This window comes from Martelella radicis (genome assembly GCF_014196625.1).
In the GTDB taxonomy this organism is placed as follows: Bacteria; Pseudomonadota; Alphaproteobacteria; order Rhizobiales; family Rhizobiaceae; genus Martelella; species Martelella radicis.
On sequence record NZ_JACIDZ010000006.1, the window covers coordinates 166,267 to 267,868 of the forward strand.

84 protein-coding genes, 1 other RNA gene and 2 pseudogenes (1 of these 87 cut by a window edge) are annotated in these 101,602 nt (G+C 62.2%); 56 read left to right on the forward strand and 31 right to left on the reverse strand.

The genetic code is table 11. The features are described 5' to 3' along the window. Window positions 1-503 carry the 5' portion of a DsbA family protein gene (locus GGR30_RS10865; RefSeq protein ID WP_183486117.1) on the reverse strand. Its footprint begins 301 nt before the window's first position, so the window shows 503 of its 804 coding nt (coding positions 1-503); it begins with the start codon at window positions 501-503; its stop codon lies beyond the left edge, outside the window. Window positions 504-709: 206 nt separating this feature from the next. Here GGR30_RS10865 and GGR30_RS10870 point away from each other — a divergent pair, with 206 nt between their 5' ends. After that, window positions 710-1,870, forward strand: coding sequence for a pyridoxal phosphate-dependent aminotransferase (locus tag GGR30_RS10870; protein ID WP_183486119.1), 1,161 nt, complete (start codon window positions 710-712; stop codon window positions 1,868-1,870). Between the two features lie 14 nt (window positions 1,871-1,884). Continuing rightward, entirely contained in the window at window positions 1,885-2,301 is a 417-nt protein-coding gene (locus tag GGR30_RS10875; protein ID WP_183486120.1) for a GFA family protein, read from the forward strand. Window positions 2,302-2,376: 75 nt separating this feature from the next. Here GGR30_RS10875 and GGR30_RS10880 read toward each other — a convergent pair whose 3' ends face one another. Further along, window positions 2,377-5,415, reverse strand: a complete 3,039-nt coding sequence (locus GGR30_RS10880) for an Rne/Rng family ribonuclease (protein WP_183486121.1) — start codon at window positions 5,413-5,415, stop codon at window positions 2,377-2,379. 719 nt (window positions 5,416-6,134) lie between these two features. Here GGR30_RS10880 and GGR30_RS10885 point away from each other — a divergent pair. The 3 genes from GGR30_RS10885 (at window position 6,135) to prfB (ending at window position 11,282) form a co-directional block, all read left to right on the forward strand. After that, a complete protein-coding gene (locus GGR30_RS10885) occupies window positions 6,135-7,394 on the forward strand; it encodes an N-acetylmuramoyl-L-alanine amidase (RefSeq protein WP_183486122.1) in 1,260 nt (419 codons plus the stop codon). A gap of 216 nt (window positions 7,395-7,610) precedes the next feature. Then, the gene (locus GGR30_RS10890) at window positions 7,611-10,061 is read left to right on the forward strand and encodes a PBP1A family penicillin-binding protein (protein ID WP_183486285.1); all 2,451 of its coding nucleotides are present in this window, start codon (window positions 7,611-7,613) and stop codon (window positions 10,059-10,061) included. A gap of 89 nt (window positions 10,062-10,150) precedes the next feature. After that, a protein-coding gene (gene prfB / locus GGR30_RS10895; RefSeq protein WP_183486124.1) for a peptide chain release factor 2 occupies window positions 10,151-11,282 on the forward strand; the annotation gives its coding sequence in 2 pieces (ribosomal slippage) (window positions 10,151-10,219 and window positions 10,221-11,282; 1,131 coding nt in all). A gap of 84 nt (window positions 11,283-11,366) precedes the next feature. Here prfB and GGR30_RS10900 read toward each other — a convergent pair. The 6 genes from GGR30_RS10900 to ftsH all read right to left on the reverse strand — a co-directional run bounded on the left by GGR30_RS10900 (window position 11,367) and on the right by ftsH (window position 18,578). Continuing rightward, window positions 11,367-12,560 (reverse strand): lytic murein transglycosylase, encoded by a 1,194-nt coding sequence (locus GGR30_RS10900; RefSeq protein ID WP_183486126.1) that lies wholly within the window; start codon window positions 12,558-12,560, stop codon window positions 11,367-11,369. Between the two features lie 120 nt (window positions 12,561-12,680). After that, a complete protein-coding gene (locus tag GGR30_RS10905; protein ID WP_183486128.1) occupies window positions 12,681-13,337 on the reverse strand; it encodes a class I SAM-dependent methyltransferase in 657 nt (218 codons plus the stop codon). Between the two features lies 1 nt (window position 13,338). After that, window positions 13,339-14,583 carry a BtaA family protein gene (locus GGR30_RS10910; RefSeq protein WP_183486130.1) on the reverse strand — a complete coding sequence of 415 codons (1,245 nt, stop codon included), beginning with the start codon at window positions 14,581-14,583 and terminating at the stop codon, window positions 13,339-13,341. 111 nt (window positions 14,584-14,694) lie between these two features. Then, complete coding sequence (locus tag GGR30_RS10915; RefSeq protein WP_183486132.1) at window positions 14,695-15,330, reverse strand: hypothetical protein; 636 nt, start codon at window positions 15,328-15,330, stop codon at window positions 14,695-14,697. Between the two features lie 50 nt (window positions 15,331-15,380). Beyond that, window positions 15,381-16,595: a pyrophosphate--fructose-6-phosphate 1-phosphotransferase gene (locus GGR30_RS10920; RefSeq protein ID WP_183486134.1), complete on the reverse strand. Its 1,215-nt coding sequence runs from the start codon at window positions 16,593-16,595 to the stop codon at window positions 15,381-15,383. Window positions 16,596-16,748: 153 nt separating this feature from the next. Next, entirely contained in the window at window positions 16,749-18,578 is a 1,830-nt protein-coding gene (gene ftsH / locus GGR30_RS10925; protein ID WP_183486136.1) for an ATP-dependent zinc metalloprotease FtsH, read from the reverse strand. Between the two features lie 241 nt (window positions 18,579-18,819). Between ftsH and GGR30_RS10930 the strand changes: the two genes are divergently transcribed. The 30 genes from GGR30_RS10930 to GGR30_RS11075 all read left to right on the forward strand — a co-directional run bounded on the left by GGR30_RS10930 (window position 18,820) and on the right by GGR30_RS11075 (window position 52,727). Further along, window positions 18,820-19,530: a J domain-containing protein gene (locus GGR30_RS10930; protein WP_183486138.1), complete on the forward strand. Its 711-nt coding sequence runs from the start codon at window positions 18,820-18,822 to the stop codon at window positions 19,528-19,530. Between the two features lies 1 nt (window position 19,531). Continuing rightward, the gene (locus tag GGR30_RS10935) at window positions 19,532-20,179 is read left to right on the forward strand and encodes a DUF1176 domain-containing protein (RefSeq protein ID WP_183486140.1); all 648 of its coding nucleotides are present in this window, start codon (window positions 19,532-19,534) and stop codon (window positions 20,177-20,179) included. Window positions 20,180-20,368: 189 nt separating this feature from the next. Beyond that, window positions 20,369-21,556 (forward strand): FAD-dependent oxidoreductase, encoded by a 1,188-nt coding sequence (locus tag GGR30_RS10940; RefSeq protein ID WP_183486142.1) that lies wholly within the window; start codon window positions 20,369-20,371, stop codon window positions 21,554-21,556. Window positions 21,557-21,617: 61 nt separating this feature from the next. Then, window positions 21,618-22,016: RNase P RNA component class A (gene rnpB, locus GGR30_RS10945), an RNA gene on the forward strand. Window positions 22,017-22,384: 368 nt separating this feature from the next. Continuing rightward, window positions 22,385-22,822, forward strand: coding sequence for a division/cell wall cluster transcriptional repressor MraZ (mraZ, locus tag GGR30_RS10950; protein WP_183486144.1), 438 nt, complete (start codon window positions 22,385-22,387; stop codon window positions 22,820-22,822). A 17-nt stretch (window positions 22,823-22,839) separates the two neighbouring features. Further along, complete coding sequence (gene rsmH, locus GGR30_RS10955; protein ID WP_183486146.1) at window positions 22,840-23,868, forward strand: 16S rRNA (cytosine(1402)-N(4))-methyltransferase RsmH; 1,029 nt, start codon at window positions 22,840-22,842, stop codon at window positions 23,866-23,868. Beyond that, window positions 23,868-24,245, forward strand: a complete 378-nt coding sequence (gene ftsL / locus GGR30_RS10960) for a cell division protein FtsL (protein ID WP_024708072.1) — start codon at window positions 23,868-23,870, stop codon at window positions 24,243-24,245. The genes rsmH and ftsL overlap by 1 nt, the downstream gene beginning before the upstream one ends. Further along, window positions 24,242-25,978 carry a peptidoglycan D,D-transpeptidase FtsI family protein gene (locus GGR30_RS10965; RefSeq protein ID WP_246413747.1) on the forward strand — a complete coding sequence of 579 codons (1,737 nt, stop codon included), beginning with the start codon at window positions 24,242-24,244 and terminating at the stop codon, window positions 25,976-25,978. The genes ftsL and GGR30_RS10965 overlap by 4 nt, the downstream gene beginning before the upstream one ends. Window positions 25,979-26,042: 64 nt before the next feature. Continuing rightward, on the forward strand, window positions 26,043-27,500 hold the full coding sequence (locus GGR30_RS10970; RefSeq protein WP_183486148.1) for a UDP-N-acetylmuramoyl-L-alanyl-D-glutamate--2,6-diaminopimelate ligase: 1,458 nt from the start codon (window positions 26,043-26,045) through the stop codon (window positions 27,498-27,500). A gap of 2 nt (window positions 27,501-27,502) precedes the next feature. Next, a complete protein-coding gene (locus tag GGR30_RS10975) occupies window positions 27,503-28,909 on the forward strand; it encodes a UDP-N-acetylmuramoyl-tripeptide--D-alanyl-D-alanine ligase (RefSeq protein WP_183486150.1) in 1,407 nt (468 codons plus the stop codon). Between the two features lie 132 nt (window positions 28,910-29,041). Beyond that, window positions 29,042-30,142: a phospho-N-acetylmuramoyl-pentapeptide-transferase gene (gene mraY / locus GGR30_RS10980; protein ID WP_138748415.1), complete on the forward strand. Its 1,101-nt coding sequence runs from the start codon at window positions 29,042-29,044 to the stop codon at window positions 30,140-30,142. Between the two features lie 11 nt (window positions 30,143-30,153). Beyond that, window positions 30,154-31,560 (forward strand): UDP-N-acetylmuramoyl-L-alanine--D-glutamate ligase, encoded by a 1,407-nt coding sequence (gene murD / locus GGR30_RS10985; protein ID WP_183486152.1) that lies wholly within the window; start codon window positions 30,154-30,156, stop codon window positions 31,558-31,560. Between the two features lie 3 nt (window positions 31,561-31,563). Continuing rightward, on the forward strand, window positions 31,564-32,724 hold the full coding sequence (gene ftsW / locus GGR30_RS10990) for a putative lipid II flippase FtsW (protein WP_183486154.1): 1,161 nt from the start codon (window positions 31,564-31,566) through the stop codon (window positions 32,722-32,724). A 7-nt stretch (window positions 32,725-32,731) separates the two neighbouring features. After that, the gene (murG, locus tag GGR30_RS10995; protein ID WP_183486156.1) at window positions 32,732-33,841 is read left to right on the forward strand and encodes an undecaprenyldiphospho-muramoylpentapeptide beta-N-acetylglucosaminyltransferase; all 1,110 of its coding nucleotides are present in this window, start codon (window positions 32,732-32,734) and stop codon (window positions 33,839-33,841) included. Window positions 33,842-33,844: 3 nt separating this feature from the next. Further along, window positions 33,845-35,245 carry a UDP-N-acetylmuramate--L-alanine ligase gene (gene murC, locus GGR30_RS11000; protein ID WP_183486158.1) on the forward strand — a complete coding sequence of 467 codons (1,401 nt, stop codon included), beginning with the start codon at window positions 33,845-33,847 and terminating at the stop codon, window positions 35,243-35,245. 12 nt (window positions 35,246-35,257) lie between these two features. Then, window positions 35,258-36,226, forward strand: coding sequence for a UDP-N-acetylmuramate dehydrogenase (murB, locus tag GGR30_RS11005; protein ID WP_183486160.1), 969 nt, complete (start codon window positions 35,258-35,260; stop codon window positions 36,224-36,226). Window positions 36,227-36,436: 210 nt separating this feature from the next. Next, window positions 36,437-37,360 carry a D-alanine--D-alanine ligase gene (locus GGR30_RS11010; RefSeq protein ID WP_183486162.1) on the forward strand — a complete coding sequence of 308 codons (924 nt, stop codon included), beginning with the start codon at window positions 36,437-36,439 and terminating at the stop codon, window positions 37,358-37,360. Continuing rightward, entirely contained in the window at window positions 37,357-38,274 is a 918-nt protein-coding gene (locus GGR30_RS11015) for a cell division protein FtsQ/DivIB (protein WP_183486289.1), read from the forward strand. Before GGR30_RS11010 ends, GGR30_RS11015 begins: the two co-directional genes overlap by 4 nt. Next, window positions 38,271-39,590, forward strand: a complete 1,320-nt coding sequence (gene ftsA / locus GGR30_RS11020) for a cell division protein FtsA (RefSeq protein WP_183486164.1) — start codon at window positions 38,271-38,273, stop codon at window positions 39,588-39,590. The genes GGR30_RS11015 and ftsA overlap by 4 nt, the downstream gene beginning before the upstream one ends. A 60-nt stretch (window positions 39,591-39,650) precedes the next feature. Continuing rightward, on the forward strand, window positions 39,651-41,303 hold the full coding sequence (gene ftsZ / locus GGR30_RS11025; RefSeq protein ID WP_183486166.1) for a cell division protein FtsZ: 1,653 nt from the start codon (window positions 39,651-39,653) through the stop codon (window positions 41,301-41,303). A 274-nt stretch (window positions 41,304-41,577) separates the two neighbouring features. After that, the gene (gene lpxC / locus GGR30_RS11030) at window positions 41,578-42,516 is read left to right on the forward strand and encodes a UDP-3-O-acyl-N-acetylglucosamine deacetylase (protein ID WP_183486168.1); all 939 of its coding nucleotides are present in this window, start codon (window positions 41,578-41,580) and stop codon (window positions 42,514-42,516) included. Window positions 42,517-42,766: 250 nt separating this feature from the next. Next, on the forward strand, window positions 42,767-43,627 hold the full coding sequence (locus tag GGR30_RS11035; RefSeq protein ID WP_183486170.1) for an outer membrane protein assembly factor BamD: 861 nt from the start codon (window positions 42,767-42,769) through the stop codon (window positions 43,625-43,627). A 30-nt stretch (window positions 43,628-43,657) separates the two neighbouring features. Beyond that, window positions 43,658-45,334: a DNA repair protein RecN gene (gene recN / locus GGR30_RS11040; protein ID WP_183486172.1), complete on the forward strand. Its 1,677-nt coding sequence runs from the start codon at window positions 43,658-43,660 to the stop codon at window positions 45,332-45,334. An 85-nt stretch (window positions 45,335-45,419) separates the two neighbouring features. Further along, window positions 45,420-46,865 (forward strand): phospholipase D-like domain-containing protein, encoded by a 1,446-nt coding sequence (locus GGR30_RS11045; RefSeq protein ID WP_183486174.1) that lies wholly within the window; start codon window positions 45,420-45,422, stop codon window positions 46,863-46,865. Between the two features lie 49 nt (window positions 46,866-46,914). Beyond that, window positions 46,915-47,763 carry an endonuclease/exonuclease/phosphatase family protein gene (locus GGR30_RS11050; RefSeq protein ID WP_183486176.1) on the forward strand — a complete coding sequence of 283 codons (849 nt, stop codon included), beginning with the start codon at window positions 46,915-46,917 and terminating at the stop codon, window positions 47,761-47,763. 164 nt (window positions 47,764-47,927) lie between these two features. Further along, on the forward strand, window positions 47,928-50,081 hold the full coding sequence (ligA, locus tag GGR30_RS11055) for an NAD-dependent DNA ligase LigA (protein WP_183486178.1): 2,154 nt from the start codon (window positions 47,928-47,930) through the stop codon (window positions 50,079-50,081). A 76-nt stretch (window positions 50,082-50,157) separates the two neighbouring features. After that, entirely contained in the window at window positions 50,158-50,643 is a 486-nt protein-coding gene (locus GGR30_RS11060) for a CreA family protein (protein ID WP_183486180.1), read from the forward strand. A 77-nt stretch (window positions 50,644-50,720) separates the two neighbouring features. Then, window positions 50,721-51,149, forward strand: a complete 429-nt coding sequence (locus GGR30_RS11065) for a GFA family protein (RefSeq protein ID WP_425488351.1) — start codon at window positions 50,721-50,723, stop codon at window positions 51,147-51,149. A gap of 27 nt (window positions 51,150-51,176) precedes the next feature. Further along, window positions 51,177-51,773: an SCO family protein gene (locus GGR30_RS11070; protein WP_183486182.1), complete on the forward strand. Its 597-nt coding sequence runs from the start codon at window positions 51,177-51,179 to the stop codon at window positions 51,771-51,773. Window positions 51,774-51,845: 72 nt separating this feature from the next. Beyond that, the gene (locus GGR30_RS11075) at window positions 51,846-52,727 is read left to right on the forward strand and encodes a 50S ribosomal protein L11 methyltransferase (protein ID WP_183486184.1); all 882 of its coding nucleotides are present in this window, start codon (window positions 51,846-51,848) and stop codon (window positions 52,725-52,727) included. Here the strand turns inward: GGR30_RS11075 and GGR30_RS11080 are convergent, their stop codons facing one another. Together GGR30_RS11080 and GGR30_RS11085 are read right to left on the reverse strand one after the other, a co-directional pair. After that, window positions 52,728-53,738, reverse strand: coding sequence for a GlxA family transcriptional regulator (locus GGR30_RS11080; protein ID WP_183486186.1), 1,011 nt, complete (start codon window positions 53,736-53,738; stop codon window positions 52,728-52,730). It abuts the gene before it with no gap. A 265-nt stretch (window positions 53,739-54,003) separates the two neighbouring features. Further along, window positions 54,004-54,171 carry a hypothetical protein gene (locus GGR30_RS11085; protein WP_183486188.1) on the reverse strand — a complete coding sequence of 56 codons (168 nt, stop codon included), beginning with the start codon at window positions 54,169-54,171 and terminating at the stop codon, window positions 54,004-54,006. Window positions 54,172-54,291: 120 nt separating this feature from the next. Here GGR30_RS11085 and GGR30_RS11090 point away from each other — a divergent pair, with 120 nt between their 5' ends. Beyond that, window positions 54,292-55,194, forward strand: a complete 903-nt coding sequence (locus GGR30_RS11090) for a LysR family transcriptional regulator (protein WP_425488352.1) — start codon at window positions 54,292-54,294, stop codon at window positions 55,192-55,194. Between the two features lie 7 nt (window positions 55,195-55,201). On the opposite strand, the gene GGR30_RS11095 is transcribed toward GGR30_RS11090, so the two are convergent. Continuing rightward, window positions 55,202-55,831, reverse strand: a complete 630-nt coding sequence (locus GGR30_RS11095; RefSeq protein ID WP_246413749.1) for an exopolysaccharide biosynthesis protein — start codon at window positions 55,829-55,831, stop codon at window positions 55,202-55,204. A 314-nt stretch (window positions 55,832-56,145) separates the two neighbouring features. On the opposite strand from GGR30_RS11095, the gene GGR30_RS11100 reads away from it, so the two are divergent. Next, window positions 56,146-56,265 (forward strand): entericidin domain-containing protein, encoded by a 120-nt coding sequence (locus tag GGR30_RS11100; RefSeq protein WP_246413769.1) that lies wholly within the window; start codon window positions 56,146-56,148, stop codon window positions 56,263-56,265. A gap of 60 nt (window positions 56,266-56,325) precedes the next feature. On the opposite strand, the gene GGR30_RS11105 is transcribed toward GGR30_RS11100, so the two are convergent. Then, entirely contained in the window at window positions 56,326-57,402 is a 1,077-nt protein-coding gene (locus GGR30_RS11105; RefSeq protein ID WP_183486194.1) for a Gfo/Idh/MocA family protein, read from the reverse strand. A gap of 243 nt (window positions 57,403-57,645) precedes the next feature. Further along, window positions 57,646-58,452: a fructosamine kinase family protein gene (locus GGR30_RS11110; RefSeq protein WP_183486196.1), complete on the reverse strand. Its 807-nt coding sequence runs from the start codon at window positions 58,450-58,452 to the stop codon at window positions 57,646-57,648. A gap of 127 nt (window positions 58,453-58,579) precedes the next feature. Here GGR30_RS11110 and GGR30_RS11115 point away from each other — a divergent pair, with 127 nt between their 5' ends. The 3 genes from GGR30_RS11115 (at window position 58,580) to GGR30_RS11125 (ending at window position 64,350) form a co-directional block, all read left to right on the forward strand. After that, the gene (locus GGR30_RS11115; protein ID WP_183486198.1) at window positions 58,580-59,983 is read left to right on the forward strand and encodes an FAD-binding oxidoreductase; all 1,404 of its coding nucleotides are present in this window, start codon (window positions 58,580-58,582) and stop codon (window positions 59,981-59,983) included. A 192-nt stretch (window positions 59,984-60,175) separates the two neighbouring features. Then, window positions 60,176-63,871, forward strand: a complete 3,696-nt coding sequence (locus GGR30_RS11120) for an AsmA family protein (protein ID WP_183486200.1) — start codon at window positions 60,176-60,178, stop codon at window positions 63,869-63,871. Window positions 63,872-63,969: 98 nt separating this feature from the next. Next, window positions 63,970-64,350: a YbaN family protein gene (locus GGR30_RS11125; RefSeq protein ID WP_246413751.1), complete on the forward strand. Its 381-nt coding sequence runs from the start codon at window positions 63,970-63,972 to the stop codon at window positions 64,348-64,350. A 53-nt stretch (window positions 64,351-64,403) separates the two neighbouring features. On the opposite strand, the gene GGR30_RS11130 is transcribed toward GGR30_RS11125, so the two are convergent. Beyond that, complete coding sequence (locus GGR30_RS11130; protein ID WP_183486204.1) at window positions 64,404-65,459, reverse strand: LacI family transcriptional regulator; 1,056 nt, start codon at window positions 65,457-65,459, stop codon at window positions 64,404-64,406. A gap of 594 nt (window positions 65,460-66,053) precedes the next feature. Here GGR30_RS11130 and GGR30_RS11135 point away from each other — a divergent pair. The 6 genes and pseudogenes from GGR30_RS11135 (at window position 66,054) to GGR30_RS11160 (ending at window position 72,325) form a co-directional block, all read left to right on the forward strand. Next, a pseudogene (locus GGR30_RS11135) lies at window positions 66,054-67,286 on the forward strand (ABC transporter substrate-binding protein). Between the two features lie 91 nt (window positions 67,287-67,377). Beyond that, window positions 67,378-68,274: a carbohydrate ABC transporter permease gene (locus GGR30_RS11140; protein WP_183486206.1), complete on the forward strand. Its 897-nt coding sequence runs from the start codon at window positions 67,378-67,380 to the stop codon at window positions 68,272-68,274. A 10-nt stretch (window positions 68,275-68,284) separates the two neighbouring features. Beyond that, window positions 68,285-69,181 carry a carbohydrate ABC transporter permease gene (locus GGR30_RS11145; protein ID WP_183486208.1) on the forward strand — a complete coding sequence of 299 codons (897 nt, stop codon included), beginning with the start codon at window positions 68,285-68,287 and terminating at the stop codon, window positions 69,179-69,181. Window positions 69,182-69,184: 3 nt separating this feature from the next. After that, window positions 69,185-70,276, forward strand: coding sequence for an ABC transporter ATP-binding protein (locus GGR30_RS11150; RefSeq protein ID WP_183486295.1), 1,092 nt, complete (start codon window positions 69,185-69,187; stop codon window positions 70,274-70,276). Window positions 70,277-70,409: 133 nt separating this feature from the next. Beyond that, window positions 70,410-71,171, forward strand: coding sequence for a sugar phosphate isomerase/epimerase family protein (locus GGR30_RS11155; protein ID WP_183486211.1), 762 nt, complete (start codon window positions 70,410-70,412; stop codon window positions 71,169-71,171). A gap of 11 nt (window positions 71,172-71,182) precedes the next feature. After that, complete coding sequence (locus tag GGR30_RS11160; protein ID WP_183486212.1) at window positions 71,183-72,325, forward strand: Gfo/Idh/MocA family protein; 1,143 nt, start codon at window positions 71,183-71,185, stop codon at window positions 72,323-72,325. 20 nt (window positions 72,326-72,345) lie between these two features. Here GGR30_RS11160 and GGR30_RS11165 read toward each other — a convergent pair whose 3' ends face one another. Together GGR30_RS11165 and GGR30_RS11170 are read right to left on the reverse strand one after the other, a co-directional pair. Further along, on the reverse strand, window positions 72,346-73,362 hold the full coding sequence (locus GGR30_RS11165; RefSeq protein WP_183486214.1) for an AraC family transcriptional regulator: 1,017 nt from the start codon (window positions 73,360-73,362) through the stop codon (window positions 72,346-72,348). 81 nt (window positions 73,363-73,443) lie between these two features. Continuing rightward, the gene (locus GGR30_RS11170; protein WP_246413753.1) at window positions 73,444-74,268 is read right to left on the reverse strand and encodes an SDR family oxidoreductase; all 825 of its coding nucleotides are present in this window, start codon (window positions 74,266-74,268) and stop codon (window positions 73,444-73,446) included. A 280-nt stretch (window positions 74,269-74,548) separates the two neighbouring features. Between GGR30_RS11170 and mgrA the strand changes: the two genes are divergently transcribed. Further along, window positions 74,549-75,598 carry an L-glyceraldehyde 3-phosphate reductase gene (mgrA, locus tag GGR30_RS11175; protein ID WP_183486216.1) on the forward strand — a complete coding sequence of 350 codons (1,050 nt, stop codon included), beginning with the start codon at window positions 74,549-74,551 and terminating at the stop codon, window positions 75,596-75,598. An 85-nt stretch (window positions 75,599-75,683) separates the two neighbouring features. Here mgrA and GGR30_RS11180 read toward each other — a convergent pair whose 3' ends face one another. Further along, window positions 75,684-76,715 (reverse strand): zinc ABC transporter substrate-binding protein, encoded by a 1,032-nt coding sequence (locus GGR30_RS11180; protein WP_210288007.1) that lies wholly within the window; start codon window positions 76,713-76,715, stop codon window positions 75,684-75,686. A gap of 96 nt (window positions 76,716-76,811) precedes the next feature. Here GGR30_RS11180 and GGR30_RS11185 point away from each other — a divergent pair, with 96 nt between their 5' ends. The 3 genes from GGR30_RS11185 to GGR30_RS11195 are packed head-to-tail and all read left to right on the forward strand — an operon-like array spanning window position 76,812 to window position 78,850. Next, window positions 76,812-77,645 carry an ATP-binding cassette domain-containing protein gene (locus GGR30_RS11185; protein WP_183486218.1) on the forward strand — a complete coding sequence of 278 codons (834 nt, stop codon included), beginning with the start codon at window positions 76,812-76,814 and terminating at the stop codon, window positions 77,643-77,645. Then, window positions 77,638-78,432: a metal ABC transporter permease gene (locus GGR30_RS11190; RefSeq protein WP_183486220.1), complete on the forward strand. Its 795-nt coding sequence runs from the start codon at window positions 77,638-77,640 to the stop codon at window positions 78,430-78,432. Before GGR30_RS11185 ends, GGR30_RS11190 begins: the two co-directional genes overlap by 8 nt. Before the next feature lie 13 nt (window positions 78,433-78,445). Beyond that, window positions 78,446-78,850, forward strand: coding sequence for a Fur family transcriptional regulator (locus tag GGR30_RS11195; protein WP_210288008.1), 405 nt, complete (start codon window positions 78,446-78,448; stop codon window positions 78,848-78,850). A gap of 227 nt (window positions 78,851-79,077) precedes the next feature. Here the strand turns inward: GGR30_RS11195 and GGR30_RS11200 are convergent, their stop codons facing one another. Genes GGR30_RS11200 through GGR30_RS11210 form a run of 3 tightly spaced genes read right to left on the reverse strand, consistent with a single transcriptional unit; the run spans window position 79,078 to window position 81,636 of the window. After that, a complete protein-coding gene (locus GGR30_RS11200) occupies window positions 79,078-80,373 on the reverse strand; it encodes a GGDEF domain-containing protein (RefSeq protein ID WP_183486223.1) in 1,296 nt (431 codons plus the stop codon). Then, the gene (locus tag GGR30_RS11205; RefSeq protein ID WP_183486226.1) at window positions 80,370-80,915 is read right to left on the reverse strand and encodes a gamma carbonic anhydrase family protein; all 546 of its coding nucleotides are present in this window, start codon (window positions 80,913-80,915) and stop codon (window positions 80,370-80,372) included. Before GGR30_RS11205 ends, GGR30_RS11200 begins: the two co-directional genes overlap by 4 nt. A gap of 31 nt (window positions 80,916-80,946) precedes the next feature. Continuing rightward, window positions 80,947-81,636: a fumarylacetoacetate hydrolase family protein gene (locus GGR30_RS11210; protein WP_183486228.1), complete on the reverse strand. Its 690-nt coding sequence runs from the start codon at window positions 81,634-81,636 to the stop codon at window positions 80,947-80,949. 317 nt (window positions 81,637-81,953) lie between these two features. Between GGR30_RS11210 and GGR30_RS11215 the strand changes: the two genes are divergently transcribed. Next, window positions 81,954-83,027, forward strand: a complete 1,074-nt coding sequence (locus GGR30_RS11215) for a GGDEF domain-containing protein (protein ID WP_183486230.1) — start codon at window positions 81,954-81,956, stop codon at window positions 83,025-83,027. A 99-nt stretch (window positions 83,028-83,126) separates the two neighbouring features. Here the strand turns inward: GGR30_RS11215 and gndA are convergent, their stop codons facing one another. The 4 genes and pseudogenes from gndA to rpsD all read right to left on the reverse strand — a co-directional run bounded on the left by gndA (window position 83,127) and on the right by rpsD (window position 87,273). Beyond that, window positions 83,127-84,551, reverse strand: coding sequence for an NADP-dependent phosphogluconate dehydrogenase (gene gndA / locus GGR30_RS11220; protein ID WP_183486232.1), 1,425 nt, complete (start codon window positions 84,549-84,551; stop codon window positions 83,127-83,129). Between the two features lie 163 nt (window positions 84,552-84,714). Continuing rightward, entirely contained in the window at window positions 84,715-85,572 is an 858-nt protein-coding gene (gene ttcA, locus GGR30_RS11225) for a tRNA 2-thiocytidine(32) synthetase TtcA (protein ID WP_183486234.1), read from the reverse strand. A gap of 46 nt (window positions 85,573-85,618) precedes the next feature. Further along, window positions 85,619-86,546, reverse strand: a pseudogene (locus GGR30_RS11230) (glutaminase). A 109-nt stretch (window positions 86,547-86,655) separates the two neighbouring features. Continuing rightward, entirely contained in the window at window positions 86,656-87,273 is a 618-nt protein-coding gene (gene rpsD, locus GGR30_RS11235) for a 30S ribosomal protein S4 (RefSeq protein WP_138748460.1), read from the reverse strand. Between the two features lie 296 nt (window positions 87,274-87,569). On the opposite strand from rpsD, the gene GGR30_RS11240 reads away from it, so the two are divergent. Then, window positions 87,570-88,397, forward strand: coding sequence for an inositol monophosphatase family protein (locus tag GGR30_RS11240; protein WP_183486236.1), 828 nt, complete (start codon window positions 87,570-87,572; stop codon window positions 88,395-88,397). A 103-nt stretch (window positions 88,398-88,500) separates the two neighbouring features. Next, the gene (locus GGR30_RS11245; RefSeq protein WP_183486238.1) at window positions 88,501-89,220 is read left to right on the forward strand and encodes a DUF899 family protein; all 720 of its coding nucleotides are present in this window, start codon (window positions 88,501-88,503) and stop codon (window positions 89,218-89,220) included. A 21-nt stretch (window positions 89,221-89,241) separates the two neighbouring features. On the opposite strand, the gene GGR30_RS11250 is transcribed toward GGR30_RS11245, so the two are convergent. The 6 genes from GGR30_RS11250 to GGR30_RS11275 all read right to left on the reverse strand — a co-directional run bounded on the left by GGR30_RS11250 (window position 89,242) and on the right by GGR30_RS11275 (window position 96,582). Next, window positions 89,242-90,447, reverse strand: a complete 1,206-nt coding sequence (locus GGR30_RS11250; RefSeq protein WP_246413773.1) for a multidrug effflux MFS transporter — start codon at window positions 90,445-90,447, stop codon at window positions 89,242-89,244. Window positions 90,448-90,640: 193 nt separating this feature from the next. Then, on the reverse strand, window positions 90,641-91,891 hold the full coding sequence (locus GGR30_RS11255) for a multidrug effflux MFS transporter (protein ID WP_343066494.1): 1,251 nt from the start codon (window positions 91,889-91,891) through the stop codon (window positions 90,641-90,643). A gap of 135 nt (window positions 91,892-92,026) precedes the next feature. Further along, window positions 92,027-92,362, reverse strand: a complete 336-nt coding sequence (gene grxD / locus GGR30_RS11260; protein ID WP_183486241.1) for a Grx4 family monothiol glutaredoxin — start codon at window positions 92,360-92,362, stop codon at window positions 92,027-92,029. A 153-nt stretch (window positions 92,363-92,515) separates the two neighbouring features. After that, the gene (locus tag GGR30_RS11265) at window positions 92,516-92,749 is read right to left on the reverse strand and encodes a BolA/IbaG family iron-sulfur metabolism protein (RefSeq protein WP_036237030.1); all 234 of its coding nucleotides are present in this window, start codon (window positions 92,747-92,749) and stop codon (window positions 92,516-92,518) included. Between the two features lie 2 nt (window positions 92,750-92,751). Then, window positions 92,752-95,013 carry a phosphoribosylformylglycinamidine synthase subunit PurL gene (purL, locus tag GGR30_RS11270; protein WP_183486242.1) on the reverse strand — a complete coding sequence of 754 codons (2,262 nt, stop codon included), beginning with the start codon at window positions 95,011-95,013 and terminating at the stop codon, window positions 92,752-92,754. Window positions 95,014-95,127: 114 nt separating this feature from the next. Further along, complete coding sequence (locus GGR30_RS11275; protein WP_183486243.1) at window positions 95,128-96,582, reverse strand: TrkH family potassium uptake protein; 1,455 nt, start codon at window positions 96,580-96,582, stop codon at window positions 95,128-95,130. A gap of 104 nt (window positions 96,583-96,686) precedes the next feature. Between GGR30_RS11275 and ilvA the strand changes: the two genes are divergently transcribed. The 3 genes from ilvA (at window position 96,687) to GGR30_RS11290 (ending at window position 100,059) form a co-directional block, all read left to right on the forward strand. Further along, window positions 96,687-97,937 carry a threonine ammonia-lyase gene (gene ilvA / locus GGR30_RS11280; protein ID WP_183486244.1) on the forward strand — a complete coding sequence of 417 codons (1,251 nt, stop codon included), beginning with the start codon at window positions 96,687-96,689 and terminating at the stop codon, window positions 97,935-97,937. 96 nt (window positions 97,938-98,033) lie between these two features. Continuing rightward, window positions 98,034-98,354 (forward strand): HlyU family transcriptional regulator, encoded by a 321-nt coding sequence (locus GGR30_RS11285; protein WP_183486245.1) that lies wholly within the window; start codon window positions 98,034-98,036, stop codon window positions 98,352-98,354. Between the two features lie 781 nt (window positions 98,355-99,135). Then, window positions 99,136-100,059: an IS110 family transposase gene (locus tag GGR30_RS11290; RefSeq protein ID WP_183486246.1), complete on the forward strand. Its 924-nt coding sequence runs from the start codon at window positions 99,136-99,138 to the stop codon at window positions 100,057-100,059. Between the two features lie 943 nt (window positions 100,060-101,002). Here the strand turns inward: GGR30_RS11290 and GGR30_RS11295 are convergent. Beyond that, on the reverse strand, window positions 101,003-101,602 hold a 600-nt coding region (locus tag GGR30_RS11295), incomplete at its 5' end, for a hypothetical protein (RefSeq protein WP_210288010.1).

The following is a 101,602-nucleotide window of genomic DNA, read 5'->3' on the forward strand; positions in this document are numbered from 1 at the left end:
GGGGCGACCTTGAAGAAAGCATAGGAGACGCGCTGTGCGGCCTGTGATTCCGGTCCGAGGACGGGAATTTCCTTCAGGATGAAACGGACATCGTCATTATCGGCGATGATTTCGTCCATATCGGAAAGCGCACGACGGCAATAGCCGCAATTATAGTCGAAGAATTCGACGATGGTGATGTCGCCATCCGGGTTACCGAGCACGGCATCGAATTCCGGCTGGAAAATAAGGTTCTGGTTTGCGGCGATGGCGGCCTGTGCCTCTTTCTGCTGCTCTTCCGCCTGCTTCCTCTGAAGGGCGGCCTGCACATCGAGCAGCACTTCCGGATTCGCGACCAGGTAATCATGCACCCGCGTGCCGAAATCGTCGGTTTCGGGCGCTGCGGCCTGCTCCTCAGCTTGCGGTGAGGCGAAACCGTAGATGGCGGCGGTTGTGGCGGCGGCAGACGCGACAGCGGTCGCGAAGATCGCAACGACCGCAAGCGTCATTCCCTTTGATGACATGATTTCCCCTTCCTGCACGACACGTGAATATCAGCTAGGAACCAATTGTGCGCAAAAGGCGGCGATGTCCATAGCAAAGGCCGCAATTCCAGCGGGCAGACCTCAAAATCCCGTTTTTTTGATCGGAAGGATTGCAGCGGCCTCGGGAATGGTTCAATCCCGGGGGACCGCCCGCCAAGCGGGCCTCTTGGAAGGGAAGAAGTGCAATGCCGTCGAAACGCAGCGAAATCGATTCATTTCTGGCCATGGATGTCCTGGCGGAGGCGAATCGCCGGAAGAAGGCCGGACGTCCGGTGCTTTCGCTCGCCGTCGGCCAGCCTTCCCACCCCGCGCCCGACCGCGCGCTTGAGGCCGCGCGCGAGGCGCTCGAACATGGCCATCTCGGCTATACCGACGCCTTCGGCCTTCAAAGCCTGCGCGAGGCGATCGCGAATGACTACCGGGCTCGCATGGGCGTTGATGTCAATCCGGCGCGCATCGCGGTGACAACCGGCTCATCGGCGGGTTTCAACCTTGCCTTTCTGGCGCTGTTTGATGCCGGCGATGCCGTCGCGATCGCACGGCCGGGCTACCCCGCCTATCGCAATATCCTGAAGGCACTCGATCTGAAGGTTGTCGAGGTCGAGGCGAACGAGCGGCACGAATTCACGCTGACGCCAGAGGCGCTTGAGGAAGCGGAGCGCGCCGAGGGCGTTACGATCAAGGGTGTGCTGCTGGCAAGCCCCGCAAACCCGACGGGCACGGTTACAGGCCGGGCTGCGCTGAAACGGCTTGCCGACTGGTGCGAAGCGCGCGGCACGGCCTTCATCTCCGACGAGATCTACCACGGGCTTGTATTCTCCGGCGAGGAGGCTACGGCGCTGTCCTTCACCGACGAGGCGGTGGTGATCAATTCCTTCTCCAAATACTATTGCATGACCGGTTGGCGCGTCGGCTGGATGGTGCTGCCGGAGAAGCTTGTCCGCGTGTTCGAACAACTGGCGCAGAATATCTATATCAGCGCACCCGAATTGTCGCAGATCGCCGCGGAAGCCGCCCTCGATGCCCGCCCGCAGCTCGACGGCTACCGCGCAATCTACCGCGCCAACCGCGATTTCCTGATCAAGGCGCTGCCGGAGATCGGTCTTCCCGTGGTCTCGCCGATGGACGGTGCCTTCTATGCCTATGTCGATGTCAGTGGCTATTCCAACGACAGCGTGGCATTCTCGCGCAAGATGCTGGCCGAGATCGACGTCGCGGCAACGCCCGGGGCGGATTTCGATCCGCTGACGGGCGGTCGCTATCTGAGGCTTTCCTATGCGGGAACCGAGGCCGAGATCCGCCAGGCGGTGGAGCGCATCGGCAACTGGTTGCCGCAGAAGCGATAGGATCGAGGGGGGGCATGATGCTGACGGGAGGCTGTCTTTGTGGCAAGGCGCGTTATCGCGTGGCCGATGACTTCGCCTATGCCGCGTTTTGCCACTGCACCGACTGCCAGAAGGCGACAGGTTCCGCCTTCAAGCCCTTTGCCGGCATTGAGGCAGGAAAGTTCGAGCTCGCCTGTGATCCACCGGAGCTGCTGCTCTGTGGAGACGCGATCAACCATGATGCGCGCTGCGCCGCCTGCGGCTCGCTGCTTTTTTCTCGCGTGCGCGACGGCGAGTATGTTCATGTTGCGATGGGAACACTCGACCGCGCTCCAACCATCCGTCCGGGCGAACATATCTTCGTGCGCTCAAAGGCGCCGTGGCACCGGATCGCGGATGACCTGCCGCAGTATGCCGGTCATGTTTTCGACGGACCGCCGCTCAACCGCTGAACCTGAGACCACGAAAACGCCGCCGTTTTCAAAAGAAAAACGGCGGCGCCAATCGTTTCACAGTTGTCTTTCGGCTCAGAAGAAGCCGCGACGCTGCCACCAGCCACGCTTCGGCTTGGCGGGCTCATCGTCGTTCTCGGCTCCGTTCGAGGTTACCACCGGTTCCGACGAGGCGACATTCGTGCCGCGATTGGAGCGCTTTGCGGGGGCCTCTTCGGTCACCGCCGCTTCTTCGGTTGCGTCGGTTTCGGCGTTGGCATCCACCGTTTCTTCCGCGCCGGCCTCTGCTGCTTCTTCGGCTGCAGGCTGTTTTTCCTGAACGGCCTCCGTTTCGGCTGCAGGCTCTGCCTCGGCCTTCACGTCTTCGCTTTTTGCTTCGGCCTCTTCGGCTGCCGCCTCGGTCTTTTCAACCTTTTCAGCCTTTGGCTTGCGCCGGCGGCGCGGCTTGCGGCCTTCGATCTCGGCCATTGCCTCGTCTTCCGTGGGAAGCGCTGCCTCCTCGGCCTTCGTCTCGGAAGCCTGCGCTTCCGGCTCGGCGGTCACGGTTTGCGTAACGGCAGTCTCGGCCGCAGCCGCTTCCTGCTTTTCAGGGGCAGTGTCGCCGGCTTCTTCGGTCTCGCTCTCTGCAGAAGCCTCGGCAGGCTTGTCTTCCTTGCTCGCCGTTTCGGCAGAATTGTCCGCGGCTTCCTGCTGCGCGTTGTCGTCGCTGCGGTTGCGGCGGCCGCCGCGCTTGCCGCGACGGCGTTTGCGGCGCGGCTTGTCGCTGTCGTCCTCGGCGGAGACATCCTGCGTATTGTCGTCCGAACCGCTGTCGTCGTCGTCCTGCGACTGATCGTTCTGCGCGTTGCTTCCGTTCTGCTGGCCGCCATTGCGGCCACGACGGCGGCGGCGCTTGCGGCGCGAGCGGCCGCCTTCCTCGTCGCCATTGCCATCGGAGGCTTCGTTTGCGGGCGCGTTGTCGGAGGCGTCCTGATCGGCGTCGGTGTCGGGGATATCCGCGACCTCTTCCTCAGGTTCGTCAACGAAGTTGAACAGCGCCTCGATCTTTACCGGGTTTTCGACCGGATCGCGCCGGTCGATCTCGAAATGACTGTTCTCGAGGTCGCCATCGGACTCGATGATAATCTCGACGCCGAACCGCTTCTCGTAGTCGACGACGGTGTTGCGCTTCTGGTTGAGCAGATAGGGCGCGATCTCCGGCGTGGTGCGCACGGTGATGTTGTGCGTGGTGTTCTTGAGCAGGTATTCCTCGACGCCGCGCAGGACATGCAGCGCGACGGAGGACTGCGACAGAACGTGGCCCGTGCCGCCGCAATGGCTGCAGACCTGGGTCGTGGATTCGAGAACGGAGGCGCGGATGCGCTGGCGCGACATTTCCAGAAGGCCGAAATGTGAAATCCGGCCGACCTGAATGCGGGCGCGGTCGTTTTTCAGACATTCCTTCAGCTTCTTCTCGACGGCGCGGTTGTTGCGCTTTTCCTCCATGTCGATGAAGTCGATGACGACAAGGCCGGCAAGGTCACGCAGCCGGAGCTGGCGCGCCACTTCTTCCGCCGCTTCCAGATTGGTCTGAAGCGCCGTGTCCTCGATCGAGTGCTCACGGGTCGACCGGCCGGAGTTGACGTCGATGGCAACGAGCGCCTCGGTCTGGTTGATGATCAGGTAGCCGCCCGATTTCAGCGTCACCTGCGGCTGCAGCATGCGGTCGAGCTGCGCCTCGATGCCGGAGCGCGAATAGATCGGGTGGATATCGCGATAACGCTGAACCACCTTGGCGTGGCTCGGCATCAGCATCTTCATGAAGTCCTTCGCCTCGCGGTAACCCTCGTCACCGGAAACGATCACCTCGCTGATGTCCTTGTTGTAAAGGTCGCGGATCGAACGCTTGATCAGGCTGCCTTCCTCGTAGACGAGGCAGGGCGCCGTCGATGTCAGCGTCTTGGAGCGGACGTTTTCCCAGAGCCGCATCAGATATTCGAAGTCGCGCTTGACCTCGGCCTTGGTACGGTTGGCGCCGGCGGTGCGCAGGATCACGCCCATGCCCTGCGGCACTTCGAGGCCCTTGGCCACTTCCTTCAGACGCTTGCGGTCCGCCGGATTGGTGATCTTGCGGGAAATGCCGCCGCCGCGCGCCGTGTTCGGCATCAGCACCGAATAGCGGCCGGCGAGCGAGAGATAGGTGGTCAGCGCCGCGCCCTTGTTGCCGCGCTCTTCCTTGGCAACCTGGACCAGCAGGATCTGCCGGCGTTTGATCACTTCCTGGATGCGGTACTGCTTGCGCATCCGGCGGTGGCCGTTGTCCGGCACCTCTTCCATCGCGTCTTCGGCGCCGACGGATTCGACGCTGTCATCGTCATCGTCGACGTCTTCGGAGATCGTGTCGGCGTCGACTTCGGCAGCCATATGGGTCGGGCCGCCCTTGCCGTCGTCGTCAGTGCCGTTTTCTTCGGAAGCCATCTCGCCGCTGCCCTCAGTAGCCGCATCCGTTTCGCCCTCGGCCTTCGCAGCCTTCTTGGCGGCGGGCTTGCGGCGCCTGCGGGGCTTGGGCTTCGCCGTTTCCTCCGTGGCTTCTGCAGCCTCGGCGGGCGCCTCTGCCTCTGACGTGTCGTCGGAATTCGTTTCGGTGCTGGAAGCGTCGGCAGCCTCTGCCGGGGCGTCCGCGCTTGCGGCCTTTTCCGGCTCCTGCGTCGCCTCTTCGGCCTTCTTCGAGCGCGACTTCGCCCGGCCCTTTCGGGTGCGGGGCTTTGGCTTGCCACCGGCATCGGCGGCCTGTTCCGAGGCTTCCGCCGGCTCGGTCATGGAGGTGTCGGCATCGTCGCCGTCATCATCCTCGCTCGCTTCCTTCAGAAGCGCTTCGCGATCGGCAAGCGGGATCTGGTAGTAATCGGGATGGATTTCCGAAAAGGCCAGAAAACCATGGCGGTTGCCGCCATAGTCAACAAACGCGGCCTGGAGAGAGGGCTCGACCCGCGTGACCTTTGCAAGATAGATGTTGCCGCGCAGCTGCTTCTTGTGCTGCGATTCGAAATCGAACTCCTCTATGCGATTTCCACGAACAACGACGACGCGCGTCTCTTCTTCGTGAGAGGCGTCGATGAGCATTTTGTCTGCCATTTATAGTGAGCTCCTCGGCGCAGTCGCTCACCGGTTTCCGAACGGACATTGGTCCGGTCTGGGAAACGGTTGCCTGCGGGTGCGCCGGATGAATTTGCGTTCGACCGTTGCAACGAAACGCGGGCGGCTGCTTCTCGAATCAGTCTGTCGCCGCGTGGGGGCATGCAGGCCGAGGGAAGAAATTGACGCTTCGTTCTCATATGAAACCAGTCGAAACCAACATTAACGGGCCTCTCTTGGAGAGGCGATGAATATGCCCTCAGGGGAGTGCCCAAAGAGCATTGACCCTTACGCCGCAACGATTTTTGAGAAACACGTATACCGGCGAAGATATTCTGTTCGGTGGTGGAAGGACGCGGGTGATCCGTCACTCCATATGGCGCCAATCAACAAGAGACCGGCTGCCCTTGCGCGCAATCGTCCCGTCATAAATCTCCACCTGAGCCACATTAGTATGTATTCCACGCTGCAATAGCAAGAAAAATCCAATCATCGGTTATATATGAGTGTCAGCCGAATCGCGCCGGGGCGGACTTGACTGTCCCGGCGCGGTCGGCGTGGCCGACATCAGCGCGGGAAGCCCTCGGCACACCTCGGTCATTGTTTTGCCATCGCCATGGCATTATTGGTCCTTGCCTTGTCGGCAGGTCCGCAATTGCGGTAATGCACGGGTGAATTGCATCTTCATGGCAGGGCCTATGCCAAAAACGAGAGGTGGCATGACGCGACGCAAAGCGGCCGGAACCAAACGTCTGTTCGATTTCGCTTCGGCGGCCGTCCTGGCGGCGGTCGGGGTGTTGCTGGTCCTTTTGGCCGCGGTCGCGGCTCAGCCGGCGCATGCCAGCGCGGAGGACGCGGACGCCGCAGCGCCCCTGATCGCCTACAACGCGCTTCTTGTCGGCGATGATGCGCGCGCGCGGCTGGTGGTTGATTTCGACCGTGCGCCGGAATTCACCTATCACTATCTGAAAGATCCCGCCCGGCTGGTGATCACCCTGCCGAGCACGGCGTTCGGCTTTTCCGCCGATGCCGTCTCGCCGCGCGGCCTTATCAGCGATGTGCGCTATGGTGCGACCGGGCCGGGGCAATCGCGCATCGTGCTGTCGGCGCGCGAGCCGATCCAGTTGACGCTCGGCGAGGTCAGGCCCGAGGACGGTTCCGGCGCCCGACTGGTGATTGACCTGGCGATCGCCGATACCGCGCGCTTCGAGACGCTTCTGGCGCGTCAGCAGCCCGCGCCGGGCGACGCTTTCGCCGACAGTCTTGCAACGCCTGTTGACGATGACGCCTATGTGATTGCCGTCGATGCCGGTCATGGCGGGATCGACACCGGCGCGATCGGCGAGGACACCAGGACGCTCGAGAAGACCATCACGCTCGATTTTGCCCGCGCCTTTGCCCGAAGGCTCGCGGAAGAGCCGGGCTACGAACCGTTTTTGACGCGCGATTCCGATATCTATCTGTCGCTGTCGAAACGCGTGGAGCTTGCCCGCCAGCATGGCGCGGACCTGTTCATTTCGTTTCACGCGGATTCGCTCGATCAGTCCGACATTTCCGGCGCGACCGTCTACACGCTCTCCGACCGCGCCTCAGACCGGCTGGCCGCCGCCCTGGCGCGGCGCGAGAACCTTTCCAACGAGATCATGGGCATTGAGGTCGACAACGAGCCCGAGGAGGTCACCGATATCCTTCTCGATCTCACCCGTCGGGAAACGCAGAGTTTCTCGATTTCGCTTGCCGACAGGGTCGTTGCCTCCTTTTCGGGGCAGATCGGGTTGATCAACAATCCGCATCGCTTTGCCGGCTTCATGGTCTTGAGGGCGCCGGATATTCCCTCGATCCTGCTCGAGATCGGCTTTCTTTCCAATGCCGATGATGAGAGACGCATGCTGGACCCGGAATGGCGCGATCGGCTGGTGGATCGCCTGGTGGAGGCGGTCAAGCGCTACCGCCATCCTATGGTCTCCGGTGGCGGATGAGCAACAGGAATGCGCGATCGGTCCCGGCCGTGCAAACATCATTTTAGCTGCGTCGCAAAAAGCGCACATTCGTTGTAAAAAGGTGATCGGGGTGTTTTCAACACGGGCTCGGAGCGGTATCTGCGGTCATTTGGAAGATGCGCCGGAACGAGACTATTGCGGTCAGTGCGTATGCGCGGCCAGCCTCGCCAGAGACAGGATTCTACAGACGTGAATGTGATCAAGCTCATCGGATATCTTTTCGGCCTCGCCTGCGCGCTCTTCGTCGTCGTGGCGATCGGCGTCGGGATCTATCTGAACAATGTCGCCAAGGACCTGCCGGATTACGAGGTGCTTGCGCAATATACGCCGCCGGTCACAACCCGTATCTATGCTGGTAACGGCGAACTGATGGCCGAATACGCCCATGAACGCCGCCTGTTCCTGCCGATCGACGCGATCCCGATGCGCGTGCGCGGCGCGTTCCTGTCGGCGGAAGACAAGAATTTCTATTCTCATCCCGGCGTCGACGTCGTCGGTCTTGGTCGCGCCATCATCACCAATGTCCGCAACATGGGCACCGGCCGCCGCCCGGTCGGCGCCTCGACCATCACCCAGCAGGTTGCCAAGAACTTCCTTCTGAGCTCCGATCAGACCTATGAGCGCAAGGTCAAGGAGGCGATCCTCTCCTTCCGCATCGAGCAGGCCTATTCCAAGGACACGATCCTCGAACTCTACCTCAACGAGGTCTATTTCGGCCTCAATGCCTATGGCATCGCCGATGCGGCGCTGACCTATTTCGACAAGCCCGTCTCGGACCTGACGATCTCCGAAAGCGCCTATCTCGCCGCCGTGCTGAAAGGTCCTGCCAATTACGATCCCTACCGCCATCCCGAAGCAGCGATCGAGCGCCGCAACTGGGTGATCAGCCGGATGGAGGAAAACGGCTACATCACCGCTGATGAGGCAGAGGTCGCTCGCGCCGAACCGCTCGGCGTCGTTTCGACCCATCGCAACCGCCCGATCGCGGGCGATGAATATTACGCCGAGGCCGTCCGCCGCGAGCTGAAGGACAAGTATGGCGAGGAAATGCTCTACGAAGGCGGGCTTTCCGTGCGCACCTCGCTTGACCCGCAGATGCAGCTCGATGCGCAGAAGGCGCTGCGCGACGGCCTGATCAATTATGACGAGGCCGCCGGTTTCCGCGGTCCGATCGCCGAGGTGTCGATCTCGGGCGACTGGGGCCCCGAACTTGCCAAGATGCGGCCGCTCTGGGACGTGCCGGACTGGAAGATCGCCGTCGTGCTCGGCGTCGGCGCCGACGGCGCCCAGATCGGCATCCGCCCGCAGATCGATGTCGCCGGCAAGGTCGACACGGCGCGCGAGACCGGTTTCATTCCGGCCGATGACATGAAATGGGCCTATCGTTTCCTCGAAAAGGGCAAGCCGAACGCAAAGAGCCCCGAAGGCGTTCTGAAGCCCGGCGATGTCGTCTATGTGGAAGCGACCGGCGAGGGCGACACCTACCGGCTGCGCCAGGTGCCCAAGGTGCAGGGCGGGCTTGTCGCCATGGACCCGCAGACGGGCCGCGTTCTGGCCATGGTCGGCGGCTTCGCCTTCTCCGAAAGCCAGTTCAACCGCGCAACGCAGGCCTATCGCCAGCCCGGCTCGTCCTTCAAGCCCTTCGTCTACGCCGCGGCCCTCGACAATGGCTATACGCCCGCATCGGTGGTCATGGACGCGCCGATCGAAATCGAATCCGGCGGCGAATTGTGGAAACCGCAGAACTATGCCGGCGGCTTCTCCGGCCCGCAGACGCTTCGAACCGGCATCGAGAAATCGAAGAACCTGATGACGGTGCGTCTTGCCAACGACCTTGGCATGGAAACGGTTGCCGACTATGCGGAGCGTTTCGGCATTTACGATCAAATGGATCCGGTACTGGCCATGTCGCTCGGTTCGGGCGAGACCACCGTCATGCGCATGGTGTCCGCCTATGCGGTGATCGCCAATGGCGGCAAGCAGGTCAATCCGACGCTGATCGACCGGATTCAGGACCGCTACGGCGAGACGATCTTCAAGCATGAGGAACGCATCTGCGAAAACTGCGATGCGACCGAATGGACCGGGCAGGCCGAACCGATCCTGATCGACGACCGCCAGCAGGTGCTCGATCCGATGACGTCCTATCAGATCACGTCGATGATGGAGGGCGTCGTCCAGCGCGGCACGGCGGCAAGCGCGGTCAAGCTCGATCGCCCGGTCGCCGGCAAGACCGGCACCACCAATGACGAGAAGGACGCATGGTTCGTCGGCTTCACGCCGAACCTCGTTGCCGGCCTTTATATCGGCTTCGACCAGCCGGCCTCCCTCGGTCGTCACGGGACCGGCGGCGGCCTTGCCGCGCCGATCTTCAACGAATTCATGACCGACGCGCTGAAGGAATTGCCGGTTGAAAACTTCATCGAGCCGGAGGGCATGACCAACATTCTGGTCAACCGCTCGACCGGCATGCGCGCCGGCGGTTCCGGGCCCGGCGTCATCGCCGAGGCCTTCAAGCCCGGCACGGGCCCCGCCGAGGCGCTCGATATCATCGACATGAGCGGCTATGTGCCGCCGGAGCAGATCCTGCGCGATTCCTCGCAGGCCAACAAGGCGATCTCGACCGGCTCGAGCGGTCTCTACTGACCCTGGCGGAGGGGTGAGGCGGGGTTTACATCCGCGCCTTGCCCCCTTATTCACCGGCCATCACAATCTCAAAAGAAGCAGAAAGAACCATGCGAGCGGAAATCGAAGGCGTTGTCGATGAAATCAAGCAGGCTGTAACCCTGCTGAGGAGGCATCTTTGACTGGGATCAGGCAATCAAACGGCTGGACTGGCTGAACAACAAGGCTGAAGATCCCGATATCTGGAACGACGCGAGCGAGGCGCAGAAGCTGATGCGCGAGCGCCAGCTTCTGGACGACGGCATTTCCTCCGTGCGCCGCATCGAGACGGAGCTTTCCGATAGTATCGAGCTGATCGAGCTCGGCGAGGAGGAAGGCGACGACGAGGTGGTCAAGGACGCCGAGGAAAGCCTGAAGACGCTTCTCGCCGAGGCCGAGCGTCAGCAGGTCGAGGCCATGCTTTCGGGCGAGGCGGATTCCAACGACACCTATCTCGAAGTCCATTCCGGCGCCGGCGGCACGGAAAGCCAGGACTGGGCGAACATGCTTCTGCGCATGTATATCCGCTGGGCCGAGCGCCAGGGCTTCAAGGTCGAGGTGATGGAAGTTCATGACGGGGAAGAGGCGGGCATCAAGTCGGCCACGATCCACGTCAAGGGCCACAACGCCTATGGCTGGCTGAAGACCGAATCGGGCGTTCACCGCCTGGTGCGCATTTCGCCCTATGACAGCAATGCGCGTCGCCATACCTCGTTCTCCTCGGTCTGGGTCTATCCCGTGATCGACGACTCGATCGAGATCGACATCAACGAGAGCGATTGCCGGATCGATACCTATCGTTCATCCGGCGCCGGCGGCCAGCACGTCAACACAACCGACTCGGCCGTGCGCATCACCCACATTCCGACCGGGATCGTGGTCCAGTGCCAGCAGGAGCGTTCCCAGCACAAGAACCGGGCCAAGGCCTGGGATATGCTGCGCGCCCGCCTTTACGAGGCGGAACTGCAGAAGCGCGAGGAAGCGGCCAATCAGGAAGCAGCCTCGAAGACGGATATCGGCTGGGGTCACCAGATCCGGTCCTACGTGCTGCAGCCCTACCAGTTGGTGAAGGACCTCCGGACCGGTGTTGAAAGCACCTCGCCGTCCGACGTTCTCGATGGCGCGCTGAGCCCGTTCATGGAAGCGGCTCTGGCGCATCGGATTGAAGGTGGGGCGGGCGCTTCGGTCGAGGACATCGACTGATCCCCACGCTCCGGCAAGTCTATGAAAAAAAAAGGCCGCCCCGGGCATCCGGGGCGGCCTTTTCATTGGTCCCATGCCGGGATGCTATTGCAGAGCGCGCAGGAGCTGGGGCGTGGGCCAGCCATCGGCGGGGATGCCGAGCTGCATCTGCACCGAGCGGACTGCGTCGCGGGTGCCGGCGCCAAGAATGCCGTCGATCTTGCCGACGTCGAAGCCTTTGCGCGACAGGATGGTCTGCAACTGCTTCATCTGGCTGTCGGAAAGACCGGGTTCCGGATTGCCCTTGTTATAGGCGGGCGCCCCTTCGAACCGGGTCGCGAAATATGCGACCGAGGTCGTGTAGATGAAGGACTGGTTCCACTCGAGATAGACGTTGAAATTCGGGTAGGCGAGGAAGGCCGGTCCCTTGCGGCCCTGCGGCATCAAAAGTGCGGTGGGCAGGTTCGAGAACCGGGTATTGCCGTCGCGCGGCTGAACGCCGAGCCTGAACCACTGGCCGGCGGTCATGCCACCGCCGAAACCGGTCTTGTCCCAGGGCAGGTCCTGCGGGATGACGACTTCCTGTATCCAGGGTTCGCCTGCGCGCCAGCCAAGGCTTCGGATGAAATTGGCAGCCGTCAGCAGGGCGTCGGGCGAGCTTTTCTTGACGCGGACATGGCCGTCGCCATCACCATCCACGCCGTATCGGATAATATCCTCGGGCAGCATCTGCACCTGGCCGAGTTCGCCTGCCCACGCGCCGGTTTCCGTTGCCGGATCGAAATCGCCGTGCTGGGTCATTTCGATCAGCGCCATAAGCTGCGGGCGGAAGATATGCGGGCGGCGGCAGTCATAGGAAAGGGTGACCAGCGCATTGCGGGTATTGAAATCGCCCTGAACAGCGCCGAAATCAGTCTCCATGGCCCAGAAGGCCGTCAGCACGCCGGGCGGCACGCCGAATTCGCGCTGGGCGCGGTTGAAGGTGCTGGCATATTGCTGGATCTTGCGCTTGCCGGTGTTGAGGCGGGACGCGCTGCCGGTGCGCTGGGAAAACTCCAGAAAGGTCTGCTTGAAAACGCCCTGCGCGCGGTCGCGATTAAGGACCGACTGGCTGACCGACGCGCCGGAAAGGACAGCGTCCGCCGCGCTTGACGATAGGCCGCGCTGGACGGCTTCGGCCTTGACGCCGGACAGAAAGCGCGAGAAATCGCCGCCGCATTGCTGTGCGGCCGCGGAACCGGCGAAAAGTGAAGTGAGACCGGCGGCAACCACAACCGCTCGGATGGTCCTTGAAATCATGGGCGTCTCCTCAAAAAACGTCGGCCAGCCGTGGCCGGCGGGCGCACAAAGTCGCCCAGCAGGCTATATCAGACCACCTAAGCTTTCATTAAGACGGTGCTGAAGCAACCGGGCGGCTGTTCACGCGCGCGTGATCACGCCATGCCAGGCATAGCCGCGACCGATGGTCTCGAAGCGAAAATCGGCGCCGCGCGCGCCTGCTTCGGCCTGAAGCACGCCGTGGAGCCTTGCGCGTGGCGTGACGTGGAAGCGGGCCAGCCAATGGAGCAGGGCGGTTCTGAAAAAGAGCGGCAGGCCCTCCTGCTGGCCGAAATCGACGACATGCAGCGAGCCGCCTTTATTCAGCGCATCAAGGGCGGCGGAAATGGCGAGGCGCCATTGCGGGATCATCGACAGCGCATAGGAAATGACGATGCAATCGAAGCCTTCGACGCCCAAGCGTTCCGGGCGAAAACGCGTTGCGTCTGCGGCGATGAAAATCGGTTCGCCGTCCCTTCCGGCAAAGTTGGCGCGCGCGGAGATCAACATCTCCTCGGAGATATCGAAGCCGTAGAGCCGCGCGCCGGGATAACGCGCCGCAATTTTCTTCAGATTGCGCCCCGTTCCGCAGGCAACCTCGAGCACCGAGCCGCCGGGCGCGACGGCAAGGCCGTCGATCATCCGGTCTCGGCCGAAGAGATAATATTTCCGGGTCAGGTCGTAGATGTGCCGCTGATAACGGTACATCGCGTCCATCTCGGCCTGCTGATTGCTGGCGGTTTCCTGCGCGTCGGACATGTCAGACCGTCTCGTAGATATGGAAACCGCCGTAGATCGCCGAACGATCCATGAGCGAAAGCTCCCGGGACGTCGTCTCGAGATACTGCCATCGCGCGGCGGTCTCGGCGGTGAGGCGTCCCTCTATCACCGAAGGTTCGGCTGCCGTACGGAAGATGACGCGGGCGCCGGGGCGGGCCGTGCGGGTGATCTCGCGCCAGAGCGCGTTGATCTGCTCGTCATTCATCCAGTCCTGCGCGTCGAGCAACACGTAGCGGTCGATGCTTGCCGACGGCTTTTCGGAAAGCAGTTCGGTAAAGCTTGCGTGGTGAACCGTCGCGCGGCCTGCATTATCGCGGATGAGCGGAAAAGCCTGTCTTTGCAGATAGGTCGGCATCGGGCCGGTGCCATCGTTCGGGTAGGCGCGCGCAAAGGCCTGCCATGCGAAGTAGTTGTCCTTCAGCGAGAAATGGCAGGCGAGTTTTTCCAGGCGGTGACAGAGGACGGAAGCGAGGCTTCCGTCGGTGCTCGCGCGGGCAAGCTCCTCGTACTGGCGCGGCGGAATGCCGAGCCCGAACAGCGAGGACTTGCGCGACGTGGTCCAGCGGATCAGCGGCTTGTCGAACAGCGGCGCGATTTTCTCCTGAAAGAAGCGACGCTGTTCGCGCAGCGACTTCGCCTCGGTCATGTCGCTGATCTTCACGCCGTGCAGGCGGGCGACGACGTGGCCGGCGCCGATGAAATGGCCGAGCAGTCCGGTGCGATAGATGTTGCGCTCGAACACGGTGATGCGCCTGCGGCCGAGGCTGTCGCGGCTCTCCCAGTATTTGCGCGTCGCCGGGTCGAGATGGGGCGCGATATGGGTGTCGTAGTCCCGGACGCTGCCCTTTTCGCCGTTGCCGAACAGCCTGAGCACCGCCTGATGGTCCGGAAGATGGGCAAAGGCTTTCAGCTTCAGCCGGTTGAGCGCGATATGGTGGGTGTTGAGGTCCACGACGTCGATATGTTCGGGAGCGCGGGTGAGGTAGGCCAGAACGTTGCAGCCGCCGGACCCGATGGTGACGACGCGATGCTTCGGGCCAAGCTCCATCGCGGCGATGTCGACGTCCGGGTCTTCCCAGATCTGCGGATAGACAAGGCCGGAAAACAGCAGGCCGAAAACGCGTTCCGAGAGCCCTTCCTTCGACAAAGCCTTGTGCTGCAGCAGGGCTGCGTTCAGGCGGGCGTTCTTCTCGGTCTGGTGAAAGTCCTGTTCGGCAGTCCTCATTCGGCGGCTCCGTCCTTGAGGGCGCGCGGAAGCGCGCCTTGCCTCACCGAATTAGAGGGATTCTGCTAAGCTTTGATGACGGGCGGGTGCGATCCGCCTGCTGAAGGGGACCTACGCGGCATCCTGGCGGAACCGGGCGGACACGCTTGGAAGGCCCGAGCGCAACAGCCTGGCGATCCGTTCCTGACGCGAGCGGTCAAGCCGCCGGTTGACGCGGGAGAGAAGCGTGCGGGCGAAGACCGCATAGACGATGAGCGCAAGCAGGCTTGCCGCAGCGTGGGCGACGAGAAAAAGCTCGGGCGTCAACGGCCAGGATAACGTTGACGGTACGAAGAAGATCGCCGTGGCGGCGGCCATGAGAAATTCGCCGGCGGGCCGCGTGTCGAAACGGATGCCGAACCAGAGACGGGCGGCAAGGGATTTGGCCGGCAGGTTGTCATTGCCGGCCAGTGGGGATGGGCGCCTGAGCGCCGCAAGCCGCCGAACGGCAAACAGCGCCAGAAAGACGCAGGCCGCGACGGCGGCGAGCGCACGCCCGTCAGGCATTGCATGGACAAACGCCATCGCCGCGCCAAATCCGGCCGCGAAGAATACGGCCCTGACGACGATGATACCCAATGCGATGGACAGGCTCGCTTTCAAGCCGCGCTGACAGTGCCACTTCGCGAATTCAAGCATCCGGCCTGAGGGGATCAGGAAGGTGGCAAAGGCCAGCGCGGCGTACAGGGCCGCGGTTTCGATAGTCACTCGGGATCCTCCATCCGCAAGGCTCATAAAAGCCCCCGGGGATGAAAAGGTCAATCGGCGGGGGCGAATTCCTGGTCGATTTCCTCCATGACACCCGCAAACCATGGCGTTTCGAGGTCGAAATGGCCGCCGCCCTTGATGCGGTCGAACTCGATCGTGCGGAGCTGGCCGCTGCGCTCGACATCATGACCCGTGACGCCGGAGACACCATCCAGCGCGCTTTCGACCGCGAGATCCACCATGGAGTGAATGAGACGCAGGTCGTCGGCGTTGGCCGGCGCGGAGCGGGCATAATAGCCGGATTTCTGCACCATGGCCCGGTCGGCGCCGAGGAGGTCCGCAAACTGCTTGGCGAACCAGTTACCGACATTGATGGTGTCGAGCTTCACATGGCCGAAGGCGTCGCGGGTCACGGCAGCGCCGGCCGCCTCGCGCTCGGCGATGATCGCGTCAAGGCAGGCGCCTTCGGAGACGAACAGCGATACGGTGCCGTTCTTCGCCATCACATCTTTCAGCCGTGCGGCTTCGGCCTCAAGGTCGAAGGCCATCTCCGGAAGATAGACGCCGTCGATCATCTTCATCGCCGGGTTCATCAGCATGCCGTCGACATAGTCCACGGTCTTCAGCCGTTCCAGATAGGCACGCGCGGTGGCCGCCGTCAGCCAGCCGCAATTGCGGCCCATGACCTCATGGACGATCAGCGTGCGCGGGGCCGCGCTCTGTTCGTTGGAGATGTTGTCGAAGAAGGCCGCGCCATATTCTGCCGCCGTCAGCGCGCCGAGCGTCTGGCGGATCGGCTTGACGTCGTTGTCGACGGTCTTCGGCAGGCCGACCACCGTCAGGTCATAGCCGTTGTTCTTCAGATAGGCCGCAAGGTCGGCCGCGGTCGTATTGGTGTCGTCGCCGCCGATCGTGTGCAGGATGGTAATGCCGTCATCGGCAAGTCGCTCGGCCGCGACCTTCAGCGGGTCCTCGCCGGCGCCGACAAGGCCGCGCTTTTCGCAATCCTTCTGATTGGTCAGCTTCACCCGGCTGTTGCCGATGGGCGAGCCGCCGAAGCGATGCAGCAGATAGGCCTTTTCGCGGATGGCAGGCGTGATGGAGAAACTGTCGCCGGTCAGAAGCCCGGTATAGCCGGAGCGATAGGCGATGATCTCGGCTTCGGGTGCGATATCGGAGTAGCGCTCGATCAACCCGCCGACGGCGGATGACAGACAGGGAGCAAGCCCCCCGGCGGTGAGCATGGCGACTTTGTGACGAGACATCGGACCCCTTTCATCAATGCTTCCGGCACTATCCACCGGCCGTGCGACATGGATGCGACAGGCGCTCGCCGGTGTAAAGACCGGGCGCAAATAAAATCGGTTTACCGATAGGGAAAGCGCCAGACGGGCAAAGCCGGCGCGTTCTTCAGGCAGCTATGACAGAACCCGCGTCTGTGCCAAAGGCTGCTGCACCAGCGGCGGGAAGTCGTCCGGGGTGATGGTTTCCTTTTCCAGCAGGATCTTCGCGCCCGCCTCGAGGTCCTTGCGGCGTTCGGTGAGGAGCGTCTTTGCTCGCTCATAGGCCGCGTCGATCATCTTGCGCACGGCAAGGTCCACCTCGCGGGCGGTGACGTCGGAATAGTCCTTCGGCTTGCCCATGCCCGGCGCGCCGTCCAGATACTGCATGCGCTGCTGTTCCAGCGCCGCCTGGCCGATCTCGGGGTCCATGCCGAAGCTCATCACATATTGCCGGGCGATGTCGGTGACGCGCGCCAGATCATCCGATGCTCCGGTCGAAATCTCGCCATAGACGATATCTTCCGCCGCCCGACCCGCCAGCAGCACGACCATGCGGTCGCGCAATTCGCCGGCGGTGATCAGGAAGCGATCCTCGGTCGGACGCTGCATGGTGTAGCCGAGCGCGCCGATGGAGCGGGGAATGATCGAGATCTTGTGCACCGGATCGGTCTTGGGAAGCGCCGCGGCGGCCAGCGCATGGCCCATCTCATGGAAGGCGACGCGTTCGCGCTCGTCGGGGTTCAGCAGGCGTCCGCGGCGTTCGGAGCCGGCGACGATGCGCTCCACGGCGAGGGTGAAGTCTTCCATGGTCACGAATTCGCCGTCGCGCCTTGTCGCGAAGATTGCAGCCTCGTTGACCAGATTGGCGAGATCGGCGCCGGAAAAGCCGGGGGTGAGGGCGGCGACCTCGTCGGCGTTGACCTCGTCTGCGAGTTTCACCTTTTTCATGTGGACGGCGAGAATGGCCGCGCGGCCCTCGCGGTCCGGCCGGTCCATCACCACCTGGCGGTCGAAACGGCCGGCGCGCGTCAATGCCGGGTCGAGCACTTCCGGACGGTTGGTCGCGGCGAGAATGACGATGCCGGCGGACGGGTCGAAGCCGTCAAGCTCGACCAGAAGCTGGTTGAGCGTCTGCTCCTTCTCGTCATTGCCGCCGCCGCCGAAGGAATTGCGGGCCCGACCGAGCGCGTCAAGCTCGTCGATGAAGATGATGCAGGGCGCCATTTCGCGCGCCTGCTTGAACAGATCGCGCACGCGCGCGGCCCCCACGCCGACGAACATCTCGACGAATTCGGAACCGGAAATGGAGAAGAAGGTGACATCGGCCTCGCCGGCAACCGCCTTGGCGATCAGCGTCTTGCCGGTGCCGGGCGGACCGACCAGCAGGAGGCCTTTGGGGATGCGCGCGCCGAGCCGGCCGAACTTGTCCCGCTCGGTCAGGAAGGAGACAACCTCCTTCAGTTCCGTCTTCGCCTCGTTGGCGCCGGCAACGTCGTCAAAGGTCACGCCGGTCTTGCGCTCGACATAGATCTTCGCCTTGGACTTGCCGACATTCATCATGCCGCCCAAGCCCATGCCCTGCTTTTCGGCGAACTTGCGGAAGAACCAGGCCCAGATGGCGAAGAAGATGATGATCGGCAGAACCCAGGAGAGAATCTTGGTCAGAAGCGTGTGGTCGGGAACGCCGGTGACGTCGACCTTGTACTTGTCGAAATCGACCGCAAGCTCCTGGGGAACGCGGTAGGTGACGAAATAGTCCTTGCCGTTGACGGCGTCCTTGAACTGGCCCTGGATGGTGTTGTCGGAGATGGAAACGGACTGGACCTGGCCCTTCTCGATATAGTTGATCATGTCGGAATAGCTGATCTGGGCGACGTCGCGCGACGTAAACCACATTTGAAAACCGATGATGACCAGGAAGGCCACCAGAAAATAGCCGAAATTGAATGTATTCTTGCGTTCCATCGCTCGCCGTCCCCTGCTATTCGCGCTTCAGGCGTAGTCTATAGCCTTGGCTGTGTCTTACGGGCAATCGCAAAACTTTCCCGTTTTGCGTTCAGGATGGTTCCGGCGCGGGCGCGCCGGTTTTTTTGGGCGTCGCGAAAAAGTGAAATTGAACCGCTCGGTTCGACTTGCGTGATGCGCGTTTTTTGTTCAATCTGTAAGGACTCGAAAGGGCGGTGCGCCACCGCCGGGAGACTGTCGAATGTCATTCTGGGAAAAGCTGGTCAATTTCGTCAGCCAGTCCGCCGGCAATGTGCTGACGAGCGTGGTCGAGGCCGTGCGCACGCTTTTCGAGGGTGATCCCGAAACGCGCCGTCAGGTGGCGTTCTCCGTCTCCCTGATCGCGCTTTCCGCCAAGATGGCCAAGGCCGACGGTTTCGTCACCATCGAGGAGGTCAACGCCTTCCACGAGATTTTCGAGATTCCGGAGGGCGAGCGTCAGAATGTCGCGCGGCTCTACAATCTCGCCCGCCAGGATATTGCCGGCTATGAGGCCTATGCCCGGAAGCTGAAGAACCTGTGCGCGGAAGGGGACGAGGGCTGCCCGCTTCTGGAGGAGATCATCGACGGGCTGTTCCATATCGCCAAGGCCGATGGCGCGGTGCATGAAAAGGAACTCGCCTTCCTCGCCCGCGTTGCCGAAATCTTCGGTATCAGCGAGGGGCGCTTCACCGCCATCTGCGCCCGCCACATGGATATGGGCGATCGCGACCCTTATGGCATTCTCGGCGTTTCGCGCAGCGACGACTTCAAGACCATCCGCACCCGGTACCGTGCCCTTGTTGCCGAAAACCATCCCGACCGGCTGATCGCGCGCGGCGTGCCGAAGGAATTTCACGCCGCCGCCAATGACCGAATGGCGCGCATCAATGCCGCATATGAGGCGATCGAGCGTGAGCGCAAGGCGGCCTGAGATGTCGCTTCGCGCGCTGCTCTGCTTTCTGGCGCTTGCGGCAACCGGCGCCGCTTCGGCCGAGGATGGCCGGCCGGCAAAGGCGCGGGACATGATCCTCTCGCTTTATCCCGAGAACTGCAATGCCGATCTGGCTACCGATTTCGAGGGGCTTGAAGATGTCGCCCACGCGGTCTCCTGGCAGGAGAAGGACTGGGACGGCGCGCCGATCGAGCGGGAAGGCACGCTGTTCGAGATCAACTGTTATCTCGCCGCCTACAATATCGTGGTTGCCTATGTCTTCGCGCCGAACGAGGAGGTGATGGAGGCGATGCTGCCGGTCTCCTTCGCCGTTCCCGCATTTACGCTTGATTATGCCGATGACGATATCGACCAGACGAAGCTCGCCGCGCCGCCGTCGGTGACCGGCTTTTCCGCCGAAACGCTGCTGGTCAATCCGAGCTTCGATCCCGAGACCAACACGATCACCTCCTTTGCCAAATGGCGGGGGCTGGGCGATGCCTATTCATCAGGCGAGTGGGCGCTGGAAGACGGCCGCTTCGTGCTCAAGCATTTTGTTATCGATCCGATCTACGAGGCGAACGTCGAAGACCCGTCCGAGGAGCTGATCGAGACGAATTTCGTTCTCTATGATGCGGCCGGGAACTGACCTTTCGAATTGATCGTGCGCAAGAGAATGCGCGCTGCGTCGTGCTAGACGTCCCGGCATTGCTGCCGAATAAACGGCGACCAAGGTTGCTCTTGCGTTCCTGCCGGTCTGTGCTCAAGCTCTCGGGACCTTGACCATGAACCATCCGGTGCGATGATGCGCCGGGGCGAAGGGCCATAGAGGGTGGGAATGACAGCACATTTCAGGACGATCATCGTCGGGCGCGGCCTGATGGGCTCCGCGGCGGCACGACATCTGGCCGGGATGGAAGACGGCGTTGCCGTGATCGGCCCGGACGAGCCCGCCGACAAGGCGAACCACGACGGCGTTTTCGCAAGCCATTATGACGAAGGCCGCATCACCCGCACCATCGACCGCGACCCGGTCTGGGCGCGCCTCGCCAACCGCTCGATCAGCCGCTATCGCGCGATCGAACGGGACAGCGGCATCGAAATCTTCAACGAGGTCGGCGCGCTGATCGTCGGTCCCGCCCGGTCGCGCGGCCGATATGTCGAGACGATCATGGAGGCGGCGGGAAGCTGCGGCGCCGATGCCGAAATCGTCGACGCCAAGGGCCTTGTCGAGAAATTCCCCTATTTCGAGTTCGCGAAAAAGACAGAGGGCGTCTACGAGCCGTCCCGGGCGGGCTTCATCTCGCCGCGCCGGATGGTCGCCGCGCAGACCATCCTCGCCAAAAAGGCCGGCGCTGCCGTGATCAAGGCGACCGTCACGAAGGTGCGGGAAGACGGCGCGGGCGTGCGCGTCGAAACCGCTGACGGCGCGGCCTATACCGCCGACAGGGTTCTGGTTGCCGCAGGAGGTTTCTCCATCAACCCGGATCTTCTGCCGGGGCATCTCGATCTGACCGTCTTTGCCCGCACGGTCGCCTATTTCGAGGTGAGCGAGGAGGAGGCGGAGGGGCTGAAGGCCATGCCGAGCCTGATCTACAAGCCGGAATTCGATATTGACGGGGTCTATCTCCTGCCGCCGATCCGCTATCCGGACGGCCGCTTCTATATCAAGATCGGCGGCGATCCGGATGATGTGCCGCTTGAGACCGAGGCAGATGTGCGCGCCTGGTTCAAGTCGCGCGGCACCAATGCCACCCGCGAGCATCTCACGCGCATTCTCTGCGACCTGATGCCGGGCATTCGCGTGTTGCAATCGACGACCGGCACCTGCGTCACCTCCTATTCGCCCTCCGGCTATCCGATGATCGGCTTCTCGCCGTCGGACAGGATCGCGGTGATGACGGCGGGTTGCGGCGCGGGCGCGAAAAGCTCGGACGAGATCGGCCGCCTCGGCGCGGTGCTGATGGCGGGCGGAGCGCTCGCCGACGAGGGCTACGGCGTCGACTTCGCCGCGTCTTTCAGTTGACCGGTTGCTCTGCGGGCAAAACGGCTTCCCTTCGGCGACAAAACCCATTAGGACGTCCGCACCAGTTGGCCGGGCGGCCGCGCTGTGCCAATGCCGAAAGGCGGCACGGTGAGGAAAGTCCGGGCTCCACGGAAACACGGTGCCGGAGAAAGTCCGGCGGGGGCGACCCCAGAGACAGTGCCACAGAAAGCAAACCGCCCTGCCTTGTCGCAGGGTAAGGGTGAAAGGGTGGGGTAAGAGCCCACCGCGCCGGCGGCAACGCATGGCGGCACGGTAAACCTCACCGGGAGCAAAACCGAATAGGGATGACGCGGCGCTTGTCGCCAGCCTGTTTCCAGGCCGGTCATCCGGGTGGGTTGCGAGAGGCAGCGCGCAAGTGCTGTCCCAGATGAATGGCCGCCACGTTCTGCGGGAAACCGCAAGAGCCATACAGAACCCGGCTTACAGGCCAACTGGTCTTTCTTCTCTTCTTTGGTCCGTTTTGGGCAGGCGCGCCACGCGTCTGCCGGAAGCCGAGCGTCCTATCAAATATCTCTAATATTTTCAGACGGTTGCGGCGGAAAGCTTTCATTAACAGCCGGTTGGTAAAGTGGCGGTTTGAAGCCGCTTTCCGGCACGGTTAATAGCAGGTTGTCCCATTGACGCCCAATTCTGCCCATGTTATCCCATTAACCACGAGTTCGCCGTCTGCGGCATTTGGGCGGCAAATCAGTTCTAAGTCTTTGCATTTCATGCTGAATTCGCCCTTTGGGCGAAGCGGGTTTCTTGTGTCTTTTTTGGAGTGGGCTGTCGAACGAAGGCCGCCAGGGTCTTCGGTGGTTTTGCGTCATGAACCGGTTTCTTTCCAATGCGACCAAGAAGATCGATGCGAAGGGGAGGGTCTCGGTGCCTGCGGTCTTCCGCACGGTGCTCGCAGAACGAAAGATTGCGGAGCTCTACTGCTTCCAGGATTTCATCTTCCCCGCGATCTCGATCGGCGGTCCCGATCTGCTCGACCGTTTCGAGCGGCAGATCGATCAGGAGGACCCGTTCTCGGCGAACGCGAACAGCATGTCGCTGCTGATCCATGGCGGCGGCGTGTTTGCCAAACTCGATGCCGAGGGGCGGCTGATGATCACGGATTTCATTCGCGATTTCACCGGCATCGACAAGGAGGTCACTTTCGTGGGTCGTGCGGACCACTTCCAGCTTTGGGAGCCGCAGGCCTTTCAGGAGGCACAGGCCGAGGCGCGCAGGGCGCGTTCAAGGCCGCGTGCCAGCGGGTAAACGGACGAGGATGCGGAATGTCGGGGACACTTGGCAACGAGGATGCCAATGGCGGACCGGTTCGCCACATTCCGGTCATGCTTGCCGAGGTGCTGGGTGCGCTTGCGCCCGCACCCGGCAAGGTCATTCTGGATGGCACCTTCGGCGCCGGCGGTTATTCCAGGGCGCTGCTTGAGGCGGGCGCCACCGTTATCGGTCTTGACCGTGATCCGACAGCCATTGCCGCGGCGAAAGACATGCTGGCGGCCCATGGCGACCGCCTGACGCTCCATCACACCCAGTTCTCGGCACTTGATCGGTTTGCGCCCGAAGGCGGGCTCGACGGCGTCGTGCTCGATATCGGCGTCTCCTCCATGCAGATCGACGAGGCCGAACGCGGTTTCTCCTTCCAGAAGAATGGCCCGCTCGACATGCGCATGTCGGGCGAGGGCGTTTCGGCCGCCGATGTCGTCAACCGCGCCAAGGTCTCGGACCTGACCCGGATCTTCGGCATTCTCGGCGAGGAAAAGAATGCCGGCCGCATTGCCCGCGCCATCGAAAAGCGCCGTCAGGAAGAGCCTTTCGTCACCACGCGCGACCTTGCCGGACTGATCGAGATCGTCACGCCGCGCCGCGCCAAGGACAAGATCCATCCGGCGACACGCGTGTTCCAGGCGCTGCGCGTCTATGTCAATGACGAGCTTGGTGAACTGGCCGGTGCGCTTCTCGCCGCTGAGCGCGCGCTGAAGCCCGGCGGCGTGCTGGCCGTGGTCACCTTTCACTCGCTGGAAGACCGGATCGTCAAACAGTTCATCGGTGCCCGTCTCGGCAAGGCCGGCGGCTCGCGCCATCTGCCGGCGGTCGAACCGGCGCCGGCGCTGTTTTCGCAAGATGGCAAGGCGATGATCTCGGCAAGCGAAGCCGAGGCCGCCGACAACCCGCGGGCACGCTCGGCCAAGCTGAGGGCCGCGATCCGCACCGATGCTCCCGCGCCGCAGACCGGGCTCGATGCCTTCGGTCTGCCGGCCCTTGCCGACATTCATCGCCTTGGAGGCTTCGAGAACTGATGCTGCGTCCGCTCGATCTCATTCTCATTCTGGTGATGGTGGCGACCGCGACCGTCACCTACACGATCAAATACAGCGCCGAGGCGACGCTCGACGAGGTGCGCAGCCTCGAGGACCAGATCGCGCTCGAGGAAAACAATATCGACCTGCTGAAGGCCGACGAGGCGCTTCTGACCCAGCCCGCCCGCATGGCGCGGCTTTCCGAATTCTTCGCCGCAGAGCTTGGCCTTCAGCCGGCCGAGCCCGAACAGATCGCGACCCTCGACCAGCTTCCGCCGATTGCGCCGGAGCCTCAGCCGGAAGACCTTCCGCCGCTGATGGCCGGAGACGCGCCCGACGGCACGGATATCGTCATAACCGGATCGGTGACACCATGATGAAACTTTCCAGCATCTTCAGGAAAAAGACGAAAACGCCAGGTGCCGAACGAGCCGAGCCCGAGACGGATGTGTTTCAGGGAACCGCGAAGAAACGGGTGAGCCTGGCGCGCAGCCGGGTCGCCTTCGTCACCGTCGCCTTCGTCGCCGTCTACGCCATCATCGGCGGCCGGCTGGTGCATTATTCTCTGGCCAAGGAAGACGGAACCGTGGCCCGTGCCGCCGTGCCGCTGACGCTTGCCCGCCGTCCCGATATCGTCGACCGCAACGGCGCGATCATGGCGACCGACGTACGCATGATGTCGCTTTATGCCGACCCTTCGATGATCACCAGCGCCGACGATGTTCTGGAATCGCTGAAGCCGATCTTTCCCGATCTCGATGTTGCCCGAGCCTACCGCCTCCTGAATTCCAAGGGCGAGTTCGTCTGGCTGAAGCGCCAGATCACGCCCAAGCAGCAGAGCCAGGTTCTGGCAGCCGGCGTGCCGGGCGTCGGCTTTCGCCCCGAGGTTCGCCGGTTCTATCCGGGCGGGCCTGAGGCCGCGCATATCCTTGGCCTTGTCGATATCGACAATCGCGGCCTTTCGGGCATCGAGCGCTACATGGATCAGTCGGACGGCATTTCGGGGCTCATGGGACTGGGCCTCACCGGATCCATGGGGCTCGAGCCTTTCGAGGTCTCACTTGATCTGCGCGCCGAAAGCATCGTGCGCGAAACGCTTATGCGTGGCGTGAAGAAATTCGAGGCGCTGGGCGCGACCGGCATCATTCTTGACGCGGATACGGGAGAAGTCGTGGCGCTGGCCTCCTATCCGGATTTCGACCCGAACAATCCGCCGCCGGCCAGCGACGAGCGCATGCTTAACCATGCGATCACCGGCGTCTACGAAATGGGCTCCACCTTCAAGCTCTTCACGCTGGCAATGGGGCTCGAATCCGGCAAGTTCAATCTTCAGAGCATGGTTGACGCCAAGACGCCTCTCTATTTCGGCTCCTCGCGCATCGGCGATGACCATGCCCAGAACCGGATACTGACCTATCCGGAAGTGTTTACCTATTCGTCGAATATTGGCGCCTCGCGCATCGCCGGCGCCGTCGGACCGGATTACCAGAAGAGTTTTCTGGAAAAGCTCGGCCTGCTCGAGAAGATCGATACCGAGATCGGCGGTTCCGGTACGCCGCAGAAGCCGCAGAAATGGGGCGGCGTGTTTTCCGCGACCGTTTCCTTCGGTCAGGGGATTACGACGACGCCGCTGCAGACGGCTGCAGCCGCTGCGGCCATCGTCAATGGCGGCAAACTCTTCCCGCCGACCTTCCTGCCGCGCACGCCGGAAGAGGCCGATCGGATTGCCACCCGCGTCATTTCCGAGGAAACCAGCGACAAGATGCGCTATCTCCTCCGGCTGAACGGCACGGACGGATCGGGTCGCAACGGCCAGGTGCCTGGCTATCGCGTCGGCGCCAAGACCGGCACGGCGGAAAAGATCATCGACGGCAAATATGCCCATGATCACAATTTCAACGCCTTTCTCGCGGCATTTCCGATGGATGACCCCAGATACGTCGTACTTGTCACCATCGACGATCCGAAAAAGGTCGAGGGCGTTCCCGGCCGCACGGCCGCCTGGAATGCAGGCCCGATGACGGGCGAGATCATCCGTCGCACGGCTCCGCTTCTCGGCGTCGATCCCGATTTCGGGGCAGACGGCGACGCGCTGCTTGCGTCATACTGAGCAGAACGAGATGTGATTCCGGTCGGCGGCTCAAGCCGGCCGAGGCAAACGGAAGAGATCGAAAATGCTGATGCGCGCGCTTGCCGGAACGGCCTTTCCCGAACTGAATGCGGCTCTTGCCGGGCGCGCGGGCGCGATCGAAGTTAACGGTATTTCCGCCGACAGCCGCAAGATCAAGCCCGGCATGCTGTTCGTCGCCATTGCCGGAAGCAAGGCCGATGGCGCTGCCTATATCGAGGATGCGGCCGAGAAGGGCGCTACGATCGCCGTCAGCGCGGCTACGGTCGACAACGCGAAAATTCCCGTGCTCCAGGTTGAAAATCCGCGCCTGTTCCTGGCGCTTGCCGCCGCACGTTTCTTCGGCAGCCAGCCCGAAACCATGGTTGCCGTCACCGGCACGGCCGGCAAGACATCGGTTGCCTCCTTCACCCGCCAGATCTGGGCGCAGGCTGGGCATCCGTCGGCGATGATCGGCACCACCGGCGTCATCGCGCCGGGACGCAAGGACTATGGTTCGCTCACCACGCCGGATCCTGCCGTCCTGCATGCGCTGCTCGCCGAACTCGCCGAGGACGGCGTGACCCATGCGGCGATGGAGGCCTCCAGCCACGGGCTCGACCAGTACCGGCTCGACGGGGTGAAGCTTTCCGCCGCCGGCTTCACCAATCTCGGCCGCGACCACATGGACTACCACCCGACGGTGGAACATTATTTCGGCGCCAAGATGCATCTCTTCGACCGGGTTCTGCCGCGCGGCCTGCCGGCCGTCATCAACGCCGATGACGAATGGTCGGGGCGCGCAGCCGAAGCGGCGAAGGCCGCCGGGCACGAAGTGCTGACCGTCGGTCGCAAGGGCGATTTCCTGACGCTCAAACGCGTCGAGCAGAAGCGAGACAGCCAGTTCGCCGAGGTTCTGCATGAGGGCGCGATCCACGAGGTGCGCCTGCCGCTGGCCGGTGAATTCCAGATTTCCAATGCTCTTGTTGCGGCGGGCCTTGCCATTGCCACCGGCGTTTCGGCCAAGGATGCGCTTGCCGCTCTCGAAAAACTCGAAGGCGCCGACGGCCGCCTGCAGCTGGCCGGCAAGGCCGGGAACGGCGCGCTTGCCTATGTCGACTATGCCCACAAGCCGGACGCGCTGGAAAAGGTTCTGGCGGCGGTGCGCCCCTTTACTACTGGCCGCGTCGTCGTCGTCTTCGGCTGCGGCGGCGATCGCGACAAGGGAAAGCGACCGATCATGGGCGAGATCGCCACGCGGCTTGCCGATATCGTGATCGTCACCGATGACAATCCGCGTTCCGAAGAGCCGGATGTCATCCGGTCCGAGATCATGGCCGCCGCGCCCGGCGCCATCGAGATCGGCGATCGCCGCGAGGCCATCATCCACGCGGCCTCTCTGTTGAAGACCGGCGACACGCTGATCGTGGCCGGCAAGGGGCATGAGGAAGGGCAGACGGCCAACGGCGTCACGCGTCCCTTCTCCGATCTTGCCGAAGTGAAAAAAGCACTGGAGGGTATCTGACCGTGAGTTTGCTATGGACATCAGCCGAAATGGTCACGGCCATGGATGGTCGTCCGGTCGGCGAACTGCCGGAAGGCGTCAACGGCATTTCCATTGACAGCCGTTCGATCGCGCCCGGCGAGGCCTTCTTCGCCATCAAGGGCGACCGGGTCGACGGGCATTCCTTTGCCGGACTTGCCGCTGCCAACGGCGCTGGACTTCTGGTGATCTCGGAGGCGAAGCTGCCGGCACTCGGCAGGCTCACCTGTCCGATGATCGTCGTCGATGACGTGCTGGAAGCGATGGTGCGCCTCGCCGAGGCCTCCCGCGCCCGGGTTGCCGGCCGGATCATCGCTGTCACCGGTTCCGTCGGCAAGACCTCGACCAAGGAGATGATCGCGCGCGGGCTGAAAGCCTCCGGCAAGGTTCACGCCGCCGTTGCCTCCTTCAACAACCACTGGGGCGTGCCGCTGACGCTGGCGCGCATGCCGGCCGACACCGAGTTCGGCGTGTTCGAGATCGGCATGAACCATTCGGGCGAAATCCGTCCGCTGACGAAGTTGGTTCGCCCGCATGTCGCCGTCGTGACCACCATTGCCCCCGTTCACATCGGTAACTTCTCCGGTCTCAAGGAAATCACCGCCGCCAAGGCGGAGATATTCGAGGGGCTGGAGCCGGAGGGCGCGGCCGTCATCAACCGCGATATCGAGGAATTCGAGGCGCTCGCGCGGGTCGCGAAGAATTGCGGCGCGCAGATCATTTCCTTCGGCGAGCATGCCAAGGCGCTGTTCCGCCTGCTCGACTATCGCACCGTCGGCGACAAGGGCCATGTCCAGGCGCTGCTCGGAACGGAAGAGCCGATCTCCTTCAATCTCGGCCTGCCGGGCCAGCACATGGCGGAGAACGCGCTTGCAGCCCTTGCCGCGATCTCCATGGCCGGCGGCGACGCCCATGCCGCGCTCGAGGCGCTGGAAAGCGCCGAACAGATGAAGGGCAGGGGACAGCGTCAGTTGCTTTCGATCGGCAATGGCAGTTTTGCCCTGATCGACGAGAGCTATAACGCCAATCCGGCCTCGATGCGGGCCGCGCTGGAATTGCTGGGTGCGGGCGATGGCAATGGACGCAGGATCGCCATACTTGGCGATATGCTGGAACTTGGCGAGTACGCGCATGAGGCCCATGAGGCGCTTGCCGGGCCGTTGCTTTCGGCCGGCGTCACCGATGTCTGGCTTGTAGGCGAACACATGAAGGCGCTGAGGGATGCGCTCCCGGAAAGCATTGTTGTGGAATATCGGGCGAATGCCGATGAACTGGCGGAATTCGCCGTCGGCGCGGTCGCGGCCGGGGACACGGTGATGGTAAAGTCGTCCAATGGTGTGGGATTCGGCAGGATCGTCGCGAAACTGACCGAGGCCTATCCCGCGCGGTGATAAACCGCTGATAAACGATTTCGTGGTAAACAGACCTTTGATATGCCGCGAGATACGCAATTTTGAGGCGTCGGTTTCAGCCCGTTCGGGGCTCGGTCCGGCGCGTTCCGCCGTCGCTGGAAAGGGGCGTTCATGCTGATTTGGCTTGTGGAGCTGTCCGACAAGTTCCAGTTTTTCAATCTGTTCCGCTATATCACCTTCCGTTCCGGCGCTGCCGTTTTCACCTCGGCGCTGATCGTCTTCCTGTTCGGACCGCGCATCATCGCGGCGCTCCGAATCAGGCAGGGCAAGGGACAGCCGATCCGCGCCGACGGACCGCAGACGCATTTCAAGAAGGCCGGAACGCCGACCATGGGCGGGCTGATGATCCTTGCCGGCATCGTCGGTTCCGCGCTGTTGTGGGCGGATCTCTCAAACGCCTATGTGGTCGCAACGCTGCTGGTCACGCTGGGCTTCGGCGCGATCGGCTTTTATGACGACTATCTCAAGGTCACCAAACAGTCCGACAAGGGCTTTTCCGGCAGACGCCGCCTGTTTTTCGAATTCATCATCGCCGGCGTTGCCGTTGCCTTCATGATGTATGCCGCCAATCTGGCCTCGATCGACGGCGCGACGCTCGGCTCGGCGCTGACCTTTCCCTTCTTCAAGGACGTGATCATCGATCTCGGCTGGTTCTTCATTCCCTTCGGCGCCTTCGTCATTGTGGCCGCCGGCAATTCGGTGAACCTGACCGACGGTCTCGACGGGCTTGCGACCGTGCCGGTGATCATCGCTTCCGGTTCCTTCGCGCTGATCGCCTATGTGGTCGGCAACTCGGTTTTCGCCACCTATCTGCAGATCAATTACGTCCCCGGCACGGGCGAGCTCGTGGTGCTGCTCTCCGCCGTCATTGGCGCCTGCATGGGCTTCCTGTGGTTCAATGCGCCGCCGGCCGCGATCTTCATGGGCGATACCGGTTCGCTGGCGCTTGGCGGGCTGATCGGCTCGGTCGCCGTTGCCACCAAGCATGAGATCGTCATGGCGATCATCTGCGGCCTGTTCGTGCTCGAGGCGCTCTCGGTGATCATCCAGGTCGCCGTCTACAAGAAGACCGCCAAACGGGTGTTCCTGATGGCGCCGATCCACCACCATTTCGAAAAGCTCGGCTGGACCGAGAGCCAGGTGGTGATCCGCTTCTGGATCATCTCCTTCGGCCTCGCCATGATCGGCCTTTCGACCCTGAAGCTTCGATAGGAAGATAATCCGTGATCGCGGTCTCCGTCTTTTCCGGCAAGAAAGTCGCCCTTTTCGGCCTCGGCGGCTCCGGCCTCGCAAGCGCTAAGGCGCTTGTTGTGGGCGGCGCGGATGTCGCAGCCTTTGATGACCGCGAGGAAAGCCGTGCGGCCGCAGACGCGGCAGGCATCCCGGTGGTCGACCTGAAGGCGGCGGACTGGAGCGGCTTCGACGCGCTGGTCCTGGCGCCCGGCGTGCCGCTTACCCATCCCAAACCGCACTGGACCGTGGAACTGGCAAAGGCGGCGGGTGTCGAGATCATCGGTGATATCGAGCTATTCTGCCGCGAGCGCCGGGCGAGCTGCGCGCAAGCGAAGCTGATCGCGATCACCGGCACGAACGGCAAATCGACGACGACGGCGCTGATCGGCCATATCCTGAAGGAAGCCGGGCGCGACGCCCAGGTTGGCGGCAATATCGGCCGCGCCGTGCTCGACCTCGATCCGCTTTCGCCGGAGCGCTTCTACGTGGTCGAGTGCTCTTCCTACCAGATCGACCTCGCGCCGACGCTTGATGCCGATGTCGGTCTTCTGTTGAATCTCACGCCGGACCATCTCGACCGTCACGGCGACATGGACCGCTATGCGGCCATAAAGGAACGGCTCGTGGCGGGAGCGGCGACTGCGGTCGTCGGCGCTGATGACGACTATTGCCGTGCCATTGCCCGCCGTCTGATCGATGCCGGTCATGCGGTTGTCCCGGTTTCGGCGGGGATCACCCATGTCGACGCGGGCCTTGCCTTCGACGGGCGGGCCATTGTCTCAGCCGAGGATGGCCGCGTGGTTGTCGACCTTTCCCGTCATACGGTTTTGCGCGGCGCGCATAACGGCCAGAATGTCGCCGCGGCGATTGCCGCCTGCCGTGCGGTCGGGCTTTCGGACACTGAAATCGGAAAAGGCATCGCCACCTTCAAGGGGCTTGCCCACCGCATGCAGCCGATCGCGCGGCGCGGCAAGGTACTGTTCGTCAATGATTCCAAGGCGACGAATGCGGAAGCGGCGGCGCCCGCGCTGAAGACCTTCGACAATATCTACTGGATTGCCGGCGGACGGGCGAAGCAGGGCGGCATTGCCGCGCTCGAGACCTTCTTTCCGAAGATCGCCAAAACCTATCTGATCGGAGAGGCGGCAGAGGCCTTCGCCGGGACGCTTTCCGGCAAGAGCGAAATCGTTCTGTCCGGCACTTTGGAACAGGCCGTCAATGACGCGGCCGCCGACGCCGCGGCAAGCGAAGCGGCGACGCCGGTCGTGCTCCTGTCCCCGGCCTGCGCCAGTTTTGATCAGTTCAGGAGTTTCGAGAAACGCGGAGACGCCTTCGTCAACGCCGTGATGGCGCTTGATGGCGTGAGCCCGCCAGATGAAACCGTCAGGGGGAAGTAAGCCATGGTCTCTCGCGTCCAACGCGGACCGATCGCGGACTGGTTCTGGACCATCGACCGATGGCTGCTTGCAGCTTTCATCGCGCTGATGGGCATCGGCTTTATGCTCTCCTTCGCTGCATCGCCCGCCGTTGCCGATCGTCTCGGCTATGACAGTTTCCATTTTGTCCGCAGGCATGCGATCTTTCTCGTACCCTCGCTTGCGGTGATGATCGGGCTTTCCTTCTGTTCGCCGCGCATGATCCGCCGGCTTGCCGTTGTCATTCTGGTCGGTTCGCTGATGATGATGGTGGCGACGCTGTTTGTCGGCACGGCCAATAACGGATCAAGGCGCTGGATCGTGCTTGCCGGTTTCTCCCTGCAGCCATCGGAGTTTCTGAAGCCCGCCTTTGCCGTGGTCTGCGCCTGGCTTTTTGCCGAGCATCATCGCTATCCCGAAATTCCCGGCAATCTCTTCGCCGGGCTGCTGTTCATCATCTCGGCCGTTCTTCTGATCGCCCAGCCGGATTTCGGCCAGACCGTGCTTCTCGGCATCGTCTGGGGCGGCATCTTCTTCATGGCCGGCATGTCCTGGATATGGATCGCGGGGCTTGGCGGCGCAGGCATTGCCGGCTTCCTTGCCGCCTATACATGGCTGCCGCACGTGACCTCGCGCATCGACCGGTTCCTGACCGGCGAGGGCGACAATCTTCAGGTCGAACTTGCGGCCAAGGCGATCCAGCAGGGCGGCCTTTTCGGCCTCGGTCCGGGCGAGGGGATCGTCAAACGCCGCCTGCCGGACAGTCACACCGACTTTGTCTTCTCCGTCGCGGCGGAAGAGTTCGGCATCCTGTTCTGCATGTTCATCGTCGCGATCTTCGCCTTCATCGTGCTGCGCGGTCTCACTCATGCCTATCGCGAGCGCGATGACTTTGCCCGCTTCGCCGTAGCCGGCCTCGTCCTGCAGATCGGCATGCAGTCGATCATCAATATTGGCGTCGCACTCCAATTGATGCCGGCCAAAGGCATGACCCTGCCGCTGATCTCGGCCGGCGGATCGTCGATGATCGCGACCTGCGTCGGCGCGGGCTTCATTCTGGCGCTGACGCGTCACCGGCCGGAAAAGCGCGCCCGGCAGGATCATTTCTTCGAACCCGGCAGGCCGCGTGGTCTTGCCGCGGAATAGGGTTGTCATGGAAAGCAAGCTCTTCTTCCTCGCCGCCGGAGGGACCGGCGGCCATGTGTTTCCGGCGGAAGCCCTGGCGCATGAACTGATCAGGCGCGGCCATCAGGTTCATCTGGTGACCGACAGTCGCGCCGAGCGCTATTCGGGGAGCTTTCCGGCTGAGAAAATCCACATCGTGCCTTCGGCCACGATCGGCTCGAAGAACCCGATTTCGATTGTCCGTGCCGGGTTCACGCTGTTCAAGGGCTCGCGCGTGGCGCGGTCGCTGTTTGCCGAATTCCGGCCTGCCGCAGTGATCGGCTTCGGCGGCTATCCGACTGTGCCCCCGCTTTATGCGGCCGCCGCAAGCGGCATTCCGACCATGTTGCACGAACAGAACGCGGTGATGGGGCGCGCCAACAAGATGCTGGCGCCGCGCGTCAACGCCATTGCCGGCGGTTTTCTGACCGGCGAAGGCGAGCCGCTCGGGGCCAAGATCTTCCCGACCGGCAATCCGGTGCGGCCCGCCGTTCTCGAGGCTGCGGCGACAGCCTACAGCGAGCGGACGGCGGATGCGCCCTTCAACCTCCTTGTCTTCGGCGGCAGCCAGGGGGCTCATTTCTTCGCCGATGCGGTTCCCGGTGCGCTTGCGCGCCTTTCGCCGGATATGCGAGCGCTCATCCGTGTCACCCAGCAGGCGCGGCCGGAAGACGTTGATCAGGTGACCGCGCGTTTTGCCGAACTCGGCGTGCCGGCCGAGATTTCGCCCTTCTTTTCCGACATGGCCCGGCGCATCGCGGAGGCGCATCTCGTCGTCTGCCGCTCGGGTGCCTCGACGGTATCGGAAATTTCCGTTATCGGACGTCCGGCGATCTATGTGCCCTATCCCCATGCGCTCGATCATGACCAGGCGGCCAATGCGGCGCTGGTCTCGGCGAATGGCGGGGCAGAGGTCGTGCGGCAGGCGGAGCTGACGGAAGAGCGCTTTGCGGAATTATTAACCGAAGCGGTGAATGATCCGGATAAACTGACCGCCGCAGCGCTCGCGGCGAAGGATGCGGGCAAACCCGACGCGACGGAACGGCTCGCCGACATGGCTGAGGCGCTTGCGTCGGGCAGGAAGATTGAAGGAACGTAAGAGATGAAAATGCCTCAGGCGATCGGTGTCGTTCATTTTGTCGGCATCGGCGGTATCGGCATGAGCGGCATCGCCGAGGTTCTGAAGAATCTCGGCTATCAGGTTCAGGGCTCCGACCAGGCCGAAAGCGCCAATGTCCAGCGGCTGCGCGAGAAGGGCATTGCCGTTTCCATCGGGCACAGGCCGGAGAACCTGGGCGACGCGGAAGTCGTCGTCGTCTCCTCGGCGATCAAGCGCGCCAACCCCGAGCTCGTCGCCGCCCGCGAGAAACACTTGCCGGTCGTGCGCCGCGCGGAGATGCTGGCCGAACTGATGCGCTTTCGCGACGCGATCGCCATCGGCGGCACCCATGGCAAGACCACGACCACCTCAATGGTTGCCGCCCTGCTCGACGCCGGCAATCTTGATCCGACCGTGATCAATGGCGGCATCATCAATGCCTATGGCACCAATGCGCGCATGGGCGAGGGGGACTGGATGGTGGTCGAGGCGGATGAATCCGACGGCACCTTCCTGAAGCTTCCCGCCGAGATCGCCGTCGTCACCAATATCGATCCCGAACATCTCGACCATTATGGCACTTTCGACGGCGTGCGCGCCGCTTTCCGCCAGTTCGTCGAGAACGTGCCGTTCTATGGATGCGGCGTGCTCTGCCTCGACCATCCGGAAGTGCAATCGCTCGTCGGCCAGATCGAGGACCGGCGGATCGTTACCTATGGCGAGAACCGTCAGGCCGATGTGCGTTTTTCCAATATCCGCAACGAGGGCATCCATACGATCTTCGACGTCGATATCCGCCGCCGTCGCCGGCCTTCGGTGAAGCTCGAGAACCTGGCGCTGCCGATGCCTGGCCGTCATAATGTGTCGAACGCGACCGCCGCGATTGCCGTTGCCGACCGACTGCATATCCCGGAAGAGGATATCCGCAAGGGGCTTGCCGCCTTTGGCGGCGTCAAGCGGCGGTTTACGCTGGTCGGCACCTGGAACGATGTGCAGATCTTCGATGACTACGGCCATCATCCGGTTGAAATCCGCTCCGTCCTCAGGGCCGCGCGCGAGGCTTGCAACGGCCGGATCATCGCCATTCATCAGCCGCATCGTTATTCGCGGCTGGAGAGCCTGTTCGAGGATTTCACCAATTGCTTCAATGATGCCGACACCGTGTTCATCGCGCCCGTCTATGCGGCCGGCGAGGATCCGCGCGAAGGCTATGACGGCGAAACGCTGGCTGCCGGGATCAGGGCGGCCGGTCACCGGGATGCGCGGTATCTTGCGGGCGAGGATGATCTTGCTGCCCGCGTCGCAAAGGTAGCCGAGCCCGGCGACTTCGTCGTTCTGCTTGGCGCGGGCAGCATCACCCAGTGGGCCGCGCGCCTGCCGGTTGCCCTTCAGGGAGCGGAGTGATGGAGCGCGCCTATGCTTGATGGCAAAGCGCTGATCGACAGACTCGGCAAGGCAGCATCCGAACTCAGGGGAAGGCTTGTTCCCGATACCGGCATGGAGCGTGTGACCTGGCTTCGCGCCGGCGGGCCTGCCGAGCTGCTGTTCCAGCCGCTCGACGAGGACGATCTCCGTCTGTTTCTGGAGGCGCTGCCGGCGGATGTACCATTGAGCGTCGTCGGTTTCGGCTCGAACCTCCTGGTGCGCGACGGCGGACTTCAAGGCGCGGTGGTGCGCCTTTCTACCAAGGGGTTTGGCCAGCAGGAGGTTGCGGGCGAGAACCGGATCATCGCCGGCGCCATCTCGCCGGACAAGCATATCGCCGGTTTCGCCATGGATCGGGGCATTGGCGGCTTCTCCTTCATGTATGGCATTCCCGGCTCGCTCGGTGGCGCGCTTGCAATGAACGCCGGCGCCCATGGCAGCGAGATCGCTGAGCGCGTCGTCGAGATTTACGGCGTCAACCGCAAGGGCGAAAAGGTGACGATCCCGCGCGAGGCGATGCGCTACGGCTACCGTTCCGCCGCCGTGCCGAAGGGCCTGATCTTCACCGGCGCCCTGCTTGAGGGCTTTGCCCGGGAACGGTTGGTGATTCGCGACGAGATGGAAGCGGTGCGGCATCATCGCGAGACCGTTCAGCCGGTGCAGGAGAAGACCGGCGGCTCGACCTTCAAGAACCCGGACGGCCAGTCGGCCTGGCGGTTGATTGACGAGGCCGGCTGTCGCGGACTGATGATCGGCGGCGCGCAGATGTCGCCGATGCACTGCAACTTCATGATCAACCACGGCAATGCATCGGCCTACGATCTGGAATATCTCGGCGAGACCGTGCGCGAGCGCGTCTATAATCACTCCGGCATACTGCTGGAATGGGAAATCCGGCGCGTCGGCCGCTTCCCTGCCGGTCGCGATGTCTACGAATTCGTGCCCCAGGATCTGGATTGAAACCCTGCCCGGCAAGGCGCTTTCGGCAGGGCGTTAGCGCTGTCACGCGGCGCTAATAGCCTAAAGCTGAACAGCTTTTTCTCATCCGGTTAACCAAAGTAAACGCTTCATTAACCATCCTCCTTCACAAATGGGGATACGAAACGCTTTCCTGAAAAAGCGGTATTCCAGGTGTTGGTCCGGCTTTTGCCGGCAAAGGTGAGGACGGGCATGAGTTCCGGACATGTGGCTGTATTAATGGGCGGATTTTCCTCCGAGCGTCAGGTCAGCCTGGCATCGGGAAAGTCCTGTGCCGATGCGCTGGAGGCCGAAGGCTTCCGCGTCAGCCGGATCGACGTGACCCGCGATGTCGCCACCGTGCTTTCCGAACTGAAACCCGATGTCGCCTTCAACGCGCTGCACGGTCCTTTCGGCGAGGACGGCAAGGTGCAGGGCATCCTCGAATATCTTGAAATCCCCTATACCCATTCCGGCGTTCTGGCTTCCGCGCTCGCCATGGACAAGGCCCAGGCCAAGAGGGTTGCTTCTGCCTGCGGCGTTCCGGTTGCGGACAGTCTTATTCTTCAGCGCGGCGAAATCGGCAATCGCCATCCGATGGCGGCGCCCTATGTCCTGAAGCCGATCAACGAGGGCTCGTCCTTCGGCGTCCTGATCGTCGACGAGGATCAGGCAAATCCGCCGCAGTCGATCTCCTCCGACGAGTGGACCTTCGGCGAGAAGATCATGGTCGAGCGCTTCATCAAGGGCCGCGAATTCACCTGCGGGGTGATGGACGGCACGGCGCTGTGCGTGACCGAGATCGTTCCCGTCGGCCAGAAATTCTACGATTTCGATGCCAAATATCGTCCTGGCGGGTCGAAACACATCCTGCCGGCCGAAATTAAACCGAATATTTACCAGAAGATACAATCATTGGCCGTTCAGGCGCATCAGGCAATCGGGTGCCGCGGCGTCTCTCGCTCGGATTTCCGTTTCGATGAGACGCTGGGCGAAGACGGCATCATCTGGCTGGAGGTCAATACCCAGCCCGGTATGACCGAAACCTCTCTGGTTCCCGAAATGGCTGCCGATGCCGGCTATGACTTTGGTGCTTTTCTCCGATGGATGGTGGAGGACGCTTCGTGTTTGCGATGAAGGCGAAAAAGGGCGATACGGTCGATTTCGGCCGCAGCGAACCCGTCGGACGGAGTGGCGTTCTGCCGCGTCCCGTCAGGCGTGCGGTGCGCGTTTCGACCGGCTTTCTGACCGGCCGCACGCCCGTGCCGCGCCATGCGGGAAGCCTTGCCGCGCTGGTGTTCTTCGTTGCCGTCGGCGCCAATGCGATTGCCGTTTCCGACAAGGGTGACCTTGTCCGTCGCGCGGCCTTTCAGGTGGCCGGTTTCGCCGTCGAAGATATCGAGATCTCCGGCAATCACGAGACATCGGAGATCGCCATCCTGCAAAATCTCGGCCTCGAAGGCGCCTATTCCCTGCAGGGTATCGACGTTCAGCGCGCTCGCGGACAGCTCCTGAACCTGCCCTGGGTCGCCGAGGCCGATGTGCGCAAGATCTATCCCTCGACGCTGAAGATCACGCTCACCGAACGCGTTCCCTACGCGCTCTGGCAGCAAGAAGACGGCCGCACGCTGATGATCGAGCGTAATGGCAACGTCATCGGCGCGCTCAGCGCTCCGAAATTCCGCAGGCTGCCGCTGGTTCTCGGGCAGGGCGGCAATTTCGCCGCGGCAGGCATCGAGGACCTGCTGGAAGGCTGGCCGGCCCTTTCCGATCGTGTCCGCGCCTATAAGCGCGTCGATGGTCGCCGCTGGGACCTCTATCTCGACAACGGCATGATCGTGAAGCTGCCGCAGAAGGAAACGGACGCTGCGCTTGTGCGCCTGAAGGAGCTTGAGGAAAGCCGTTCGATCCTGGAACGCGAGATCGCCGCCGTCGATCTGAGGCTCGATGACCGCATCGCGATCCAGTTGACGCCGGCGGCTATGGAACGTCGCCAGGCGGCGACGGAAGCGCTCGAAAAGACATTCAAGAACAAGGGGAGGCGCCTGTGAATCTGTTCGGCGGCGCCGGCTTCGGCCGGGCTAAACCCCTTTCCGCGAAGAAGACGCATATCGTCAGCGTGCTGGATATCGGCTCGTCGAAGATCGTGTGCATGATCGCGCGGCTGACGCCGCGCGCCGAAAGCCAGATCCTGCCGGGTCGCACCCATAATATCGAGATCATCGGTATCGGGCATCAGCGTTCGCAGGGCATCAAGAGCGGCGTCATCGTCAATCTCGATGCGGCTGAACATGTTATCCGGCTTGCCGTCGATGCAGCCGAAAGCATGGCGGGAATCACCATCGACAGCCTGATCGTCAATGTCTCCGCTGGCCGCATCAAGAGCGACACTTACACAGCGGCGATCGATCTCGGCGGCCAGGACGTCGACGCCTCGGACCTGCGCCGCGTACTGTCGGCGGTTTCGCGCCGCTCGATCAACGAGGAGCGACAGGTTCTGCATTCCCTGCCGGCCGGCTTTACGCTTGATGGCGAACGCGGCATTCGCGATCCGCTCGGCATGTATGGCGAGACGCTGGGCGTCGACCTGCATGTGGTGACGGCCGAACGTCTGGCGCTGCGCAATCTCGAGCTCTGCGTCAACCGCGCTCATCTTTCGGTGGAACGTATGGTGGCTACGCCCTATGCCAGCGGTCTTGCCGCTCTGGTCGACGATGAAGTCGAACTCGGCTGCGCGGCGATCGACATGGGCGCCGGCACCACGACGATTTCGGTCTTCTCCGAAGGCCGGCTCGTTCATACCGACGCGATCAGCCTTGGCGGCCATCATGTGACGACCGATCTGGCCCGCGGCCTGTCGACCCGGATGGAAGATGCCGAGCGGCTGAAATGCGTTCACGGCTCGACGCTTGCCTCAAGCGCCGACGAACGCGAGATGATCGCCGTGCCGTCGATCGGCCATGACGACCACGACCAGCCGCGCCAGATCTCCAAGGCGCTTCTGTCGAAGATCGTCCGGGCACGGGTGGAGGAAACGCTCGAGCTGATCCGCGACCGCATCCAGCTTTCGGGCTATTCCGCGGTTGTCGGCAAGAGGGTGGTGCTGACCGGCGGCGCAAGCCAGTTGATCGGTCTTTGCGAACTCGCGCGGCGCATCTTGAGCCGCAATGTCAGGATCGGTCGCCCGATGGGCGTATCCGGTCTGCCGCTTCCGGCCAAGGGCCCGTCCTTTGCCACGGCGGCGGGACTGTTGATCTATCCGCAGCTTGCGGAAAGCGAAACCTATGGCGGTGAACAGCGGGGTTTTCTGCCATCGGGAGGCGGACGCCTGTCACGCGTCGGCCAGTGGTTCAGGGAAAGTTTTTAAAGAACACGAAGAGATTGGCCGGCTTGGCGGTGCGGCCTTAGCGAGAAGGAACGAAACGAAATGACTATTACGCTTCAGAAGCCAGATATTACCGAACTGAAGCCGCGCATCACCGTTTTCGGTGTCGGCGGCGGCGGCGGCAACGCCGTCAACAACATGATCACGGCAGGCCTGCAGGGCGTCGACTTTGTCGTCGCCAACACTGATGCCCAGGCGCTGACCATGACCAAGGCCGAACGCGTCATCCAGCTCGGCGTCGGCGTGACCGAAGGTCTCGGCGCAGGCTCGCAGCCGGAAGTCGGCCGCGCGGCTGCCGAAGAGTGCATCGATGAGATCATCGATCACCTCAACAACACCCATATGTGCTTCGTCACCGCCGGCATGGGCGGCGGAACCGGCACGGGTGCCGCTCCGATCGTGGCCCAGGCGGCCCGCAACAAGGGCATCCTGACCGTCGGCGTCGTCACCAAGCCGTTCCAGTTCGAAGGCCAGCGCCGCATGCGTCTTGCTGACGCCGGTATCGAGGAACTGCAGAAGTCGGTCGATACGCTGATCGTCATTCCGAACCAGAACCTGTTCCGGATCGCCAATGACAAGACCACCTTCGCCGACGCCTTCGCCATGGCCGATCAGGTGCTCTATTCGGGCGTTGCCTGCATCACCGATCTTATGGTCAAGGAAGGCCTGATCAACCTCGATTTCGCCGACGTCCGTTCGGTGATGCGCGAGATGGGCCGTGCGATGATGGGCACCGGCGAAGCATCCGGCGAAGGCCGTGCCATGCAGGCCGCCGAAGCCGCAATCGCCAACCCGCTGCTCGACGAAACCTCGATGCGTGGCGCGCAGGGCCTCCTGATTTCGATCACCGGCGGTCGCGACCTGACGCTGTTCGAAGTCGATGAAGCCGCAACCCGTATCCGCGAGGAAGTCGATCCGGACGCCAACATCATTCTCGGCGCCACCTTCGACGAGGAACTGGAAGGCATCATCCGCGTCTCCGTCGTTGCCACCGGCATCGACCGCTCACTGGCCGAAGGCTATGAGGATGTCCCGGAACCCCGCCGCGAGGCGCGTCCGGAAATCCGCAGCACCACTGGCGGCCAGAACAATGGCGGCCAGACCTTCAGCCAGGCGCCGCAGCCGGCTGCTCCGCAGCCCGCCCCGCAGCCCCAGCCGCGCGCGGTCGACCCGATTGCCGAGACCATCCGTTCGGCCGAAGCCGAGATGGAACGCGAACTGCAGATGGCCGTTTCCCGCGCCCCGCAGCAAAAGCCGCAGCAGCCGAGCGTGAACGTGCAGCCGAAGAGCCAGATCTTCGCCGCCGAGCCGCAGCAGCCGCAGGCGCCCCGCCAGCAGGCCCCGAGCCAGCCGGCTCCGCAGGCACCGCGCCAGCAGGCCGCCGAGCCGCGCCGCATGCCGGAAGTCGCCGACTTTCCGCCGGTGGTTCAGCCGGAAATGAGCGCCAGCCGTCGCCAGGAGCAGGAAGAACGTGGCCCGAAGGGTCTGTTCAAGCGCCTGTCGAACACGCTCGGTCGCGGCGACGAAAGCTTCGAGGGCCATCACGAACAGCAGCCGGCGCCGCGCCAGCAGGCTCCGCAGCAGCCTCAGCAAAACAATCCTTACGCGCCGCGTCGTGCTCAAGAGCAGCCCGCCGCCCGCCAGGATGACGATCAGTTCGATATTCCCGCCTTCCTGCGTCGTCAGGCGAACTGATCCGTCGCGGTCTAGCCGCCTCCCGTGTTAGGGAAGCGCTAACCGTCCTTTAGAAAACCTTCTCGCGAAGTGAGCCCGGTCGCCTCTGGCGGCCGGGTTTTTCGACTTTCGTAACATACGGAAAGAAACAGTGATTTGGATTCAACGGGGCCAGTGCGTAATTACATGCCAAGCGCCTGAATCGGGCGCAGCGCGCATGAGCGGCCGGTCCCTCCGGTCAATGGCGTCATGGCCATCGTGTTTTTTGAGTAAGATTTGGAATAAGGGCGTGAATATGTCGGCAGGATTTTTCGGTTTGCAGACAACGGTGGCGAAGTCCGTCAGGATTTCGGGAATCGGTGTGCATTCGGGCAAGCCGGCGACGATCACGCTCAAGCCGGCCGAGGCCGATCACGGAATCGTCTTCGAACGCTATGAGGGCGGCAAGCGCATCTCGTCCTTCAAGGCCGTTTCGGACAATGTCGGACCGACCGCGCTGTGCACGGTGCTCGGCGAGCATCCCGGCGAATGGATCGCGACGATCGAACATGTGATGGCTGCCCTCTATGCCTTCGGCGTCGACAATCTGCTCATCGCCGTCGAGGGTGCCGAAATGCCGATCATGGACGGCAGTTCGCGGGTCTTCGTCGAGGCTCTGGATGAAGTCGGCATCGTCACGCTTCCCGAAAAGCGCAGCTATCTGAAGGTGACCAAGACGGTCCGCGTCGAAAACGGCGCCGGCTGGGCCGAATTCACGCCTTATGAGGGCACGCGATTCGAGGTCGAGATCGATTTCGACACAGCCGTGATCGGACGCCAGAAATGGGCGGGCGACATGACGGCGGACACTTTCCGCAAGGAATTGTCCGGCGCGCGCACCTTCGGTTTCATGCGCGATGTCGAGCCGATGTGGGCACGCGGCTTTGCGCTTGGCTCCTCGCTTGAGAATTCCGTCGTGATTTCCGACGACGATCGTGTGATCAATCCCGAGGGACTGCGCTACGAACAGGAATTCGTGCGCCATAAGACGCTCGATGCCGTGGGCGATCTTGCAATGATGGGCATGCGGTTCGCGGGTTCGTTTCGCTCCTATCGCGGCGGCCATGCGCTGAACGCGGCTGCCGTGCGCGCGCTGTTCGAGACGGCCGGCGCATGTGTCATCGTCTCCCCGCGCGGAGCACTGCCGTTCCGCCTGCGCCAGGAAGATATGGTTGCTGCAGGCCCGGTTTCCTGACCCATCATGAATGACAAGAACTGCTATGCCGGGGACCTTCGGGCCGCCGGCATTTTCGCGTCGGAGGGTGTCGGGAAATACATCTATCGCGTGTTTTACTCCTGGTTTTTGGCGCGCTAAAGGGGTGGGTACGCCGCAGAAATTTATCGGATTTTCGGCGACGTGAGATTGCTCTTGCCTGCGGGATATGCGTAAAACGTCCTTCGACTTTGAAATGCGATCCACAGACGCTGCAAATGAGGCTCGAAGAATGGCTGGTACCAAAAAAAGAACCAATGTCGGGGCGTTCCGCGCAGCCACGCTACCGGTTGCCATAGTTCTGGGCGCAAGCGTGCTTTTGGCCGGATGCTCGCGAGACAAGGACGTAGACATCACGACGCTGCAGTATGAGGCCGACCCGCCGCAGCAGCTTTACGACGAGGCGTTGGCCAATATCAGCGCCGGCAAGACCGGCGAGGCGCTCAGGAAGCTCAAATCGATCCAGGATCAGAACCCGCTTTCCGATTATGCGCGCCAAGCGTTGATCATGCAGACCTATCTGCAATATCGTTCCCGCAAATACGAGGCGGCCGTCGCCTCCGGTCGGCGCTATCTCCAGCTCTATCCGAATTCCAAGGATGCGGCCTATGCCCAGTATCTGGTCGGCCTTTCCTATTCCAAGGAAATCGTCGACGTGACGCAGGATCAGGCGGTGGCGGAGCGGACGATCGATGCCATGCAGAAGCTGATCGACAACTATCCGGACTCCGAATATGTGAGCGATGCCCGCGCCAAGATCCGTTATGCCCGCGACCAGATCGCCGGCAAGGACATGCAGGTCGGCCGATACTATCTGGAGCGCAAGGACTATGTGGCGGCGATCTCGCGCTTCAATTCGGTGGTCAACAACTATTCCGACACTAACCAGATCGAGGAAGCGCTGGAGCGTCTTGTCGAAGCCTATTACGCGATGGGCGTGATCCCGGAAGCGCAGAACGCGGCCTGGGTTCTCGGTTACAATTATCCCGACAGCGTCTGGTACCAGCGCGCCTACAACCTGCTGAACAAGCAGGGGCTCGAGCCGAAATCGGCCGGGCGGGGCTCGTCGGTCTCCAGCGCCACACCCAGCTAACCGTTTTTTCGCCAGGGCGCGAACACAACAATGCTAGTCCAGCTTTCTATTCGAGACATCGTTTTGATCGAGCGGCTGGAACTTGATCTCGGCGGCGGTCTCTCGGTTTTGACCGGGGAGACCGGCGCCGGCAAATCCATCCTGCTCGACAGCCTCTCGCTCGCGCTCGGCGCGCGCGGCGACGGCTCGCTCGTGCGCCACGGCCAGGACTCCGGACAAGTGATTGCCGTGTTCGACGCGGGCATGGACCACCCCGCGCGCGTGCTCTTGCGCGAGAACGACCTTGATGACGAGGGCGACCTGATCTTCAGGCGGATGCAGTCCGCAGACGGCCGCACGCGCGCCTTCATCAACGACCAGTCGGTGAGCGTGCAATTGATGCGGCAGGCCGGCCGGCTTCTCGTCGAGATCCATGGTCAGCATGACGAACGCGCGCTTATCGACACGGACGGGCATCGCAGGCTGCTCGACGCCTTCGGCGGGCTGACCGGAGATGTCGAGGCCGTCGGTTCGCTTCACCGCGCCTGGCGCGATGCCGAGCGGCGACTGAAGAAGCACCGCGCCCAGATTGAGGAGGCCGAACGCGAGGCCGATTTCCTGCGCTCGTCGGTGGAGGAGCTTCAGGCCCTTTCCCCGGTCGACGGCGAGGAGGACGAACTGGCGGAGCGGCGCGCGACGATGATGAAATCGGAGCGGATCGCCGGTGATATATCCGAGGCGCTTGAATTTCTGAACGGCAATGCCTCGCCCGTGCCCATGATCGCCTCGCTGGTCCGGAGGTTGGAGCGCAAATCGCATGAGGCGCCGGGCCTTCTGGAGGATACGGTCAACCTGCTCGATTCGGCGCTCGAACAGCTTTCCAACGCGCAGATGGAGGTGGAGGCTGCTCTGGAGCGCGCTGCCTTCGACCCTCAGGAGCTTGAACGCGTCGAGGAGCGGTTGTTCGCGCTCAGAGGCGCCGCGCGCAAATACAACGTGCCCGTGACCGAGCTTCCCGCCCTTGCCGAACGCATGGTCGGCGACCTGGAAGAACTCGATGCCGGCGAGGCGAAGCTGGAGGCGCTCACAGAAGAGGCCTCGACGGCGGAAAAGGCCTTCTACGACAAGGCGAGGGCATTGTCCGGGGACCGCGGCAGGGCGGCCGAGCAGCTTTCCGCAGCCGTCATGGCCGAACTGCCGGCGCTGAAGCTGGAGCGCGCGCGCTTTGCCGCCGTGGTCACGAGCGATGACGGCAATGCCGGGCCGGAAGGCATCGACACGGTGTCCTTCGAGGTGCAGACCAATCCCGGAACGCGGCCCGGACCGATCATGAAGGTGGCCTCCGGCGGCGAGCTCTCGCGCTTCCTTCTGGCGCTGAAGGTGGCGCTCGCCGACAAGGGCTCCGCGCCGACGCTTGTGTTCGACGAGATCGATACCGGCGTGGGCGGCGCGGTGGCCGACGCGATCGGCCAGCGCTTGCGCCGGTTGGCCGAAAATGTTCAGGTTCTCTCGGTCACGCACGCGCCGCAGGTGGCCGCGCGCGCCAAGGGGCACTATCTGATTTCCAAGGCCAGCAACGGCAAGGGCAAGGATGACACGGTGGCAACCCGCGTCGCGGTGATCGGGCCGGAAGAGCGCCAGGAGGAAATCGCCCGGATGCTCGCCGGCGCCAAGGTGACGGCGGAAGCGCGCGCGGCTGCGGCGAAGCTTTTGTCCGGCGACAGTTAGTAAATTCAGAGCTTGCTGATATAAGGTCAGCCCCGGCCATGCCGAAAGGCGGGCAAAACGCGCCAAACCAACGGGATTGCCCTTGATGAATGTTTTTCTGGAACACTACTGGCCGCATATTCTGGCGGTGATCTCCTTTGTTCTCGGGGCGACGGCGGCGATCCACGCCACGATGACCAAGGACGAGGTGCGCGCCGCGATCGGCTGGGTCGGCGTGATCATGCTGTCGCCCATTCTGGGCGCGGCGATCTATGCCGTGGCCGGCATCAACCGCATGCGCCGGCAATCGGTGCGCGACAAGCGGCAAAGCGTTCCCGATGCGGTGGCCCATGAAGAGCAGAAGCACAAGATCGACCGCGACCGGGTGGTGACCGATCTTGGCCCGCGCATGGGCGGGCAGTGGATGCTCGGCAACACGGTTACCGGCATGCCCGCCACCGCCGGCAACAAGGTCCGCCTGCTGGAAACCGGCGACGAGGCCTATGCGGCGATGCTGGAAGCGATCGACAAGGCCGAGCGCTCCATCCTTATGGAAACCTATATTTTCGACAGTGACGCGATCGGGCAGCGCTTCGTTGAAAGTCTTTCAAACGCGGTCAAGCGCGGTGTCGAGGTGCGTATCCTCGTCGATTCCATCGGCGCGCGTTATTCGCGCCCGCGCATTACAAAGCTTCTGCGCGCGCATGGAATCCGCGTCGCCACCTTCAACGGCGCGGTTCTCCTCAGGCTGCGGCTTCCCTACGCCAATCTCAGAACCCACCGGAAAATTCTCGTCATTGACGGCGAGACGGTGTTTGCCGGCGGCATGAACATCCGCGCCGCTTTCACCGGGCCGAATGCCGCCCAGGACACGCATTTCATGCTGAAGGGGGCCGCCGTCGCCGACTATTTCACGGTTGCCGCCGCCGACTGGTACTTCGAAACGCACGAGGCGCTGGACGGCGAAGCCTGGAGCATTGCCGAGACCTCGGCCGACGAGGGCGCGCTGATCGCCCGCGTTGTGCCGTCAGGTCCCGACCGCAACCTTTCCAACAACAACAACATGATCATGGGAGCGCTTTCGGTTGCCGAGGACCGCGTCCTGATCATGTCGCCGTATTTCCTGCCGGATCGCGATCTCGTTTCCGCGCTTGCGACGGCGGCGCGGCGCGGCGTGACGGTCGATATCATCGTGCCGGGCCAGAACAATCTCGGCCTCGTCGACCGGGCGATGACGGCGCAGTTCGACGAGATCATCGAGAATGGCTGCCGCATCTGGCGCGACAACGGCCCCTTCAACCATTCCAAGCTGATGACAGTCGACGGAAAATGGTCCTATCTCGGCTCCTCCAACCTGGATTCGCGCTCGCTGAGGCTGAACTTCGAGACGGACATGGAAGTCTTCGATGTCGACTTCGCCGGCGAGATCGAAGCGCGGATCGTCGCCGCGCGTCAACGCTCGACGGAGGTCACGCGAAAGGCGCTGAAAAGCCGGCCCTTCGTCTACCGGCTGCGCGACCGGATATTGTGGCTGGGCTTGCCCTATCTGTGATCGAGACCCAATATAGAAGGGTCAGACGAAAATTCCTCAAAGTGAAGCGATGAGCCCGATCAAATCTCCCCTTGCCAATGCCGTGCTGCGCTCCATCCGCGAGAACGGCAAACGCCCGGACAGCGCCGTTCCGATGGAAGGTGGCGGGCTGAAGGTCGCGACCTACAATGTCCATAAATGCGTCGGCGTTGACGGACGCTTCGATCCCGACCGAATCTTCGAGGTGATCCGCGAGATCAGTCCCGACCTGATTGCCCTGCAGGAGGCCGATACCCGCTTCGGCGAGCGCACGGGTCTTCTGGACCTGAAACGGATCGAGGCGGAGACGGGGCTGGTGGCTGTGCCCGTGGAGGCGAGCGCGCGCGCCCATGGCTGGCACGGCAATGTGCTCTTGTTCCGCGACGGCGCGGTGCGCGACATCCACCGCGAGAAACTGCCGGGGCTGGAGCCGCGCGGCGCGCTGGTGACCGACATCGCCCTCAACAACGGTATTTCCCTGCGCGTTGCCGCCGTGCATCTCGGCCTTCTGCGCTGGGCGCGTCGCCAGCAGGCCGATCACATCATCGGGCTTCTCGGCCGGCGTGCGGAGGCGCCCTCGGTGATCATGGGCGACATGAATGAATGGCGGCTCGGCGACGGTTCGGCGCTGAAGAAGTTCGAGGCGGCCTTCGGGTCGCTGCCGCCGGCGCGCGCGAGCTTTCCAGCGCGCTGGCCGGTGCTGGCGCTCGACCGGATCATTGCCAACCGCGACGGGCTGGTGGCCGATCTCGCCGTGCATGATTCGCTTCTGGCGCGCGCGGCATCCGACCATCTGCCGCTGACGGCACTGCTCGACACCTCGGTCCTGAAGGGCGATAGCGCGCCGGGAGACGGGCTTTCGGCCGCTGCCGGTCTTTGAACTTGCCGATCCTGCGCCAAATGCTCTACAGCATCGGCCCGAAAATCGGAATCGATTTTCGGAAAGCACGATGCGTAGATTCAATAAGTTAGAGCGTCCTTTGTGCATCCGAATGGATGCACGGCGCTCTAATGCGTCCGGATGATGCGAAGGAGCTGATGGCAATGGCGAAAGACAAGGTCCCGACCGACAAGCTGACCCGGGAAGAGGCCGAGGCGGAACTTGCCTTTCTGGCGCAGGAAATCGCCGGTCATGACGCCGCCTATCACGGCAAGGACGCGCCGGAAATTTCGGACGCCGAATATGACGCGCTGAAGCACCGCAATGATGAAATCGAGGCGCGCTTTCCCGATCTCGTGCGTGATGACAGCCCGTCGGCCCGCGTCGGTTCAGCACCCTCGGAGGTCTTTGCGCCGGTCACCCATTCCGTGCCGATGCTCTCGCTCGGCAATGTGTTTTCCGATGAGGACGTGCAGGACTTCATCGCCTCGGTCTATCGCTTTCTCGGCCAGATGCCGGACGGTTCCATAGCCTTTACCGCCGAGCCGAAAATCGATGGGTTGTCGATGTCGCTGCGCTATGAAAACGGTCGCCTGGTCTCCGGCGCGACGCGCGGCGACGGCACCACGGGCGAGAACGTGACAGCCAATGTCCGCACCATTTCCGAAATCCCGAACCGCCTGCCGGACGGCGCGCCGGAGATCGTCGAGGTGCGCGGCGAGATCTATATGGCGAAGAGCGATTTTGCCGCGCTCAACGCCGCGCTGTCGGAGGCCGGCGAGAAGACCTATGTGAACCCGCGCAACACGGCTTCCGGCTCCCTGCGTCAGCTCGACCCGAAGGTGACGGAAAAGCGCAAGCTGAAATTCTTCGCCTATGCCTGGGGCGAGATGTCGGAGATGCCGGCCGATACCCAGATGGGCATGGTCGAGACCTTCGGAGAATGGGGGTTTCCGGTCAACCCGCTGATGAAGCGGCTGTCCTCCGTCGACGACCTGCTCGCGCACTACCATGAGATCGGCGTCAAACGCGGCGATCTCGATTACGATATCGACGGCGTGGTCTACAAGGTCGACAGGCTCGACCTTCAGGCGCGGCTCGGCTTCCGCTCGCGCTCGCCGCGCTGGGCGACCGCGCATAAATTCCCGGCCGAGCAGGCGATCACGCGGTTGACGGCGATCGACATCCAGGTCGGCCGCACAGGCGCGCTGACGCCGGTGGCGCGGCTCGAGCCGATCACCGTCGGCGGCGTCGTCGTCACCAATGCGACACTGCACAACGAGGACTATATCGCCGGCAAGGGCTCGAACGGCGAGCCGATCCGCGAGGGCCGCGATATCCGCGTCGGCGATTACGTGATCGTCCAGCGCGCCGGCGACGTCATCCCGCAGATCGTCGATATCCTGCCGGAGAAGCGGCCGGAGGATGCTGAGCCTTACGAATTTCCGGATCACTGCCCTGTCTGCGGCGCCCATGCGGTGCGCGACATCAACGAGAAGAGCGGCAAGGTGGACGCCGTGCGGCGCTGCACGGCCGGTTTTTCCTGCCGGGCGCAGGCCGTCGAGCATCTGAAGCATTTCGTCTCGCGCAATGCCTTCGATATCGAAGGGCTCGGCAGCAAGCAGGTCGATTTCTTCTTCGAGCATGAGGATCCGGGGCTGGCGATCCGCACAGCGCCCGATATCTTCACGCTCGAAAGACGTCAGGCCGAGGCGCTGACGAAACTCGAGAATTTCAACGGTTGGGGCAAGACCTCGGTCGCCAACCTGTTGCAGTCGATCAATGAGCGCCGCGAGATCGCGCTGCCGCGCTTCATCTTCGCGCTCGGCATCCGTCATGTCGGCGAGACGACGGCGAAGCTTCTGGCGCGTTCCTACGGATCCTACGTCGCCTTCGAGCAGGCGATGCGGGAGGCGGCTGCGGGTGAGGGCGATGCCTGGGAGGACCTCAATAATATCGACGGCATCGGAACCGTGGTTGCCCGCGCTCTGGTCGACTTCTTTGCCGAAGAACAGAACGTTGCCGTGATTGCCCGTCTGCTGGAAGAAGTGACGCCGCTTGACGACGTGCAGAAGATCGACACGACAAGTCCCGTCGCCGGCAAGACGGTGGTCTTTACCGGAAGCCTTGAGAAAATGACCCGTGACGAGGCCAAGGCCAAGGCGGAAAGCCTCGGGGCCAAGGTTTCCGGCTCGGTGTCGAAAAAGACGGATATCGTCGTCGCCGGCCCCGGCGCGGGTTCCAAGCTGAAGAAGGCGGAGGAACTCGGGGTGCAGACCATGGACGAGGATGAATGGCTGGCGTTGATTGGCGGGTGAGACGTGCCGCCGCGCTTGTAAAGCGAGCGCGTGCTCTTATCTCCTGAGATATAAGAACTTGAGACGGAGTGCAGGCATGCGTGGATATCTGGTTTCCCTCGTTGCGGGGGTGACGCTCCTGGCGACCTCGGCAATGGCCGAACAGGTCGGTGAGGTCGGGGTCGACTGGGTCGGCAATGACATCGAGATCGATGCGCTGCATGACCCGGAGATCGAGGGCGTGACCTGCCATATCGCCTATTTCGACCGCTCGGTGATCGACCGGCTGTCGAAGGGCAACTGGTTCGAGGATCCGTCCAATTCCTCCATCGCCTGCCGCCAGACAGGACCGATCCGGATCGGCGATATCGAACTCGACAAGAACGGCGAGGAGGTGTTCAAGCAGGGACGTTCGCTGATCTTCAAGAACCTGGTGATCAACCGGATCTACGACCGTACCAACAACACGCTGATCTATCTGGCCCACACGCGCGAAATCACCGAAGGTTCAGCGAAGATGTCGATGTCGACTGTGCCGCTTTACGGTCAGGACGTCGTCTGGGAAAACGGCGCGCCGGAATAAACGGGCCGAACGCGAAACCAGGGAGAGAAACCATCAGACTCGATTGCAGCTGCCAGTGCGGAAAGGTTCGCTTTTCCGTGACAAGCAAGACACCGGTGCCCTATCAGCGCTGCTATTGCAGCATCTGCCGCAAATCCGGCGGGGGCGGGGGCTTTGCCATCAATATCGGCGCCGATGCCGCAACGCTGGACGTCACAGGCGCCGAGCACAAGCGCTTCTATCACGCCCGGATGCATGACGGCGAGAGCGAGGCCGAGCGGCATTTCTGCGGGGTCTGCGGGTCTGCGCTCTATCTTTTCGACCCGCGGTGGCCGGAGCTCGTCCACCCCATTGCCTCCGTCGTCGATACGCCCTTGCCCCGGCCGCCGGAGATCGTGCATATCATGCTCGGCTCCAAGGCTGACTGGGTCGATGTGCCCGAAGGCGAGGGGCATGTGCATTATGACGGCTATCCGGAGCTTTCGCTTGAGGATTGGCATCGCAGGCACGGACTGCTGGACGACTGAGGCCGGACGGCCTGAAGGGAAGAGAAGATGAAGATTTTCCGGCGTTTGCTCTGGGGCTCGGTGATTGTCGTTTGCGGCCTCATCGTCTGGCTGATCTACGAGATCGGCAAGACCAATGAGGAGATGATGAACATCCCCTTCGGCCCGGAATTCCAGCTGACGGCCGGAGACGGCTCGGTGATCACCCAGGAAGCGCTGAGGGAAAAACCGACGGCGATCTTCTTCGGCTTCACCCATTGCCCGGAAGTCTGCCCCACCACGCTTTACGAGATGAACGGCTGGCTGCACGAGGTCGATCCGGATGGCGACAAGATCAATGCCTACTGGATCACCGTCGATCCCGAGCGCGACACGCCGGAGATCATGCAGCGCTATCTCTCCAATGTGACCGACCGGATCGAGGCGATTTCCGGCGATCCGGACAAGGTGCATGACATGGTCGACGAATTCGGCATCTACTACAAGAAGGTGCCGCTCGATCCCAACGAGCCGGACGGCGACTACACCATGGACCACAACGCCTCCGTCTTCCTGCTCGATGACGGCGGGGTGCTGAAAGGCACGATCGCCTATGGCGAGAACCCGGATGTCGCGATCAAGAAGCTCGAGAACCTGATCGACTGAGGCTTGCCTTGGCCGGAAGGCGGCGCTATCGCCGGTATTCAATCCTTTCACGCATCAAAGAGGCATAATCCAGTGAGCCAGATCCGACTCTACGTCACCACCGATGAAGCCGGCGCGGGCCGCGTTCTCGATGCGCTTTCCGAACTGCTCGGCGAGGCGCCCTATGCGCTGGCGACGATGGAGATCGACGAGAAGGCAAATATCTGGGAGGCCTCGGTCTATCTGGAGGCGGAAGAGGAAGAGGCGCTGCGGCAGGTTTTCGAGGCGGCTCTCGGGGGTTTTCCGGAAGGCAAGCGCCCCGGGGTGGAAAAGGAAATCATCGCCGATATCGACTGGATCGCCAAATCGCTGGAAGGGCTGAAGCCGGTGCGCGCCGGCCGTTTTCTGGTGCATGGCGCCCATGACCGCGAAGACCGCCGGCCCGGCGACATCGCGCTCGAGATCGAGGCGGGGCAGGCCTTCGGCACGGGCCATCACGGCACAACCGCCGGCTGCCTTGAAATGATAGACACGCTTCTGAAGGCCGAGGCGCCGCAAAACGCGCTTGATCTTGGAACCGGAACCGGCGTTCTGGCCATGGCCGTACGCAAGCTGAGGCCGATCCCGGTTCTGGCGACCGATATCGACGATGTCGCCGTGCGTGTCGCCCGTTACAATGCCCGTCAGAACGGCATTGTCTCCGGCGTCGATTTCGTCACCGCGCCGGGCTTCCACCACGCGGCCTTCGGCGAGCACGGGCCCTTCGATCTGGTGATCGCCAATATTCTTGCCCGTCCGCTGATGAAGCTTGCGCCCGGCGTGCGCACGAACCTTGCGCCCGGCGGCTCGGTCATCCTCTCCGGCATTCTGGAAACGCAGCGCTGGAAAGTGCTGGCAGCCTATCGCGCACAGGGCATGCGCCATGTGCGCACCTACTGGCGCGAAGGCTGGGTCACGCTTCTGCTCAAGGGCTGATCAGACGGCGAGGCTGAACGTGTTCTCGCTGACGCTCATGCGCGCCTGGCGGCGGAGCGCCCGTTCCTGCTGCGGCGAACACTGGTAGATCTCGCGGTAGCATTTGGAAAAATGCGAGGCGGAGACAAAGCCGCAGGCAACCGCCACATCGACGACCGGCATGGTCGACTGCGCCAGCAGCCGACGCGCGCGGTCGAGCCGGATTTCCAGATAGTAACGCGCCGGCGAACGGCCCATTTCCTGGCGGAACAGCCGTTCGACCTGACGGCGCGACAGGCCGACCGCATCGGCGATCTCGACCAGCGACAGCGGCTCGGCGAGGTTGGCCTCCATCAGTTCGATGATCTGCAGCACCTTGCCGTTCTGCACGCCGAGACGGGCGCGGAGCGGCAGGCGCTGGCGCTCGCTTGAGGGGCGCACGCGGTCCGTCAGCGCCTGTTCGCAGATGGCGTTGACAAGGCCGTCTCCGAACTCGCGGCTGATGATATGCAGCATCATGTCGACAGAGGCAGTGCCGCCGGCGCAGCTATAGATATTGCGGTCGATCTCGAACAGGTCCGCATGGGCGTCGATTTCCGGATAGGTTTCGCAAAACCCCGGCATGTTTTCCCAGTGGATGGCGCAGCGCCTGCCCTTCAAAAGACCGGCGCGGGCGAGGAGGTGGGTAGCCGTGCACATCGAGCCGATACCGCAGCCGCGATTGTTGAGTTCGCGCAGCCAGGCCTCGAACGACTTGTTGTCGTAATCATCGACATGGACGCCGGAACAGACCAGCACGAGGTCGGGGCGCTTTTCGCCCATCAGCGAACGGCGCTCGTCGGCAAGGGAAGTGTCGGGATCAACGGCGATGCCGCTCGAGGAACAGACCTTCTGGCCATTGTCGGAGGTGATCCGCCAGCGATAGGCCTCGAAGCCCAGCATCCTGTTGGCAATGCGCAATGTCTCGATCGCGCCCGAAAACGGCAGGAGCGAAAATTGCGGAACCAGATAAAAAACGAACGATCTCACCATTGTGCACACACCGCCGCAGTCAAAGCCGGAATCTGATCTTGTAGAATTAACTTCTGCAAGAAATATGGCCGCCAATAGTCTGATTGCGACACTGACACAGACAAATGCGCCAGCAAAGCCGATCCCGATCCGGTTTGTGATTTTTTTGTGAAGCGTTGCGCATACGCTTCATCGCAACCGGATCGGGACAGGGCGTTTTTCTCGTCCGCCATTGCTGCGTTGCGGAGAAAACGGCCGCCGGGGTGAAACGGCGGCCGCTCTCCTCTCAGTCATAGCGCCAGTGTTCCTCACGGGCGATGATGTCGTCGCGCAGATGCGGCGGGATGCGGTTGACATTGCGATTTCTGAGCGCCTGCCGCGCGGCTTCATCGCGCTTGTCTGCGAGCTTGGCGAGCGGGGTGACCAGGTGTCTGAGGATGATGAACAGTCCCATTTCGTTTCTCCTTCAATGCGTTTCTTGATGACCTGATGCCAAGGTAGGCGTATTTGACATTCAATCAAACGAAATGTAATCATGTTATTCATCAACAAAATTGAATTGATGGAGCGCTTCATGGCCAACCTCCTGCAGACGCCGCTGCCGGTTCTCGACAACGATATCCTCCGCACCTTCGTCGCGATCTCGGAATCGGGCAGTTTTTCCGGCGCCGCGGAAACCGTGTTCCGCACGCCCTCGGCGGTTTCCATGCAGATCAAGCGGCTGGAGGAGCAGCTCGGTGTGTCGCTCTTCGTGCGGGATGCGCGCTCGGTGCGGCTGACCCATAGCGGCGAGACGCTGCTGAACTATGCCCGCCGCATGCTCGCGCTCTCCAACGAGGCAATGTCGCGTTTCAGACATCCGGAAATGCACGGCGTGGTCCGGCTCGGCGCCACCGACGATATCGGCGAGCGCATCCTGCCGACGATCCTGAAGCGCTTCGCCGAGGCCTTTCCGGGCGTCATGGTCGATGTCACCATCGACAACAGCGTCGGGTTGCGCAGGCGTCTCAGCGAGCAAAGGCTTGATCTGACGCTGCTCAATTCCGGCAAGGGCGCCTCGGATGAGGAGAGCGAACTGATCCTGCGCGAGCGGCTGGTCTGGGTCGGTGCGAGTTGCGGCACGGCGCACACGAAGGACCCGCTTCCGGTGTCGATGTGGGAACAGGGCTGTTCATGGCGCAACGAAGCCGTGGAAAAGCTGACGGAAGTCGGCAGGGCCTATCGCGTCGCCTATATGAGCGCGACCACGATGGTGCAGCGCGCCGCCGTCCTTTCCGATCTCGCCGTCGCGCCGATCGCCTCCTATTACGTGTCGGACGGCATGGAGGTTCTGGGGGAAGAGGAGGGGCTGCCGGAACTCGGTTTTTATGAAATCCGTCTTAAATTCTCGGAGCAGCGCGGTGAACTGGTCGAGGCGGTCGCCGACGCCATCCGCCACGCCTTCAGGCCGGCCGAGCGGCAAGCCAGGGTGGCCTGACGCCGTATTAAAAGAGCAGCGCGATCAGCGCGCCGGCGGCAACGACCACAAGCCCCGCCAGCAGGATCGAGAAGACGCCGACGGCAAGCCCGATGACCAGACCGTAGCCATCGCGCTCGGTGACCGAAAGGCCGATGATCGCGAGGGCAAGAGCGGGAAGCCAGTTGCCGAAGGGGATCGGGAAAAACACCACGATCGACAGGATGAGCGCGAAGCCGCCCAGCACGCGCTCCGCTCTTCGGGTCTGAAGAAACCAGAATCGCGGTTTTACCGCGCTCTCGATCCAGCGCAGCCAGGGCAGGACGCGGTCGAGAATGGCCATGCCGCGTCCGCCGTCGACCGAGAACCGGGCGATCCGTTCGGGCAGCCAGACGCGCGTATGGCGCGAGATCATCATCTGCCAGGAGACGAGGATTAGCGGTAGGCCGAGCAGCAATGTGGCGCCGGGCGGCAGCGGGATCAGGTTCGGGATCGAGAAAAGAACGATGAAGGCGCCGAAGGATCGCTCCGCCAGGGCGTCATCGAGCTGCTCGAGACTGAGACGACCATCCGGTCCGGGCCGGAGACAGGCTAGAATGTCCGAAAGCTTCTCCCCCTCGTGCGATTGCGGTTCGAAATCCGTCATTTCGTCGTCCAAGCGTGCTGCTCCCCTTTTCGACCTCTCTGCTAGATGGGGTCGATAGCATTCAAAACCAGCTTTCTTCGGTCAAATTCCGACTGCCCGGCTGCGCCGTGCCTCGCCTGTGGATAAACTCCGGAAAACCTGTGCAAATGCCGGGGATTGGCTGTGAACGAACAGTGCAGCGCTTGTGGATATGGTCGCACGGATAAAAAGCGTCCGGTTGCCGCGGAACCCCGGCGCTTCTGGGACGTTGATCAGGCAACCCGAAGAAATTCCAGGAGATGCAAATGTTCAAAGGAAAAATCATCGCCGCCGCTACCCTTTTCGCCATGGGCGTTCTCGTTGCCTCCTGCGGCAATACGATCGAGGGCATGGGTCAGGATACCGCCAACGCCATCGACGCGACCCAGGATGCCGGCCAGTCGATCGACAACGCGGCTTCCTACTAAGGTCTCCGACCGACCCTGTTTTCGAGAAACGCCCGGGTGGAAACGTCCGGGCGTTTTACGTCAGAAAGCGTTCTGCCATCCGTTGTAGAAGGGGTGGTCCGGCAGGATCGGCAGGGCGACCGCACTGTAGGTCTTGGCCGACCAGTAGGCGGCGGTCGCGAAGTCGAGGCTCTGGCGCGAATCGCCGAGGGTTAGCGGCAGGGGCGTCTTCTCGCAGATCGCCCTGTGGAAATCCTGCATCTGTCCGGCAAATCCCGAGGGCGGCGGAGTGAAATCGGCGAGCGCCTCATCGATCTTCCGGCCGACCGCCGAACTGGCGGGCACAAAGCGCCAGGGCGCCTTGTCAGCGGTGAAATCCGGACGGCTGTCGGTTTCGATCGTCACGTTTTCGAAACAGAGCCGCATGCGGCTTAACGGCTCGACCGAGCCGAGCGTGGCGGAGGTGGTGGCAAGCGCGCCGCATTCCAGTTCGACGCTGATGCTGGCGCAGTCCTCGACCTCGACCCTGTTGACCCGAGTGGCCGTGCGCGCGAACAGCGAACGCACCGGGCCGAGGAGATAGAACATCAGGTCATTGGCGTGGATGGCATGGTTCATCAAGATACCGCCAAGCGCGCCGGTCCAGCTTTTGCGCCAATCCTTCTCGTAGTAGTCCGCGCCGCGCAGCCAGTGCACCTCGCAGGTCGCAACCAAAGGCCTGCCGGCAAGTCCCGAGGCAATGATGTGGCGCGCCTTCTGGGCGCCATCATTGTAGCGATACTGCATGATCGGCATCACATGACCGGAGGAGCGCGATTCCGCGTCGAGCAGTTCGTCGATATCGGCCAACGATCCGACGAGCGGCTTCTCGCAGATGACGTGCTTGCCGGCCTGCAGGGCGGCGATGATCATCTTCTTGTGGGTTGCGGGCGGCGTGCAGATGTCGATCACGTCGATATCGTCCATGCCGACGATCTCGAGATAGTCCGTCTCCAGCCGTTCGACACCGAACTCGGCGCCGGCGGCCTTCAGCAGGGCGGCGTCCAGATCGCACAGTGCCGCGACCTCGAAGCGGTCGGTATTGGTGCGGTAGCCGTTTTGGATGTGGTTGCGGCCGATGCCGAGCCCGACAACCGCGACTTTCAGCGTTCTTGTCATTCACATGTCCTGATATGCGTCTTGCCGCATCCGGCATTGATTTTTGCCGTCGTCGCCGAGGGGGCCCGGAAGGTGTGAAACCGGTTTTCGGTCTGCGCGAAAGCGCAATGCCTGTCGGGGCTGATGGCGGTCCTGGCGAAACGGGTCAAGATGAACTCTGCAATGGAATCAGACTATTTCAAAAAACTGTCACTAGCATAAACCGAAATTCCTGTGTGGCCACCGTTTGCGGCAAGAACCATCTCAGTAACCCGCACGGGCAAGAAAACCTTCTACCATCGAGCGGTAACCCCCGCCAAACAGGCGCAGATGCACGAGCGCCGGCCAGAGGCTGTAGATCGCCTGGCGCGCCTCGTAGCCCGGCTCGAGCGCCGGGTAGTTGTCGTAGAAGCCCTGGTCCAGACTGCCGAACAGGTTGAGCATGGCAAGGTCGACCTCGGCGTGGCCGTAATAACTGGCGGGATCGATGAAGGCGGTGACGCGTCCGGACGACGCCATGACATTGCCGGACCATAGATCGCCGTGAAGAAGGGCAGCAGGCGGGGTATGCGGCAGGTGGTCGGCCAGTCTTCCGCAAAGCCGTTCGATCCGCCGGGCGAGGTCGGCAGGGATGTCGCCGATATTGTTCAACAGCCTGCGGTCACGCCAGAACTCGACCCACGAGCCTGTCTTGTCATTTTCGATCGGGACCTTGCCGAAGGCATAGTCATGGTCGAAGCCGTATTGCGGGCCGGTTGCGGCGTGAAGCCGGGCAAGCGAGCGGCCGAGATCCGCCTGGGCGCCGGCAAAGCCGCCTCGTCCTTCAACCTTCGTGATGATCAGGACGCGGTCATTGGCGGCGACCACGTCAGGCGCCGGCGCGCCCGTCGCGGCGATCAGGCGCAGCATCTCGCCTTCGACGGCGGGCGCCGGGCCGCCCTTGACGACGAACTGCCGGCCATCCTTCGTTTCCGCCAGCATCAGCGACGAAAGGTCGCCCGATGCAAAATGGGAGAGCGTGACGCGCTCGACGCCGATGAGGTTCGCTATCATGTCCTTGAGGTCATTCATCGCGGAAGCCGTAATTGGGTGGTTCAGGTTGGCGGCCGGCTCTGGACGCCGGGGGCGATCCTCGCATAAAACGCTGAAACGGCCGGGCGCCCAGAGGCTACGGCAAAACAGGTTCGGAGTGCAAGTTTTGGCAATTGAAGACGTTCAGACACGCCCGCGCGATCCGCAGGCGGCGCAAGAGGTTATCGCACGGCTCAAGGAGCGTTTCGGCGACAAGGTGCAGACGGGCGAGGCGTTCCGCGCGCAGCACGCGCATACGACCACCTATCTTCCCGCGCAATTGCCGGATGCCGTGTTCTTTGCCGAAAGTTCCGAGGATGTGAAGACCGCGGTGAAGCTTTGCGCCGAACACAAGGTGCCGGTCATTCCCTTCGGTACGGGGTCCTCGCTCGAGGGGCAGGTGAATGCGCCGGAGGGCGGCATTTGCTTCGACCTGTCGCGAATGAACCGGGTGCTCGAGGTCAATGCCGAGGATCTCGACTGTCGCGTCGAACCGGGTGTGACGCGCGAGGACCTGAACGACTATCTGCGCGATACCGGGCTGTTCTTCCCGATCGATCCTGGCGCCAATGCCTCGCTCGGCGGCATGGCCGCGACGCGGGCGTCAGGCACCAATGCGGTGCGCTACGGCACGATGAAGGACGTGGTGCTGGCGCTGACCGTCGTGACCGCCGACGGCGAGGAGATCACCACCGGGCGCCGGGCGCGCAAATCCTCCGCCGGCTATGATCTCACCCGGCTTTTCGTCGGCGCGGAAGGTACGCTCGGCATCATCACCTCGATCACGCTGAAGCTCGCCGGCATTCCGGAGAAGATCGCCGGCGGCGTCTCTTCCTTCGAGACGCTGGAAGACGCCTGTAATGCGGTGATCATGACGATCCAGATGGGCATTCCGGTTGCCCGCATCGAGCTTCTCGACGCGCTTCAGGTCAAGGCCTGCAACGCCTATTCCGGGCTCGACTTTCCCGAAACGCCGCTGCTTCTTCTGGAATTCCACGGCAGCGAGGAGGCGGTCGCCATGCAGTCGGCGCAGTTCGCCGAGATTGCGTCCGAATGCGGCGGCTCCGATTTCGTCTGGACCGCCAATGCCGAGGAGCGCACGAAGCTGTGGAAGGCCCGTCACAGCGCCTATTGGGCCGGCCGGGCGCTTGCCCCGGAACTCGACGGTCTCTCCACGGATGTCTGCGTGCCGATCTCGCGCCTTGCCGATTGCGTGCGCGAAACCCAGGAGGACGTGAAGCGCGAGGGCATTCTGGCGCCTGTCGTCGGCCATGCGGGCGACGGCAATTTCCATCTGCTCGTCCTGTTCGACAAGGATAATCCGGAAGAGATCGCCCGCGTCGAGGCCTTTACCACGCGGCTTGCCGAAAGGGCGATTGCCATGGGCGGCACGGCGACCGGCGAGCATGGCGTCGGCCAGGGCAAGAAACGGGTCGTCGGCCAGGAAATCGGCAAGGCGGTCGCGGCCATGCGCGCGATCAAACAGGCGCTCGATCCGGACAATATCTTCAACCCAGGAAAGATTTTCTGAATTGGAGAACGCGTCAGACTTGTCTTTTGCGCGGCAAGCCGAACTGGCCTGCATCTGCGCGTCGTGATAGGTTCGCAACGACGATATGCCGGGTGCAACGGGCCGCCCGAGGTTGAGAACGGCATCGGTGCCGCGGGCCGCCATCCGGTGGCACCGCGGCCTGCCGGGTGAATGATATAAGGAACCGCTAGATTGCTGGGACGAATACTTGTTTTCATCGGATCGCTGCTGGTTCTTCTGCTTTTTGCGGCCCTCGTCGTTCCCTATTTCGTCGACTGGAGCAGCTTTCGCCAGGAATTCGAGGTTCAGGCAAGCCGGGCGCTTGGCAAGAAGGTCGAGGTGGTCGGTGATGTCGATGTCCGGGTTCTGCCTTTCCCGGCGATCACCATGCACGACGTCCGGGTCGGACGCGATGCCTCCGGCGAGCCGCTGGCAACGGCCGAGGCCTTTTCCATGGATGCCGAGCTCGCGCCGTTTCTGAGCGGCGAGGTCCGCATCTTCAAGATGCTGCTGGAACATCCGGTTCTCAACCTGACGCTCGACGAGACGGATGCGCTGTCGTGGACGTCGACGGGCAATGGCCCGCTTTCGGCCCGGCGCGTTGTGTTCGAGGACGTGGAAATCCGCGATGGCGCGATCCGCCTTGCAGATCCGACGGGCAATCCGCTGCGCACGCTGACCGACATCGATGCGATGCTCTCGGCCAATGCGATCGAGGGACCCTGGCGGATGGAGGGCAGCGCGGTGCTCGACGGGCATGCGGGCGCCTTCACCATTCTCACCGGCCGGCCGGATTCGGAAACGGGATCGATGCGCCTCAGGCTTTCCGCCGATCCCGAGGAATGGCCGATTTCGGCCGCGCTGGAGGGCGATGTCACGCTTGAGGACGGAAAGCCCGCCTATGCCGGCGGGTTCCGGCTTGCTGTTACCCAGGACGACGCGGAGGAAGTGCCGCCGCCGCGCGCCAGCGGCCAGTTCGAACTGACCAATGAATCGATCGCCATTTCCGAATACCGCCTGGAGGTCGGCACGCGGGTCGATCCCTATGTGATCTCCGGCGAAGCGAATTTCGACACGCGTCCGGGCGGCAGCTTTCTGCTGACGGCGGATGGCCAGCAGTTCAATGTCGAGCGGCTTTCCGATTATGACACCAATCTGAAGAAGGGCCGGGTGGCAACGCCCAGCGCGCGGGCCCGGCTCGACATGCTGATCGGCTTCCTACGGCAGGTGCCGATCCCGCAATTGCCCGGCAAGGTGACGTTCCGCCTGCCGGCGCTGGTTTCCGGCGACACCACGATCCGTTCGATCGTGCTCGACGCGGCACCCGACGGCGATGGCTGGCGGATTGAGCAAGGGTCGGCCGAATTGCCGGGGCGCACCCAGGTGGAGGCCTCCGGCAGGCTCTCTCTCGGGGAGGAGACGTCATTTGCCGGTTCGCTGCTTGTCGCCTCGCGCCAACCCTCGGGCCTTTCGCAGTGGCTGACCGGCAGCGTCGGCCCGGAAATCCGGGAGCTCGACCGGGCCGGTTTCTCTGCCGACGTCAATCTAGCCGCCGAGAGCCAGATTTTCGAAAACCTGCAGATCGTTGCCGGCGATGCCGTGCTGGATGGCGCTCTCTCACGTCAGTCTCGCGGCGCGGATACGCCCGACCTCGATCTCGACCTCTCCGGCAATGTCATCGATTTCAACGCATTGCGGGCGCTGGCCGGCCTGATGGTCGGAGAAAATATCGATAGCGGCCTGAGCCGCCACCGCATTCACGCGACACTGAGGGCTGGCACGGTCAATGCCTTTGCTCTCGACGCCGAGCTTGTGGACGCGGATTTCACCTATCAGTCCGGGGCGCTTTCCGTCGATCGTCTCGACATCGGCAATCTTTCCGGCGCAGCGATCACGCTTTCAGGACAGGCCCAGACAGACCGCGACCTGCCGACGGGGTCCGGACGGCTGACTCTCTCGGCCGGAGACATTTCCGGTTTTGTCGCGACGCTTCAGGACCGGCTTGGTGCGCATCCATTCCTTTCCATGCTGGCCGAAAATGCCGCCTGGTATCAGAATACCGAGTTTGAGGCCGATCTTGCCTTCGGACAGGACGGAACGGGCGTTTCGGCTATCTTCTCCGGTAGCGCGAATGATAGCCGGATTTCCGGCTCCTGGCGCCGGGACGCCCTGTTCGGACCGGGAGGGATCAGTGGCCAGCTCCAGCTTTCGAATCCGGATGCGGCGGTTGTCTTCGGTCAGGCGGGGCTCGCGCCGCTTCCGATACCTGCACCTGCGGGCGCTCAGCTCTCGCTGTCGCTGGAACGGTCCGGGGAGACGGGACCCGTCGCCATCGGCCTTCGGGCTGCAAGCGGGGAGACGCGGCTTACGGCCACCGGAGAGGCGAGCCTCCTTGCCGATGATTTTCTTGCCGGCCGTTACTCGGTTTCGCTCACCAGCCCCGATCTCGAGCCATATCTGGCCATGAACGCCTTCGCCGTGCCGGGCACGGCCTTTGGCGTGCCTCTTTCTCTGAAGGCGGGCCTTGATGTGTCCCCGGAGGAGATCGCCTTCTCCGCAATTGAAGGCGATCTCGACGGCAATGGCGTGACGGGCCGCCTGGCCTTTCAGCGCGGCGAGCCGGTTGTTCGCCTCGATGGCGCGCTTTCACTGGACCGGCTTGATCTTGCCTGGCTGATGGAGGCCGTTTTCGGCCCGAATTTCGCGCTGGCACCGGAGGGATTGCCCGACACGCCCTTCGGATCCGCCTATTTCGGCACCTCGGAGGCCGTGCTTGACATCCAGGCTGCTTCCTTCGACGCCGGCCTGAAGGAGCCGGTGACCGGCATGAGCGGCACGGTGGATTTCCGCGGCGGCGGGCTGTCGCTGACGGGCCTTGCAGGACGCATCTTCGACGGCACGCTCTCGGGCGATCTGCAACTCGGCAATTCAGGTGGCGATGGCTATTTCCAAGCGCAACTCAACCTTTCCGACGGCGCCCTGCCGGAAACGCTTTGGCTTGCGAACGGCAGGCCGGTTGCAAGCGGCCGTTTTGACCTCGGCCTGGTGGTTGAGACGACGGCGGATACCGCCGCAGGTCTGATGGCGCGGGCAAGCGGTTCCGGCATGCTGGCGCTGAAGTCGCCGGTGATCTCCGGAGTGGATCTGGCCGTTACCGAGCCGCTGCTGGCCTGGGCGGATGCTCAGGGCACGGAACTTGCCAATGAAGCGATCGAGGAGGAGATGCGGTCGCTGATTTTCGCCGACACGTCCTTTACCGCGAGCGATATCGCTATCCCGTTCAGCATCACGGACGGGGTGCTCCAGGCACGCAACGTCTTTGTCGACCTGCCAGATGCGCGCGTCTATGGCGCCTTGCGTACAGAACTTGCCGCGCGCGATCTGGAAGCCTCGATCGATGTGGCGCTGAAACTCGGCGCGGCAAGCGAGGAGGGAGCGAGCGCCGGCTTCACCATCGGCTTCAACGGATCGCTTTCCGATCCGGTGCGCAGCCTCGACCTGACGGAGGTGAACAATTTCCTGGCGCTGCGGGCCGTCGAGCGCGAACGGGCGCGGGTGGAACGGCTGCAGGCCGATATTCTGGAGAAGCAGCGCCTGCGGCGCGAGGCGACGCTTTTTGAGTTCCGCGCCGAACAACGCGCGCTCGAGCGCCGCCAGCGAGAGGAGGCCGAGCGCCTGCGCCGCGAGGAGGAGGAACGGCGTCGGCGTGAGGCCGAAGACGCCGCTGCCGGCGATCAGGCCGCAATTCCCGTGCCGACGCCCGCAGCAGACGACGAGCCTTCGCAGATGGACGCACAGCCTGAAGAACCAAGCGACTGGGACCGGTTGATCGAATCGGTCATCCGCGGTGCCGAGGAGCAGCGCGGCGTTCAGGCGCCGCTTCCCTGAGGGCCTAAAAAAGGCCCGTTTTCAAACCCATATGTGGCTTTGCTGGACCAAAGCGCGATTTGAGGTTATTGGAAATGCGGTTCGCAGGAGGCAGGATATTGAAACGCAGGGTTTTGCTCGTCATCGGCTGGATCATGGTCGCCTTGGGCGTCATCGGCGTATTTCTGCCGATCATGCCGACGGTGCCGTTCCTGATCGTTGCCGCGGCAGCCTTTGCGCGGTCGTCGCCTGAGCTGGAGGCACGGCTGATGGATCATCCCCGCTATGGTGCCCATCTTCGCCAGTGGCGCCATGAGGGCGCAATCGCCACGCCCGCCAAGGTTCTGGCAGTGACGGCGATGTGCTTCAGCTTCTTGTCAGTGCTTTATTTTGCTTCGGCCTATCTCTGGCTGCAGCTTGCCGTCGGGCTGGTACTTCTGAGCTGCGCCGCCTTTGTGGTCACCCGCCCGGCGCCGGTTGCCGTGCGCGCGGACCGTTGAGCCGGTCGCAAAACGCTCGCTCCCTCATTCGCGTCACGGCAAGTCGGGTTCATTCAAAGCGATTCCTGCGTCTTCAGCACCGGCGCATTCGACCAGTCCGGCTTGCTGATGCTTTGACGCGGCGGGGACGACCGGTTCTCGATCCGTGCCAGCACGGCGCGGGCAAGCTCGCGGCCTGCCTGGCTGAAATCCTCACTCATGGCGATGATCTCGGGGCTGATCCAGTTGAGGAAGTCAGCCGGCTGCTTGGCGACGAGATCGACATCTTTTCCAAGCTTCAGGCCGCGCGCCCTGAGCGCCGCCATGATCGGGATGGCGCTGCTGCCGGAACAGGCAATGACGCCGTCCGGCGGCGCTGACGACGAGAGCGCCGCCAGCACCCCGTTGCGGATTTCAGACAGCGATGAATCCGTGCTGACGGAGGTCAGCGGCGTTTCCTGCAGCCCGAAGCGGCTGAGGCCGCGCTCGAAGCCAGAGCGGAAATAGCGGTAATAGGTGAGGTGGCTCGGCGGCTGCAGGCAGACGATGCGCTTGCGCCCGCGTTCCGCAAGCCTTTCCACCGCGTCCATCGCATAGGCGTCATTGTCGAAATCATGGAAAGGGTAGTCGTGGTCGCTCTCGGTGCGTCCGTGGGCGGCGAACGGCATCCCGCGCTCCCGCATCAGCGCAATGCGCGGGTCGTCCGGGGCGATGCGCGAGATGATCACCCCGTCGGCCGAACCGGTGTCGAGAATGTAGCGGATCGGCGCCATGGGGTCGTGGTGGATCGGCTGCGGCATCAGCACCAGATGGTAGGGCGTGTCGGACAGCACGTCCGATATGCCGAATATCATCTGTCCCGACATGCCCATGATCTCCTCCTCCATGCTGAGGACGAGTGCGATCACATTGGTCTTGCCGGTGCGAAGCCTGACGCCGGCGCGGTTCGGCATGTAGCCGAGCTGCTTGGCGACGAGCCGCACGCGTTCCTTGGTGTGCTCGGCGATATCCGGCGCATCCTTCAGCGCGCGGGAGACGGTCGTCACCCCGAGCCCGGTCATATAGGCAATGGTCTTCAGTGTCGGGCGCGTATTGGTGGTCTCGCGCGATCTTCCGGTCGTGGGTTTCATCGACGTCTTTCATCTCCCGCGTCGCGCGTGCCGCGCGACGGCACGGGCCGTGTGGCCCGTCTCCTCCCTGGTGGCTGAGCGTATCGGACAACAGGCCGGGTCCGGCCTGAATTGCAACGATACGCTGATTCTCGTCGGCAACGCCAATATTGCGCGCCTTCTTGTCGTTTTTGAGCGGCCTTGCTCATGGTCCTCTCGAAGCCGACGGAGCCTCCCCTCCGTGCCGCCATTCATGGGCGCGCAGCTTGACGCCGTCTGCCCGTCCACAGTCTAGCGCGAGAATAGCTGTAACGATACAGAAAAAGCGCTGCCGCGTGTTAAACGGACTATTTGCCGGATTGGTACCTGAGGGAGAAACTGCCGTACGTCAGGATTTCGCACTTGCGAAACAGTCGAGGCGAGGCTCCTCAGTGAGCGAATAAAAATAATATAAAACAAAACTATAGCTTGAATTTGCATTGCCGAAAGAGCGCCTGGCGCTTCTCGTCGGACTAGTTCGAAAGTAGCAGTCTGCTAAAAATCGGAATAAAAAGGTTGCGCGTTATTTGGCTTTCGCATACCTTTTTCCGGCAACGTTTCAGTTGGGAGGACAGTATGAAACATGCAATTCTCACCGCCGCTCTGGCGGCCGGCGTAGCCATGCCTTTTGCAGCCAACGCGACCGACCTTGAAGTGACCCACTGGTGGACTTCCGGCGGCGAGGCTGCGGCCGTGAAGGTGCTTGCCGACAATTTCAACGAGACCGGCAATAACTGGGTGGACAGCGCGATCGCCGGTTCCGGCTCGACCGCCAACCCGATCATCATCAGCCGCATTCTCGGCGGCAATCCCATGGGCGCGACCCAGATGAACACCGGTCGCGACGCCGAGGAGCTGATCAAGGCCGGCCTGATGCTGGACCTGACGGATCTCGCCGAGGAGGAAAACTGGGCGGAGAAGATCCGCCCCGCCAAGCTTCTCGGAGCCTGCGAATATGACGGCCGCATCTACTGCGTGCCGATCAACATCCATTCCTGGCAGTAGATGTGGCTGAACCGCCACGTGTTCGAGGATAACGGCATTCCCGTGCCGACCAACTGGCAGGAACTCGTGGACGCGGCGCCCGCGCTGCAGGAAGCCGGCGTCATTCCGCTCGCCACCGGGCAGCCCTGGCAGGTCGACGGCATCCGCAACGTGATGCAGGTCGCCATCGGCGGCGTCGACAATTATCTCGCCGTCAACGGCGACAAGGACCCCGACGCCGTGATGAGCGACGAAAACCGCGCCATCTGGGAAGCATTCGCCCAGGCGCGCGACATGGTCGACGACGCCTATTCCGGTCGTGACTGGAACGTCGCCACCAATATGGTCATCCAGGGCGATGCAGCCGCGCAGATCATGGGCGACTGGGCGCAGGGCGAGTTCGCCCAGGCGGGCCAGGAAGCCGGCGTCGACTATGATTGCCTGCCGGGTCTCGGCAACAACCCCGTTCTCGATACGGGCGGCGATGCCTTCTACTTCCCCAAGACCGACGACCCGGACATCACGGCGGCCCAGCTTGAGCTTGCTTCCATGCTGGTCTCGCCTGAAACCCAGGTCGAGTTCAACCTCGTCAAGGGCTCGCTTCCGGTGCGCGGCGATGTCGATCTCGAAGCCGCCAATGCCTGCATGAAGAAGGGTCTCGAGATCCTCGCCAATCCTGAAAACGTCCTGCCGTCGACCGAGCAGCTGCTCGATTCCGACACGCAGGGCCAGATCACGGACCTGGCGCTGGAGTTCTTCTCCTCCGACATGACGGTCGACGAGGCGCTCGAACAGCAGCAGTCGATCATCGAACAGGCCATGTAAGACCTGGCCGAAAGGACAGGGGCGGGCCCGGCTCTGACGAGGTCTGCCCCTTTTCCTTCCGGATCCATGCCAATCTGAGAGGGGAGCTGCAATGTCTGCTGTTGCTCGCCGTCCGCTCGGCCTGTTCAAGAACCTGAACGCCAAGATCGCGGCAATCCCGATGATGCTCACCGCAGTGTGCATCTTCATCGGCTGCACCGCCTGGACGGTCATCTATTCATTCACCGACTCGCGGCTTCTGCCGAGCGAGAATTTTGTCGGCTTTGCCCAGTATGACCGCCTGTTCGGCACGACCCGCTGGAATGTGGCGATCATCAATCTCCTGATCTACGGCGGCTTGAGTCTCGTCTTCTCCTTTGTCGTAGGCTTTCTTCTGGCCACGCTTCTCGACCAGAAGATCCGTTTCGAAAACACCTTCCGCACGATCTTTCTCTATCCCTTCGCGCTCTCCTTCATCGTCACCGGTCTTGTCTGGCAATGGATCCTCGACCCCGGACTCGGCGTGCCGAAATTCCTGGCCGATCTCGGCCTGCCTGGCGGCGATTTCGCCATGCTCGGCAACAAGAGCACGGTCATCTATGCGCTGGTGATTGCCGGTCTGTGGCAGGGAACGGGCCTTGTCATGGTGCTGATGCTGGCGGGCCTGCGCGGCATAGACGGCGAGATCTGGAAGGCGGCCAAGGTGGACGGCATCCCCGCCTGGAAGACCTATCTCTTCATCGTCATTCCGATGATGCGCGGCGTGTTCGTGACCACGCTGGTCATCGTCGCCTCGGGCATCGTGCGCGTCTACGACCTCGTCGTCGCCATGACCCAAGGGGGGCCCGGTTTCGCCTCGGAAGTGCCCGCCAAATATGTCTACGACCTGATGTTCCAGCGCGGCAATATCGGCCAGGGGCTCGCCGCCTCGACCGTGATGCTGGTCACCGTCTTCATCATCCTCGTGCCCTGGGCGCTGATGGAATTCAGAGACAAGAAGAAGAAGTGAGGAGGGGACGATGAGTACAGTTACGTCAACCGGACCGTCGGGTCCGCGCCCCAAACGCCGTTTCGCGCCGTCGCGGATCATTCTCTATTCCATCCTGTTCGTCGCTGCGGTCTACTACCTCATTCCCCTTTACGTGATGGTGGTGACCTCGCTGAAGGGCATGCCGGAAATCCGCATGGGCAACATCTTCGCGCCCCCGGTGGAAATCACCTTCGAGCCATGGGTGAAGGCCTGGAGCCAGGCCTGCACCGGGCTCTACTGCGAAGGTATTCGCGTCGGCTTCTGGAACTCGGTGAAGATCACCGTGCCGGGGATCATCGTCTCGATCGCCGTAGCCTCGGTCAACGGCTATGCGCTGGCCAACTGGCGCTTCAAGGGCTCGGAGTTCTTCTTCACCGTGCTGCTTTTCGGCGCCTTCATTCCCTATCAGGTGATGCTCTATCCGCTGGTGATCATCCTGCGCGAACTGCACATGTTTTCGACGCTCCCGGGCATCGTGCTGGTGCATACGATTTTCGGCATGCCGATCCTGACGCTCCTGTTCCGCAACTACTTTGCCTCGTTGCCGGAGGAGCTGTTCAAGGCCGCCCGCGTCGACGGCGCCGGCTTCTGGCAGATCTTCTTCCGCATCATGCTGCCGATGTCGCTGCCGATCTTCGTCGTCGGTATGATCATCCAGACGACCGGCATCTGGAACGACTTCCTTTTCGGCGTGATCTTCGCCGGCCAGCAGAACTATCCGATGACGGTGCAGCTCAACAACATCGTCAACGCCGTGCAGGGCGTGAAGGAATACAACGTCAACATGGCGGCAACGCTTCTGACCGGCCTCGTTCCGCTGGCCGTCTATTTCGTTTCCGGACCGCTGTTCGTGCGCGGCATCGCCGCCGGCGCGGTGAAAGGGTGAATGATGACTACGAGTGTTTCAATCAAGGATCTGTCGCTCTCCTTCGGCGCGATCGACGTGCTGAAAAATCTCGATCTCGACATTCAGGACGGCGAGTTTCTGGTCCTGCTCGGCTCGTCGGGCTGCGGCAAGTCGACGCTTCTGAACTGCATCGCCGGCCTTCTCGATGTCTCCGCCGGGCAGATTTTCATCAAGGACAGGAACGTCACCTGGCTTGAACCGAAGGATCGCGGTATCGGCATGGTGTTCCAGTCCTATGCGCTCTATCCGCAGATGACGGTGGAAAAGAATCTCTCCTTCGGCCTTCAGGTGGCGAAGATACCGAAAGCGGAGATCGACAAGCGCGTCAAACGGGCCTCCGAAATCCTGCAGATCGAACCGCTGCTGAAACGCAAGCCTGCGGAGCTTTCCGGGGGCCAGCGCCAGCGCGTCGCCATCGGTCGCGCTCTGGTGCGCGATGTCGACGTGTTCCTGTTCGACGAGCCGCTCTCCAACCTCGACGCCAAGCTCCGCTCCGAACTGCGCGTCGAGATCAAGCGGCTGCACCAGTCGCTGGAAAACACGATGATCTATGTGACCCATGACCAGATCGAGGCGATGACGCTTGCCGACCGGATCGCGATCATGCGCGGCGGCGTCATCCAGCAGCTCGACGAGCCGACGACGATCTACAATCGCCCGGTTAACCGCTATGTCGCGGGTTTCATCGGTTCCCCCTCGATGAATTTCCTCGACGGGGAACTGGCTGAGAAGGACGGGAAGACGATCTTCCGGTCGAACGGCGTTGACTTCGGCCTCGACGGTTATGAAGGCAACGGGCCGCTGCCGGCCTCCGGCAAGGTCATTCTCGGCGTCCGGCCGGAACATGTGTTGGTCGACGACGAAATTCCCCAGGGCCAGGAGGTCCATGAGGCCGTGGTCGACCTCGAGGAGCCGATGGGCGCGGACAATCTGTTGTGGCTGAAACATGCCGGCCACCTGTTCACCGTGCGCGTCGGCGGCAACAAGCGCTACAAGCCGGGCCAGCAGATCAGGCTCGCCTTCGCCATGGAACTGGCATCGCTGTTCGACGCGGAAACGGAGCTTAGACTGTGACGCAATTGGAAAGTCGCGGCTTTCCCTTTCGGGCAAACGCGCTAGAATTGCGGGACGAAAACACCTTTGCCGGCGCATGCCCGCGCCGGTCTCAATGCGGAGTTCGGCAGCCAGGATCTGCCGGGAGGATGAGATGACAAAACTCGGATTTCAACTGTATAGCGCGCGCAACTATCAGCCCTTTTCGGGCGTGTTCAAAAAGCTCGCGGCTGCGGGTTATGGCGAGGTCGAAGGCTATGGCGCGCTTTACGACGACCTCGACGAGGCCGGCCTCGACCGGCTTGCCTCCGATCTCGAGGCGATCGGCCTCTCGATGCCGACCGGCCATTTCGGCCTTTCGATGCTGGAGACGGATCCCGATCGGGTCCTGGAGATCGCCTCTAGGCTGAAGATGGACAGCGTGTTCTGCCCGTTCCTCTTGCCCGACCAGCGGCCCGACACGGCCGGGGGGTGGAAGGAATTCGGCGCGCGGCTGGAGGCGGCCGGCAAGCCTTTCCGCGACGCCGGCCTCGTCTTCGGCTGGCATAACCACAATTTCGAGTTCGAGCTTCTGCCTGACGGCACGGCGCCGATGCGTCACATTATGGCCGGCGGGCCCTCGCTGGCCTGGGAAGCCGATATTGCCTGGGTGATCCGCGGCGATGCCGATCCCTATTTCTGGATCGAGCTCTTCAAGGAGCGGATCACCGCCGTCCATGTGAAGGATATTGCCGAGGAAGGCGAGAACGAGGACGAGGATGGCTGGGCCGATGTCGGCTACGGCACGGTCGACTGGAAGGGCCTGATGAAGGTGCTGAAGTCGATGCCGATCAAGCATTACATCGTCGAGCATGACAATCCGAACGACATCGACCGGCTGATCGAGCGTTCGATCGCATCTTTCCAGACCTTCTGAACGAGGCAAACATGACCAAGGAACTGGGTGTCGGCATCCTCGGATGCGGCAATATTTCCGCGACCTATTTTTCGCTCGCGCCGATGTTCAAGGGGCTGAACGTGCTGGCCTGCGCCGACATCAATGCCGCCGCGGCCAAGGCGCGGGCGGAGGAATATGGCGTCACCGCGCAAGGCGTCGACGAACTCTTCGCCAATGACGAGATCGATGTCATCGTCAATCTCACCATTCCGGCGGCGCATTACGAAATGTCGCGCCGCGCGCTGGAAGCCGGCAAGCATGTCTATTCGGAAAAGCCGCTCGTGCTTTCCGTCGATGAGGGCAAGGAACTCGGGCGCCTCGCGGCGGAAAAGGGCCTTGCCGTCGGCTGCGCGCCGGATACGTTTCTCGGCGGCGCCCACCAGCGCGCCCGCAAATATATCGATGAGGGCAAGGTCGGCCGGATCACCTCCGGCACCTGCCATGTGATGAGCGCGGGCATGGAGATGTGGCACCCGAACCCGGACTTCTTCTTCCTGCCCGGCGGCGGGCCGGTGCTCGATCTCGGGCCTTACTACATCGCCAATCTGATCAACCTGATCGGCCCGGTGAAGCGGGTTGCGGCGCTGACGTCGATGGCCAACGAAACCCGCACCATCACGTCCGAACCGCGCAAGGGCGAGATCATTCCGGTCAAGACCCCGACCAATATTCATGCGCTTCTGGAATTCGAGAACGGCGCGACGGTCTCGCTTGCGGCAAGCTGGGATGTCTTTGCCCACCGCCATTCCCCCATGGAGCTTTACGGAACGGAAGGCTCGCTGTTCGTGCCCGATCCGAACTTCTTCGGCGGAACGGTTGAGGCGGCCGGGCGCGACGGCAAGATCGATCTACTGGATCTCGGCGATCATCCTTTCGCCAAGCCGAACCAGGATTTCGACAAGGGCGACAAGCGCGGGCGGGCGAACTACCGCACCGCCGGGCTTGCCGACATGGCCGTGGCCCTGATCGAGGGGCGGGACGCCCGCTGCTCGCTCGAACGCGCGCTTCACGGCGTCGATGTCATGGCCGCGATCCTGAAATCGGGCGAGACCGGCGCCTTCGTGCCGCTGTCGACCACCTGCACGCAGCCGGCCGCACTCGACGCCGAGGCGGCGGCAGCGCTTCTGCGGTAACAAGGCCGGATGCCTTGCCCTCAGGCGGAGCGTTGCTGCGGCGGCGTTCCGTCCCGGTCGGCGCGGCGCGCGCCTTCCGGCGTCAGGCCGGACCACGCCCGGAAGGCCCGGTTGAAGGAGTTCGGCTCGCTGAAGCCGAGAAGGAAAGAGATTTCCGCCGCCGGCAATTTCGTCGTCCTCAGATAGTGCCAGGCCAGCGCCTCGCGCGTCTCCTGCAGTATCTCCTGGTAGGAGGCCCCCTCCGCCTCGATCCGTCTCTGCAGCGTGCGCTTGCTCAGCGAGAGCTTGGCCGCCACTGCCTCGATCGATGCGAGTCCGCTTGGCAGGCCTTCCAGCAGTGCGGCCTTCACCCGCCTGACGGTGGTCGCTCCTTCCTCCAGATCGGCGAGACGCTCGCGCAGGCCCGGCTCGAATGCGTCCCACAGGCTCTCATTCGAGGTCAGGAAGGGGCGGGCGGCATCGCTGGCGGAGAAGGTCACGGCGTTGCGGGCTGCCCGTTTCATTGGCGCGCCGAGGAAGTCCTCGAAGGGCCCGACCTGGGCTGGCAGAGCGGTCGTTTCGACCGCGACCGGGCTGATCTGTTCGCGCGTGCCCATGCGCGCCAGCGTCACGCCAAAAAGCAGTTCGAACTGGATCATGCTTTGCGGCGGGTGGAATGGCGCATCAAGCCATGTCATCTCGACGGTCAGACGATTATCCGTCTCAGTCAGGTCGAGACGCATGGGCGCGATCAGTTTCTTGTAGGCCCTGATGCGGCTGAGCGCCACGCCGAGGTTCGGGCTGCACAGGGCGGCAAACAGCGGCGGTGAAAAGGATTCGGCACGGACGGCCCGGCAAAGCCTCAAGGGAAACAGCCGGTCGTCCTGCACGACCGCCTCCCAGAGACGATAGTAGTCCTCCGAGGCGAGCCGGGTGCCGGGGTTCTGCAGAAGATCATCGGCAAGTCCGGCGCGCCTCAGGATGTCGGCGGGAACGAGGCCGAGATCCTTGAGCAGCGGACGCCAAGTCGCGTCGAGCGCATAACCGGTCGTCATCATCTTTTGCTTCGTCCATGATAGGGCGTTTCCACTTTTCCTGGAAACGCTCCAACCCATCAGCGCATTCTGCATGATCCGGCGTCAGTTGCCCATGCCGAATTGCGCCTTGAGGCCTCCGATGAAGGTGGCGTCGTCGCTTGCCGCGCGTCTTGTAAGGATATCCACGGCATCGTCGCCCGCGGCAAAGCGCAGTTGCTGCGTGGTGTCGGTCGCAGCACGGTAGACCACTTCGGCGATGGTTTCGGGTGACGAGCCGTTTTCCATCATCGGACCGATGGCCTCAAGCAGCGTGTTCACGATCGCCTGGTATTCCTTAAGTGTCGAATCATTGCTGAAGTCGAGCGAGCGGCCGGAGAAATCGGTTCTGATGCCACCCGGTTCGACGATCTTCACGGCGATGCCGAGGGGCTCGAGTTCGAAATGCAGCGATTCCGACAGGCCTTCCACGGCGAATTTCGTGCCGTGATAAAGCGCGCCGAGCGGAAAGGTCATCCGCCCGCCGATGGAGGAGATATTGACGATCACGCCGCTTTTGCGCGTGCGGAAATGCGGCAGCAGCGCCTTCGTGACGGCGAGGAGGCCCATCACATTGACGTCGAACTGCCGGCGGGCTTTTTTGAGCGGCGTTGCTTCCAGCGGGCCGAAGGCGCCGTAGCCGGCATTGTTGACCAGCACGTCGATCGCCCCGAAGGCCGTGATGCCGGCCTCGACGGCGCGCTCGATCGACGCCTGGTCTTCCACGTCGAGGCGGGTGACGATCGTGCGGTCGAGCCGCGTCAGTTCTTCTTCCTTCTCGGGCGCGCGCATGGTCGCGACCACGTTCCAGCCTTTGGCCTGGAACAGCCGCGCTGCAGCGCGGCCGAGTCCGCTCGACGTGCCGGTGATGAGAACGGTTCTTGTCATCATGCTTGCCTTTCCTGAACTTTATGGGAGATGGAAGGATAGCGGCCGGGGATGGCGGCCGCATTGGCGGATGATGACGTTCTTCAATCCGATCGCGCCAAGCTGTCTCCCCAATGTCGACGGGCAAGGACATGGATCATTGCGGGTGAATGGATTATAGTCCGGACTGGATTTTCTCAAAAAGCGGGCGGCCTTCTGCCGCGCGCTGTCTCCCACGAGCGCCTCCTCACGCGAAGGTTCCCTCCCGGAACCGGGGCGCCATCTCGAAATCAGGATGAGCATGATGAGCTGGACACCGTCCGAAACCCGCTATGACACGATGAAATATAACCGCTGCGGCAATTCCGGCCTGAAACTGCCGGCGATCTCGCTGGGGCTCTGGCACAATTTCGGCGATGACACGCCGCGCGAGCGCAAGGTCGCGATCTGCCAGACGGCCTTTGACAGTGGCATCACCCATTTCGATCTTGCCAACAATTACGGTCCGCCGGCGGGGACCGCCGAGACGGCCTTCGGCTCGATCCTGAAGAAGGAGTTTGCCGGTCTGCGCGATGAGATGATCATCTCGTCAAAGGCCGGTTACGGCATGTGGCCGGGCCCGTACGGTGAATGGGGCAGCCGCAAATACATGATCGCTTCCTGCGACCAGAGCCTGAAGCGGCTGGGTCTCGACTATGTCGACATCTTCTATTCGCACCGCTTCGATCCCGATACGCCACTGGAAGAAACCATGCTGGCGCTCGATCACATCGTGCGCTCGGGCAGGGCGCTCTATGTGGGAATTTCCTCCTATAATTCGCAGCGCACCCGCGAGGCCTATGCGATCCTGAAGGAGCTGAAGACGCCCTTCGTCATCCACCAGCCGAGCTATTCGATGATCAATCGCTGGGTCGAGGATGACGGTCTGCTCGACACGCTGGAGGAACTCGGTCTCGGCTCGATCGTCTTCTCGCCGCTCGCCCAGGGCATGCTGACGTCCAAATATCTGAACGGCATTCCTGAAGACAGCCGCGCCGCCCAGGGCAAGTCGCTGCAGCAGACCTTCCTGAAGGAGGAGACGATTGCCCATATCCGCTCGCTGAACGCGATCGCCGAGCGGCGCGGCCAGACGCTGGCGCAGATGGCGCTCGCCTGGGTGCTGCGCAAGGGCCGGGTAACGACGGCGCTGATCGGCGCGAGCCGCCCCGAACAGGTAACCGATTGCGTGGCAGCCCTCGACAATCCGGATTTCACCGATGCGGAACTGGCCGAGATCGACAGCTACGCGCTCGACGCCAATATCAACATCTGGGCGAAATCGGCCGAGCGCAAAGGGCCCGAACGGAAGAAATAATAAAGCCTGCGGGTGGCAGCTACGACACCCGCAGGCCACTTCCCCCGGCCATCATGCGCGTGCCCGGGGGAAGTCCTCATGGCGCTTATTCGGCCACAAAGCAGTCGGTCAGATTGCCGGCAAGGTTTTCCATCAGCACGAAGTAAAGATCCGGGCCGTCTTCGAGGCCGGCGCCAAGCGGATCGAGCACGCCGGTGCGGGCGTCGGTTCCCTCGATCACGGCGTCAATGATCTTTGGCGCGAATTGCGGTTCGGAGAAGACGCAGGCCGCGCCCAGTTCCGTCAGCTTGTCGTGGATTTCGCGAATGCGCTGGGCGCTCGGCGGCGCTTCCGGATTGACGGTGATCGAGCCCGCCGCCTCGACGTCGAAGCGATGACCGAAATAGTGGTAGGCATCGTGGAAGACGACATAGGGCTTTTTCGAAACGCTGTCGATCTGGGCCTGAATGCCGGCCGTCAGATCATCGAGCCTTGTCTCAAGCTTTTCGGCATTGTCGGCATAGATCGCCGCATTGGCCGGATCGTTCTCGGCAAGCGTTTGCGCCATTGCGGCCGCGAAAGCCTTCGCGTTCATCGGGTCAAGCCACATATGCGGATCGACTTCGCCGTCGTGGTGATGGTCGGCTTCCGCATGCTCGTGCTCGGCGTCTGCGTGTTCATCGTGATCATGATCGGTGTGCTCATCATGGTCCTGGTCCGCGCCGTGGTCATCATGAACATCGCCTTCATGATCGTGGTCATGCGCGTCGAAGGCGCCGCCCTCGCGCGGTTCGAGCGTTTCGACGCCGGGCGCCTCTTCAAGCTCCACGACCTCGGCATTGCCGCCGAGCGCCTCAAGCGGCTTGTCGAGGAAATGCTCGAGCGCCGGTCCGATCCAGAACACGACATCGGCCTGCTGCAGCGCCCGCGCCTCTGACGGAGCCATGCTGTAGGTGTGCGGCGAGGCTGCGCCCTTGACCAGAAGCGTGGTCTCGGTCTCGGTTCCCGCCGTGATCGCCGTTGCCAGCGAATAGAGCGGCTTGATCGACGTGACCACCTTCAGGTTGTCATCTGCGATGGCGGCGCCGGCGGCCGAAACGGCAGCCGTTGTCAGGAGAAGCATACGAAGGGAATTCATCAGGACCTCACTTGCATTGAAATGTAATGTTATTACATTAATTGCGTAATGCTATAACGTATGTCATAGAGCGCCGCAAGACGGAGTTTTCAGAAATTGACCAAGACAAAGGATGAAGCCGGGCTGCTGGTTTCGCTGCAGGATGCCGGGATCAGGCGCGAGGGGCGTTTTCTCGTGCGCGGCGTGCGTTTCGATGTGCGGCGCGGCGAGATCGTCACCCTGATCGGACCGAACGGCGCCGGCAAGTCGACCAGCGCGAAGATGGCAATCGGCGTGTTCGAGCCGGACGAGGGCAGGGTGTGGCGGGCGTCCCGCCTGAAGATTGGCTATGTGCCGCAGAAGCTCAACATCGATCACTCGCTGCCGCTGACCGTCCGCCGGCTGATGACGGTCACGGGGCCGCTGTCGCGCGCGGAGATATCCGAGGCGCTGGAGGCGGTCGGGCTTTCGCACATGGAAGAGGCGAACGTTCAGACCCTTTCGGGCGGCGAATTCCAGCGGGCGCTTCTGGCCCGGGCGATTGCCCGCACGCCGGACCTGCTGGTTCTCGACGAGCCGGTGCAGGGCGTCGACTATTCCGGCGAGATCGCGCTTTACGAACTGATTTCGAAGATCCGCGACCGCCAGGGCTGCGGCGTGCTGATGATCTCGCACGACCTTCATGTGGTGATGGCCCAGACCGATACGGTGGTCTGCCTCAACGGCCATGTCTGCTGCACGGGTACGCCGGAGGATGTCAGCGGCAGCGAGGCCTATCAGGCGCTCTTCGGGGCGCGGGCATCGGGCGCGCTTGCGCTCTACCGTCACCATCACGACCACACCCATATGCCGGACGGGCGCGTGCGCCATGCCGACGGCACGGTCACCGATCACTGCCATCCCCATGACGGGCACCATACCCATGATGACGGGGAGAAATCCCATGCTTGACGATTTCTTCACCCGCGCGCTGATTGCCGGCATCGGCGTCGCCCTGATGGCGGGCCCGCTCGGCTGCTTCATCATCTGGCGCAAGATGGCCTATTTCGGCGATACCATGGCGCATTCCGCGCTGCTGGGCGTGGCCTTGTCGCTGCTCTTTGCCGTCAACCTGACCCTCAGCGTCTTCGTCGTTGCTACCGCGATCTCGATTCTTCTGATCCTGCTGGAGCGACGTCGCGCGCTTTCGACCGACAGCCTGCTCGGCATTCTCGCCCATTCGACGCTTGCCGTCGGGCTGGTGATCGTTTCCTTCCTCACCTGGGTCCGGGTCGATCTGATCAGCTTCCTGTTCGGCGACATCCTCTCCGTCACGCGCACCGACATTGCTATCGTCTGGCTCGGCGGGCTCGTCGTCGTCGGTGCGATCGTCGCGCTCTGGCGGCCGCTTCTGGCCGCAACCGTCTCGCCGGAGATCGCCCAGGCGGAAGGGCTCAGGCCGGAAACCGCGCGTTTCGTCTTCATGCTGCTGATGGCGCTGGTGATCGCGATCGCCATGAAGATCGTCGGCATCATGCTGATCACCTCGCTGCTGATCGTGCCGGCTGCGACCGCGCGGCGCTTTGCGAAGACGCCGGAGGCCATGGCGGTGATCGCCTCGCTGATCGGCGCGGTTTCCGTGGTGATGGGCCTTTATGCCTCGCTCTACTATGATACGCCCTCGGGGCCGTCGATCGTCGTTGCCGCCATGCTGCTTTTCGTTGCCGGCATGGTTCCGCTTGCCGCCCGACGCGCATGAAGGAGGTTTCCCGATGACCATTGCCGCGCGCAAACTGACCCGCAACCAGTCGCTCGTCTTCGATTGCCTTGCGGAAAGCGAAGGCCCGATGAGCGCCTACACCATCCTTGATCGCCTGCGTGACCACGGTTTCAAGGCCCCGCTTCAGGTCTACCGCGCGCTCGACAAGCTGACCGAGGCCGGCATGGTGCACAGGCTGGAAAGCATGAACGCCTATGTCGCGTGCGCCCATCCGGAGGAGGATTGCAGCCATCACGGCATGACCGCCTTTGCCATCTGCGAGGGGTGCGGCGCGGTGATCGAGTTTCACGCGCACGAGATCGAGCATGCCCTGGCTGCACTCGCTGAAGGCCGGAAGTTCAAGCCGGAGCGGATGACGGTGGAGATGCGCGGCCTGTGCGAGGCCTGCCGGCGCTAGAGCGCATTTCGACCTGATTGAATCAGATCGGCGCTCTATCCATTTGTTTTAGAAGCATAATCTAATCGATCCTCGCTTCGCTCCGGTCGGATTATGCTCTAGCGCATCGGCTCGAAAATCGGAATCGATTTTCAACAAGAACGATGCGTCGATTCAATAAGTTGGCGCGACCTTTATGCGTCCTATAGGACGCGCGGCGCTCCAAAGCGTGGGCCGGTTCGTCCTTCTCAGGAGGCCTTCTGCTCGGCGGTGCTGCCATTGACCACTGCCGCCGGAGCCGGCGTCCGGCGATCTTCGCCCGGCCTGTCGACAGATGTCAGGTTGCGGCCGCCCTGTTTGGCAGCGTAGAGCGCACGGTCGGCCCGGATCAGCAGGCTGCGCGGCTCATGCGTGGTGTTTGCCGGCCATTCCGTCGCGACGCCGATCGAGACCGAGAGACGCTTCAGCGGGCTTGTCGCATGCAGGATGTCGAGCCGGGCAATGGCCTCGTGGATCCGCCTCGCCATGCTGAGCCCGTCATCTTCCTCGCAGCTCGGCAGCACCAGCGCGAACTCCTCGCCGCCGAAACGCGCGGGCAGGTCGCTTTCCGCCCGCGTGCTGGCCTTGAGCGCCCTGGCAACCTGCTTGAGGCATTCATCGCCCGCCGGATGGCCATAGGTGTCGTTGTAGCCCTTGAAGTGGTCGATATCGATCATCAGCAGGGTCAGCGGCTCGTCGTTGAACCTGGCCTCCTGCCAGCTCTGCCGGAGGAACTCATCGAACAGCCGCCGGTTGGCAAGGTCGGTCAGGGCATCGGTGTTGGAGATGTGGTCGAGCGAGCGATATTCGCTCAAAAGCGCCTCGCCGCGCAGTTTCTCGCGCAGGTAAAGCAGGAAGATCTTTCGTTCGATTGTCTCGATCCGCACATTGGCAAGCATCGTCATCACGGTGGTCGCCAGAAGAAAGATCAGAGGCGAGGCCTTTTCATCCGGCACGAGCGTTGGAAGCGGCAGAATGAAATAGGCCGCGATGGCAAAATTGATGGCCGAGGCCAGGAGCGCCTGAGGAGGGCGCAGCGGCAGGGCGATATTGGCGATGACGGCGACGAGGATGAATGTGTAGGGCTCATACTGCACGATCGGATTGCCGACCGTGATCAGCATCAGTCCGGCCCCGAGCGAGGCGACTGAAATTCCGAGGATGGACATCAGTCCCGGCAGGCGAGTGTCGTTGCGAAAATAGATGACAAGTGACAGCGCTGCCATCAATGAACCGATAACGCCCGCCCGGATGATCGAAAGATGGACGATCAGTTCCGGCCGGTAGACGAGGTCGACGATGACGAAGGCGAACAGGAAGGCAATCCCGGCCAGCGCGGCCCGGACGACCTGGCGGTGACGGCTGGCGTGGATATGGGCGTTAAAACGCTCTTCGAGTTCGGGAGGGAAGGTGAGAACCCAGCCGGTGCGGGCCAGGTTTCTGCCGATCAGCTCATCGAGCGCCTGATCACGTTTCGACAGGGTGATGAACGGCGACGAATTCATCCGGCCGAACCGTCGTCGATGACCTCGAGGTCGCGGCTGAAGCGCTGCCAGTTCTCCTGGTAGCTTGTGGCAGAGCGGCGCAGCCCCTCTATCGTCGCCTCGTCTAGCGTGCGCACCGCCTTTGCCGGAGCGCCGACGATCAGGCTGTTGTCGGGAAAGGTCTTTCCCTCCGTAACCAGCGCGTTTGCGCCCACGAGCGAGTTCTTGCCGATCACGGCGCCGTTGAGAATAGTCGCGCCCATACCCACGAGGCTGTTGTCGCCGATCGTGCAGCCATGGATGATGGCGTGGTGGCCGATGGTGCAGCCTTCTCCGATGGTCGCGGGAGAGCCCATGTCGGTATGGACCATCACGCCGTCCTGAATATTGCTGCCTTGGCCGATGGTGATCGGCTCATTGTCGCCGCGCAGCACGGCCCCGAACCATATTCCGACATTCTCGCCGACGATGATCTCGCCGATCACTGCGGCATCGGGAGCAATCCAATAGGCGCCGTCCGGTGGCAATTTCGGTCGGCGCGCGCCGAGCGCGTAAATCGTCAATTTTCGTCCTCCTGAGGAACGCCAGAGTATATCAGATCACGTCGAATGCAAGTTTTCCGACAGTCTCGATCTCGCATTCGATCCGGTCGCCTCTCGAAACCGGCCCCACGCCCGAGGGCGTTCCCGTCAGGATGATGTCGCCGGGAGCGAGCGTTACATAGCGCGACAGTTCCGCTATGATCTCCGGCACCTTCCAGATCATCTGGTTGAGGTCGCCGTTCTGCGTCTCGGCGCCATTGCGCAAGAGCGTGATCGCGCCCTTTTCGGGGTGGCCGATCTCCTCCGCGGGCGCGATCGCGGATACCGGCGCTGAATGCTCGAAGGCCTTTGCCATCTCCCAGGGCCGGCTTTTCGCCTTCGCCTCGTCCTGAATATCGCGCCGGGTGAGATCCACGGAGACGCCGTAGCCGTATACACAGTCCAGAGCATCTTCGACGCCGATATCAGCGCCGCCATCTTTCAGCGCCACATAGCATTCGACCTCGTGGTGTACGTTGGCGGTGAGGCTTGGATAGGCAAAGGGCTGTCCCGGCAAAAGCAGATTGTCGGCGTTCTTCTGGAAGAAGAACGGCGCCTCGCGTTCCGGGTCGTGGCCCATTTCCACAGCATGGGCCGCGTAGTTGCGGCCGACGCAGTAGACGCGACGGACCGGGAAGCGCTCTTCAATACCGGTAACGGGGAGCAGGATTGCGTGCGGCGGGGGAATGACGGTTGCTGGCATCTCCGGGGCGCCTTTCTGCTGTCTTGGCGGTGTTGGATCATGAGTTTTGGGCCATTCGGCTCGGCTGATCAAGCTGGCCTTTGCCAAAACGGCGATTGAGTCGGGGAAGGTTAGCCTTTGTGGACATTTTTTGCTTGTGGTAAACGGGGCATTAACCGTACCAACGGCTCGAATTGCGTGATGCGTATCCCCCAAAAAGACCGGTGTTCGGATGCTGCGGTGCCAGAGGCGCTCCCCGGCACACGGCCATCACCTGTGGTTCTTGTCATGAGAACGAGGATCGAGCGAGCAATGACCAGAACGTGGGACAGTGACCGATGATGGAGAATGTGGGTATTCTCGCGACCATGCTGGAAAAGGTGGGTTTGGCGGCATTGGTCATTCTGACGTACCGCGCCATCCTGCGTTCGCGCTGGCCGGCGCTCTGGTCCGGCCCGGCGATCGGCCTTCTCTTCAGTTTCGGCGCAGCCATTTCGATGATCGATCCGCTGGTGGTTGGTCCCGGTTTCATCCTGGATATCCGCGTGATCATGATCGGCCTGGCCGCGCTTTTCGGCGGAGTCTGGGCGGCGCTGATTGCGGGCGCTGTCGCCGTTACCATCAGGATACTTATCGGCGGGGCCGGTGTTATGCCGGGCACGGTCAGCATCGTGCTGGCGACCATCGTCGCGCTTGCCTTCGTGCGGTATTGCGGCAATGGCCGCGATCTGCGCAACCTCGCGCTTCTTGGTCTCTCGATCTCGCTGAGCCTCCTGACCGTCTTTCTTCTGCCGCTCGATTTCGCCCTCAGCACGGCGTTCCATTCGCTGCCGGCCCTTGTGCTGCGCAATCTGCTCGGCACGATGATCCTCGGCTATTTTCTGGCGATGGAGGAGCGGCGCGAGGTCGAACACAAGACCTTCAAGGAACAGGCCGAGCGCGACGCGCTCACAGGCCTCTCCAACCGCCGGGCACTCGAACTGCTCGAGCGGCGCGATTCGGGCCATCAGACGCCGGAACTCTTCTGTGTCATCATGTTCGATCTGGACCACTTCAAGAGCGTCAACGACAGCTATGGGCATGGTCTCGGCGATGTCGTTCTGGCGCGCTTTGCCGAAATCATCACGCGACGTATCCGCGGAAGCGACATCGTCGTGCGCTATGGCGGCGAGGAATTCTGCGTGATCCTCAATGATGCGCTTCTCAGCAATGCCGCGCGCATCGCCGAAGATATCAGGGGGCAACTTGCCGACGAGATTTTCTCCCACGATGTCAGGGTAACCGTGAGCGCGGGCGTGGCCCAATCATCGGCGGCTGTGCCGTCGGTCTATTCCGTGATCAAGCAGGCGGACCAAGCGCTTTACGAAGCCAAGGGCAATGGGCGCAACCGCGTGGAAATTCATACATCATAGCTCTCGTTGCCTCAGGAGCCGGAAGCTGCGGCGCGAAAAGAAAAGCCCCGCTGCGACGGGGCTCTCTCGATTTGCTTGCTCTGAAGAGACGGAAAGGCGTCAGGCCGCGCCGCTGCCCCAGGGGCCGTGATGGATGTCGAGGCCGTCGAGACGGTCGAAGCCATGGGCGCCGAAGAAGTCGCGCTGTGCCTGGATCAGGTTGGCGGTGCCGCGCGACTGGCGATAGGCATCGAAATAGGTAAGAGCCGAGGCGAGACCCGGAACCGGAAGGCCGGCGGAAGTCGCGGCGGCGACAATGCGGCGCAGCGACGGCAGGCATTCGTTGACCATGGCGGCAAAGGCAGGCGTTACGATCAGGTTGGCGACATCCGGCGTTTCGGAGAAGGCCTTGGTGATCTCGTCGAGGAACTGCGAGCGAATGATGCAGCCGGCGCGCCAGATGCGGGCGATCTCTGGCATCGGCAGGTTCCAGCCATACTGCTCGGATGCCGACGCCATGACGTCGAAGCCCTGCGCATAAGCCGCGATCTTGGCTGCGAAGAGCGCCAGTTCCAGGTCACGGTTGAGCCAGGGACCCGGCGGAATGCTGAATTCGAGTTCTTCCTTGTTGAACATCGGCTCGGCTGCCTTGCGTTCGCCACGCATGGAGGACAGGCAACGGGCGGCAACGGCGGCCTCGATCACGGTCGCCGGCACGGCAAGCTGCTGCGCTTCGATCGCCGACCAGCGGCCGGTGCCCTTCTGCCCGGCGGCATCGACGATGATGTCGGGCATGGCCTTGCCGGTTTCAGGATCGGTCGCCGTCAGCACCTTGGCGGTGATCTCGATCAGGAAGGAGTTCAGGCGGCCATCGTTCCATTCGCTGAAGACATGGGCGATTTCCGAGGCGCTCATGCCGACGCCGTCGCGCAGGATGCCGTAGATTTCGGCGATCATCTGCATGTCGGCATATTCGATGCCGTTGTGGATGGTCTTGACGAAGTGGCCGGCGCCGTCCGGACCAAGCCAGGCGCAGCAGGGGTCCTCGGCATATTTCGCCGAAATCGAGGTCAGAACCTTTTCAACGCGGGCGTAGCTGTCTTCCGTGCCGCCGACCATGATCGAGGGACCGTGCCGCGCGCCTTCTTCGCCGCCGGAAACGCCCATGCCGATAAAGGTCAGGCCGGTGCCTTCCAGCTCCTGGAAGCGGCGGCGGGTATCGTGGAAATTGGCATTGCCGGCATCGATGATGATGTCGCCATTACCGAGATAGGGGCGCAGCTTCTCGATCTCCTGATCAACCGGATCGCCGGCCTTGATCATGATGATGATCGGGCGCGGCGGACGGATGGCGGCCACGAATTCCGAAAGCGTTTCTGTGGGAACGATGTTCTTCTGAAGGTCGCCGGCGCCTGCGTAAAATGCGCGCGTCTTGTCGACCGTACGGTTGTAAACGGCGATTCTGTTGCCTTTTTCAGCAATGTTCAGGGCGAGGTTGGAGCCCATGACACCCAGACCAATCAGGCCGATTTCTGCTTTTTCCACGACATCACCTCTCGTGTTTGATGGTGACCTTTTGTGGCATCGTGGCAGACAAACGGCAAGGCCGCGAGGCGCAGAACCGTCTATTTTCAGGCAGATGACGGAAAGTTTAGTGAAACTGACACATTATCACGGGCCGGAAATGGCCCCGGCGGGCGGGCGAAGTTCAATCGGTTTGAGGCCGTAATCCGGCAAAATCGAAAAGCTTCGGGTCGAGGAGGTGCGAGGGATTGGCATTGCAGAGCGCCCTCAGCATCACCTCCTTGCGGCCGGGCATGCGCGTCTCCATGTCGGCCAGCATCTGCTTCATGGCGTTGCGCTCCAGCCCGTCCTGCGAGCCGCAGAGGTCGCAGGGGATGATGGGAAAGCGCATGGCCTCGGCAAAGCGCGCCAGGTCGTCCTCGGCCGCATAGGCAAGCGGGCGCAGAAGCGTCAGGTCACCGTCGTCGTTCAGAAGCTTCGCGGGCATGGTGGCAAGCCTGCCGCCGTGGAAGAGGTTCATGAAGAAGGTCTCGAGAATGTCCTCGCGGTGGTGGCCGAGCACCAGGGCGTCGCAGCCTTCCTCGCGCGCGATCCGGTAGAGATGGCCGCGCCTGAGCCTGGAGCACAGCGAGCAGTAGGTGGAGCCCGGCGCAAGCTTGTCGGTGACGATCGAATAGGTGTCCTTGTACTCGATCCGGTATCTGATCCCGAGGCTTTCGAGATAGTCTGGCAGGACATGTTTGGGAAAGTTCGGCTGGCCCTGATCGAGATTGCAGGCGATGAGTTCGACCGGCAGCAACCCGCGCCATTTGAGTTCCATCAGCACGGCGAGAAGGCCGTAACTGTCCTTGCCGCCGGAAAGCGCGACCAGCCAGCGCTTTTGGCCTTCAAGCATGGAAAAGTCGAAGATTGCCTGGCGCACCTGCCGCAGCAGCCGCTTGCGCAACCGCTGGAAACTGACCGAGGAGGGCGCATCGGCAAAGAGCGCGCGGAAGGCACTGTCTTCCGGCCGGGTCTCGTCGAGGATTTCTGCGTCGCTCATGGTGTCGTTTCTCTCATTCAGCATTTGCATTGCCGGGCCGTTCCGCTCAGGTGCCGAACACCGACCAGCCGGTGCGTGCGGCAAGCATTTCCAGCGCAATGCTGCCAAGCAGGGAATTGCCGGTCTCGTCAAGCCCCGGCGACCAGACGGCGATCGAAGCCCTGCCGGGGGCAACGGCGAGAATGCCGCCGCCGACGCCGGATTTGCCGGGCAGGCCGACGCGGAAGGCAAAATCGCCGGAGCCGTCATAATGGCCGCAGGTCAGCATGATCGCGTTGATCCGTCGCGCCCGCCGCGGCGAGACAACGGAAAAAACCGGTCAGTGGATTGGTACCGCGATTGGCCAGGAACAGGCCCGCATGGGACAGCTGGACGCAGTTCATGGCCAGCGCGCACTGGTGAAAATAGACGCCGAGCACATGGTCGACGGGATGTTCGAGATTGTCGAAGCCGCGCATGAAATTGGCGAGCGCGAAATTACGATAGCCGGTGCGCTGCTCCGAGCGGGCGACGGGCTCGTCGATATAGAGGCTCTCGTCATTGGCGACGAAATGCATGAAGCGCAGGAATTCGCCGATCGCCTCGCGCGGGCGGTGGCCTGCCAGCACGATGTCGGTGACGACAATGGCGCCGGCATTGATGAAGGGATTGCGGGGAATGCCGTGCTCATGCTCGAGCTGGACGATCGAATTGAAGGCCGAGCCCGAGGGCTCGCGCCCGACGCGGCGCCAGATCGTCTCGCCGACCTTGCCGAGCGCCAGCGTCAGCATGAACACCTTGGAAATGCTCTGCACCGAGAAGGCGGTCTCCGCGTCACCGGCGCGATAGGTCTTGCCGTCGACGGTGGTGATCGCGATGCCGAGCTGCTTCGGGTCCACCTTGGCGAGTTCGGGAATATAGTCGGCCACCTTGCCCTCGCCGAGCCTGGAGCTGAGATCGCGCACAATGTCGTCGGCAATGGCCTGAAGGTCCATGGTCTTTCCCTTGGAATTTGATGCCTACACTAACCGCAACATGCACCAGACAAAAGAAAAGCCGCCCCGGTGGAGCGGCTTTTCGCGATACAAATCCGCGTGAAAAAAATCAGCGCGAATAGAACTCGACGACGAGGTTCGGTTCCATGATGACCGGGTAGGGGATATCGGCGAGAGCCGGAACCCGTACGTAGGTCGCAACCATCTTGGAATGATCGGCATCGATATATTCCGGAACGTCGCGCTCGGCGAGCTGGGTTGCCTCGAGAACGCTGGCGAGCTGCTTGGAGCGCTCGCGAACCTCGATGACGTCGCCCGGCTGGCAGCGGTAGGAACCGATGTTGACCTTGGTGCCGTTGACCGTGACGTGGCCGTGGTTGACGAACTGACGGGCAGCAAAGACCGTCGGAACGAACTTGGCGCGGTAGACGATCGCGTCGAGGCGGCTTTCCAGGAGGCCGACCAGGTTTTCACCGGTGTCGCCCTTGCGGCGGTTGGCTTCCTCGAAGATGGCCAGGAACTGCTTTTCGCGCAGTTCGCCGTAATAGCCCTTCAGCTTCTGCTTGGCGCGCAGCTGCACGCCGAAGTCGGAGAGCTTGCCCTTGCGGCGCTGGCCGTGCTGGCCGGGGCCGTATTCGCGGCGATTGACCGGGGACTTCGGACGGCCCCAGATGTTTTCGCCCATACGGCGGTCAATTTTATGCTTGGACGATTCGCGCTTGCTCATCGTATTTCCTTTAAGTCATAACAAAAGAACCGGCTTGGCCGGCTCCAAGGAAACACGCCCTCCTTTGGTTCCTCCCAACGGGAAGATCCTGACAGGTTTTCGCGGAAAAAAGCGCCCGGAAAACCACGGGACATGTCGGTGAAACATCGGCCCAGGGCCGTTGTTGGCGCGGAAATAGTCGGGTTTTGCCCAAAAGTCAACGACAAAGCGTGGCGCTTTGGCCCTCCGGCCATGGACTTTGCGGGCTCGGGCGTGATTTAACCGGTGTCAGTTTCATTCCAAAGGGATTTCAGCAGATGAATTTGACTTCCGAAACGCTCGACGCCATCGCCGGGCTGATGCGCGACGCCGCAAAGCAGGAGATCCTGCCGCGCTTTCGCAAGCTGGGCGACGAGGATGTGGCGGAAAAGACCGAGGCTAGCGACCTCGTCACCATTGCCGATACCGCAGCGGAACGGGTGATCAAGGCCGGCATCGAGAAGATCCTGCCCGAAGCCGTCTTCATCGGCGAGGAGGGCGTTGCCGCCGATCCGTCGCTGCTTGCCAAGCTGAAGGATGCCGAGCTTGCCGTGGTCGTCGACCCGATCGACGGCACGTTCAACTTCGCCCATGGCATTTCCGCCTATGGCGTCATGGTCGCGGTCGTCTCCCGAGGGGAGACGGTGGCCGGGCTGATCTATGACCCGATGGGCGACGACTTCATGATCGCGGAAAAGGGCGGCGGCACATGGCTGAAGCGGGCCGACGGTTCGTCGAGCCGGATGAAGGTCGCCGCTCCCGTCGCGCTTCCGGAAATGCTTGGCACCGCCTCCGTCGCCTTCATGCCGAATGAAAAACGGGCCAAGCTTTTGGCGAACACCGTGAAGCTACGCTTTGCCGCAAGCTATCGCTGCGCGGCGGTGGAATACCGCGCCTTTGCCGCAGGCGGCCTGCATTTCATCACCTATTTCAAGCTGATGCCCTGGGACCATCTTGCCGGCGTGCTGATCGGCCAGGAGGCCGGCGGCTACATAGCCCGCTATGACGGCTCGCCCTACCGCCCCGACCACCTCGACGGCGGCATTCTTGGCGCGCCGGACGAGGAGAGCTGGCGGGAACTGCGGGAGAAGGTCTTCACGCTTTAGCAAATATCGATCCGCCTGGTCCGGTGTATCGCGAAAGCATTGCTAAACGGCATATTTTATGTTGATATCAACGTAAAATATGCTCTTGCGAGGAGGTCCAGAAATGACTGATGGATTGATACCTGCCGAGGAACTGGCGGGCAGAAACAAGGCGCGCTTCCCGAACGAGAGCGAAGCTTATCGCGAGGCGCGCAATGCGCTTCTGGTGGAGGAAATCAGGCTGAGGCGTCAAAACGAGGCCGTCGCGGCGCTGCGCCGGCAATTGCCGCCAGGCGGCGAGGTTCCGCGCGACTATCCCTTTGTCGGTCCGTCGGGGGAGGAGACCCTTTCCAGTCTGTTCGGCGACAAGGACACGCTGGTCATCTACAGTTTCATGTTCGGGCCGCAGCGCCAGGCGCCGTGCCCCATGTGCACCTCGCTGATCGCCTCCTGGGAGGGCAAGATCGATGACTTCCGGCAGCGCGTCAGCGTCGCCGTCGTCGCGCGCTCGCCGATCGAACGGCTGCTGCAATGGAAGATCGACCGAGGCTGGAAGCAGATCCCGTTCTATTCGGATACGGAAGGGGCCTACACGCGCACCTATGTCAGCGCCGAGGATGCGGACCAGCCGGGCTTCGCCGTGTTCACCCGCCGTGACGGAACGATCCGTCATTTCTGGAGCGAGGAAATGACCAATGATATGGCCGATCCCGGCCAGGACCCGCGCGGGGCCGACGAGATGGACCCGCTCTGGGTCCTGCTCGACCTGACGCCCGAAGGCAGGGGAGCGGACTGGTATCCGAGCCTCTCCTATTGCGGCTGTTCCGCTAGGGACAAGAGCTAGCGGCGATGGTTGCGGATCGCCTCAGACCTCGGGGTTCTGGGGTCTGAACAGCTTTCCGCGCTCGGCGATCACGGTTGCGATGCAGGCGCAGATCGCAAAGGTGAAGAAACCGGCGATCAGCGGCGTCGTGGTGCCGTTGAAGGATTGGCCCACCAGCGAACCGATCAGCGCCGAACCGGCCGTACTGGTAAAGCCCAGCACCGATGAGCCGATGCCGGCGATATGGCCGAGCGGCTCCATCGCCATGGAATTGAAATTCGCGCCGAGAATGCCGAATTGCAGCCAGGCAAGACAGAACATCAGATAGAACAGCCAGAACGGCATGACCCCGTCATAGGCAAGGTCGAGCGCGAGCCAGATGCCGATCACCGAGGTGAAGATGATGAGGCCTGCCTGCGACAGCCGCCGCATGCCGAAGCGTCCGACGAGGCGCGAATTCAGGAGCGCCGAAAAGGACATGATGATCCCGAGGCCGGCAAAGGCGACCGGAAACAGCTTTCCGAGATCGAAGATGCCGATATAGATCTGCTGGGCCGAGGTGATGTAGCCGAACATGCAGGCCTGGATGAAGGTGGTGGCCAGGATGTAGAACGCTGCCGTGCGGTTGCGAAGCACCATCATGAAGCCGCCGGCAATGGAGGCCACGTTGAAGGGCCGCCTGTCGGCCGGATTGAGCGATTCGGGCAGCCGCATCAGCGCCCAGACGAACATGCAGGCGGAAAACAGCGCCAGGAAGATGAAGATCAGGTGCCATTCGCCGGCAAGAAGGATGGTCTGGCCGATGGACGGCGCCAGGATCGGGATGATCATGAACACCATCATGATCAGCGACATCACCTCCGCCATCATTCGCCCGCCATAGAGGTCGCGGATGATCGAGATCGAGATCACGCGGGTGGCGGCCGAGCCTGCGCCCTGGACGAAGCGGGCAAGAAGCATCAGCGCAAAGCTGGGAACGAAAGCCGCAAATACCGAGGTCACGAGGTAAAGCGCAAGGCCGGCGAGAAGCGGCGCCTTGCGACCGAATCGGTCGGAAAGCGGGCCGAACAGAAGCTGCGCGCAGCCCATGCCGAGAACATAAGCGGTGACGATGAACTGGCGGCGGTTCTCTTCATCGACGCCGAGGCTGGCGCCGATCTGCTGCAGACCGGGCAGCATGATGTCGATGGCCAGCGCGTTGAGCGCCATCAATAGCGCCATCATGGTGACGAGCTCCCATTTGGGCAGCGGGTTGGTCACCGGGGCGGAGTGGGGTGCATGTATCACGGGGAGGGACTTTCGGGGCATGTGCCCGGTCCCCTCGGGGACCGGGTATGGGAGCGTCTTAGGGGCCTTTCTACAGGCCCGACGGCTCTGTCCGTTGTCCTGGCGCAATCGCGGCTGAAAAAAGTTCTTCAGTTCCGCAATCGCGCAAGCGACATCAGACTTCGGGGTTATGCGGCTGCATCAGCTTGCCTTTTTCCGCAATCAGCGTGAAGCCGAGGGCGACAAGGCCGAAGATGAAGAAACCGGCGATCATTGGCGTCGTGGTGCCGTTGAAGGATAGACCGATCATCGCGCCGAGCATCGCCGAGCCTGCCGTGCTGGCAAAGCCGAGGATGGAAGAGGCAGCGCCCGCCACATGGCCAAGCGGCTCCATCGCCAGCGCGTTGAAGTTGGGCGCGATCCAGCCGAACTGGAACCAGGCAATGGCGAAGATGACGTAGAAGACGAAGAACGGCATGGCGCCGGCAAAGATCAGGTCGATCGCCAGCCAGACGCCGTTGGTCACAACGAAGCCGATCAGCGCGCCGTGCGAAAGCCTGCGCATGCCGATCCTGCCGACGATCCGGGAGTTGGCGAGCGAGGAGGCGGCCATGATGATGCCGATCCCGGCAAAGGCGAGCGGAAACAGCGTGCCGAGCCCGTAAATGTCGACATAGACCTGCTGTGCCGAGGTCACGAAGCCGAAGATGCAGGCCATGATGAAGGTGGTTGCCAGCGTGTAGAACAGCGCAACGCGATTGCTCAGAACGTAAGCGAAGCTGTGAAGGACCGCTTTCGGCGTCAGCTGGATCACGTCTTCCGGGTGCTGGGTTTCCGGCAGGCGGAAGGTCACCCAGAGGAAATTGCCGAGCGCGGCCAGTCCGAGGAAGACGAAGACCAGGTGCCAGTCGCCGAACAGCATGATCGTCTGGCCGATCGACGGCGCGATCACCGGGATGATCATGAACACCATCATGATCAGCGACATGATCTCGGCCATCTTGCGGCCGCCGTAAAGGTCGCGCACGATCGCCACGGAGATGACGCGGGTTGCCGCCGCGCCGAGGCCCTGGAAGAACCGCACGGCGAGCATCATGGCAAAGCTCGGTACGAAGGCACAGAAAACCGCGCCGATGAAATAGATCACAAGGCCGACGAGCAGAGGCATCTTGCGCCCGAAACGGTCGGCGAGAGGGCCATAGGCAAGCTGCGCCACGCCGAAGCCGAGGACATAGGCGGTGATGATGAACTGGTGCTGGTTTTCCGCCTCGACGCCGAGGCTGGCGCCGATCTGCTTGAGCCCGGGCAGCATGATGTCGATGGCGAGCGCGTTGAGCGCCATCAGCCCCGCCATCATCGCGACCAGTTCCCATTTGCCGGGCGCCTTGCGCACCAGTGGGCCCGCACTTTGTAATGTTTCTGTCACAACGAATATTCCTGAAAGCAAAATAAGGCGCCGCATGCGCGACGCCCGTTCCTGAAGGTCTGCAAAATGCTGGCGGACAGCCGCGTCAATGCGCCTGCCCGCCGGGATAAATCCTGCCGGTTCGCCGGGTTCGGCTTACGCCGCGCCGCGCACCGCCACGCCCTTGGAGGACAGATGTTCCTGCAATTCACCGGCCTGGAACATCTCGCGCACGATATCGCAGCCGCCGACGAATTCGCCCTTCACGTAAAGCTGGGGAATGGTCGGCCAGTTGGAATAATCCTTGATTCCCTGGCGCAGGTCGCCGTCGGCCAGCACATTGATGCCTTTGTAGTCGACGCCGAGATAGTCGAGAATCTGCACGACCTGTCCGGAGAAACCACACTGCGGAAACTGCGGGGTTCCCTTCATGAAGACGACGACGTCGTTCTCGTCGACTTCGCTCTTGATGTAGGTGTTGATGTCACTCATGGGCAATCCTTTCACATACGGGTTCAAGGTCCGTAGCGTTTATTTGCTTTCAGCATATAATCGATTGATTGACAACCGCCAAGTCCAAACCAGATGAAACAAGGCAAAAATCAATCCTGGCCGGTCCTCGTCGCACGAGGCCGCAAGCCCCGCCTATTGCGGAGCGGACGTCTGCAGGGCAAGCGCGTGCAGCACGCCGCCCATATTACCCTTCAGGGCATCATAGACCATCTGGTGCTGCTGCACCCTGGTCTTTCCCCTGAAGCTTTCCGACACGACCTCGGCGGCGAAATGGTCGCCGTCACCCGCCAGATCCCTGATCGTGACCGTGGCGTCGGGAATGGCTGCCTTGATCATGTCTTCGATTTCGCCCGCGCTCATTGCCATGTTCAGTGCTCCTCGCTTGATGCCGGTTCTTCCGCCGACGGGCCGTTGCCGCTCGAAGCGGCCATGAATTGAGGGAACCACATTTCGTGGGTCTCGCGCAACTCCCCGACCGAAACGGAAATCAGGTCGTCGATCACGAGCGCGTCACCCTCGACCTTCCCGAGGCGGCGGAACTGCACGCCGCTGCCTTCGGCCGATGCGCAGACGAAATTGCCGTATTCGGCGGGAACCGTGATCACGTAGCGGGCCTGGTCCTCGCCGAACAGCAGGGCGTGCGGCATGCCGCGCGCCTGCTCGACGCTCAGCTTCATGCCCTTGCCCGCCGCCATGCACATTTCGGCAAGCGCGACGGCGAGGCCGCCGGCGGAAATGTCGTGGCAGGCAGTGATCTGGCCGTTATTGATGGCCGAGCGGACGAAATTGCCATTGCGGCGCTCGACATAGAGATCGACGGCAGGCGCCGGGCCATCAATGAGACCGAGCACGTCGCGCATATAGGCGGTCGCGCCGAGATGATCGCCGTCCGGGCCGATAAGAATCACATGATCGCCTTCAGAAAGGGAGCCGACGCGCGCCATCTTTCGCCAGTCGGAAATCAACCCGACGCCGCCGATGGTGGGCGTCGGAAGGATCGCCTCGCCATTGGTCTCGTTGTAGAGCGAGACATTGCCGGAAACGATGGGGAAATCGAGAATGCGGCAAGCCTCGCCGATGCCCTCGATCGCCTTGACGAACTGGCCCATGATTTCCGGTTTTTCCGGATTGCCGAAATTGAGATTGTCGGTTGCCGCCAGCGGCTCGGCTCCTGTCGCGGTAATGTTGCGCCAGCATTCGGCCACCGCCTGCTTGCCGCCCTCGAAGGGATCAGCCTCGACATAATGCGGGGTCACGTCGCAGGAAAAGGCGAGCGCCTTGACCGGATGGCCGTCGACGCGCACGACGCCGGCATCGCCGCCCGGGATCTGCAGGGAATTGCCCTGGATCAGCGTGTCATACTGCTCATAGACCCAGCGCCGGCTCGACTGGTTGGGTCCGCCGATGAGTTTCAGAAGAGCGACGCCGTAGTCGTTCGGCGCCTCGACGAGATGGGCCGGCAGCTCGCCGCGCGTATCGGGCTCGCGCCAGGGGCGGTCATATTCCGGCGCCTCGTCGCCCAGCTCCTTGATCGGCAGATTGGCAACCTCTTCGCCCTGGTGCAGCACGCGGAACCTGAGATCGTCGGTGGTCTTGCCGACGATGGCGAAATCGAGGCCCCATTTGCGGAAGATCGCCTCGGCTTCCTCTTCCTTTTCCGGATCGAGCACCATGAGCATGCGCTCCTGGCTTTCCGAAAGCATCATCTCGTAGGCCGTCATCTCCGTCTCGCGCACCGGCACGCGGTCGAGATCGAGTTCGACGCCGAGATTGCCCTTGGCCCCCATCTCGACGGCCGAACACGTAAGCCCCGCAGCCCCCATGTCCTGGATCGCGATCACCGCGCCGGTCTGCATCAGTTCCATGCAGGCCTCCAGCAGGCATTTTTCGGTGAAGGGGTCGCCGACCTGAACCGTCGGGCGCTTTTCCTCGATATCCTCGTCGAATTCGGCGGATGCCATGGTCGCGCCGCCAACCCCGTCACGGCCGGTCTTCGCGCCGAGATAGACGACCGGAAGGCCGACGCCCTTGGCCTCGGAATAGAAGATCGCGTCAGACCGCGCGATGCCGGCGGCAAAGGCGTTGACCAGATTGTTGCCGTTGTAGCGGGCGTCGAATTCGACTTCGCCGCCGACCGTCGGCACGCCGAAGGAATTGCCGTAGCCGCCGACGCCGGCAACAACGCCGGACACCAGATGGCGGGTCTTGGGATGGTCCGGCGCGCCGAAACGCAGCGCATTCATCGCCGCCACCGGACGGGCGCCCATGGTGAAGATATCGCGCAGGATGCCGCCGACCCCGGTCGCAGCCCCCTGATAGGGCTCGATATAGGAGGGGTGGTTGTGGCTCTCCATCTTGAAGACGACGCAATCGCCGTCGTCGATGTCGACGATGCCGGCATTTTCGCCAGGCCCCTGGATCACCCGCCGCCCGGTGGTCGGCAGCGTCCTCAGCCAGCGTTTGGATGATTTGTAGGAGCAGTGCTCGTTCCACATCGCGGAGAAGATGCCGAGTTCGGTGAAGGTCGGCTCGCGGCCGATGAGTTCCAGAACCCGCTCATATTCGTCCGGCTTCAGTCCATGGGCTTCGACGAGTTCAGGGGTGATCGCCTGAGTGTTGGAAAGTGTCATGAGACAAGAGCATCCCGCATTGGTGTTCGAGGTTCGGCGCTTTTCGCCATTCATTAAAGCGGTTCACACCGAAATGGAAGCTTCTCAGCCGCCCCCGCACGGTTTTCCGCCACGTCAGCCGCGCCAGTACATCGGCATCAGAATGACGGCGACGGTGAGGATTTCCAGGCGGCCGAGCAGCATCATTATGGAAAGGAGGTAAAGCTCCGGATCGGCGAAGGTCGAGAAATTGCCGGACGGGCCGATGATGTTGCCGAGCCCCGGACCGACATTCGAAAGCGCGGTCAGCACCGCGGAAGTCGCCGTGATCAGGTCATAGCCGAAGGCGGCCATGGCGAGGCTGCCGAAGGCCCATAGCAGAATATAGGCAGTAAAGAACATCGACACGGCGCGCTGCGTTTCCGAATCGACGCTCAAACGGCCGTAGCGGATCGAGTAGACGGCATTCGGATAGATCAGCTTCTTCATGCCGGTGGACAGCATGTTGTAGAGAATCAGGAAACGATAGGCCTTGATGCCGCCGGCCGTCGAGCCCGAGCACCCGCCCATGAAGGTGAGGAAGAAGACCATCACCACGGCGAAGGCCCCCCAGGCAGTGTAGTCCGTGCTGGCAAAGCCCGTGGTTGACAGGATCGAGGATACGTTGAACAGCGACTGGACCAGAGCACTCACGAAATCCATCTGCCCGTCCAGACTGATATAGAGCGCCAGAACGAAGGCTGCGATCGCCAGATAGGACAAGAACAGGATGATCTGCGGATCTCTCAGCGTATCCAGCCGGCCGCGAACTACGAACAGGATCAGGATCGAGAACGGCAGGCTGCACAGCGTCATGAAGAAGGTGGAGATCAGCAGCAGCGATGGATTGTCGAAATAGCCGAATGAACTGTCATGGGTCGAGAACCCGCCGGTTGCCACCGTCGTCAGCGCATGGTTGATGGCGTCGAAATGCGACATGCCGGCAAGGTCGTAGGACACTGCGCAGGCGATTGTGATCCCCACATAAATCGCCAGAAAGGCTCTGGTGAAGCTTGCCATGCGGGCAAATGGCTTGTCGCTCGTATCTGATGATTCCATCTTGAAGAAGGCCATGCCGCCGATGCGCAGGAACGGCAGGATGAAGAGGCCGAGCGCGACGATGCCGATGCCGCCCATCCACTGTAGCAGCGAGCGCCAGAGCAGAAGGCCGGGCGCGGAATGGTCGAGTCCTGTCAGGACGGTGGATCCCGTGGTGGTGATGGCGGAGACGGCCTCGAAAAGCGCCTGGGCGAAGGTGAGGTCCTCGCGGGCCAGATAGATCGGGATCGAGCCGACAACCGCGAAGGTCATCCACAGGAGATTGACGAGGAAGAAGCCGAGCCGGCGGCTGAAGGGCGGCGGGTTGCCGCGCATGGCAACAGCCGTGACAAGGCTGGTGCCGCCGACCATGAAGCCGCAAATGGCGAAGACCTGCCAGTCGTCATTGGCATAGTAGAGGTCGGCCATGGCCGGCACGAACATCGCGGCGGCAAGGTAGATCCCGCAAATGGCCGCGATATAGAAGGCTGACCGCAAAAGAGTGGCGTTCAAGGAGACCGTACCCTGTCATACTCAGTGTCACGAGCGGGGTTTTTCCAAACCCGTGATCTATGCCATAGCGGTGTAGCGGCACAAACTCAATGGGAAGCAGAACAATGCGCGATGAAGTCAGAGAAGCGACCACGGCCTTAAGGCAATTGTTCGAGCCGACGCCGCTGCAGCGCAATGCCCACCTGAGCGCGCAGTTCGGTGCCGAAATCTATCTCAAGCGCGAGGATCTGACGCCGGTGCGCTCCTACAAATTGCGCGGCGCGTTCAACTTCATGCGCAAGCGCATGGCGGAAGGCGGCGGAGACAAGGTGTTCGCCTGCGCATCCGCTGGCAATCATGCGCAGGGCTTTGCCTATTGCTGCAGCCATTTCGGGGTTGAGGGTGTGGTCTTCATGCCGGTGACGACGCCGCAGCAGAAGATCGACAAGACGCGCATCTTCGGGGCGGGCCATATCCGCATCGAACTCGTCGGCGATATTTTCGACGTTTGCTACGCCGCCGCGCGCGCCTTTGTCGAGGAAAATGACGGCGTGATGGTGCCGCCCTTCGACGATCCCGACATCATCGAGGGACAGGCGAGCGTTGCCGCCGAGATCGAGGATGCCTGGCCGGAGGAGGGCGGGCTGCCGGACCTGATCGTGATGCCGGTCGGCGGCGGCGGGCTTTCTGCCGGTATTACCGGCTATTTTGGCGGACGGCTGGATGACGCCGCCTTTCTCTTCGCCGAGCCCGCCGGCGCGCCGAGCCTCAGGCGCTCGCTCGAGGCGGGCGAAATCGTGACGCTGGAGGAGGTCGACAATTTCGTCGACGGCGCCGCCGTCGCCCGGATCGGCGATGCCAATTTCGCGGCGCTCCGCCGGTTTTCGCCCGAACAGGTGATGCTGGTGCCGGAAAACGCGATCTGCGCGACAATGACCGAGATGCTGAATGTCGAAGGCGTCGTGCTCGAGCCCGCCGGCGCGCTGGCGCTGACGGCGCTTTCCATGCTGCCGGCGGAGAAGGTACGCGGCCGCAGGATCGTGGTTCTCGTCTCCGGCGGCAATTTCGATTTCGACCGCCTGCCCGACGTCAAGGAGCGGGCGATGCGTTATGCGGGCCTGAAGAAGTATTTCATCCTGCGCCTGCCGCAGCGCCCCGGCGCGCTCAAGGATTTCCTCAACCTTCTCGGCCCGCAGGACGATATCGCCCGTTTCGAATATCTGAAGAAATCGGCGCGCAATTTCGGTTCGATCCTGATCGGCATCGAAACCGCGAAGCCGGAAAATTTCGCCGCCCTGTTTGAAAAGATGAGCGAAAGCGGCCTCAAATATCAGGATATCACGGAAAACGAGATCCTGGCCAACCTGATCATCTGATTGTGGCAGGAAGCTTTGTCACGGCCCAAAGGCGTGGGTAAGACTGGCGAAACCCGGTTCGATCGGTTAAGAACGCCTAAAAAGGGAGTTTGTTTTATGGCATCGTTTTTCTCGAAGCTCGGTTCTCTGTTTTCCGGCGGCGGCGGCGGTCAGGAGAACGAGCAGGCCGTCAAGTCGATCGTTCACGAGGATTGCATCATCTTTGCCGAGCCGGTGAAGGAAGGGGCGCAATATCGCCTTCAGGGTCGCATCGAAAAGGAAGTGGGCGAGGAGACGCTGGTGCGCACATTCATCCGCGCAGACCTGTTTGCCTCTCAGGACGAAGCCATCGAATGGAGCCTTAAGAAAGGCAAGCAGATCGTCGACCAGAACGGCAGGTCGCTGTTTTCCGACGGTGAAAAACACCGTACGGCCTGACCCTCACGAACTCCGCTTCTTGGCGTTTGCCAGGGGACATGACGCCACAAGGCCGCGATAACCTCACTGGCTGTCGTGCGGAGCCGCCCGGCTAGGGCAGGCCGCTACCGTGATTCTTTTCTTGCTGCATCGTATCCGGGGAACTTCGGTTTCCCTGTGGCCGCCTTCCGCTGCGGCATGCTCTGTTTCGTTTACTTGCTGAGGCGCGGCGGAGCAAAGCCGTGCCGCGTGTAGATGGTTTGCCGGGAGCTAACAATGATGGCCGGTGCCGGTTGGGGCGAGCGGCCATGACCTCTGTGAGGCCCTTCAAGGCTCCCATACGGCAAAAATTCAAGAGAAACGGATGGGGCGGTTTTCACAGCATTTGCACCGCTTCGACTGATGTCAGACGCATCAGGCATGGTCCACGGCTCCCCCTCATCCTCTCCGGCTTCATTTTGTCACCAAGAAGCACAAAAGTCATAAGACAAGCATTCCCGCTTTTCTCCGAATCGCGAAATCGCTCTATCTCCTTGTTTCCTTTGCGTTTCAGGACGGAGAACCGGTATCCGCTTCTCCTGGAAACGCTCGTCTTATGCTTTTCCCGGCTTCTCTGCGAAGGTGGAGCCACTGCTGCCGCCGCTGACGGCAGGCCGTGGCGGTGGTCGGATCGCGAACGGCTTGGCCAAGGCGTTTGAAGCCCATGGACCGTTCTAGAGTATGATCGTCCACCGTCTTCGCATGAGGTCTGAACGGATACGCAGCAGCCACGCTCTGCATGACAAGCAAAGGCAGCGCGAAGATGATGAAGGATGGCATCAATATCTCAAAAGCCCATCTGGACGTTTGCCGCCCAGCGACCGCTCAGACGGCCCGGTTTGAAAACGCGACGGCGGGGTTGACTGCATTCAAACGCTGGATCGGTTCAACCCAGCTCGATCTGGTGGTCTACGAGGCGACAGGAGCTTATCATGGCTTGCTTGAGAAGCGCGGCTCCGGCCATCTGCCCTTGGTGAAGGTCAACCCGTTACAGGCCCGCCGTTTTGCCCAGGCCCGTGGCACCCGCGCCAAGACCGATGCTGTTGACGCGCGCGTGCTGGCTTTGATGGGCGAGGCGCTGGGTCTGCAACCTGACATTCCTGCCAGCGAAGATTACCATGATCTCAAGCAGTTGCGGGTTGCCCGTACCTCTATGATCAAGGCGCATCAGCGGCTGAAGAACCGGATCAACACCCAGACGCTCTGTCTGCTCAGACGCCAGGCGAAAGCACAGCTGGCCCTGCTCGACAGGCAGCTTGAAGCCATCGACGCCGAGATCACCGACAGGCTGTCACAAGATCAGGCCCGCGCGCTGGACATCCTCCAGTCCATTCCGGGTCTCGGGGCCGTCGTTGCAGCCACCATCCTCAGCGAGTGTCCGCAGATCGGCACCATGGACTGCAAGCAAACCGCCAGTCTTGCCGGCCTCGCCCCCATGACACGCCAATCGGGCCAATGGCGCGGCAAGGCTTTCATTCAGGGCGGACGCAAATTCCTGTGCGACGCGCTTTACATGCCCGCACTCGTCGCAATCCGGTTCAATCCGGACATGAAGCAGAAATACGATGCGATGCGCCAAGCCGGGAAGCCAGCCAAAGTCGCAATAATTGCTAGAATGAGGAAGCTCATCGAACGCGCAAACACCCCCAGAAAGCAGGACAGAAAACGGGCACCAAAACACGCTTGAGAAAAACGGATACTCCAGACGGCGCGACCGCCTCCTGATCAAGGTTCAAAATCGAGATGACGTTCATCCCGGCGATTGCAGGCGCGGTGAAACGGAACGGAATTTCGGAAATAATACCGGCTCGGCGGTCTTGCGAAAGGCGCCTACAATACTTCCATCATGCGAGCCGGCGCTGTGGGTCGCTACATGTGAAAGATCAGCAAATAGCTGGTCAGTATGGCGATCCCGAAAAAGGATATCCATACGGGCATGTTGAACGGTGCCGCGGCTGGCACCTGCGTATGCCGTTCCTTCTCGACAGTGCTTCCGCTGTGTGTCTCCAGCGCAGCGAGATTGTAACTGCCGCAGCGACGGCAAACACGCCCAGTATCCTGCACCATCATACAGTCGGTACACTTATAGTGAGCCATCTTCGGTTCCTCTCCCGATCTCCTAAAAGTATAGACTTGAATGGCAGCGCAATCAAGAACTTGTACTAATGTAATTTATCGTTAACGTTGAGAAGATCTAGGGAGGGCGGCGTTGTTTTTCTTGATTGGGCAATGCAGCGAAAGTATCGCTGCTAAGCGGTTGATTCACTATCCTTCTACGCGTTTCGGCCTGTCGATAAAGACGCAGCGCAGCAAGACGTGAAAACGACGAAGAGTTCGCCATCTCCGACGGTCGATATCCGTAATAATCGTTTGAATTCAATCGCTAACGACGCGACCTGCATCCAGAGCGGAAAGTAAGCAAATTTGAAGGAAGAAAAATGGTGGGCGATGAGAGGCTCGAAAGCCAACCCTGTCCTGCCTTCATGCTCTCATGTTTGGCCAGCAAGTGACTGAAATTGTGGTCAAAATAGAGGGCGGCGCTAAGCCGTTCCCGCTAACTGCGTAACAGCTATTTCGTAGCAGTGTTTCCGTGATGGTTCAAGCTGCATCTTAGAGTTCTCTCGGTGAGGTTACGGGGTGAGACCATTTTTAGAAACAAGCCCTTTGCGTTTAAACTCAGCATTGATTCTTGCTATTTCGTTTGCCCGGCGATCTGCTTCCGCTTCCAGCTCTCGGAGTTTTTGCAAACTGACTGGAAATAGCGGGGGAAGTGCTGATGGTGTCCCTCTGAGAAAGTCGGGAGATTTGCCGCGTCGGAGAACGGTTGGATCGCCTGATACTCTATCAATTAAATTGGCTATCTGCTCCAATACCGAAGATGTATCAAATAACTGGTAAGCTCCAAGGGCTAGCATACCGTCTTGGCTCTTAGGCCCGTATCTACTGAAATGCTTCTGGTGCGAAGGATTAACAGCAAGAACGGCTATAGCCTGTTTCTGACTCAACTCCAAACCCAACTCTATGCATTTCCTTAGGCATTTTCTGAGGTTGTGGCCAAACTTGTTACCTTGGAGCTGGCTATCAGGGATGCCGTGATCCGTAAGGTATGCTTTAAGAGTTAGCTCGGTTGCCATTTGTTGATTGCCACTGAGAACTGACCCGGTGTGGCCTGATATTTCCATTGAGAATTGACCCATGTTCCAACCTTCCCTCGCATGTTTTGAGCGGGG

Coding starts and splice junctions, on each gene's coding strand:
- GGR30_RS11210 (WP_183486228.1), bottom strand. CDS start 81,636: ATGCCAGCAACCGTCATTCCCCCGCCGCACGCAATCCTGCTCCCCGTT.
- ftsH (WP_183486136.1), bottom strand. CDS start 18,578: ATGGAACGCAAGAATACATTCAATTTCGGCTATTTTCTGGTGGCCTTC.
- recN (WP_183486172.1), top strand. CDS start 43,658: ATGCTAGTCCAGCTTTCTATTCGAGACATCGTTTTGATCGAGCGGCTG.
- GGR30_RS11010 (WP_183486162.1), top strand. CDS start 36,437: ATGAGTTCCGGACATGTGGCTGTATTAATGGGCGGATTTTCCTCCGAG.
- GGR30_RS10910 (WP_183486130.1), bottom strand. CDS start 14,583: ATGAGGACTGCCGAACAGGACTTTCACCAGACCGAGAAGAACGCCCGC.
- GGR30_RS10970 (WP_183486148.1), top strand. CDS start 26,043: ATGCTGATGCGCGCGCTTGCCGGAACGGCCTTTCCCGAACTGAATGCG.
- GGR30_RS11015 (WP_183486289.1), top strand. CDS start 37,357: ATGAAGGCGAAAAAGGGCGATACGGTCGATTTCGGCCGCAGCGAACCC.
- GGR30_RS10920 (WP_183486134.1), bottom strand. CDS start 16,595: ATGTCTCGTCACAAAGTCGCCATGCTCACCGCCGGGGGGCTTGCTCCC.
- GGR30_RS11110 (WP_183486196.1), bottom strand. CDS start 58,452: ATGAATGACCTCAAGGACATGATAGCGAACCTCATCGGCGTCGAGCGC.
- GGR30_RS11170 (WP_246413753.1), bottom strand. CDS start 74,268: ATGATGACAAGAACCGTTCTCATCACCGGCACGTCGAGCGGACTCGGC.
- GGR30_RS11070 (WP_183486182.1), top strand. CDS start 51,177: ATGAAGATTTTCCGGCGTTTGCTCTGGGGCTCGGTGATTGTCGTTTGC.
- GGR30_RS11145 (WP_183486208.1), top strand. CDS start 68,285: ATGAGTACAGTTACGTCAACCGGACCGTCGGGTCCGCGCCCCAAACGC.
- GGR30_RS11215 (WP_183486230.1), top strand. CDS start 81,954: ATGATGGAGAATGTGGGTATTCTCGCGACCATGCTGGAAAAGGTGGGT.
- GGR30_RS10940 (WP_183486142.1), top strand. CDS start 20,369: ATGACAGCACATTTCAGGACGATCATCGTCGGGCGCGGCCTGATGGGC.
- GGR30_RS10965 (WP_246413747.1), top strand. CDS start 24,242: ATGATGAAACTTTCCAGCATCTTCAGGAAAAAGACGAAAACGCCAGGT.
- ligA (WP_183486178.1), top strand. CDS start 47,928: ATGGCGAAAGACAAGGTCCCGACCGACAAGCTGACCCGGGAAGAGGCC.
- murC (WP_183486158.1), top strand. CDS start 33,845: ATGAAAATGCCTCAGGCGATCGGTGTCGTTCATTTTGTCGGCATCGGC.
- GGR30_RS11245 (WP_183486238.1), top strand. CDS start 88,501: ATGACTGATGGATTGATACCTGCCGAGGAACTGGCGGGCAGAAACAAG.
- GGR30_RS11195 (WP_210288008.1), top strand. CDS start 78,446: ATGACCATTGCCGCGCGCAAACTGACCCGCAACCAGTCGCTCGTCTTC.
- GGR30_RS11100 (WP_246413769.1), top strand. CDS start 56,146: ATGGGCGTTCTCGTTGCCTCCTGCGGCAATACGATCGAGGGCATGGGT.
- GGR30_RS11200 (WP_183486223.1), bottom strand. CDS start 80,373: ATGAATTCGTCGCCGTTCATCACCCTGTCGAAACGTGATCAGGCGCTC.
- GGR30_RS10870 (WP_183486119.1), top strand. CDS start 710: ATGCCGTCGAAACGCAGCGAAATCGATTCATTTCTGGCCATGGATGTC.
- GGR30_RS11105 (WP_183486194.1), bottom strand. CDS start 57,402: ATGACAAGAACGCTGAAAGTCGCGGTTGTCGGGCTCGGCATCGGCCGC.
- GGR30_RS10885 (WP_183486122.1), top strand. CDS start 6,135: ATGACGCGACGCAAAGCGGCCGGAACCAAACGTCTGTTCGATTTCGCT.
- GGR30_RS10900 (WP_183486126.1), bottom strand. CDS start 12,560: ATGATTTCAAGGACCATCCGAGCGGTTGTGGTTGCCGCCGGTCTCACT.
- GGR30_RS11150 (WP_183486295.1), top strand. CDS start 69,185: ATGACTACGAGTGTTTCAATCAAGGATCTGTCGCTCTCCTTCGGCGCG.
- ttcA (WP_183486234.1), bottom strand. CDS start 85,572: ATGAGCGACGCAGAAATCCTCGACGAGACCCGGCCGGAAGACAGTGCC.
- GGR30_RS11090 (WP_425488352.1), top strand. CDS start 54,292: ATGGCCAACCTCCTGCAGACGCCGCTGCCGGTTCTCGACAACGATATC.
- GGR30_RS11190 (WP_183486220.1), top strand. CDS start 77,638: ATGCTTGACGATTTCTTCACCCGCGCGCTGATTGCCGGCATCGGCGTC.
- GGR30_RS10930 (WP_183486138.1), top strand. CDS start 18,820: ATGTCATTCTGGGAAAAGCTGGTCAATTTCGTCAGCCAGTCCGCCGGC.
- murB (WP_183486160.1), top strand. CDS start 35,258: ATGCTTGATGGCAAAGCGCTGATCGACAGACTCGGCAAGGCAGCATCC.
- ftsL (WP_024708072.1), top strand. CDS start 23,868: ATGCTGCGTCCGCTCGATCTCATTCTCATTCTGGTGATGGTGGCGACC.
- GGR30_RS10875 (WP_183486120.1), top strand. CDS start 1,885: ATGATGCTGACGGGAGGCTGTCTTTGTGGCAAGGCGCGTTATCGCGTG.
- ftsZ (WP_183486166.1), top strand. CDS start 39,651: ATGACTATTACGCTTCAGAAGCCAGATATTACCGAACTGAAGCCGCGC.
- GGR30_RS11240 (WP_183486236.1), top strand. CDS start 87,570: ATGAATTTGACTTCCGAAACGCTCGACGCCATCGCCGGGCTGATGCGC.
- lpxC (WP_183486168.1), top strand. CDS start 41,578: ATGTCGGCAGGATTTTTCGGTTTGCAGACAACGGTGGCGAAGTCCGTC.
- mgrA (WP_183486216.1), top strand. CDS start 74,549: ATGAGCTGGACACCGTCCGAAACCCGCTATGACACGATGAAATATAAC.
- rsmH (WP_183486146.1), top strand. CDS start 22,840: ATGTCGGGGACACTTGGCAACGAGGATGCCAATGGCGGACCGGTTCGC.
- purL (WP_183486242.1), bottom strand. CDS start 95,013: ATGACACTTTCCAACACTCAGGCGATCACCCCTGAACTCGTCGAAGCC.
- murG (WP_183486156.1), top strand. CDS start 32,732: ATGGAAAGCAAGCTCTTCTTCCTCGCCGCCGGAGGGACCGGCGGCCAT.
- ftsW (WP_183486154.1), top strand. CDS start 31,564: ATGGTCTCTCGCGTCCAACGCGGACCGATCGCGGACTGGTTCTGGACC.
- GGR30_RS11045 (WP_183486174.1), top strand. CDS start 45,420: ATGAATGTTTTTCTGGAACACTACTGGCCGCATATTCTGGCGGTGATC.
- GGR30_RS10880 (WP_183486121.1), bottom strand. CDS start 5,415: ATGGCAGACAAAATGCTCATCGACGCCTCTCACGAAGAAGAGACGCGC.
- GGR30_RS11290 (WP_183486246.1), top strand. CDS start 99,136: ATGATGAAGGATGGCATCAATATCTCAAAAGCCCATCTGGACGTTTGC.
- GGR30_RS11160 (WP_183486212.1), top strand. CDS start 71,183: ATGACCAAGGAACTGGGTGTCGGCATCCTCGGATGCGGCAATATTTCC.
- GGR30_RS11165 (WP_183486214.1), bottom strand. CDS start 73,362: ATGATGACGACCGGTTATGCGCTCGACGCGACTTGGCGTCCGCTGCTC.
- GGR30_RS11265 (WP_036237030.1), bottom strand. CDS start 92,749: ATGGCAATGAGCGCGGGCGAAATCGAAGACATGATCAAGGCAGCCATT.
- GGR30_RS11155 (WP_183486211.1), top strand. CDS start 70,410: ATGACAAAACTCGGATTTCAACTGTATAGCGCGCGCAACTATCAGCCC.
- mraZ (WP_183486144.1), top strand. CDS start 22,385: ATGAACCGGTTTCTTTCCAATGCGACCAAGAAGATCGATGCGAAGGGG.
- GGR30_RS11035 (WP_183486170.1), top strand. CDS start 42,767: ATGGCTGGTACCAAAAAAAGAACCAATGTCGGGGCGTTCCGCGCAGCC.
- ilvA (WP_183486244.1), top strand. CDS start 96,687: ATGCGCGATGAAGTCAGAGAAGCGACCACGGCCTTAAGGCAATTGTTC.
- GGR30_RS11085 (WP_183486188.1), bottom strand. CDS start 54,171: ATGGGACTGTTCATCATCCTCAGACACCTGGTCACCCCGCTCGCCAAG.
- GGR30_RS11140 (WP_183486206.1), top strand. CDS start 67,378: ATGTCTGCTGTTGCTCGCCGTCCGCTCGGCCTGTTCAAGAACCTGAAC.
- rpsD (WP_138748460.1), bottom strand. CDS start 87,273: ATGAGCAAGCGCGAATCGTCCAAGCATAAAATTGACCGCCGTATGGGC.
- GGR30_RS10905 (WP_183486128.1), bottom strand. CDS start 13,337: ATGTCCGACGCGCAGGAAACCGCCAGCAATCAGCAGGCCGAGATGGAC.
- GGR30_RS11180 (WP_210288007.1), bottom strand. CDS start 76,715: ATGAATTCCCTTCGTATGCTTCTCCTGACAACGGCTGCCGTTTCGGCC.
- GGR30_RS11130 (WP_183486204.1), bottom strand. CDS start 65,459: ATGAAACCCACGACCGGAAGATCGCGCGAGACCACCAATACGCGCCCG.
- GGR30_RS11285 (WP_183486245.1), top strand. CDS start 98,034: ATGGCATCGTTTTTCTCGAAGCTCGGTTCTCTGTTTTCCGGCGGCGGC.
- GGR30_RS11080 (WP_183486186.1), bottom strand. CDS start 53,738: ATGGTGAGATCGTTCGTTTTTTATCTGGTTCCGCAATTTTCGCTCCTG.
- grxD (WP_183486241.1), bottom strand. CDS start 92,362: ATGAGTGACATCAACACCTACATCAAGAGCGAAGTCGACGAGAACGAC.
- GGR30_RS11060 (WP_183486180.1), top strand. CDS start 50,158: ATGCGTGGATATCTGGTTTCCCTCGTTGCGGGGGTGACGCTCCTGGCG.
- mraY (WP_138748415.1), top strand. CDS start 29,042: ATGCTGATTTGGCTTGTGGAGCTGTCCGACAAGTTCCAGTTTTTCAAT.
- GGR30_RS11050 (WP_183486176.1), top strand. CDS start 46,915: ATGAGCCCGATCAAATCTCCCCTTGCCAATGCCGTGCTGCGCTCCATC.
- GGR30_RS10935 (WP_183486140.1), top strand. CDS start 19,532: ATGTCGCTTCGCGCGCTGCTCTGCTTTCTGGCGCTTGCGGCAACCGGC.